96 protein-coding genes, 2 tRNA genes and 1 pseudogene (2 of these 99 running past the window's edge) are annotated in these 115343 nt (G+C 71.5%); 25 read left to right on the plus strand and 74 right to left on the minus strand.

Translation table 11 applies throughout. The features are described 5' to 3' along the window. The 3 genes in view from IGS69_RS10635 to IGS69_RS10645 are tightly spaced (at most 58 nt apart) and all read left to right on the plus strand, a layout consistent with a single transcriptional unit that may run on beyond the window. Positions 1-666, plus strand: the 3' portion of a protein-coding gene (locus IGS69_RS10635; RefSeq protein WP_190898544.1) for a metal ABC transporter ATP-binding protein. The gene continues 102 nt to the left of window position 1, outside the view; 666 of the gene's 768 nt are visible here — the last part of the coding sequence; the start codon falls outside the window, past its left edge; it ends in the stop codon at positions 664-666. Then, complete coding sequence (locus IGS69_RS10640) at positions 666-1568, plus strand: metal ABC transporter permease (protein ID WP_190898545.1); 903 nt, start codon at positions 666-668, stop codon at positions 1566-1568. The genes IGS69_RS10635 and IGS69_RS10640 overlap by 1 nt, the downstream gene beginning before the upstream one ends. 58 nt (positions 1569-1626) lie before the next feature. Then, positions 1627-2046: a Fur family transcriptional regulator gene (locus IGS69_RS10645; protein WP_190898547.1), complete on the plus strand. Its 420-nt coding sequence runs from the start codon at positions 1627-1629 to the stop codon at positions 2044-2046. A 94-nt stretch (positions 2047-2140) separates the two neighbouring features. Here IGS69_RS10645 and IGS69_RS10650 read toward each other — a convergent pair whose 3' ends face one another. The 6 genes from IGS69_RS10650 to IGS69_RS10675 form a co-directional block, all read right to left on the minus strand. Further along, positions 2141-3529 (minus strand): MFS transporter, encoded by a 1389-nt coding sequence (locus IGS69_RS10650; protein ID WP_190898548.1) that lies wholly within the window; start codon positions 3527-3529, stop codon positions 2141-2143. Positions 3530-3626: 97 nt separating this feature from the next. After that, positions 3627-4460, minus strand: coding sequence for an isoprenyl transferase (locus IGS69_RS10655; protein WP_190898549.1), 834 nt, complete (start codon positions 4458-4460; stop codon positions 3627-3629). Positions 4461-4517: 57 nt separating this feature from the next. Next, positions 4518-5264, minus strand: a complete 747-nt coding sequence (recO, locus tag IGS69_RS10660; protein ID WP_031107514.1) for a DNA repair protein RecO — start codon at positions 5262-5264, stop codon at positions 4518-4520. Between the two features lie 26 nt (positions 5265-5290). Then, positions 5291-5506, minus strand: a complete 216-nt coding sequence (locus tag IGS69_RS10665; RefSeq protein ID WP_190898550.1) for a hypothetical protein — start codon at positions 5504-5506, stop codon at positions 5291-5293. A 495-nt stretch (positions 5507-6001) separates the two neighbouring features. Continuing rightward, a complete protein-coding gene (locus tag IGS69_RS10670) occupies positions 6002-6439 on the minus strand; it encodes a protein-tyrosine phosphatase family protein (RefSeq protein ID WP_190898551.1) in 438 nt (145 codons plus the stop codon). A 7-nt stretch (positions 6440-6446) separates the two neighbouring features. Continuing rightward, positions 6447-7184 carry a FadR/GntR family transcriptional regulator gene (locus IGS69_RS10675; protein WP_190904451.1) on the minus strand — a complete coding sequence of 246 codons (738 nt, stop codon included), beginning with the start codon at positions 7182-7184 and terminating at the stop codon, positions 6447-6449. Between the two features lie 239 nt (positions 7185-7423). On the opposite strand from IGS69_RS10675, the gene IGS69_RS10680 reads away from it, so the two are divergent. The 5 genes from IGS69_RS10680 to IGS69_RS10700 are packed head-to-tail and all read left to right on the plus strand — an operon-like array spanning position 7424 to position 13983. Next, positions 7424-9052 carry an ABC transporter substrate-binding protein gene (locus tag IGS69_RS10680; RefSeq protein WP_190898553.1) on the plus strand — a complete coding sequence of 543 codons (1629 nt, stop codon included), beginning with the start codon at positions 7424-7426 and terminating at the stop codon, positions 9050-9052. A gap of 4 nt (positions 9053-9056) precedes the next feature. Continuing rightward, a complete protein-coding gene (locus IGS69_RS10685; protein WP_190898554.1) occupies positions 9057-10019 on the plus strand; it encodes an ABC transporter permease in 963 nt (320 codons plus the stop codon). Next, positions 10016-11986 carry a dipeptide/oligopeptide/nickel ABC transporter permease/ATP-binding protein gene (locus tag IGS69_RS10690; protein WP_190898555.1) on the plus strand — a complete coding sequence of 657 codons (1971 nt, stop codon included), beginning with the start codon at positions 10016-10018 and terminating at the stop codon, positions 11984-11986. Before IGS69_RS10685 ends, IGS69_RS10690 begins: the two co-directional genes overlap by 4 nt. 48 nt (positions 11987-12034) lie before the next feature. Next, the gene (locus tag IGS69_RS10695; protein WP_190898556.1) at positions 12035-13054 is read left to right on the plus strand and encodes an oligopeptide/dipeptide ABC transporter ATP-binding protein; all 1020 of its coding nucleotides are present in this window, start codon (positions 12035-12037) and stop codon (positions 13052-13054) included. Beyond that, entirely contained in the window at positions 13051-13983 is a 933-nt protein-coding gene (locus IGS69_RS10700) for a dihydrodipicolinate synthase family protein (protein WP_190898558.1), read from the plus strand. The genes IGS69_RS10695 and IGS69_RS10700 overlap by 4 nt, the downstream gene beginning before the upstream one ends. Before the next feature lie 145 nt (positions 13984-14128). Here IGS69_RS10700 and IGS69_RS10705 read toward each other — a convergent pair whose 3' ends face one another. Then, the gene (locus IGS69_RS10705; RefSeq protein WP_190898559.1) at positions 14129-14827 is read right to left on the minus strand and encodes a tellurite resistance TerB family protein; all 699 of its coding nucleotides are present in this window, start codon (positions 14825-14827) and stop codon (positions 14129-14131) included. A gap of 211 nt (positions 14828-15038) precedes the next feature. Then, positions 15039-16760: a 2-isopropylmalate synthase gene (leuA, locus tag IGS69_RS10710; protein ID WP_190898561.1), complete on the minus strand. Its 1722-nt coding sequence runs from the start codon at positions 16758-16760 to the stop codon at positions 15039-15041. A gap of 366 nt (positions 16761-17126) precedes the next feature. Between leuA and IGS69_RS10715 the strand changes: the two genes are divergently transcribed. From IGS69_RS10715 to IGS69_RS10730, 4 genes are all read left to right on the plus strand, one after another. Then, positions 17127-18188, plus strand: coding sequence for a M4 family metallopeptidase (locus tag IGS69_RS10715; protein WP_190898563.1), 1062 nt, complete (start codon positions 17127-17129; stop codon positions 18186-18188). Positions 18189-18208: 20 nt separating this feature from the next. Further along, on the plus strand, positions 18209-18475 hold the full coding sequence (locus IGS69_RS10720) for a protealysin inhibitor emfourin (protein ID WP_190898566.1): 267 nt from the start codon (positions 18209-18211) through the stop codon (positions 18473-18475). An 83-nt stretch (positions 18476-18558) separates the two neighbouring features. Continuing rightward, positions 18559-19881: a GH1 family beta-glucosidase gene (locus IGS69_RS10725; protein WP_190898568.1), complete on the plus strand. Its 1323-nt coding sequence runs from the start codon at positions 18559-18561 to the stop codon at positions 19879-19881. 207 nt (positions 19882-20088) lie between these two features. Beyond that, the gene (locus IGS69_RS10730) at positions 20089-20535 is read left to right on the plus strand and encodes an ATP-binding protein (RefSeq protein ID WP_190898570.1); all 447 of its coding nucleotides are present in this window, start codon (positions 20089-20091) and stop codon (positions 20533-20535) included. A 180-nt stretch (positions 20536-20715) separates the two neighbouring features. Here the strand turns inward: IGS69_RS10730 and era are convergent, their stop codons facing one another. From era to IGS69_RS10775, 9 genes are all read right to left on the minus strand, one after another. After that, positions 20716-21678 carry a GTPase Era gene (gene era / locus IGS69_RS10735; RefSeq protein WP_097216527.1) on the minus strand — a complete coding sequence of 321 codons (963 nt, stop codon included), beginning with the start codon at positions 21676-21678 and terminating at the stop codon, positions 20716-20718. 154 nt (positions 21679-21832) lie between these two features. Further along, positions 21833-22309, minus strand: a complete 477-nt coding sequence (locus tag IGS69_RS10740; protein ID WP_190898572.1) for a hypothetical protein — start codon at positions 22307-22309, stop codon at positions 21833-21835. 171 nt (positions 22310-22480) lie between these two features. Continuing rightward, positions 22481-22834, minus strand: a complete 354-nt coding sequence (locus tag IGS69_RS10745; protein ID WP_190898574.1) for a cytidine deaminase — start codon at positions 22832-22834, stop codon at positions 22481-22483. Positions 22835-22870: 36 nt separating this feature from the next. Further along, positions 22871-23230, minus strand: a complete 360-nt coding sequence (locus IGS69_RS10750; RefSeq protein WP_190898576.1) for an MmcQ/YjbR family DNA-binding protein — start codon at positions 23228-23230, stop codon at positions 22871-22873. Then, positions 23227-24534, minus strand: a complete 1308-nt coding sequence (locus IGS69_RS10755) for a hemolysin family protein (RefSeq protein ID WP_190898578.1) — start codon at positions 24532-24534, stop codon at positions 23227-23229. Before IGS69_RS10755 ends, IGS69_RS10750 begins: the two co-directional genes overlap by 4 nt. 8 nt (positions 24535-24542) lie before the next feature. Further along, complete coding sequence (ybeY, locus tag IGS69_RS10760; RefSeq protein WP_190898580.1) at positions 24543-25040, minus strand: rRNA maturation RNase YbeY; 498 nt, start codon at positions 25038-25040, stop codon at positions 24543-24545. Between the two features lie 14 nt (positions 25041-25054). After that, the gene (locus IGS69_RS10765) at positions 25055-26122 is read right to left on the minus strand and encodes a PhoH family protein (protein ID WP_190898582.1); all 1068 of its coding nucleotides are present in this window, start codon (positions 26120-26122) and stop codon (positions 25055-25057) included. A gap of 133 nt (positions 26123-26255) precedes the next feature. Further along, on the minus strand, positions 26256-27392 hold the full coding sequence (locus IGS69_RS10770) for a carbohydrate kinase family protein (protein ID WP_190898584.1): 1137 nt from the start codon (positions 27390-27392) through the stop codon (positions 26256-26258). Between the two features lie 139 nt (positions 27393-27531). After that, positions 27532-28821 (minus strand): glucarate dehydratase family protein, encoded by a 1290-nt coding sequence (locus tag IGS69_RS10775; RefSeq protein WP_190898586.1) that lies wholly within the window; start codon positions 28819-28821, stop codon positions 27532-27534. A 90-nt stretch (positions 28822-28911) separates the two neighbouring features. Here IGS69_RS10775 and IGS69_RS10780 point away from each other — a divergent pair. Next, a pseudogene (locus IGS69_RS10780) lies at positions 28912-29186 on the plus strand (IclR family transcriptional regulator domain-containing protein); the annotation flags it as partial. 202 nt (positions 29187-29388) lie between these two features. Next, a complete protein-coding gene (locus IGS69_RS10785) occupies positions 29389-30705 on the plus strand; it encodes an MFS transporter (RefSeq protein WP_190898588.1) in 1317 nt (438 codons plus the stop codon). 4 nt (positions 30706-30709) lie between these two features. Here IGS69_RS10785 and IGS69_RS10790 read toward each other — a convergent pair whose 3' ends face one another. From IGS69_RS10790 to hrcA, 9 genes are all read right to left on the minus strand, one after another. Further along, positions 30710-31702, minus strand: coding sequence for an adenosine deaminase (locus IGS69_RS10790; protein WP_190898589.1), 993 nt, complete (start codon positions 31700-31702; stop codon positions 30710-30712). Between the two features lie 20 nt (positions 31703-31722). Continuing rightward, entirely contained in the window at positions 31723-32628 is a 906-nt protein-coding gene (locus IGS69_RS10795) for a ribonuclease Z (protein WP_190898590.1), read from the minus strand. Positions 32629-32634: 6 nt separating this feature from the next. After that, positions 32635-32988, minus strand: a complete 354-nt coding sequence (locus IGS69_RS10800; RefSeq protein ID WP_190898591.1) for an HIT domain-containing protein — start codon at positions 32986-32988, stop codon at positions 32635-32637. 97 nt (positions 32989-33085) lie between these two features. After that, entirely contained in the window at positions 33086-36280 is a 3195-nt protein-coding gene (locus IGS69_RS10805) for a S41 family peptidase (RefSeq protein ID WP_190898592.1), read from the minus strand. A 45-nt stretch (positions 36281-36325) separates the two neighbouring features. Next, positions 36326-36871 carry a hypothetical protein gene (locus tag IGS69_RS10810; RefSeq protein ID WP_190898593.1) on the minus strand — a complete coding sequence of 182 codons (546 nt, stop codon included), beginning with the start codon at positions 36869-36871 and terminating at the stop codon, positions 36326-36328. 139 nt (positions 36872-37010) lie between these two features. Beyond that, on the minus strand, positions 37011-37751 hold the full coding sequence (locus IGS69_RS10815; protein WP_190898594.1) for a 16S rRNA (uracil(1498)-N(3))-methyltransferase: 741 nt from the start codon (positions 37749-37751) through the stop codon (positions 37011-37013). Further along, positions 37748-38866, minus strand: a complete 1119-nt coding sequence (locus IGS69_RS10820) for a nitronate monooxygenase (protein WP_190898595.1) — start codon at positions 38864-38866, stop codon at positions 37748-37750. Before IGS69_RS10820 ends, IGS69_RS10815 begins: the two co-directional genes overlap by 4 nt. 160 nt (positions 38867-39026) lie before the next feature. After that, on the minus strand, positions 39027-40163 hold the full coding sequence (dnaJ, locus tag IGS69_RS10825; RefSeq protein WP_185013342.1) for a molecular chaperone DnaJ: 1137 nt from the start codon (positions 40161-40163) through the stop codon (positions 39027-39029). Beyond that, complete coding sequence (gene hrcA, locus IGS69_RS10830; RefSeq protein ID WP_190904452.1) at positions 40163-41179, minus strand: heat-inducible transcriptional repressor HrcA; 1017 nt, start codon at positions 41177-41179, stop codon at positions 40163-40165. Before hrcA ends, dnaJ begins: the two co-directional genes overlap by 1 nt. 169 nt (positions 41180-41348) lie before the next feature. On the opposite strand from hrcA, the gene IGS69_RS10835 reads away from it, so the two are divergent. Both IGS69_RS10835 and IGS69_RS10840 read left to right on the plus strand, forming a co-directional pair. Next, positions 41349-42080, plus strand: a complete 732-nt coding sequence (locus IGS69_RS10835) for an MBL fold metallo-hydrolase (protein ID WP_190898597.1) — start codon at positions 41349-41351, stop codon at positions 42078-42080. A gap of 31 nt (positions 42081-42111) precedes the next feature. Beyond that, entirely contained in the window at positions 42112-42915 is an 804-nt protein-coding gene (locus IGS69_RS10840; RefSeq protein WP_190898599.1) for a DUF3097 domain-containing protein, read from the plus strand. 111 nt (positions 42916-43026) lie between these two features. Here IGS69_RS10840 and hemW read toward each other — a convergent pair whose 3' ends face one another. Next, positions 43027-44259 (minus strand): radical SAM family heme chaperone HemW, encoded by a 1233-nt coding sequence (hemW, locus tag IGS69_RS10845; protein ID WP_190898601.1) that lies wholly within the window; start codon positions 44257-44259, stop codon positions 43027-43029. A gap of 48 nt (positions 44260-44307) precedes the next feature. After that, positions 44308-46641 carry a SpoIIE family protein phosphatase gene (locus IGS69_RS10850; protein ID WP_190898603.1) on the minus strand — a complete coding sequence of 778 codons (2334 nt, stop codon included), beginning with the start codon at positions 46639-46641 and terminating at the stop codon, positions 44308-44310. A gap of 192 nt (positions 46642-46833) precedes the next feature. On the opposite strand from IGS69_RS10850, the gene IGS69_RS10855 reads away from it, so the two are divergent. Beyond that, positions 46834-50871 (plus strand): HAMP domain-containing protein, encoded by a 4038-nt coding sequence (locus tag IGS69_RS10855; protein WP_385862158.1) that lies wholly within the window; start codon positions 46834-46836, stop codon positions 50869-50871. After that, positions 50868-51338 carry a response regulator gene (locus tag IGS69_RS10860; RefSeq protein WP_190898607.1) on the plus strand — a complete coding sequence of 157 codons (471 nt, stop codon included), beginning with the start codon at positions 50868-50870 and terminating at the stop codon, positions 51336-51338. Before IGS69_RS10855 ends, IGS69_RS10860 begins: the two co-directional genes overlap by 4 nt. Positions 51339-51355: 17 nt before the next feature. Here IGS69_RS10860 and IGS69_RS10865 read toward each other — a convergent pair whose 3' ends face one another. Both IGS69_RS10865 and lepA read right to left on the minus strand, forming a co-directional pair. Further along, on the minus strand, positions 51356-53230 hold the full coding sequence (locus IGS69_RS10865) for an AMP-dependent synthetase/ligase (RefSeq protein WP_190898609.1): 1875 nt from the start codon (positions 53228-53230) through the stop codon (positions 51356-51358). Positions 53231-53493: 263 nt separating this feature from the next. Then, positions 53494-55362, minus strand: coding sequence for a translation elongation factor 4 (gene lepA, locus IGS69_RS10870; RefSeq protein ID WP_190898611.1), 1869 nt, complete (start codon positions 55360-55362; stop codon positions 53494-53496). 241 nt (positions 55363-55603) lie between these two features. Here lepA and rpsT point away from each other — a divergent pair, with 241 nt between their 5' ends. Next, positions 55604-55870 (plus strand): 30S ribosomal protein S20, encoded by a 267-nt coding sequence (gene rpsT / locus IGS69_RS10875; protein ID WP_190898613.1) that lies wholly within the window; start codon positions 55604-55606, stop codon positions 55868-55870. A gap of 173 nt (positions 55871-56043) precedes the next feature. Here rpsT and IGS69_RS10880 read toward each other — a convergent pair whose 3' ends face one another. Beyond that, positions 56044-56439, minus strand: coding sequence for a nuclear transport factor 2 family protein (locus IGS69_RS10880; RefSeq protein WP_190898615.1), 396 nt, complete (start codon positions 56437-56439; stop codon positions 56044-56046). Between the two features lie 100 nt (positions 56440-56539). Here IGS69_RS10880 and IGS69_RS10885 point away from each other — a divergent pair, with 100 nt between their 5' ends. Next, positions 56540-56965, plus strand: coding sequence for a VOC family protein (locus IGS69_RS10885; protein WP_190898617.1), 426 nt, complete (start codon positions 56540-56542; stop codon positions 56963-56965). 26 nt (positions 56966-56991) lie between these two features. On the opposite strand, the gene holA is transcribed toward IGS69_RS10885, so the two are convergent. The 8 genes from holA to leuS form a co-directional block, all read right to left on the minus strand. Beyond that, positions 56992-57981 (minus strand): DNA polymerase III subunit delta, encoded by a 990-nt coding sequence (gene holA / locus IGS69_RS10890; RefSeq protein ID WP_190898619.1) that lies wholly within the window; start codon positions 57979-57981, stop codon positions 56992-56994. Positions 57982-58272: 291 nt separating this feature from the next. Then, positions 58273-58518, minus strand: coding sequence for a hypothetical protein (locus IGS69_RS10895; RefSeq protein ID WP_097222973.1), 246 nt, complete (start codon positions 58516-58518; stop codon positions 58273-58275). Between the two features lie 124 nt (positions 58519-58642). Continuing rightward, complete coding sequence (locus tag IGS69_RS10900) at positions 58643-59473, minus strand: arylamine N-acetyltransferase family protein (RefSeq protein ID WP_190898621.1); 831 nt, start codon at positions 59471-59473, stop codon at positions 58643-58645. Between the two features lie 4 nt (positions 59474-59477). After that, on the minus strand, positions 59478-62180 hold the full coding sequence (locus IGS69_RS10905; protein ID WP_190898623.1) for a ComEC/Rec2 family competence protein: 2703 nt from the start codon (positions 62178-62180) through the stop codon (positions 59478-59480). Next, positions 62177-63427 (minus strand): ComEA family DNA-binding protein, encoded by a 1251-nt coding sequence (locus tag IGS69_RS10910; RefSeq protein WP_190898625.1) that lies wholly within the window; start codon positions 63425-63427, stop codon positions 62177-62179. The genes IGS69_RS10905 and IGS69_RS10910 overlap by 4 nt, the downstream gene beginning before the upstream one ends. A 118-nt stretch (positions 63428-63545) precedes the next feature. Further along, entirely contained in the window at positions 63546-64391 is an 846-nt protein-coding gene (locus IGS69_RS10915) for a DegV family protein (RefSeq protein WP_190898627.1), read from the minus strand. Between the two features lie 72 nt (positions 64392-64463). Continuing rightward, a complete protein-coding gene (locus tag IGS69_RS10920) occupies positions 64464-65273 on the minus strand; it encodes a hypothetical protein (protein ID WP_190898629.1) in 810 nt (269 codons plus the stop codon). Positions 65274-65502: 229 nt separating this feature from the next. After that, positions 65503-68382, minus strand: a complete 2880-nt coding sequence (gene leuS / locus IGS69_RS10925; protein ID WP_190898631.1) for a leucine--tRNA ligase — start codon at positions 68380-68382, stop codon at positions 65503-65505. 478 nt (positions 68383-68860) lie between these two features. Here leuS and IGS69_RS10930 point away from each other — a divergent pair, with 478 nt between their 5' ends. Both IGS69_RS10930 and IGS69_RS10935 read left to right on the plus strand, forming a co-directional pair. Then, a complete protein-coding gene (locus IGS69_RS10930) occupies positions 68861-70126 on the plus strand; it encodes a ferric reductase-like transmembrane domain-containing protein (protein ID WP_190898632.1) in 1266 nt (421 codons plus the stop codon). Next, complete coding sequence (locus IGS69_RS10935) at positions 70123-71733, plus strand: NADH-quinone oxidoreductase subunit NuoF family protein (protein ID WP_190898633.1); 1611 nt, start codon at positions 70123-70125, stop codon at positions 71731-71733. Before IGS69_RS10930 ends, IGS69_RS10935 begins: the two co-directional genes overlap by 4 nt. A gap of 121 nt (positions 71734-71854) precedes the next feature. Here the strand turns inward: IGS69_RS10935 and IGS69_RS10940 are convergent. From IGS69_RS10940 to IGS69_RS10985, 10 genes are all read right to left on the minus strand, one after another. After that, a tRNA-Ala gene (locus IGS69_RS10940) sits at positions 71855-71927 on the minus strand. Between the two features lie 97 nt (positions 71928-72024). Then, the gene (locus IGS69_RS10945) at positions 72025-72258 is read right to left on the minus strand and encodes a hypothetical protein (RefSeq protein ID WP_006136074.1); all 234 of its coding nucleotides are present in this window, start codon (positions 72256-72258) and stop codon (positions 72025-72027) included. A 3-nt stretch (positions 72259-72261) separates the two neighbouring features. Next, the gene (locus tag IGS69_RS10950; protein ID WP_190898634.1) at positions 72262-72435 is read right to left on the minus strand and encodes a hypothetical protein; all 174 of its coding nucleotides are present in this window, start codon (positions 72433-72435) and stop codon (positions 72262-72264) included. A 200-nt stretch (positions 72436-72635) separates the two neighbouring features. Beyond that, positions 72636-72708 (minus strand) — tRNA-Ala (locus IGS69_RS10955). 74 nt (positions 72709-72782) lie between these two features. Continuing rightward, complete coding sequence (locus tag IGS69_RS10960) at positions 72783-73457, minus strand: histidine phosphatase family protein (protein WP_385862215.1); 675 nt, start codon at positions 73455-73457, stop codon at positions 72783-72785. Continuing rightward, positions 73448-73894: a ribosome silencing factor gene (gene rsfS, locus IGS69_RS10965; RefSeq protein WP_190898636.1), complete on the minus strand. Its 447-nt coding sequence runs from the start codon at positions 73892-73894 to the stop codon at positions 73448-73450. Before rsfS ends, IGS69_RS10960 begins: the two co-directional genes overlap by 10 nt. Before the next feature lie 104 nt (positions 73895-73998). Further along, positions 73999-75708, minus strand: a complete 1710-nt coding sequence (locus IGS69_RS10970) for an LCP family protein (RefSeq protein WP_190898637.1) — start codon at positions 75706-75708, stop codon at positions 73999-74001. A 16-nt stretch (positions 75709-75724) separates the two neighbouring features. Then, positions 75725-76468: a nicotinate-nucleotide adenylyltransferase gene (gene nadD / locus IGS69_RS10975; protein ID WP_190898638.1), complete on the minus strand. Its 744-nt coding sequence runs from the start codon at positions 76466-76468 to the stop codon at positions 75725-75727. An 85-nt stretch (positions 76469-76553) separates the two neighbouring features. Then, positions 76554-76718: a hypothetical protein gene (locus tag IGS69_RS10980; protein ID WP_003990192.1), complete on the minus strand. Its 165-nt coding sequence runs from the start codon at positions 76716-76718 to the stop codon at positions 76554-76556. 164 nt (positions 76719-76882) lie between these two features. Next, positions 76883-77041 carry a hypothetical protein gene (locus tag IGS69_RS10985; RefSeq protein ID WP_190898639.1) on the minus strand — a complete coding sequence of 53 codons (159 nt, stop codon included), beginning with the start codon at positions 77039-77041 and terminating at the stop codon, positions 76883-76885. 123 nt (positions 77042-77164) lie between these two features. Here IGS69_RS10985 and IGS69_RS10990 point away from each other — a divergent pair, with 123 nt between their 5' ends. Next, positions 77165-78286 carry a M48 family metallopeptidase gene (locus tag IGS69_RS10990; protein WP_190898641.1) on the plus strand — a complete coding sequence of 374 codons (1122 nt, stop codon included), beginning with the start codon at positions 77165-77167 and terminating at the stop codon, positions 78284-78286. A gap of 77 nt (positions 78287-78363) precedes the next feature. On the opposite strand, the gene IGS69_RS10995 is transcribed toward IGS69_RS10990, so the two are convergent. The 5 genes from IGS69_RS10995 to proB form a co-directional block, all read right to left on the minus strand. Then, a complete protein-coding gene (locus IGS69_RS10995) occupies positions 78364-79440 on the minus strand; it encodes an SCO2583 family membrane protein (protein WP_190898643.1) in 1077 nt (358 codons plus the stop codon). A gap of 89 nt (positions 79441-79529) precedes the next feature. Further along, positions 79530-80105 (minus strand): SCO2584 family spore wall biosynthesis protein, encoded by a 576-nt coding sequence (locus tag IGS69_RS11000; RefSeq protein WP_446696988.1) that lies wholly within the window; start codon positions 80103-80105, stop codon positions 79530-79532. A gap of 196 nt (positions 80106-80301) precedes the next feature. Continuing rightward, positions 80302-81588, minus strand: a complete 1287-nt coding sequence (locus IGS69_RS11005; RefSeq protein ID WP_190898647.1) for a glutamate-5-semialdehyde dehydrogenase — start codon at positions 81586-81588, stop codon at positions 80302-80304. Positions 81589-81660: 72 nt separating this feature from the next. Further along, complete coding sequence (locus IGS69_RS11010) at positions 81661-82128, minus strand: hypothetical protein (protein WP_385862174.1); 468 nt, start codon at positions 82126-82128, stop codon at positions 81661-81663. Positions 82129-82253: 125 nt separating this feature from the next. Next, on the minus strand, positions 82254-83360 hold the full coding sequence (proB, locus tag IGS69_RS11015) for a glutamate 5-kinase (protein WP_190904454.1): 1107 nt from the start codon (positions 83358-83360) through the stop codon (positions 82254-82256). Positions 83361-83961: 601 nt separating this feature from the next. Between proB and IGS69_RS11020 the strand changes: the two genes are divergently transcribed. Then, positions 83962-85995: a hypothetical protein gene (locus tag IGS69_RS11020; protein ID WP_190898649.1), complete on the plus strand. Its 2034-nt coding sequence runs from the start codon at positions 83962-83964 to the stop codon at positions 85993-85995. 185 nt (positions 85996-86180) lie between these two features. Here the strand turns inward: IGS69_RS11020 and IGS69_RS11025 are convergent, their stop codons facing one another. The 13 genes from IGS69_RS11025 to IGS69_RS11085 all read right to left on the minus strand — a co-directional run bounded on the left by IGS69_RS11025 (position 86181) and on the right by IGS69_RS11085 (position 105101). Further along, on the minus strand, positions 86181-87386 hold the full coding sequence (locus IGS69_RS11025) for a glycosyltransferase family 2 protein (protein WP_269783163.1): 1206 nt from the start codon (positions 87384-87386) through the stop codon (positions 86181-86183). 201 nt (positions 87387-87587) lie between these two features. Beyond that, entirely contained in the window at positions 87588-89708 is a 2121-nt protein-coding gene (locus IGS69_RS11030; protein ID WP_232543479.1) for a CDP-glycerol glycerophosphotransferase family protein, read from the minus strand. Positions 89709-89884: 176 nt separating this feature from the next. Next, a complete protein-coding gene (locus IGS69_RS11035; protein ID WP_190898651.1) occupies positions 89885-91381 on the minus strand; it encodes a bifunctional cytidylyltransferase/SDR family oxidoreductase in 1497 nt (498 codons plus the stop codon). Positions 91382-91951: 570 nt separating this feature from the next. Then, on the minus strand, positions 91952-93502 hold the full coding sequence (locus tag IGS69_RS11040) for an alkaline phosphatase D family protein (protein ID WP_190898653.1): 1551 nt from the start codon (positions 93500-93502) through the stop codon (positions 91952-91954). Positions 93503-93681: 179 nt separating this feature from the next. Further along, entirely contained in the window at positions 93682-95169 is a 1488-nt protein-coding gene (locus IGS69_RS11045; protein ID WP_190898655.1) for an FG-GAP-like repeat-containing protein, read from the minus strand. A gap of 144 nt (positions 95170-95313) precedes the next feature. Further along, entirely contained in the window at positions 95314-96750 is a 1437-nt protein-coding gene (gene obgE / locus IGS69_RS11050; RefSeq protein ID WP_190898657.1) for a GTPase ObgE, read from the minus strand. Between the two features lie 123 nt (positions 96751-96873). Then, a complete protein-coding gene (gene rpmA, locus IGS69_RS11055; protein ID WP_031107501.1) occupies positions 96874-97128 on the minus strand; it encodes a 50S ribosomal protein L27 in 255 nt (84 codons plus the stop codon). 14 nt (positions 97129-97142) lie between these two features. After that, the gene (gene rplU / locus IGS69_RS11060; RefSeq protein ID WP_030836278.1) at positions 97143-97463 is read right to left on the minus strand and encodes a 50S ribosomal protein L21; all 321 of its coding nucleotides are present in this window, start codon (positions 97461-97463) and stop codon (positions 97143-97145) included. A gap of 231 nt (positions 97464-97694) precedes the next feature. Continuing rightward, complete coding sequence (locus IGS69_RS11065) at positions 97695-101909, minus strand: Rne/Rng family ribonuclease (RefSeq protein ID WP_190898658.1); 4215 nt, start codon at positions 101907-101909, stop codon at positions 97695-97697. A 260-nt stretch (positions 101910-102169) separates the two neighbouring features. Next, positions 102170-102952, minus strand: a complete 783-nt coding sequence (locus IGS69_RS11070; protein ID WP_031104801.1) for a TIGR03936 family radical SAM-associated protein — start codon at positions 102950-102952, stop codon at positions 102170-102172. A 48-nt stretch (positions 102953-103000) separates the two neighbouring features. Next, on the minus strand, positions 103001-104206 hold the full coding sequence (locus IGS69_RS11075; protein ID WP_190898660.1) for a hypothetical protein: 1206 nt from the start codon (positions 104204-104206) through the stop codon (positions 103001-103003). Positions 104207-104373: 167 nt separating this feature from the next. Next, positions 104374-104604, minus strand: a complete 231-nt coding sequence (locus IGS69_RS11080) for a helix-turn-helix domain-containing protein (RefSeq protein ID WP_190898662.1) — start codon at positions 104602-104604, stop codon at positions 104374-104376. Next, positions 104604-105101 (minus strand): DUF2975 domain-containing protein, encoded by a 498-nt coding sequence (locus IGS69_RS11085; RefSeq protein ID WP_190898664.1) that lies wholly within the window; start codon positions 105099-105101, stop codon positions 104604-104606. Before IGS69_RS11085 ends, IGS69_RS11080 begins: the two co-directional genes overlap by 1 nt. A 185-nt stretch (positions 105102-105286) precedes the next feature. On the opposite strand from IGS69_RS11085, the gene IGS69_RS11090 reads away from it, so the two are divergent. Further along, positions 105287-105976 (plus strand): GAF and ANTAR domain-containing protein, encoded by a 690-nt coding sequence (locus IGS69_RS11090; protein ID WP_190898666.1) that lies wholly within the window; start codon positions 105287-105289, stop codon positions 105974-105976. Between the two features lie 188 nt (positions 105977-106164). On the opposite strand, the gene IGS69_RS11095 is transcribed toward IGS69_RS11090, so the two are convergent. The 7 genes from IGS69_RS11095 to mreC all read right to left on the minus strand — a co-directional run. Further along, on the minus strand, positions 106165-108129 hold the full coding sequence (locus tag IGS69_RS11095; RefSeq protein WP_190898668.1) for a TIGR03960 family B12-binding radical SAM protein: 1965 nt from the start codon (positions 108127-108129) through the stop codon (positions 106165-106167). 87 nt (positions 108130-108216) lie between these two features. Then, on the minus strand, positions 108217-109722 hold the full coding sequence (locus tag IGS69_RS11100) for a CYTH and CHAD domain-containing protein (protein WP_190898670.1): 1506 nt from the start codon (positions 109720-109722) through the stop codon (positions 108217-108219). Positions 109723-109789: 67 nt separating this feature from the next. Then, complete coding sequence (locus IGS69_RS11105; RefSeq protein WP_190898671.1) at positions 109790-110398, minus strand: hypothetical protein; 609 nt, start codon at positions 110396-110398, stop codon at positions 109790-109792. Positions 110399-110420: 22 nt separating this feature from the next. Next, on the minus strand, positions 110421-111623 hold the full coding sequence (rodA, locus tag IGS69_RS11110; RefSeq protein WP_190898673.1) for a rod shape-determining protein RodA: 1203 nt from the start codon (positions 111621-111623) through the stop codon (positions 110421-110423). Further along, positions 111620-113863: a penicillin-binding protein 2 gene (mrdA, locus tag IGS69_RS11115; RefSeq protein ID WP_190898675.1), complete on the minus strand. Its 2244-nt coding sequence runs from the start codon at positions 113861-113863 to the stop codon at positions 111620-111622. The genes rodA and mrdA overlap by 4 nt, the downstream gene beginning before the upstream one ends. Before the next feature lie 148 nt (positions 113864-114011). After that, positions 114012-114686 (minus strand): rod shape-determining protein MreD, encoded by a 675-nt coding sequence (mreD, locus tag IGS69_RS11120; protein WP_190898677.1) that lies wholly within the window; start codon positions 114684-114686, stop codon positions 114012-114014. Positions 114687-114699: 13 nt separating this feature from the next. Further along, on the minus strand, positions 114700-115343 hold the 3' portion of the coding sequence (gene mreC / locus IGS69_RS11125; RefSeq protein WP_031104814.1) for a rod shape-determining protein MreC. 304 nt of this gene lie beyond the right edge of the window; only the last 644 of its 948 coding nucleotides appear in the window; the start codon falls outside the window, past its right edge; its stop codon occupies positions 114700-114702.

Consider the following 115343-nt stretch of genomic DNA (forward strand, 5'->3'; position numbering starts at 1 on the left):
GCGCTGCTCGGCGCGAACGGCTCGGGCAAGTCCACGGCCGTGCGCAGCGTCATCGGCCAGGTGCAGACCGGCGCGGGCGAGATCGAGTTGTTCGGCACGCCCCGCGGGCGGTTCCGCGACTGGCACCGCGTGGGCTACGTCCCGCAGCGCACCACGGCCGCCGGCGGCGTGCCCGCCACGGTGACCGAGGTGGTCTCCTCCGGCCGCCTGTCCCGGGCCCGCTTCGGCGTCCTGCGCAAGGCCGACCACAAGGCCGTACGGCAGGCGCTGGAGCTCGTCGGCATGGCGGACCGGGCCAAGGACTCGGTCGACGCCCTCTCCGGCGGCCAGCACCAGCGCGTCCTGATCGCCCGCGCGCTCGCCAGCGAACCCGAGCTGCTGATCATGGACGAGCCGATGGCCGGCGTCGACCTGGCCAGCCAGGAGGTCCTCGCGCACACCCTCACCGAGCAGGTCTCCCAGGGCACGACGGTGCTGCTCGTGCTGCACGAACTGGGTCCCCTGGAGCCCCTCATCGACCGGGCGGTCGTCCTGCGCGACGGCTGCGTCGTCCACGACGGGCCGCCCCCGAAGGCCGTCGGACAGCACGCCCTGCCCGGCCACGACCACGTGCACCCGCACGCCCCCGCGGGCGCCGAACCGATCCGTACGGGACTGCTGAGCTGATGGACTTCCTCGACTACGCCTTCATGCAGCGGGCGCTGCTCGCCGCCGTCCTGGTCGGCATCACCGCCCCCGCGGTGGGGATCTACCTGGTCCAGCGCCGCCAGGCCCTGATGGGCGACGGCATCGGCCATGTGGCGATGACCGGCGTCGGCCTCGGCTTCCTGCTGACCTGGTCCCCGGTGTGGATGGCGACCCTCGTCTCCGTCCTCGGCGCGGTCCTCATGGAGCTGATCCGCTGGTACGGCAAGACCCGCGGCGACATCGCCCTCGCCATGCTGTTCTATGGCGGCATGGCGGGCGGTGTGATGTTCATCAACCTCGCGCCGACGGGCTCCAACGCCAACCTGACGTCGTACCTGTTCGGCTCCCTGTCGACGGTGTCCCAGTCGGACGTCACCGCGATCTGCGTCCTGGCCGCGTTCGTCGTGCTGGTCACCCTCGGTCTGCGGCGGCAACTGTTCGCGGTCAGCCAGGACGAGGAGTTCGCCCGGGTGACGGGCCTGCCGGTGCGGGTCCTGAACCTGCTGACGGCCGTCACCGCGGCCGTCACGGTGACCGTGGCGATGCGGGTCGTCGGCCTGCTGCTGGTCAGTGCGCTGATGGTGGTGCCGGTCGCGGCCGCCCAGCAGATCGCCCGCAGCTTCGCCGCCACGTTCGCCATCGCCGTCGCCATCGGCGTCAGCGTGACGATCGGCGGCACGGTCACCTCGTACTACCAGGATGTGCCGCCCGGCGCGACGATCGTGCTGCTGACCATCGGCGCGTTCATCGTGCTGACGGCGCTCGCGGCCCCGCTGGCCCGGCGCCGCGCCCGCGCGGCGGCGGCCTCGGACACGACGGCCGACCCCGCCGAGTGCGCGATCCCGGGCAGCCGGACGGCGGCCGACGAAGTCGGCGTCTGACCGCCCCCACCCCGGGCTGGCACAATGGCCCGGGCAAGGCAGACGTGAGGAGGCAACGGTGACGACCGCTGGACCGTCCGTGAAGGGCCGCGCCACCAAGCAGCGGGCCGCTGTTGCGGCGGCCCTGCAGGAGGTCGACGAGTTCCGCAGCGCGCAGGAACTGCACGACATGCTCAAGCACAAGGGCGACTCGGTCGGGCTCACCACGGTCTACCGCACGCTGCAGTCCCTCGCCGACGCCGGTGAGGTCGACGTCCTGCGCACGGCCGACGGTGAGTCGGTGTACCGGCGCTGCTCCACCGACGACCATCACCACCACCTCGTGTGCCGCGGGTGCGGCAAGGCCGTGGAGGTCGAGGGGCCGGCGGTGGAGAAGTGGGCCGAGTCCATCGCCGCGGAGCACGGGTATGTGAACGTGGCTCATACGGTGGAGATTTTCGGGACCTGTGCGGAGTGCGCGGGGGCCTCCGGCGGTTGAGCGGTTGGGCGCCGTGGGGGTGCGGGTTCGTTGCCGGGTCCAGGTGCGTGGGGGTTGTTCGCGCAGTTCCCCGCGCCCCTGAGTCGGAAGCCTCCTAGGCGCCCCGGGCGCCGAGCCGGCGGCGAACGAGCAGGGACAGGGCGGTGGACGCCAGGATCACGGTGCCGCCGACGCGCAGGATGAGGTCGTAGGCGTCCTCCGGGCCGGTCTCGGGGGTGAGCGAGGTGATGGCCGCCGCGGTGGCCGCCAGGCCGATGGCGCCGAGCGTGACGAGGGCGGTGAGGACCACGCCCGAGGCCTCTCCGGCGCGTTCGGGCCGGACGACCTGCTGGGTGGCGACGCTGGCGAAGGTCCAGCCGAGGCCCAGCCCGAGCGCGCACCAGGTGAAGACGGGCAGGTAGACCCACCAGGACCAGGCGAAGCTCAGCCCGATCATGCCGGTGCCGGCGATGGTCCCGGCCAGGGCCATCACGCTGGTGGCGCGCATCCGGCCGGACAGCCAGGCGCCGATGGGCCCGGCGCAGGCGACCATCACGGCCGGGGCGAGGAAGACCGTGCCGGACAGGATCGCCGACAGGCCGCGCACCTGCTGCAACTGGAGCGTGGCGAGGAACACGGTGACGGCGTAGCCCATGTTGGCGACCGACCCCATCACGGTGACGAGGTCGAAGCGGATGTTGCGGAACAGCCGGAAGTCGACCAGCGGATGCCGGCAGGTCCGCTCCCTCAGCACGAACAGAGCGCCGGCCACCACGGCGGTCCCGAACAGGGCGAGCGTGCGGGCGTGGTCCCAGCCCCAGGCGCTCCCCCGCTCCACGGCCAGGGTCAGGGCGGCCAGGCTCGTCACGACGGCCAGACAGCCCGCCAGGTCGATCTGGCGCGGGGCGCTCTCGTCCCGCGAGTCGGGGACGTACCGCAGGGCGATCAGCAGGGAGAGGGCGCTGAGCGGGACCAGCAGCCAGAAGATCCACCGCCAGCCCGGACCGTCGGTGAAGCCGCCGCCGACGAACGGTCCGAGGGCGGTGCCGACGTTGGCGATCCCGAACATCGCCCCGAGTGCCCTGGCCCGGGTCTCCTCGGGAAAGGCGTTGGTGATCACGGAGACCGACACGGGGAAGATCAGCGCCGCGCCCGCGCCCTGCACGATCCGGGCCACGACGAGCACACCGAGGCTCGGCGCGAGGGCGCAGCCGACGGAGGCGGCGGCGAACAGCCCGGTCCCGGCCAGCAGGACCGGACGCCGGCCGAGCAGATCGCCCAGCCGCCCGCCGACGATGAACAGGCAGCCGATCGCGAGCATGTAGGCGGACAGCGTCCACTGCGCCGCGGAGACGGTCGTGTCCAGCTCGTCGGCGATCCCGGGGATGGCCAGGTTGAGCGCGAAGAAGTCCAGCTGGATGCAGAGCAGGGCCAGTGAGGCCGCGATGAAGACCCCGGCCTGTTTCGTGGTCCGCCGGGGCGCGCCGACGGCGGTCGAACCCATGCCACCAGGACATCGCCGCCGCGGCCCGCCTGCCACCCGAGGGGCTGCCGGGCCGCGGCGGTCTGCTGCGACGGGTGAGGCTGCCGCGCCCGGCGTACTACTGCTGCTCGCCCTCCATGGCCAGCAGCTCCTCGTTCGGGACGGCCCCGCCGAAGCGCCGGTCCCGCGAGGCGAACTCCAGGCAGGCCCGCCACAGGTCACGCCGGTCGAAGTCCGGCCACAGCACGTCCTGGAAGACCATCTCGGCGTAGGCGCTCTGCCAGATCAGGTAGTTGGAGGTGCGCTGCTCGCCGCTGGGTCGCAGGAACAGGTCCACGTCCGGCATGTCCGGGTAGTACATGTACTTCGCGAAGGTCTTCTCGCTGACCTTGGAGGGGTCGAGCTTCCCGCTCCTGACGTCCTCCGCCATGGCCTTGGCCGCGTCGGCGATCTCGGCCCGGCCGCCGTAGTTCATGCAGAAGTACAGGGTCAGCCGGTCGTTGTCCTTGGTCTGCTCCTGAGCGATCTGCAGCTCCTTGGCGACCGAGCGCCACAGCTTGGGCATCCGGCCGACCCAGCGCACCCGGATGCCCAGCTCGTCGAGCTGGTCGCGGGTCTTGCGGATGAAGTCCCGGTTGAAGTTCATCAGGAAGCGCACCTCGTCGGGCGAGCGCTTCCAGTTCTCGGTGGAGAAGGCGTAGAGGGAGATGGCGCCCACGCCCATCTCGATGGCCCCCTGGAGCACGTCCAGCACGCGCTCGGCGCCGACCTTGTGCCCCTCGGTGCGCGGCAGCCCGCGGTCCTTGGCCCAGCGGCCGTTGCCGTCCATGACGATCGCCACATGCTGCGGTACGAACTCCCCGGGGATCTTCGGGGGCCGCGCGCCGGACGGGTGCGGCTCCGGCGTCCTGTACTCCCGGCGCTGGCGCCCCAGGATCCCGCGTACGGCCATGTGTTTCTCGTCTCCTCGTGCTCGCTTGCTTCTGTGTGGCTCTGTTCCGCCGCCGCGCTACTTCTCGACGTAGCGCAGGGAGCGCAGCCCGCGCTCCATGTGCCAGTGCAGATACGCGGACACCAGCCCGCTGCCCTCCCGGACGTAGCGCGCCTCGCACGCGTCCGCGGTCTCCCAGTCTCCCGTAAGCAGGGCGCCGAGGAGTTCCAGGGCCTGGGGCGAGGGTACGACGCTGCCGGGGACGCGGCAGTCCACGCAGACGGATCCGCCCGAGGCGACCGAGAAGAACCGGTTGGGTCCGGGCATACCGCACTTCGCGCAGTCGGTGAAGCTCGGGGCGTATCCGTTGACGGCGAGGGAGCGGAGCAGGAACGCGTCGAGCACGAGGTGCGGTGCGTGCTCGCCCCGGGCGAGGGTCCGCAGCCCGCCGACCAGCAGCAGGTACTGCTGCACGGCCGGCTCCCCCTCATGATCGGTGAACCGCTCGGCTGTCTCCAGCATGACGGTCCCGGCCGTGTACCGGGCGTAGTCGGTGACGATCCCGCCGCCGTACGGCGCGATGGTCTCGCTCTGGGTGCACAGCGGCAGCCCCCGCCCGACCAGCTCGCTCCCCTTGGCGAAGAACTGCACGTCGACATGGGAGAACGGCTCGAGACGCGCACCGAACTTCGACTTCGTCCGGCGCACGCCCCGGGCCACCGCGCGTACCCGGCCGTGACCGCGCGTGAGCAGCGTGATGATCCGGTCCGCCTCACCCAGCTTCTGGGTGCGCAGCACGATGCCGTCGTCGCGGAACAGACTCATGGAGCCATTCTGGCAGGGCCGTCACGTCAAGGGACCTCACCCCTGCTGCGGGCGTTGGCGTACGCGGTGGCGACGCGCAGCCGCTCGGCCGGGGTGGCGGGCCGGACGGCCCCGGGGTCGGCGTCCCACTCCCTGCCGCCCCCGTAGGGCCGCAACTGCACGTAGGGCCCCTCATGCCCCATGACGATGCCGATACGTCCGCTGCGGGTGTCCACGACATAGGCGCCGACGGGAGGCTTCATCGCTGCACCGCCGTGAGCCGCCGGGCGATTCCGCCAAGTCCTGTCGAGGGCAGGATAATTCCGGCCTTGGCGAGTTCTGCCCGCAATTCTTTCACCGCGTCCTCCGCTTCTTCGGCACAGAGCGCCGAGTGTCGTGCCTCCACCGTGCTCCCCTTCCTTTCGCGGTTTCACTCTTCGCATCCTCACAGTGACGCTCCGCGACTACACTTCGAAGGGGTCTGTGTCCTACAACTGCACGGCGACACAAAGGGGTTCGGCACGGGGTGTCGTAAACCGGGGGTATTTTGCAGCGGTCGGGCGGCGGCCCATTGACGGAAATCGGCACGCCGCCGGGCATATTGGGGACCGCGGACGAAAGGGCGCCACGAGCCGTTGAATCACGGTGGAGACGCAGGACGCGGTCGACGTCTTCATGCCGCGGCGGCCGGGGCCGCTGTCGGCCGTCGGGCTACGGCCGTGCGGCCAAGGGATGAGGCACCGTGCCGGAGGAGAGGCTCACCCCTCCCCGAACCGGCGCACGTACCGCCGCTGCCAGGGCGTTTCCACCGCATGCCGGTCGTAGTGCCGCCGGACGTAGGCCACCGCCTCCGCCCCCGGCACCCCGTCCAGCACCGCCAGGCAGGCCAGCGCCGTGCCCGTGCGGCCGCGCCCTCCGCCGCAGGCGATCTCCACCCGCTCCCCGACGGCCCGTTCCCACGCCCCGGTCAGCAGGGCACGGGCGGCCTCCCGGTCCGACGGGAGGCGGAAGTCCGGCCAGCGGATCCAGCCCGACTCCCAGGCGACGTCGGGGGGTTGCCCGCCGAGGAGGTGGAGGGTGTAGGAGGGAAGGGGCGGGCCGGGGGCCAGGGGGTGGCGGAGGCCCCGTCCCCGGACCAGCCGGCCGGACGGCAGGCGCAGGACACCGGTGTCGCTCTCGCTCCACAGCTCGCTCACGCCCTCATCATGCGCCGCCTTCGCCCGCCCCGTGACGGATTCGGCCCACCCCCCGCCCCGCCCGCGCCTCGATCCCCCGGAAGTGCACCGCCATCGCCCGCTGCGCCCCCTCCACATCGCGGGCCCGCAGCGCCGTGACGATGTCGCGGTGGCGCCGGGCCGTGATCCCGGGGAGCGGGTCGCCGGGCAGGCCGCGCGCCCCGGACACCCGGCGGAAGACCGTCCAGAACGCGGCGAGGAGCTGGGGGACGAGGTCGTTGCCCAGGGACGCGTACAGCACCTCGTGGAACTCGCGGTCGAGTTCGGGGAAGGAGCGGCCCGTGCCCCGGGCGGACTCCATGCGGGCCACCACCTCCTCCAGCCGGTCCAGTTCCGCCTCGGTGGCGGTCGTGGCGACCCGGCGGATCAGGCCCTCCTCCAGCACCTCGCGCACCTGGAGGATCTCGGCGAGGGCGGCGGTGTCGTCGTCGTGGCGGGCCAGGGCGCGGAAGGTCAGGCCGTCGACGAGCGGGGTGAGGGAGGCCCGGCCGACATAGGTGCCGTAGCCGTGTCTGACCTCGACGATGTCGAGGGCCTGGAGGGCCTTGAGCGCCTCGCGGACGGAGTTGCGGCTGACACCGAGGTCCGCCATCAGCGCGGCCTCGGTGGGCAGCGGTGCACCGGCGGTGAGTCTGCGGTCGAGGATGAGCTGGACGACCTGGCGCTGTATCCGGCTGGTCCTGGGCTCCTCGGACATGCGCCGCATCGTACGCGCCCCGGACATCCCACGTCCCACCTCCGGCGGTACCCGGCGCCGGACCTGCCCGGATACCGCGTCAACTCGCCACGCGCAAGGCGCCATTGGTGCGACCTCTGACAGATACGCCATTCGTGTGCGATCCCTTGACCGCCCCCGAGCCCCCTCCTATGGTCGCGCTGACCGCAGGACGTAGGACGTCGTATCTCCGCTGCCCGTCCCTTCCCCCGGACCTCGCTGGAGGACCCGTGCGCGACGAGACCCCCGACGTGCCGGCGCTGCACCGCCGGTCGTTCCTGAAGTACACCGGCGCCCTGGGCGCGGCCGCCGCCGTCTCCGCGTCGCTGTCGGCCTGTTCGTCCGGGCCGGAGTCCACCAACGACACCGGTACGGGCAGTGGCCGGGACCGGACCCTCACCGCGGTGATCGGCTACGGCAACGACGGCAGCTGGGACCCCACCCAGACGGCGTCCGCGTTCTGCATGGCCGCCAACCACCACATCTACGAGGGCCTGCTGGACACGGATCCGATCTCCCGTGAGCCGTACGCGGCCCTGGCGACCGAGGTGCCGAAGGACCCGGACAGCACGTCGTGGAGGTTCGCTCTGCGGCCGGGCGCGACGTTCCACGACGGCAAGCCCGTCACCGCCGACGACGTGGTGTTCGTGTTCCAGCGGATCCTCGACCCGGACACCCAGACCCTCGCCAAGGGCTTCTTCGCGAGCTGGCTGAAGGAGGTCCGGAAGATCGACGCGCGGACCGTGGAGCTGGTGCTGAAGTTCCCCTTCCCCGACGGGCTTTCACGGCTGACGCTCGCCAAGATCATGCCGAAGCACGTGTTCTCCGAGCCGGGCGCCTGGGACGACGCCATCAAGGGCAAGGCCATCGGCTCGGGGCCGTACCGGCAGACCGCCCACCATCCGAAGTCGAACACGACCTTCGAGGCGTTCGACGGCTACAACGGCCCGCGCAAGCCCGCCTTCCGGAAGATGAACTGGCTGACGATCGTGGACGCGGCGCCCCGCGTCGCGAAGATCTCGGGGTCGAGCGCGGGGGCGCAGATCGCGGACAACATCCCGTACGCCAACATCGGCCGGCTGGAGAGCGGCGGTCTCACCGTCGGCGGCGGGGCCGGGATGAACAACCTGTTCCTGATGTTCAACACCGAGCACAAGCCCTTCGACGACGTGCGGGTGCGCCAGGCCCTGCACTACGCCATCGACACCGAGAAGATGGTGGAGGTCGCGCTCAAGGGCCACGGGAAGCCGTCGAGTTCCTTCCTCGACGAGAGCAACCCCTCCTACCGCCGGGCCAAGACCGTCTACGACCACGACCCGGACAAGGCGAAGGCGCTGCTGAAGGCGGCCGGGGTCAAGGGGCTGAGCATCGAGATCCTCGCGGTGAACGTCAGCTGGATCGTGGACTGCCTGCCGACCGTCAAGGCCTCCTGGGACGCGATCGGGGTCCGCACGACCCTGTCCCCGCAGGAGACCACGGCCGTCTTCACCAAGATGGACCAGAAGCAGGACTACCAGGTCGTCGCCGCCGCCTCGAACCCCAACCAGTTCGGGCTCGACGCCGATCTGATCATGCATTACAACTACGGGCCCGAGAACCTGTGGATGCAGTACACGCGGTGGGCCGGCAACTCCGTCGCCAAGGCGCTCTTCAGGGACATGGACCGGGCCACCCGGGAGCCGGACCCGGCGAAGAAGAAGGCGATGGTCCAGGACTACATCGACGTCGTCGCCGAGCAGGCCGTGCTCTACCCGGTCGTCCACAACGAGCTGATGACCGCCTGGAACCCGGCGCGGCTCAGCGGGATAAGGGCACAGCCCTACCCGGGCATCAATCTCCTCCAGGCCAAGTGGGCCTAGCCGCATGACGGCCGTCCTGCGGATCCTGCTCCGCCGTGTCGCCCTGCTCGTGCCGCTGACGCTCGGGATCGTGCTGTTCGTGTTCCTGGTGATGCGGTTCTCGGACGTCGATCCGGCGTCCGCGTTCTTCCAGGGCGCCAATCCGACGCCGCGGCAACTGCACGACTTCCGCGAGGAGCACGGCCTGCTCGATCCGCTGCCGGTGCGCTACGCGGACTTCGTCGCCGCCCTGCTCCACGGCGACCTGGGCACCAGCGCGCTGACCCGGGCACCGGTGATCGACCAGGTCACCACCGCGCTGCCGCTCACCCTCCAGCTGACGTTCCTGGGCCTCGGCATCGCGGTCGTGCTGTCCCTGGTGGGCGGGGTGACCGCGGCGATCCACCGGGACCGGCTGCCCGACCAGATCATCCGGGTCGTGTCGCTGACCGGGGTCGCCGCGCCCGGCTTCTGGCTGGCCCTGCTGATGATCCAGTACCTGGCGGTCGACCTGGGCTGGTTCCCGACCGGCGGCTACATCAACCCGGCCGACTCCTTCACCGGCTGGCTGAGGACCATGACCCTGCCGGCCCTGGCGCTGTCGCTGCCGGTGGCGGCGCAGCTGACCCGGATCGTGCGCACGGCCGTGGTGGAGGAACTGGACAAGGACTATGTGCGCACGGCGATCGGGAGCGGCCTGCCGCCGCGGGTGGTCGTCGGGCGGAACGTGCTGCGCAACGCGCTCATCAACCCGCTCACCGTGCTCGGGCTGCGCGTCGGCTATCTGCTGGGCGGCGCGGTCGTCATCGAGACGATCTTCTCGCTGCCCGGCATGGGCAAGTTGATGATCGACGCCGTGAAGAACGGCGATCCGGCCGTCGTGCAGGGCGTGGTGCTGACGACGGCGGCCGGGTTCGTCGTCGTGAACCTCGTCATCGACGTCCTGTATCTGCTGGTCAACCCGCGACTGAGGGACGCCACCCCATGATGACCCGCGAGAGTCTCACAGCGGAGCTGTCCCGGCCCGGCATCCGGCTGCGCGGCTGGCGCAGGCTGCCGCCGCTGTCGAAGGCCGCCGTGTGCTTCCTGGCGGTCGTCGTCCTGATGGCGTTGCTCGCGCCGCTCCTCGCCCCGCACGACCCGCTCGACCAGCAGCCGCCGGCCGACGGCACCGGGCATCCGTCGGCCGGGCACTGGATGGGCCAGGACAGCCTCGGCCGGGACATCCTCAGCCGGCTGATGTACGGGGCGCGCTGGTCGCTGGCGATCGGGCTCGGCGCGACCGGGCTGGCCCTGGTGGCCGGGGCGCTGCTGGGGGCGGTCGCGGCGACCTCGCGCAAGGCGGTCGACGAGACGCTGATGCGCTGTCTTGACGTGGTGATGGCGTTCCCGGGCATCGCGCTGGCCGCCGTGCTGGTGGCCGTGTTCGGCGGCGGCATCACCGTGCTGATCTGCGCGATCGCGTTCCTGTTCACGCCACCGGTGGCGCGGGTGGTCCGGGCGAACGTCCTCGACCAGTACGGCGAGGACTATGTGACGGCGGAACGGGTGATCGGCGCGCGGACCCCGCACATCGTGCTGCGGCACGTGGCGGTCAACTGCGCGGCGCCGGTGCTGGTGTTCTGCACGGTCCAGGTCGCCGAGGCGGTCGTGTTCGAGGCGTCGCTGTCGTTCATCGGAGCGGGCGTACGGCCGCCCGACCCGTCCTGGGGCAGTGTCATCGCGGACGGCAAGAACCTGGTGCTGACCGGCGGCTGGTGGGCGACGGTGTTCCCCGGGCTGCTGATGCTGGTGACGGTGCTCTCGCTGAACATCCTGTCCGAGGGCGTGTCCGACGCGTGGGCGGTTCCGGCGGCCCGGGAGGTGGACGCACGGGAGGACGACGACCCCCTGGAGGCCCCGGAGCCGGGCAGCGGCGAGGTGCTGCCGCTGCCGGGCCTCGCGGCCGCCGCGAGGCGGCTCCGCGCGCGGGCCCGTCCCCTCCCCCAAGGGCGCCAACCGGTCCTCGCGGTCGAGAACCTCACCGTCGGCTTCGAGGGCCGACACGGCGGGGTGGACATCGTCGACGGCGTCAGCTTCGAGGTGCTCCCCGGTGAAGTCCTGGGCCTGGTGGGCGAGTCGGGCTGCGGGAAGTCGCTCACCGCACTGGCGATCATGGGGCTCCAGCCGAAGGGAGCGCGGATCGGCGGCCAGGTCCGTTTCCACCAGCGGGACCTGCTCGCCGAGCCCATGCGCGTGCGCCGCAGGCTGCTCGGCCACGAGATGGCGATGATCTACCAGGACGCGCTGTCGTCCCTCAACCCCGCGATGACGATCCGCGCCCAGCTCACACAGGTCGTACGCCGGGGAGGCCGCCGTACCCCCGCCGAACTCCTCACCCTGGTCGGCCTCGACCCCGACCGCACCCTGCGCAGCTATCCGCACGAACTCTCCGGCGGCCAGCGCCAACGCGTCCTGATCGCCATGGCCCTGTCCCGCGACCCGACACTGATCGTCGCCGACGAGCCGACCACCGCCCTCGACGTGACCGTGCAGGCGCAGGTCATGGAGCTGCTGCTGCGGCTGCGTGCGGAGCTGGGCTTCGCGCTGATCCTCGTCTCGCACGACCTGGCGCTGGTCGCGGACGTCACCGACCGGGTGGTGGTGATGTACGGCGGGCAGATCGTGGAGACGGGCGTGACCGCCGACCTGGTGGAGGCCCCGGCGCACCACTACACACGCGGGCTGCTCGGCAGTGTGCTGTCGCTGGAGTCGGCGGCCGAGCGGATGACGCAGATCAAGGGCGTCGTGCCGTCCCCGGCGGACTTCCCGGCGGGCTGCCGCTTCGCCGACCGCTGCCCGCTCGCCAGCGAGACCTGCCGTACGACGCCCCCCGGCCCGCTGGGCACGCCGACGCACACGGCGGCCTGTCACCACCCCGCGATCGACCTGGCCACCTCGGAGGTCGTGACATGAACCCCTCGTCGGAGGCCGTGACATGAACCCTTTGTCGGAGGCCGTGACATGACCGCCCTGGTGGAGCTGTCCGGCACCCACGTCGTCCACAAGGCCCGCAGCGGCGGCCTCTTCACCCGGGACCGCGTGTACGCCCTGACCGGCGCCGACCTGGCCATCGCGCCCGGCGAGACCGTCGGGGTGGTGGGCGAGTCCGGCTGCGGGAAGTCGACGCTGGCGAAGGTGCTGGTCGGGGTGCAGCCGCCGACGCGGGGGACGGTGGCGTTCCGGGGCCGGGACCTGTGGGCGATGCCGGCCGCCGAACGCCGCCGGGCCGTCGGCGGCAGCATCGGCATGATCTTCCAGGACCCGTCGACGGCCCTGAACCGCCGCCTGACCGTCCGGCAGATCCTGCGGGACCCGCTGGACGTGCACGACCGGGGCACGCGGCGCGAACAGGAGGAGAGAGTCCGTGAGTTGATGTCCCTCGTCGGCCTCCCCGGGGCCCTCGCCGGGGCGCTGCCCGCCCAGCTGTCGGGCGGGCAGCGCCAGCGCGTGGCGATCGCCCGAGCGCTGGCGCTGGACCCGGACCTGGTCGTGGCCGACGAGCCGACGAGCGCCCTGGACGTGTCGGTCCGCGCCCAGATCCTCAATCTGCTGCTGGAGCTGAGGGAACGCCTGGGCCTGGCCCTGGTGTTCGTCTCGCACGACATCCAGACGGTCCGGCGGATGAGCGACCGTGTGATCACCATGTATCTGGGCCGGATCGTGGAGGAGTCCCCGGCCGCCCTGGTCACCGACCGGTCCCGGCACCCGTACACCCGCGCCCTGTTCTCCGCCACGCCGGGCCTGCTCGACCCGGTGGACCCGATCCCGCTGGCCGGTCCGCTGCCGTCGGCGACCCGCCCGCCGAGCGGCTGCCCGTTCCGCACCCGCTGCTGGAAGGCGGACGGGATGTGCGCGCGGGAGATGCCGGGTTTCACCGCCGCGTCGGCGCCCGCGCACCGCTTCCGCTGCCACCATCCTGTCCAGGAGGACGAGTCGACCCGCGACCTCGCCCTTCGCCGCGACCCGATGGAGGCCCCATGACCCTCGCCCCGCTGACCGGTGTCATCCCGCCCGTCTGCACGCCCCTGACATCGGACGGCGAGGTGGACGTCCCCTCGCTGATCAGGCTCGTCGACCATCTGATGGCCGGCGGGGTGCACGGACTGTTCGTGCTCGGCTCGACATCGGAGGCCGCCTATCTGCCGGACCGGCAGCGCAGGCTGGTCGTCGAGTCGGTCACGGCCCATGTGGGCGGGCAGCTCCCGGTGCTGGCCGGGGCGATCGACATGACGACGCCCCGGGTCCTGGACCATGTCGCCGCGGTGACGGCGGCGGGCGCGGACGCGGTCGTCGTCACCGCCCCGTTCTACGCCCGCACCCACCCCGCGGAGATCGACCGCCACTACCGCGCGGTCGCCGCCGCGAGCCCGGTCCCGGTGATCGCCTACGACATCCCGGTCGCCGTGCACACGAAGCTGCCGGCCGACGTGGTGCTGGAGCTGGCCGCCGACGGTGTGGTTGCCGGGCTCAAGGACTCCAGCGGCGACCTGGCCGCCTTCCGCCAGATCGTGACCGGCGTGCGGGAACGCCGGGGCATCACCGGCTTCAGCGTGCTGACCGGCTCCGAGCTGATCGTCGACGCGGCCCTGGCGATCGGCGCGGACGGCACGGTGCCGGGCCTCGGCAACGTCGACCCGCACGGCTACGTCCGCCTGGACGGCCTGTGCCGTGCCGGGGACTGGGAGGGTGCCCGGGCCGAACAGGAGCGGCTGTGCGCCCTGTTCGGCATGGTGACCGTCGGCGACCCGGCCCGGATGGGCCCCAACTCCTCGGCGATCGGCGCCTTCAAGACCGCGCTGCACCTGCGGGGCGTGATCGACTCCCCGGCGACGGCCGAGCCGCAGGTCCCCCTGTCGCCGGACGAGGTGGAGCAGGTCGGGAAGTACCTCGCGGCGGCCGGTCTGCTCTAGAGGCCGTGCCCGCCCGTCAGACGCCGGTCTCCAGACTCCCGCCGGACGGGGGCCGGTTCGTCGGGCGTGAGGTCGAGTCGGGGCGTACTGCGGGGGGCGGTGCGGGCCGCGCGTTACTCCCCGGGGAGTAGCGCGGAGGCGGGGCCTACGAGGGGGTGCGTGCCGCCGCCGCCATCAGGCGGGTCACGTCGTCGGAGCAGATCGTGAGCGCCGCGCCCACCGTCGCCAGCACATCCCGCTCGGCCGGGGTGTAGGGCCCGTCCGCCAGGGCGATGCGGGCGCCCTGGAGCAGGATCGATTCGCGGCCTACGGTGGCGAGGTGCGGGGCGAGCGGGTCCAGGGCCTCGTGCAGCTCTATGGCCAGCCCCGCGCCGCAGGGTTCGCCGGCGATCCGGCCGGTGTCGGCCTCCAGCGCCTCAACGAGGGCGGCCAGCTGTTCCTCGGTGCAGTCGTCGAAGCCGGCCGCGCGCACGGCGAGGACGGCGGACTCCAGGGCCGAACGGGACCCGGCGCCGCCCGCGGCGAGCACCGCGAGGGCGACCGTGTGCACCGCGTCGCGGAGCATCGCGGAGAAGCGGGTGGTGGTCGGATGGTCCAGGACGTCCGTGCCGAAGTGGCGGCGGCAGGCGGCGCACTCCACGACCGGGCCGGTCTCGCCGCGCGGCAGCACGGGCAGGCCGAGCAGGGTGAAGCGGCGTTGGCCCGTCAGCCGCTGGTAGTTGCGGTCGCCGCCGCAGCCGGGGCAGAAGAACTCCCCGTCACCGGCGGCCGTCCACGCGGTCCGGGTGCCCAGGATGCGAGAAAGCCTGGCGGCATGGCCGTTTCGTCCCCGTCCTGGCAGCACGTCGCACCTCCGTCACGCCGCACGGCAACGTCGCCGCGCTTGCGTGATGTTAGCCACATCAGAGACGAGGAGTCAGCACCCCGGAGGAGACCTTTCCGTGACCTCCACAGCAATTGGCCGGTATACGACGGGGCTCCGCCCGCCGGACATCGGCGGACGGAGCCCCTGTGGCACCGGTGAGCGGCCTGCGGCCGCGAACCCGTACGGCCGATCAGCGAGCCGCGCGGTTGACGGCCGAGACGATCGCCTTCAGCGAGGCCCGGGTCGTGTTCGCGTCGATCCCGATGCCCCACAGCACCTTGTCGTCGATGGCGCATTCGATGTAGGAGGCGGCCTGCGCGGAGGCGCCCTCGCTCATCGTGTGCTCCTGGTAGTCCAGCAGGCGTACGTCGATACCGACGGACTGCAGGGCGTCGAAGAAGGCCGAGATCGGACCGTTGCCCGTACCGGTCAGGACGGTGTCCTGCCCGTCGACCGTGGCCTCCACCGTCAGCGTGTCCACGCCGTCGGTGTCGGTCGTCGACTGGCCGTTGCGCACCTGGATGCGGCCCCACGGGTTCTCGGGGTTGGGCAGGTACTCGTCCCTGAAGACCGCCCAGATGTCCTTCGGCGTGACCTCGCCGCCCTCGGCGTCCGTCTTCGCCTGGATGAGCTTGGAGAACTCGATCTGCATCCGGCGCGGCAGTTCCAGCTTGTGGTCGTTCTTCAGGACGTAGGCGATACCGCCCTTGCCGGACTGCGAGTTGACCCGGATGACCGCCTCGTAGGAGCGGCCGACGTCCTTGGGGTCGATCGGCAGGTAGGGGACGGCCCACTCGATGTCGTCGACGGTGACGCCCTGGGCGGCCGCGTCGGCCTCCATGGCGTCGAAGCCCTTCTTGATGGCGTCCTGGTGGGAGCCGGAGAAGGACGTGTAGACCAGGTCTCCCACGTACGGGTGGCGCGGGTGGACCTCCATCTGGTTGCAGTACTCCCACGTGCGACGGATCTCGTCGATGTCGGAGAAGTCGATCTGCGGGTCGACGCCCTGGGAGAACAGGTTCATGCCCAGGGTGACCAGGTCGACGTTGCCGGTGCGCTCGCCCTGCCCGAACAGGCAGCCCTCGACGCGGTCGGCGCCGGCCATCAGGGCCAGTTCGGCGGCGGCGACGGCGGTGCCGCGGTCGTTGTGCGGGTGGATCGACAGGCAGACGTGCTCGCGGCGGGAGAGGTTGCGGCCCATCCACTCGAAGCGGTCGGCGTGCGTGGAGGGCGTGGAGCGCTCGACGGTGGCGGGCAGGTTGAGGATGATCTCGCGGCCCGGGCCGGGCTGCCAGACGTCCATGACCGCCTCGCAGACCTCCAGCGCGAAGTCCAGCTCGGTGTCGGTGAAGATCTCGGGGCTGTACTGGTAGCCGAACTCGGTCTCCGGGCCCAGCAGCTTCTCGGCGTACTCCATGACCAGCCGGGTGCCGTCGACGGCGATCTGCTTGATGTCGTCCTTGGAGCCGCGGAAGACGACCCGGCGGAAGACCGGTGCCGTGGCGTTGTACAGGTGGACCGTCGCGCGCTTGGCGCCCTTCAGGGACTCCACCGTGCGCTCGATCAGGTCCTCGCGCGCCTGGGTCAGTACGGAGATGGTGACGTCGTCGGGAATGGCCCCGGGCTCCTCGATGATGGAGCGCACGAAGTCGAAGTCGGTCTGGCCGGAGGCCGGGAAGCCGACCTCGATCTCCTTGTAGCCCATCTTGACCAGCAGGTCGAACATGGCGCGCTTGCGGGCCGGCGACATGGGGTCGATCAGGGCCTGGTTGCCGTCGCGCAGGTCGGTGGAGAGCCAGCGGGGGGCGGTGGAGATCCGGTTGGCCGGCCAGGCGCGGTCCGGGATGTCGACCTGCTCGTAGCGGCCGTACTTGTGGATCGGCATGGTGCTGGGCTGCTGGCGGTTCGCCATGATGCTTAGGGCTCCTCAGAGGGTGTCCGGAAGGACGGCCGACGACGCAGCACCAAGCTCCGCGGGGAGGGAGTCGGCCTCGACTACAGGCCCTCGCCGCGGCAGCTAAGGAGAAGCAGCCCGAAACGCATGATGCGCAGCATGCTAGCCGAGCCTCTCCCGGCGCGTGGGGTCGTATCAGTATGCGGGACTCGACGCACATAGTGGACAAAAAGTGCGCCATCCCACTCCCCCGGTTCGCCATACCCCGCTTCCCCCACGTCGCCTTACCACTCGCCACGGAGCGTGAGGGGCGTTGTCCCGGTATTTCACCAATCATGGTGGCGACTAGTGACAGCTTCGTCACGCAGTGCAAGGGTGCCGGGCATGACGACTCACGGGGGCTTCGAGCCCGTCTTCTGCACCATCGTTCCGCCTCATGTCCTCGACAAGCTCGCCCAGGCCGAGGACCCCTCGCTCGCCGGTCCCGCCCGCCGCACCCTGCAGCGCGACGCCTTCGAGCGCACCCAGCGCCGCCTGACCACGGTCATCGGCGCGAGTGCCGTCGCCGCGGTCGCCGACGGCAAGCCGCAGCGCACGATCCATGACGCCCGGCACGGCACCGACCTGCCCGGACACAAGGTCCGCGGCGAGGGCGACAAGCCCGGCAAGGACGCCACCGTCAACCGCGCCTACGCCGGTCTCGGCGCCACCTTCGAGCTGTTCCTCCAGGCCTACCAGCGCGACTCGATCGACGGGAACGGCCTCCCGCTGAACGCGACGGTGCACTACGACCGCGACTACAACAACGCGTTCTGGAACGGCGAGCAGATGGTCTTCGGCGACGGGGACGGCGAGATCTTCCTCGACTTCACCATCCCGATCGACGTCATCGGCCACGAACTCGCGCACGGCGTCACCCAGTACACGGCCAACCTCACCTACTTCGGCCAGCCCGGCGCGCTCAACGAGTCCCTGTCGGACGTCTTCGGCGCCCTGATCAAGCAGTACACCCTCGGCCAGACCGCCGCCGAGGCCGACTGGCTGATCGGCGCCGGCCTGCTCGCCCCGCGCGTGACGGGCACGGCACTGCGCTCCATGAAGGAGCCGGGCACGGCGTACGACGACGACGTCCTCGGCAAGGACCCGCAGCCGGCGACGATGGACGACTTCGTGCGCACCGGCCGCGACAACGGCGGTGTCCACATCAACTCGGGCATCCCGAACCACGCCTTCTACCTCGCCGCCACGGCCCTCGGCGGCCACGCCTGGGAGCGGGCCGGGCAGGTCTGGTACGACGTCCTGACCGGCGGCGAGCTGAGGCAGCAGGCGATGTTCGTCGACTTCGCCACCCTCACCGTGAAGGCCGCCCGGGAGCGCTTCGGCGACGGGGAGGAGCTGGACGCCGTGTCGAAGGCCTGGGAGCAGGTCGGGGTGCGGACCCTGTAGTTCCGTACTAGACAGGTGCCATGCGTATTCAGGTGCGGCGCACGGGCGGATTCGCGGGCATCGAGCGGCATGCCGAGGTGAACACCTCGGAGCGGCCCGATGCCTCGGAGTGGCACGCCCTCGCGGAGCAGGCCGTGGCCGCCGGCCGGAGCACACCGCCGGTCGGGGTCCCGGACGGGTTCACCTACCAGCTCACGGTGGACGGGAAGACCGTGTACTGCGCGGATCCCCGGCTGACGGAGGAGCAGCGGAAGCTGATCTCGCGGGTGCTGAAGGAAGGGGCGTGACGGATCCGCGTCACCGGCCGGGCAACAGCTCCTCCCCGCCCGGCCGTTGACTTCCATTACCCCCGGTACGGATGATCCGGCGCATGGCGACTGACGCAGGCAACCCGATCCCCCGCTTCCCGGCCGGCTTCCTCTGGGGCGTCTCCACCTCGGCACACCAGATCGAGGGCGCCACGGACGAGCGCGAGCCGTCCGTGTGGGACGCCTTCACGGCCGAGCCGGGACGGGTGAAGGACGGCTCGACGGCGGCGGTGGCCTGCGACCACGTCCACCGCCACCGCGAGGACGTGGCACTCCTGGCCGGCCTGGGTGTGAACGCCTACCGCTTCTCCGTCTCCTGGCCACGGGTGCGCTCCGAGAAGGGCCTGGACTTCTACGACCGGCTGGTCGACGACCTGTGCGCGGCGGGGGTCCGCCCCGTCCCGACGCTGTTCCACTGGGACCTGCCCGTGGACCTGGACTGGCTGGAGCGGGACACGGCCGAGCGCTTCGCCGAGCACGTGGCCCTGGTCGCGGACCGTCTCGGCGACCGCGTGACGAAGTGGATCACCCTGAACGAGCCCGCCGAGCACACCCTGCTGGGTCACGCCCTGGGCGTGCACGCGCCGGGCCGGCAACTGCTGTTCGACGCGCTGCCGGTGGCCCACCACCAGCTGCTCGCCCACGGCCTGGCCGTCCGGGCCCTGCGCGCCTCGGGCGCGTCGGACATCGGCATCGCCAACTCGCACGGCCCCACCTGGGCGGCCTCGACCGAGGCCTCGGACGTGGAGGCGGCGGACTTCTACGACCTGCTGCTGAACCGCCTGTTCGCCGACCCCCTGCTGCTGGACCGCTACCCGGACGGCATCGGCGAACTGATGCCGGGGGACGTCGAGGCGGACCTGAAGGTGATCGCCGAGCCGCTCGACTGGTACGGGATCAACTACTACGCCCCGACCCGGGTGGGAGCACCGCAGGGCGCGGAGATCGAGTTCGGCGGGATCACCATGCCCGCCGAACTGCCCTTCTCCGTCCGCCAGATCGAGGGCCACCCGGTCACGGACTTCGGCTGGCCCGTCGTCCCCGAAGGGCTCACCGAGCTCCTCACCACCTTCCGCGACCGCTACGGCGACCGGCTCCCGCCGGTCGTCATCACCGAGAACGGCTGTTCCTACCCGGGCGTCGACGACCAGGACCGCATCGCCTACCTGGACGGCCACGTCCGCGCCCTGCACCGGGCGGTGGAGACGGGCGTCGACGTGCGCGGCTACTTCGTGTGGTCCCTGCTCGACAACTTCGAGTGGGCGGAGGGCTACGCACGCCGCTTCGGCCTCGTCCACGTCGACTTCGACACCCAGGAGCGCACCCCCAAGGCGTCCTACCACTGGTACCGGGAGCTGCTGAGGGCGCAGGCGCCCACGGCTTGACGCCCACCCCGGTCCACAGGCTGTCCTCGGCGTCCGTCGCCGAGGAGTAGATGTCGGTAACAGGCAAATGGTTGCAGCGTGAACTGCTTACGAGCATAGTGACGTGTGTGACCAGGGTTCCGGAAGCGGCAACTTTTCCATCCGGCCGGTCCGTCGTCCGCTCGTCCCTTCCTTGACTGCGCCCACCCCCCACGGAAGGCGATCGCCGTGTCCCCCCACACGACATCCACTCCCCGGTTCCCGGACGCGGTGCGCCCGGACCGCACCGACTGGCTGGAGCTGCCCCCACAGCGGACCAGCGTCAGAGTCGCCCGCCATGCCATGCGCGCCCGGCTGGCCGCTTGGCAGATGCCCGAGGAGGTGTGCGCGAACGCCGTGCTGCTCGTGTCCGAGCTGGTCACCAACGCCGTGCTGCACACGCTCAGCGAACGGATCCTGTGCGGCGTCCAGCTGATCACGGACGCGCGCTTCCGGCTGGAGGTCCACGACGGCGACCTCACGGGCCGCGGCATCCCCGACCGCTGCCCCGGCCCCGACGACGAGGGAGGCCGCGGCCTGCTGCTCGTCCGCGAGATCGCGGACAACTGGGGCATCACGCGCTCGGCCCTCACGGGCGGAAACGCGGTGTGGGCGAGCCTGGGGCGGGCTTTATAGCGCGGCGAGGGGACTCGCGGAGGCCGAGGCCCGCACCACGGCCTCGCGGTACCTCAGAACCCCAGCTTGCAGGTCCAGGCTGTATCGACATGCGGCTACCGCCGCGCGGCCGGCGCACCCAGCAACGCCGCCAACCACCAGAGAAACGCGAACCGACCAGCCACAAACCCCGACGACGCCTCAGAACCCCAGCTTGCGCAACTGCCTCGGATCCCGCTGCCAGTCCTTCGCGACCTTCACATGCAGGTCCAGGAAGACCGGGGTGCCCAGCAGCGCCTCGATCTGCTTGCGGGACTTGATGCCGACCTCCTTCAGGCGCTTGCCCTTGGGGCCGATGATGATGCCCTTCTGGCTGGGGCGCTCGATGTAGACGAAGGCGTGGATGTCGAGGAGGGGCTTGTCGGCGGGGCGGTCCTCGCGGGGGAGCATCTCCTCGACGACGACGGCGATGGAGTGCGGCAGCTCGTCGCGCACGCCCTCCAGCGCGGCCTCACGGATCAGCTCCGCGATCATGACCTGCTCGGGCTCGTCGGTCAGGTCGCCCTCGGGGTAGAGCGCCGGGCCCTCGGGCAGCAGCGGCACGATCAGGTCGGCCAGCAGGCCCACCTGCTGGTCGCCGACCGCCGACACCGGCACGATCTCGGCCCACTCGAAGCCCAGCTCCTTGCCGAGCTGGTCGATGGCGATCAGCTGCTCGGCGAGCGTCTTGCTGTCCACGAGGTCGGTCTTGGTGACGATCGCGATCTTCGGCGTCTTCTTGATGGACGCCAGTTCCTTCGCGATGAAACGGTCGCCGGGGCCGAGCTTCTCGTTCGCCGGCAGACAGAAGCCGATCACGTCGACCTCGGCCCACGTCGTGCGCACGACGTCGTTGAGCCGCTCGCCCAGCAGCGTGCGCGGCTTGTGCAGCCCCGGGGTGTCGACCAGGATCAGCTGGGCGTCCGGGCGGTGCACGATGCCCCGCACGGTGTGCCGCGTCGTCTGCGGCTGATTCGCCGTGATCGCCACCTTCTGGCCGACCAGAGCATTCGTGAGGGTGGACTTGCCCGCGTTGGGACGGCCCACGAAGCAGGCGAAACCGGCCCTGTGGACAGCTCCGGCCGGCTCTTCGGATGACTGGGTACGAACGCTCATGCCGCCCATTCTCCCTGATCCCCGGAGCCGCCCCGTACCCGATGCGCCCGGTGAGCTTCCCGAAACCGTTCCTGGAGGCTGAGCGGGGGTGGGCCCTGCCGCCAGAGCACGGCCTGACCGCGGCCCCGACGCCCTCTGGCGCCGGGGCCGCGTCGCCGCTGTCTCAGTCGAACACGAACGGGCCCGGCGACTGCGGCCCGGTCGCCGTGCAGGTGATGGTGATGCCGAAGACGGTCATCCTCAGCGAGCCGCCGAAGGCCTCCAGGCTGTCGCCGGAGGCCACGGTGCCGCTGAGCGGGCCGACCTCGACGGGGGCGCCGGCGGCCATCGCCGGGTTCTCCGTGCCGGCGAAGTCGACGGTGCCGCCGTCGGCCTTCACCAGGGTGAGGGTGGACGAGATCGAGTCCTCTCCCAGCGCGATGGGCGCCGTGATCCCGGAGGACTTGACGGTGAGTGTGGCGGCGGTGCCGTCCTGCGTGGCCGTGAGGGTGGCCTCGCCACTGCCGAAACTGCCGCAGTCCCCGCCGATCGTCGCCGTCTGGGGGGTGACGGCCAGGGCCGCGGGGGCGAAGGCGAGCGCGGTGACCGCGAGGGCCCCGGCCGCCAGTGCCGCACCTGCTCCGATTCTCTTGCGTCTCATGGGATTCCGGCTCCGTTTCCGTGGGGGGCGGACCGCTCGGCGCATGGATGCGGGCACACCGCCGAGAGTCGAACCTGACGGTCCGTCGGAATGGACGGTTCCATTGATGCGTGCGGGGCAGATGGCGGCAAGGTGGGAAACTGGCCTAATTACCGCCGGTTACAGTGAAGGTCAGCCGGCGGTGACGGTGGTCCGGACCGTTCCGTCGGGCCCCGCCACCAGCACCGGCGTCCCCGCACCACCGAGGTCCCGTACGGCGGCCCGGTCCGCGTCGGACGCGCTCTCCGCCTCCGTCACGACCGCCGCCGCCTCCAGAGACGTCGCGCCCGAGGCCACCGCCATCGCCACCGCCGTCCGCAGGGCACTGAGCTTCAGGGAGTCGAGGGCCACGGTGCCCGCGACATAGGTGCGTCCGGTCTCGTCCCGTACGGCCGCGCCCTCGGGCACACCGTTGCGGGCCCGCGCGGAGCGGGCCAGGGTGACGATCTTGCGGTCCTCGGGGTCGAGCGCGCTGCTGTCGGTCATGATCCGAGCATACGTAGCGACCGCCCCGGCCCCGTCTCAGGGCCGGTCGAGACGGAGGCGGTCCGCCCGGGGCAGGCCGGCGACGACCAGGTCGTACGAGTCCTCGATGAGCTCGCGGACCAGCTGGTCCGGGAGCCCGCCGTCGACCGTGACGGTGTTCCAGTGGCGCTTGTTCATGTGCCAGCCGGGGACGATGAGGCCCTCGTACTCACCGCGGAGGCGGACCGCCTCGTCCGGGTCGCACTTGAGGTTGGCCTTGAGCGGGCGCGCGTCGAGGTGGGACAGGGCGAACAGCTTGCCCTGCACCTTGAAGACGGAGATCTCCGGACTGAACGGGAAGTCCTCGGCCGCCGCGTTGAAGGACAGGCAGAACGCGCGCAGCTCCTGCGGTGTCACTCCGCCTTCTCCTCCTCGGAAAGCGGGTCGGCCGGAGCCACCGGCTCCGCCAGCACCGTCACGATCTTGTTCCGGCGGCCGGCCGCGGCCTCCGCGGTCAGCCGCAGTTCCCGGCCGTCGGGGAGGTCCACGACGGCCGAGGCTCCCGCGATGGGGACGCGCCCCAGCGCCTTGGCCAGCAGACCGCCGACCGTCTCGACGTCCTCGTCGTCGAACTCCTCCAGGCCGTACAGCTCGCCCAGGTCACCGATGTCCAGGCGGGCCGTGACGCGGAAGCGGTCGTCGCCGAGCTCCTGGACCGGCGGCAGTTCGCGGTCGTACTCGTCGGTGATCTCGCCGACGATCTCCTCGAGGATGTCCTCGATCGTGACGATGCCGGCGGTGCCGCCGTACTCGTCGATGACGACGGCGACGTGGTTGCGTTCCTTCTGCATCTCGCGCAGCAGGTCGCCGGCGTTCTTGGTGTCGGGGACGAAGAACGCCGGGCGCATGGCCGTGGACACCTGCTCGGACTCGGCGTCGCGGCTGATGTGCGTCTTGCGGACCAGGTCCTTCAGATACACGATGCCGACGATGTCGTCCTCGCTCTCCCCGGTCACCGGGATGCGCGAGAAGCCGGAGCGCAGGGCGAGGGTGAGGGCCTGGCGGATGGTCTTGAAGCGCTCGATGACCACCAGGTCCGTGCGCGGGACCATGACCTCGCGGACGAGGGTGTCGCCCAGTTCGAAGACGGAGTGCACCATGCGGCGCTCCTCGTCCTCGATGAGGGACTCCTTCTCGGCGAGGTCGACCAGGGCGCGCAGCTCCGCCTCGGAGGCGAAGGGGCCGCGGCGGAAGCCCTTGCCGGGGGTGAGCGCGTTGCCGATGAGGATCAGCAGCGACGGGATCGGGCCCATGATCCGGGCCAGCGGCACCAGGACGTACGCGGAGAGCGTCGCCGTGTTCAGCGGGTGCTGGCGGCCGATGGTGCGCGGGGAGACCCCGACGGCGACGTACGACACGAGGACCATGACCGCGATGGCGACCAGCAGGGCCTCGGTGGTGCCGTCGAACTCCTGCAGGCAGCCGTAGGTGATCAGCGCGGCGGCGGCCATCTCGCAGGCGACGCGGACCAGCAGCGCCACGTTGAGGTAGCGGGTCGGGTCGGCGGCGACCTGGGAGAGCTTGGCGCTGCCGCGGCGGCCGGAGCGGACGGCTTCCTCGGCGCGGAAGCTGGAGACACGGGCGAGGCCCGCCTCCGCGCAGGCGGCGAGCCAGGCCACGACGACCAGGGCGATGGCGCCCAGGGCGAGTTGCGGACTCATCGGCGGCGTTACGAGACCGTCGGCGCCGGGGACGGGCCGGTCAGGCCCCGCTCCGCGCGCCAGCCGTCCACGATGGCCGCCTGGAGGCCGAACATCTCGGCCTTCTCGTCCGGCTCCTCGTGGTCGTAGCCGAGCAGGTGCAGCACCCCGTGGACGGTGAGCAGTTGGAGCTCCTCGTCCATGGAGTGCTGCGTCTCCGCGTCCTTGCCCTGCTTCTCGGCGACCTCGGGGCAGAGCACGATGTCGCCGAGCAGGCCCTGCGGCGGCTCGTCGTCGTCCTTGGAGGGCGGGCGCAGCTCGTCCATCGGGAAGGACATGACATCCGTCGGACCGGGGAGGTCCATCCACTGGATGTGGAGCTGCTCCATGGCGTCGGCGTCCACGACGATCACCGAGAGCTCGGAGAGCGGGTGGATGCGCATCCGCGCGAGCGCGTAGCGGGCGATGTCGAGGATCGCCTGCTCGTCGACCTCGGTGCCGGACTCGTTGTTGACGTCGATCGACATGGTGCTGTGTGTGTCTACTTCCCCTTGTGCCCGGACTTGCCGCGGCTCTTGTGCGTGCCGTTCTGGGTGCCGTGCGTGGTGTCGTACTTCTCGTACGCGTCGACGATACGGCCCACCAGCCGGTGCCGGACGACGTCCTTGGACGACAGCCGGGAGAAGTGGACGTCCTCGACGCCGTCCAGGATGTCCTGCACCTGGCGCAGACCGCTCTTCGTCCCGTCCGGCAGGTCGACCTGCGTCACGTCACCCGTGATCACGATCTTCGAGTCGAAGCCGAGGCGGGTGAGGAACATCTTCATCTGCTCGGGGCTCGTGTTCTGGGCCTCGTCCAGGATGATGAAGGCGTCATTAAGGGTTCTTCCCCGCATGTACGCCAGCGGCGCCACCTCAATAGTCCCCGCAGCCATCAGTCGGGGAATCGAGTCCGGGTCGAGCATGTCGTGCAGCGCGTCGTAGAGCGGGCGCAGGTACGGGTCGATCTTCTCGTAGAGCGTGCCCGGGAGGAAGCCGAGCCGCTCTCCGGCCTCGACCGCGGGGCGGGTCAGGATGATGCGGTTGACCTGCTTGGACTGCAGGGCCTGCACCGCCTTGGCCATCGCCAGGTAGGTCTTGCCGGTGCCCGCGGGGCCGATGCCGAAGACGATCGTGTGCTTGTCGATCGCGTCGACGTAGCGCTTCTGGTTGAGCGTCTTGGGGCGGATCGTGCGGCCGCGCGAGGACAGGATGTTCTGGGTGAGCACCTCGGCCGGGGTCTCCTGGCCGTCGCTCTCGCCGTTGTCGCTCGCCTTGAGCATGGCGATCGAGCGTTCCACTGCGTCCTCCGTCATCGGCTGCCCGGTGCGGAGCACCAGCATCATCTCGTCGAACACGCGCGAAATGAGGGCGACGTCCTTCGGGTCGCCGACCGCGCTGATCTCGTTGCCCCGGACGTGGATGTCGGCCGCCGGGAAGGCCTTCTCGATCACGCGCAGAAGGGAGTCGCCGGACCCCAGCACGGTCACCATGGGGTGCTGGGCGGGGACGGTGAGCTGCGCTCTCGCCTGCTCCTGCGCGGGGGTGTGAGCTGTCGATGATTGAGTCATGGGCCGGCGCTTAAGGCCTGCGGTTCCTCCTCGTCACGGCCGCGCAGCTGAGGGCGGCCTCGCGATTCCCAGGGTACGACGGGGGAGTGACAACGCCGTAGGGGTTTTGGGGCCGGGTTGCCACCCGGGCGCCTCATGCCGAGCGCCTGAAGCCGATCGTCGGCACGGCCCTGCGCAGCGGCCAGGGCCTGACCAGTTCCTCCGACACCAGTTCCGCGAGGAACCCGTATCTCTCCAGCGCCACCGGCGACTGCCCCTCGACCGACTGGACCCTGCGCCACCACGCCGCGATCTCCGACCAGCCCGGCGCCGACAGCGATCCGCCGAACTCCTGCACCGACAGCGCCGCGGTGAGCCCGGCGAAGGCCAGCCGGTCCGCGAGCGGCCAGTCCGCCAGCGTCCCGGCGACGAACCCGGCGACGAACACGTCACCCGCCCCGGTCGGATCGAGCGCCTCGACCGCGATGGCCGGCACCTCGGCCGTCTCCCCCGTGCGCCGGTCCACCGCGTAGGCCCCGTCCGCGCCGAGGGTGACCACCGCGAGCGGTACGTACTCGGTCAGGGCGTGCGCGGCGGCCCGGGGGCAGTCCGTGCCCGTGTACCGCATCGCCTCCTGCGCGTTGGGCAGGAACGCCTCGCAGTGCCGCAGATCGGGCAGCCCCGCCAGGTCCCACGCCCCGGTGTCGTCCCAGCCGACGTCGCCGAACACCCGGGTGCCGTCGCTCGCGGCCTGGGCGATCCAGGGCGCGCTCACGCCGGGGGCGAGGGAGGCGACGGCGGCACGCGCGCGTGGGGGGCAGGCGGGCGCGGGCTCCTCGGGGGGCGGCTCGTGGCCGTGCGAGACCATGGTGCGTTCGCCCTCGTAGGCCATGGAGACGGTCACCGGGGAGTGCCAGCCGGGCACCGTGCGCGACGGGGAGAGGTCGATGCCCTCGCCGTGCTCCAGGGCGTCCCAGCAGTAGTCGCCGTAGTGGTCGTCGCCGAAGGCGGCCGCGAGGGACGTGCGCAGACCGAGGCGGGCGAGGGCGGTGGCCATGTTGGCGACGCCGCCGGGGCTCGACCCCATGCCGCGCGCCCAGGACTCCGTCCCGCGCACCGGGGCGGAGTCGAGCCCGGTGAAGATGATGTCCAGGAAGACGGTGCCGGTGAGGTAGACGTCCCAGGGCGGGTCGTCCGGTGTGCGCAGCGGGGCGAGGGGATCGACCTGGCTCTGGCGGTGCGATCCCGTTCCGGCCGGGCCTTTCCCGGCCGGGGCGGTGGACGCGGTCACTGTGCGCTCCCTGACGTGGTGCGGATCAGGCCAGTCTGCACCACACCACCGACAACGTGACGCCGATCACGCCGGACCCACCCGTCCCGTCAGCTCGCGCCGGGCCCCGGCGCGCCCCCTGCCCCGGCTTCGGCGGGCCTCACCAGCGGGGCATCGCGGGCGTGACCCACTGCGGGTCGGCGATCCGCATCGCGGCCGCGTCGTCACGGTCGCGCAGGGCGCCGTCGTCGTCCAGCCACCGCCGGTGCAGTACGGCCAGGCGCTCGCGGTCGAGTTCCACGCCGAGGCCGGGCGCGTCGGACACGGCGACCTTGCCGCCCTCGAAGGTGAGCCGCTCGGTGAGGACGTCCTCGGACTGCCAGGGGTAGTGGGAGTCGCAGGCGTGGTGGAGGCCCGGGACGGTGGCGGCCACATGGGTCATCGCGGCGAGCGAGATGCCGAGGTGGGTGTTGGAGTGCATCGACACGCCGACGCCGAAGGTGCGGCAGACGGCGGCGAGCTGCTGGGTGTTGCGCAGTCCGCCCCAGTAGTGATGGTCGGCGAGCACCACGTGGACGGCGCCCCGGGTGAAGGCCTCCTGGATCTCGGCGAACGTCGTCACGCACATGTTGGTGGCGAGCGGCACCCCGGTGCGCTCGGCGACCTCGGCCATGGCGGGCGTGCCGAGCGCCGGGTCCTCCAGGTACTCCAGGACCTCGCCGAGCTCCTGGGCCACCTTCACCGACGTCTCCACCGACCAGGCGCCGTTGGGGTCCAGGCGCAGCGGGTGTCCCGGGAACGCCTCGGCCAGGGCCTTGATCGCCGCGATCTCCTCGTCGGGCGGGAAGACGCCGCCCTTGAGCTTGAAGGAGGTGAAGCCGTACCGCTCCGTGAAGCGGCGGGCCTGCTCCACGACTCCCGCCGGGTCGACGGCAGCGCCCCAGTCGTCCTTCTCGGCGGGTACGCCCTGGGGGTGGCCGGCCCACTTGTAGAACAGGTAGGCGCTGTATGCGACGGCGTCGCGCACCTTGCCGCCGAGCAGCGCGTGCACGGGCAGTCCGAGCGCCTTGCCGAGGGCGTCCAGGCAGGCGACCTCGAAGCCGGAGAGGACGGACAGCCGCAGCTTGTCGGCGGTCCGGACACCGCGCAGCCCGCCGACGTCCACGGCGTTGTCGACGCGGGAGGCGTCCACCGCGACCCGGTCAGCGACCGTGAACAGGCCGTTCAGGTCGCTGACCTGGCGTCCCTTCAGCCGCTCGGCGAAGGGCCGGGCCAGCTCCAGGTACGTGGTGTCTCCGTAGGTCTCCCCCACGCCGGTGATCCCGTCGGCGGTGACGACCTCGACGATCAGCCGGGGCGTGTACGGCTGGTGGACGCCCTGGGTGTTCAGCAGCGGCGGGTCCGCGACCAGGATCGGCGTGAGCGTCACGTCGGTGACGGTGAGGTTCACAGGGTTGCTCCCACGAGGTCGAGTCCGGCGGTGGCATCTCCATATGTAGACATCATCCATGGATGAGATTGAGGGCTGACTATGCGAACGTCAACCACGAGGCGGGAATCCCTGCCGGCCGACCTCGCGAAGACCCGCTCGCGCGGCTGGTCCGTGGACCGCGAGGAGGGCGTGACCGGCATCGTCGGCTTCGCGGGTTCGCGCTGCGCTACGACAGTCCGGCGCTGGACGCGATCAGCTGCTCGGTGCCCGTCGCCCGGCTCACGCCCGCGCGCGAGGAGCGGATCGTCGCGGTGATGCGGGAGATCCGGATCAAGGCCGAGGCGACCGTCCCGGCGGGGTCCGGATCGGTGCACTGGCGCTAGGCGAAAACGCCGGCGGCACCTGACCGAGGGCGCTCATTTACCCGGGCTTCACCACCCCAAACACAACGTGCTCCAGATCACACGCCCCGGGCTCCCGTGGGGAACTACGTGCTTGATACAAATTGCTCGCGCGTTCCTGTCTGTCGACGGTCGTCGCCCACCCCCCCTTCCCCCGCTCCTTTCGCATGCCCTGGGAACGCCCGTGTTCGCCCCCCGCACCACTCCCTGGCCCCTCGTCGCCCTTTTCACGGCCGGGTACCTCGCTCCGTATCTGCTGCCCACCACCGTCGGCAGGCTCGACTCGGACCTTCCGCTCTCCGCCACGCAGGCCGGAGCCGTCGGCAGTGCCCTGCTGCTGAGTTCGGCCGCCGCCGGATTCGTCCTGGCCTCCCGGGTCGAACGGATCGGAGCCCGCACCCTCGCCCGGCTCGGCCTCGCCCTGGCCCTGCTCGGCTACGGCGGTGCCGCCCTGAGCACCGCCGTCCCCGCTGTCGTCGCCGGCGCGGTCGTCGGCGGGTTCGGCTCCGGCACGGCCACGACCGTCGCCGCGACCCTGATCGCGGGTCAGAGGGATCCGCACCGGGCCTCCACGGCCGGACTGCTCACCGTCTCCGCCCTCGCGGGCGCCGTGTATCTGACCGTGCCGCACCTCGGCCCGGGGCACGGTCTGCCCCTGGCCGCGATCGCCCTCACGGCCCTGGCGGTCTGGCCGCTGACCGGCCGCCTGCCCGCCGCAGTGCCCGCCACGCCCACCGCCCGGCACGGCAAGGCCCGGCTGCCGCACGCCCGTTCGGGGCTGCTGCTGGCCGCCGCCATGGTGTGCTGGTCACTCGCCCAGAACTCCCTGTGGGGCGTGAGCGGACGCATCGGCCTGGAGCAGGCGCACCTCGGCGAGGCCACCGTCGGCGTCGTCTTCGCCGTCGCTCTGGGCGCCGGCCTGACCGGCGTCCTCGCGGCGGGTGCCCTCGGGGCCCGGCTCGGACGCGCGATACCCATCGGCGGCGGCACCGTCCTCATCGCCGTCTGCATCGCGCTCAGCGCCTCCGCGACCGACCTGGGGAGCTTCGCGGCCGGCGAGATCGCCTGGAACACGCTCTACCCGGTGGTGCTGTCGTACCTCATCGGGCTCGCCGCCTCGCTCGACCCGCGCGGCCGCTGGGCGGTGCTGGTCGGCTCGGCGTCCTCGCTGGGCACGGCCGCCGGTCCGCTGACCGGCAGCGTGCTGTCGGCACAGGCCGGGTTCCCGGTCATGGGCGCGGTGCTCGGCGCCGGACTGCTGGTGATCGCCCTGCCGATGACCGCCGTCGCCCTGCACACCGGCGGACGCCCGCTGCTGCCCGGCGCGATCCGCCGCCGCGGCGGTCACCCGGCCGCCCTGGTCGCCGCCGCCACGGGCACGCCCACCGGTGCGATCCCCGAGATCGGCGCCCCGGAGCAGCCGGTGGTGGAGATCCCGGTCGAGACCCCGGCCGTCCCCGCCCAGCGCGCCTACGACAAGGCGGGGTCGGAGGTCTTCTGAGCCCCTACCGGAAGCTGTACGCCTCCACCTCGGCGAGATACCGCGCCCGCAGCTCCTCGTCGTCCTCCAGGAAGGAGGCGAGGAAGGAGTTGCGGGCGAGCTCGCGCAACCGCTCCTCGGTGAGGCCGAGGGTGGTGCGCACCGCGTCGAAGTTGTCGCCGGCGTAGCCGCCGAAGTAGGCCGGGTCGTCGGAGTTGACCGTGCACATCAGGCCGGCGTCCAGCATGGCGGGCAGCGGGTGGTCGGCGAGGGTGTCGACCGTGCGCAGCCGGACGTTGGACAGCGGGCACAGCGTCAGCGGCACCCGGTCGCGCACCAGCCGCTCCACCAGCGCCGGGTCCTCCACGCAGCGCAGCCCGTGGTCGACCCGCTCCACGCCGAGGATGTCCAGCGCCTCGGTGATGTACTCCGGCGGGCCCTCCTCACCGGCGTGGGCGACCCGCCGCAGACCGAGCGCGGCGGCCTTCTCGTAGACCTCGCGGAACTTCACCGGCGGGTGCCCGACCTCGGCGGAGTCGAGGCCGACGCCGGTGATCCGGTCCAGGTAGGGCTTGGCGGCGTCCAGCGTGGCCAGGGCCGACTCGGCGGACTCGTCGCGCAGGAAGCACAGGATCAGCCGCGTCGAGACACCGTGGTTCGCCTCGCTGCTGCCCAGCGCCCGCCACAGCCCCTCGACGACCGTGCCGATGTCGAGGCCGCGGCCGGTGTGGGCCTGCGGGTCGAAGAAGATCTCCGCGTGCCGCACGCCCTGCGCGGCGGCCCGGGCGAGATAGGCGTTCGCCAGGTCCTCGAAGTCCCGCTCGGTGCGCAGGACGGCCATGAGCTCGTAGTACAGGTTCAGGAAGGACTGCAGGTCCTCGAACCGGTAGGCCTCGCGCAGCTCGTCCGTGTCGGCGTACGGCAGGGTGACGCCGTTGCGCGCGGCGAGTTCGAAGGCGAGCTCCGGTTCCAGGGTGCCTTCGATGTGAAGGTGCAGTTCGGCTTTGGGGAGGGACATCAATTTATCGTACGGCCGTTTCACCGACGCTTCGGAACCGGCACCCTCAGTAGATCGTGGGCCACGGTCAGCTCACCCTCGTACCCGGCGGCCCGGGCCTGGCGCTCGAACTCGTCCGGATCTGTATAGCGCTGGCTGAAGTGAGTCAGCACCAGGTGCCGCACGCCCGCGTCCCGGGCCACTCGGGCTGCCTGACCTGCCGTCAGATGGCCGTGTTCGACGGCGAGTTCCTCGTCCTCGTCGAGGAAGGTCGACTCGATGACGAGCATGTCGCAGCCCTCGGCGAGCGCGTACACCCCGTCGCAGAGCCGGGTGTCCATGACGAACGCGAACCGCTGCCCTCGCCGCGTCTCGCTGACGTCCTCCAGCGAGACCCCGCCCAGCGCTCCCTCGCGCTGGATCCGGCCGACGTCGGGGCCCTTGATGCCGTGCGCGGCGAGCCGCTCGGGCAGCATGCGGCGGCCGTCGGGCTCGACGATCCGGTACCCGTACGACTCCACCGGGTGCGACAGCTTCCGGGCTTCGAGGGTGTACCCGTCCGTGCGGGCGAGGGGACCGTCCGCGGCGACCGGGGCCTCGGTGATGCCGACGGTCTCGCGGTAGGCGGTGGCGTACCGGAGCCGGTCGAAGAAGCGCTGCCCGGAGCGGGGGTAGTGGGCGGTGATCTCGTGCGGGACCCGGTCGAGGTTGATGCGCTGGATCACACCGGCGAGGCCGAGGGAGTGGTCGCCGTGGAAGTGCGTGACACAGATCCGGTTCAGGTCGTGCGCGGCGACCCCGGCACGCAGCATCTGGCGCTGCGTGCCCTCGCCGGGGTCGAACAGGATGCCCTCGCCGTCCCAGCGCAGCAGGTAGCCGTTGTGGTTGCGGTGCCGGGTCGGGACCTGGCTGGCGGTGCCGAGGACCACGAGTTCACGTACGGACAAGGCGGATTACCCCGGGGGCCATTCGAGGCCGCGGCCCCCGAGCACATGGCCGTGCACGTGCCAAACCGTCTGGCCGGCGCCGCTGCCGGTGTTGAAGACGAGGCGGTAGCTGTCGAGCTTGTCCTCGTCGGCGACGGCCTGCGCCTCGCGGATCACGTCGGCGGTGAGGGCGGGGTCGGCGGCGGCGAGCGCGGCGGCGTTCTCGTGGTGCGCCTTGGGGATGATCAGGACGTGGGTGGGAGCCTGGGGGTTGATGTCGCGGAACGCGATGGTCGTCTCCGTCTGGCGGACGATGGTCGCCGGGATGGTGCCTGCGACGATCTTGCAGAACAGGCAGTCTTCCTGGGGCTCCCCTGCCATTTTCCCTCCGGGGGTTAGCCGAAATCGGTCTTGCCGGGAATCCTATCGTCGTCGGGTGCGGGTGCGTTGTGGGCTGGTCGCGCAGTTCCCCGCGCCCCTAAGAAGTCGGCAGAGCCGGAGGCGTCTTTGCGGGACTGGCGTCCAGGCTCTCCAAAGCCAGCCTGATCGCCTCGTCCAGTTGGGTGTCCCTGCCCGCCGCGTAGTCCTGGGGGCGTTGGACGACCTCGACGTCCGGGTCCACGCCGTGGTTCTCCACTCCCCACTCGTAGCCCTCCAGCCAGAAGGCGTACTTGGGCTGGGTGACCAGGGTGCCGTCGACCAGGCGGTAGCGGCTGTCGATGCCGATGACGCCGCCCCAGGTGCGGGTGCCGACGACCGGGCCGAGGCCGAGGGCCTTGATCGCCGCGTTGACGATGTCGCCGTCGGAGCCGGAGAACTCGTTGGCGACGGCCACGACGGGGCCGCGCGGGGCGTCCTCCGGGTAGCTGTAGGGGCGCATGCCGCGCGGGACGGCCCAGCCGACGATGCGGCGGGCCAGCTTCTCGACGACCAGCTGGGAGGTGTGGCCGCCGCGGTTCTCGCGGACGTCGACGACCAGGCCCTCGCGGGCGACCTCGACGCGCAGATCGCGGTGGATCTGGGCCCAGCCGGGGGCCTGCATGTCCGGGACGTGGAGGTAGCCGAGGCGGCCGCCGGACTTCTCGTGGACGTAGGCGCGGCGGTCGGCGACCCAGGCGTGGTAGCGCAGGGGTTCCTCGTCGGCGACCGGGACGACGACGGCGTGCCTCGGATCGCCGCCGCCGGACGGGGAGATGGTCAGCTCGACCGGCTTGTCGGCCGTGCCGATCAGCAGCGGGCCGGGGCCGAGAACCGGGTCGACCGGCTGTCCCGCGACCGCGACCACTGCGTCCCCGGGGCGTACCGCGACGCCCGGCGCGGCCAGCGGGCTGCGGGCGTCCGGGTCGGAGGTCTCGGAGGGCAGGATGCGGTCGACGCGCCAGCTTCCGTCCTCGTGGCGGGAGATGTCGGCGCCGAGCAGGCCCTGGCGGGGACCGCCGCCGTGGCCCCCGCGCGGGGTGACGTAGGCGTGCGAGGTGCCGAGTTCGCCCTGCACCTCCCACAGCAGGTCGACGAGGTCGTCATGGGTGGCGCACCGGTCCACGACCGGGCGGTAGCGGTCGAGGACGCCGTCCCAGTCGACGCCGCTCATGTCGGGCCGCCAGAAGTGGTCCCGCATGATGCGGCCGTTCTCGTCGAACATCTGGCGCCACTCGGCGGCCGGGTCGACGAACTGGCGTACGCGGCCCAGGTCGACGGTGATGTTGGAGTCGCTGTCGTCGTCACTCGACGCACGCCGGTCGCTGGGGACGACCTTCAGCCGGCCGTCGGTCCACAGCAGCACCCGCTTGCCGTCGCCGCTGACCGCGAAGTGGTCGGCGTCGACGGCGAGATGCTCGACGCGCTGCTGGGCGAGGTCGTAGCGCTCCAGCTCGGACTTGGGCTCGGGGTCGTCCGGAGTGGCCCGGGACGCGCCGAGTACACCGGTGACCGGGTGGTGCAGCCACAGGACGCCGTCCTTGGCGGCGCGCAGGTTGGTGTAGCGGGCGGCCTCGACCGGGAAGGGCACGATGCGGTCGGCGAGGCCTTCGAGGTCGATGCGGGTGGTGGGAGTGCCCTCGCTGTCGGGGGTCTCCTCCCGGTCGGGCGTTTCGAAGGACCTGCCATGCCGCTGCGGCCCGAACGGGGAGGGCGTGGTGGCCGCGAGGGTGATCAGATGCGGCCGGGAGCCCACCACGAAGGCCAGGTCGAAGACGTGCTCGTCGTAGACCGGGTCGAAGGAGCGGGTCGACAGGAACGCGAGGTGCTTGCCGTCCATCGTGAACGCGGGCGCGTAGTCCTGGAAGCGCAGCGGGGTGGCCTCGGTGACCGAGAGGTCGGTGGTGTTGGCGAGCTTCAGCTGGCACAGGGGCCGGGGGCCGGGGTGGGACCAGGCCAGCCAGGACGAGTCGGGTGAGAAGACGAGGCCCGACACGTCTCCGTCGTCGCTGCGGTCGACCTCCCGCACCTCGCCCGTCTCCCGCTCCACGAGCAGCAGGCGCCCGTCGTGGGAGGAGACGGCCGCTCGGCTGCCGTCGGGCGCCATGGCGAGGTCCAGCACCCGGCCGAGCTGCCCGGCGGCGAGCCGGCGGGGCGTCGCCCCGGGGGCGACTCCGGTGGCGGGCGCGAACTCCAGGGCGTCGTCGCCCTCGGCGTCCGTCACCCACACCACCCACTGCTCGCCGTCCGCGCGGAACGTGCGCGGCAGCCGGGCCCGCACCCCGGGTGTCGCGGCCAGTGCGCGCGCCGGTCCGGCGCGGTGGGTGACCCAGTGCACGGAGCCGCGTACGGCGACCGCGCTGCCGCGGGCCGTGTAGTCCGGGGACGCCGACCCGAACCACCGGGAGGCGTTCACCGGGAACGGCTGGAGGTCGGTGCGCTGTCCGCCCAGCCGCACGTCCAGCCGCCGCGGCTCGGCTCCCTCCAGGTCGTCCAGCACCCACAGTTCGCCGGCGCTGGAGTAGACGACCCGAGTGCCGTCGGTCGCGGCGTGCCGGGCGTAGAAGCCGTCGAGCGGGGTGTGCCGGCGCAGGTCGGAGCCGTCGGCGAGGGAGGAGTAGAGCGCTCCGGTGCCCTCGTGGTCGGAGAGGAAGCCGACCCGGTCCCCCACCCACACCGGGTACTCGAGGTTGCCGTCGAGGTCCTCGTGCAGCCGCGTGAACTGGCCGTCGTCCTCGCGGTCGATCCACAACTTGCCCGCCGTACCGCCGCGGTAGCGCTTCCACCAGGCCGCCTCACGCCCCATCGGTGCGGACAGCAGCACCGTGTGCGGGCCGTGGGCGACGTCGCCGACGGGTCCGTACGGCAGGGTGGTGGCCGGGCCGCCGTCCAGCGGGACGGCGCGCGCCCAAGTGCGGCGCAGGCTCGCCTGCCCCTGGGTGCTGATCGCCAGCACCTCGCCCTCCGGAGTCCAGCCGCGCACCTGTGTCTTGAGGCTCCCCCAGTACGTCAGCCGCTTGGCCGGGCCGCCGTCGACCGGGGCGACGAAGACCTCGGGGGCGCCGTCGCGGGTGGAGGTCCAGGCGACGGTGGCGCCGTCGGGCGAGATGCGGGGCTGGGTCACCGGCACGTTGTCGGCGCTGACCCGCCAGGCCCGGCCGCCGTCGAGTGGAGCGAGCCACACGTCGTCCTCGGCGGTGAAGGCGACCAGGTCGCCGTGCACATGGGGGAACCGGAGGTAAGCAGACGATGTCACCCGATCACCCTATGCAGGGAGCACGCCGCGCGGACAGAGTTCGGATCACTTGCCCTCGACGGGGCGGCAGTCCGGGTACCGGTCGCACCAGACGGTCTGGGTGACGGTCACGGTGACAGTCGGTCCGGGCCGGCCGTCGGCGGGCCCGCCGACGGGGGGCGGGGTGGTGGAGTCGCAGTCGCCGAGGCCGTCGACCTGGAACCACACCTTGCCGTCCACCTTGGCGGTGATGTTCCCGCGCACACAGGCGCCGTCCACCGCGTGGGTGACCTTGCCGTCGACGGTGATGTCCTTGCCGTCCTTGGTCTCGCCCTCGCAGTCGACGGTCGCGACGGTCCGCTCACGCGCCGAGGGTGACGACTTCCCGCCGTTGTCCCCGTAGGAGGCCGTGCAGGTGAGCCAACGCACGCCCGCCTTCTGCCGGTTGAGCTCTTTGGTCACGGTCTCGTCGGTGGTGTACGCCACGGACGCGGAGCTGATGGCGCCGGGCTCGCAGGCGACGGCGCCGCCCACCGCCAGCACGGCGAACGTCGCCGCGACCGCCACCCGCCGCCCGCGCGGCCCCAGTCGGTACCTCGTCGAAACCCCCATGGAGGGGAGCCTGCCACTGACGGGGGCCGCGCGGTAGGGCGCAAAGGCGTCAGCCGCGCAGCGCCAGCCACTCCTGAAGCTCCAGAAGTCGGTCACGAGCAGGCGAACCCGGGCGAGTTCCTCGGTGCTTCCAAGCGGGTCAGGACCAGCGTCCGGTGCGTGCCAGGAGCACGGCCGCGGCGGCCGTCCCGGCGGTCGATGTGCGCAGCACACTGCGCCCGAGGCGGTACGCCTGCGCCCCCGCCTCCTCGAACAGCGCCAGTTCCTCCGGCGCGATGCCTCCCTCGGGCCCCACGACCAGCACGATGTCACCGGTGGCCGGGAGTTCGGCCGTCGCCAGCGGCGCGTCCCCGCTCTCGTGCAGCACGGCGGCGAAGTCCGCCCCGGCCAGCAGGGCGGCGACCTGCTTGGTCGTCGCCGCCTGAGCGACCTCCGGGAAGCGCACCCGGCGGGACTGCTTGCCGGCCTCCCGGGCCGTGGCCCGCCACTTGCCCAGCGCCTTGACCCCGCGGTCGCCCTTCCACTGCGTGATGCAGCGCGCCGCCGCCCACGGCACGATCGCGTCGACACCGACCTCGGTCATCGTCTCGACGGCGAGCTCGCCGCGGTCGCCCTTGGGTAGGGCCTGGACGACGGTGACCCGGGGCTGCTCCGCGGGCTCCTCGGACCACGAGTCCAGCTGGAGGATCAGCCGGTCCTTGCCCTCCGTGCCGAGCACGACGCAGTCCGCCCAGCGGCCCGCCCCGTCCGTGAGGACGACGTCCTCACCGGCGCGCAGCCGCTTCACGGAGACGGCGTGCCGTCCTTCCGGCCCGTCGAGGACGTACCGGCCGCCATGGCCCGCGTCGAAGTGCTCGACCACGAACACCGGCGCGGTCACAGCGCGCCCCCGCCCGTCAACGAGGCGCGGGCGGCGGCCAGTTCCCCGGCCAGCACCTCGACCAGTTGCCCGGCGGGCAACTCCCGGGCCATCTTGTGCCCCTGGCCGGCCCACAGCGCCATGCCCTGCGCGTCACCGGCCTTGGCGGCGGCCTTGCGCAGCGGCGAGGTGAGGTGGTGGATCTCGGGGTAGGCGGCGGGCGCGTACGGGCCGTGCTCGCGCAGGAACCGGTTGACCAGGCCTCGCGCGGGCCGCCCGGAGAACGCCCGGGTCAGCTCGGTACGGACGAACAGCGGGTTGGTCAGCGCCTGCTTGTGCAGGGCGTTCGCGCCCGACTCGTGCGTGGCGAGGAAGGCGGTGCCCAGCTGGGCCGCGCTCGCCCCGGCCGCGAGGACCCCGGCGATCTGGCCGCCGCGCATGATGCCGCCGGCGGCGACGATCGGGATGCTCACGGCCTCACGGACCTGGGCGATCAGCGACAGCAGCCCGATGCCCGTCCCGTCCGTCTCGGGGATGTCCCGGTGGGTGCCCTGGTGGCCGCCGGCCTCGATGCCCTGGGCGATGACCCCGTCCGCACCCGCCCGTTCGACGGCCCGGGCCTCGTCGGGGGTGGTCGCGGCGGCCAGGACGAAGGTGCCGACGCGGTGCAGGGCGTCGACGACCTCGCGGCCCGGGACGCCGAAGTGGAACGACACCACCGGCACGGGGTTGTCGCGCAGCACCACGAGCTTGGCCTCGAAGCCGTCGTCGCGTCCGCTGTCCGGATCGCCGAGCTCGGCCTCGTACCAGGTGGCCTCGCCGGCCAGCTGATGGGCGTAGACGTCGACGGCGGCGGCATGAGGGAGCGCGGCGCCGGCCGCTCCGGTGGAGCCGGTGCTTGCACCGGGGTACTCCGGCTGCGGCATGAAGACGTTGACGCCGAAGGGCCTGCTGGTGAGGCTCCGGAGCTGCTTGATCTCCTGGTACATCCCGTCGGGGGTCTTGTACCCGGCGGCGAGGAACCCGAGCCCGCCCGCTTCGCACACGGCCGCGGCGAGCTGCGGTACGGAGACGCCGCCCGCCATGGGGGCCTGCACGATCGGGTGGGGGAAGAGATCGGTCAGTGCGGAGGACATGACGGCATGTTGTCACGTCCTCCGAACAACTCCGAAACCGGCCTGCCGACTGGCATAGACCAGAGGAACAGGCACCTCCCGTCACCCGGGAGGCGTCCCGTGTCACCCGTTGCAGGCGCCCCGTCAGCGACCGTTGAAGGCGCCCGTCACAGGCGCCTCCTCAGCGACCGTTGAACGCGTCCTTCAACCGCGAGAACAACCCCTGCTGCCCCGGCTGGAACTGCCCCGTGGGGCGTTCCTCGCCGCGGAGTTTGGAGAGCTCGCGGAGCAGGCGCTCCTGCTCGGGGTCGAGCTTGGTCGGGGTCTGGACCTCGACGTGGACGATGAGGTCGCCGCGTCCGCCGCCGCGCAGGTGCGTGACGCCCCGGCCGTGCAGCGGGATCGACTGGCCGGACTGGGTGCCCGGGCGGATGTCGACCTCCTCCATGCCGTCGAGCGTCTCCAGCGGCACCTTCGTGCCGAGGGCCGCCGCCGTCATGGGGATCGTCACCGTGCAGTGCAGGTCGTCACCGCGCCGCTGGAACGTGCTGTGCGGCAGCTCGTGGATCTCGACGTAGAGGTCACCGGCCGGACCGCCGCCGGGTCCGACCTCGCCCTCGCCGGCGAGCTGGATCCGTGTGCCGTTGTCCACACCGGCCGGGATCTTGACCGTGAGCGTGCGGCGGGACCGGACGCGGCCGTCGCCCGCGCACTCCGGGCACGGGGTCGGGACGACCGTGCCGAAACCCTGACACTGCGGGCAGGGGCGGGACGTCATGACCTGGCCCAGGAAGGACCGGGTGACCTGCGAGACCTCACCGCGGCCACGGCACATGTCACACGTCTGGGCGGAGGTGCCCGGGGCCGCGCCCTCGCCGTTGCAGGTGTTGCAGACGACGGCCGTGTCGACCTGGATGTCCTTCGTGGTGCCGAAGGCGGCCTCGTCGAGCTCGACCTCGATGCGGATCATCGCGTCCTGGCCGCGGCGGGTGCGCGAGCGCGGTCCGCGCTGCGACGCCGTACCGAAGAACGCGTCCATGATGTCCGAGAAGTTCCCGAAACCACCGGCTCCGAAGCCGCCCGCGCCGCCGCCACCGGCCTGCGAGAGCGGGTCGCCGCCGAGGTCGTAGACCTGCTTCTTCTGCGGGTCCGACAGCACCTCGTAAGCGGCGTTGATCTCCTTGAACCGCTCCTGGGTCTTCGGATCGGGGTTGACGTCCGGGTGCAGCTCGCGCGCGAGCCGCCGGAAGGCCTTCTTGATCTCTTCCTGCGAGGCGTCGCGGCGCACGCCGAGTACGGCGTAGTAGTCCGTGGCCACTACGACTCCGCCAGGATCTGTCCGACGTACCGTGCCACTGCGCGTACCGCTCCCATCGTTCCCGGGTAGTCCATGCGGGTCGGTCCGACCACGCCGAGCTTGGCGACTGCCTCGCCGCCCGAACCGTAGCCGACCGACACGACGGACGTGGAGTTGAGTCCTTCGTGGGCGTTCTCGTGACCGATCCGTACGGTCACGCCCGGATCCTGCGCCTCGCCGAGCAGCTTGAGGAGCACGACCTGCTCCTCGAGCGCCTCCAGCACCGGCCGGATCGTGAGAGGGAAGTCATGCCCGAAGCGGGTCAGATTGGCGGTGCCGCCGATCATCAGCCGCTCCTCGTTCTCCTCGACGAGCGTCTCCAGCAGTGTGGAGAGCACCGTAGAGACCGTACCCCGGTCCTCGTGCTCGAACGCCTCCGGGAGATCCTCCACCAGACTCGGCACATCCGCGAAACGGCGGTTCGCCACACGGCTGTTGAGCCGGGCGCGCAGATCCGCGAGCGAGGCGTCGCCGACGGGCGCCGGGCAGTCGACCACCCGCTGCTCGACCCGCCCGGTGTCCGTGATCAGCACGAGCATCACGCGCGCGGGCGCGAGGGAGAGCAGCTCCACGTGCCGCACCGTCGAACGGGTCAGCGACGGGTACTGCACGACGGCGACCTGACGCGTGATCTGCGCGAGCAGCCGCACCGTACGCGCCACGACGTCGTCGAGGTCGACGGCACCTTCGAGGAAGTTCTGGATCGCGCGCCGCTCGGGCGCGGTCATCGGCTTGACGCCGGCGAGCTTGTCGACGAACAGCCGGTAGCCCTTGTCGGTGGGGATGCGCCCGGCACTCGTGTGCGGCTGGGCGATGTACCCCTCGTCCTCCAGGGCCGCCATGTCGTTGCGGACGGTCGCCGGGGAGACACCGAGGCTGTGCCGCTCGGTGAGGGCCTTGGAACCCACCGGCTCCTGGGTGCCGACGTAGTCCTGGACGATGGCGCGCAGCACCTGAAGCCTGCGTTCACTGAGCATCGCGCACACCTCCAAAGTCTCCGCCTGCTTGCCTGCCGGTCCGGCCTGGCACTCTGCGCGTGCGAGTGCCAGCATTCCCCGGCCCAGTGTACGGCGGTGGGGTACACCCCCGGCAAGGCTGGTCGTGCGGCGCCGTGCCCCGAGCGGGGCGCACCGCTAGCGTCGCCGTATGACGGTGACTTGGGAAGACCTCGGATGGGAGCGCGTGGCCGCCGGGGTGGGGCGGTGCCGGCTGCCGGTGTGGGACTGCACGGCGGGGCTGGTCGCCGGGGAGGGCGCCGCCCTCTTGATCGACGCGGGGTCGAGCCTCGCCGAGGGAGCGAAGTTGCGTGCGCAGGCGCGGTCGCTCGCGGGCCATCGTGTGACACATCTCGCGCTGACCCATCCGCACTTCGACCACGTCTTCGGGGCGGCTGCCTTCCCGGACGCGGAGGTGTTCGGCGCGGTGGGTGTGGACGCCGTGCTGTCGCGGGTGCGGGACCGGGAGGAGCTGCGCGCGGACGCGGTACGCCACGGCCTGGCGGCGCCCACGGCCGAGGAGGCGGCGCAGCGGCTGGTCCCGCCCGGGCACCTGGTCTCCGGCGAGTGGACCCTCGACCTGGGCGGCGGGTGCCAGGTGCTGCTGGCGAACGTCGGCCCGGGGCACACCGCGCACGACTTGGCGGTGCTGGTGCCGGGCGATCCGGAAGTGGTGTTCTGCGGTGACCTGGTGGAGGAGTCCGGCGAGCCGCAGGCGGGCCCCGACGCGGTGCCGTCGCACTGGCCGGCCGCCCTGGACCGGCTGCTCGGCCTGGGCGGTGAGGACGCGGTGTACGTGCCCGGTCACGGAGCGGTGGTGGACGCGGCGTTCGTGCGGGCCCAACGGGACGCGCTGGCGGCGCGTTTCGGCGTGTCGCGGTGATCATCGTTCGCCTTCTCCTATCGTCATCCGAATGCGCCAGTACTCCGCCGATCTGACCCCGCCGTGGAAGAAGCCCAAGCCGGTGCCCGAGGTCGCGGCGGAGCCGGGCCTGGTGGTGGAGGAGCCGGGGACCGGCTTCTGCGGCGCGGTGATCCGCTGCGAGGCGGGCACGGTGACGCTGGAGGACCGCTTCGGCAAGCACCGTGTGTTCCCGATGGAGCCGCGCGGCTTCCTGCTGGAGGGCAGGGTGGTGACCCTGGTCCGCCCCGCGCCGGGCGGCCCGGCCCGTCCCGCTCGCACGGCCTCCGGTTCGGTGGCCGTCCCCGGCGCACGGGCGCGGGTCGCCCGCGCCGGCCGCATCTACGTGGAGGGCCGGCACGACGCCGAGCTGGTCGAGAAGGTGTGGGGCGACGACCTGCGCATCGAGGGCGTGGTCGTGGAGTACCTGGAGGGCGTCGACGACCTGCCGTCGATCGTCTCCGAGTTCGCCCCCGGGCCGGACGCACGGCTGGGCGTCCTGGTGGACCACCTCGTGCCGGGCTCGAAGGAGTGGCGCATCGCCCAGTCGGTGACGAGCGAACACGCCCTGGTCGTCGGCCACCCGTACATCGACATCTGGGAGGCGGTGAAACCGTCGTCCCTGGGCATCGAGGCCTGGCCCAGGATCCCCCGCGGCCAGGACTGGAAAACGGGCGTGTGCAGGACGCTCGGCTGGCCGGAGAACACGGGGGCGGCCTGGCAGCGAATCCTGTCCGCGGTCCACTCGTACAAGGACCTGGAGCCGGAACTGCTGGGCAGGGTGGAAGAACTGATCGACTTCGTGACGACCCCCTGACCCCAGCTGCGGGCATGCGTGCCGCTAGGGGCGGCACCCGTCCCAAGGAGAGCGGCACCCCGCTCCGCCGGGCTGCGAAACCCCCCGCCCCCAGCACGAACGCCGAGCACCTCAGTCAACGAGGTCCCGAACAACCCCGTCCGCCAGCAACCGCCCGCGCAAGGTCAGCACAGCCCGCCCCTCCTCGTACGGCCCCTCCTGGAGCAACCCGTCGGACAAGGCCCGCCGAGACGCAGCCAGCCCCTCCTCCCGCAGCAGCGACAACGGCACCCCCTCCCGCAACCGCAACTCCAGCAGAATCCGCTCGACCCGCCGATCCTCATCCCCCAGCACCTCACGCCCCGCCCCCGGCGACCGCCCCGCCGCCAGCGCAGCCGCATACGCCCCGGGATGCTTGACGTTCCACCACCGCACCCCGCCCACGTGGCTGTGCGCACCGGGCCCGGCCCCCCACCAGTCGGCCCCCCGCCAGTACAGCTCGTTGTGCAGGCACCGCCCGGCCCGCGAGGTCGCCCAGTTCGACACCTCGTACCACTCGAAGCCCGCGCCCGAGAGAACCTCGTCCGCGATCAGATACCGGTCGGCGTGCACGTCGTCGTCGGTCATCGGCACCTCGCCCCGACGGATCCGCCGCGCGAGCTGCGTCCCCTCCTCGACGATCAACGCGTACGCACTGACGTGATCCGGCCCGGCCCCCAGCACCGCGTCCAGCGACGCCCGCCAGTCGTCGTCGGACTCCCCCGGCGTGCCGTAGATCAGGTCGAGGTTCACATGGTCGAAGCCGGCCGCCCTGGCCTCCGCCACACATGCCTCGGGCCGCCCCGGCGTGTGCGTGCGGTCCAGCACCTTCAGCACGTGCTGCCGCGCACTCTGCATCCCGAAGGAGATCCGGTTGAAGCCCCCCTCGCGCAGGGCGGCCAGATACGCGGGGTCGACCGACTCCGGGTTCGCCTCGGTGGTGACCTCGGCGTCCTCCGCCAGCCCGAACTCGTCCCGCACGGCCTTCAGCATCCGTACGAGATCACCGGCGTCCAGCAGCGTGGGCGTGCCGCCGCCCACGAACACCGTGCGCACCGGCCGCGGATCGTCGCCCAGCACCTTGCGCGCCAGCCGCACCTCGTCGGCCAGCGTCTCGGCGTAGTTGTCGCGGGAGGCCAGCACCCCGCCGGTGCCGCGCAGCTCGGTCGCGGTGTACGTGTTGAAATCGCAGTAGCCGCAGCGGGTCGCGCAGTACGGGACGTGCAGGTAGAACCCGAGCGGGCGGTCGGCGGCCCCGGTGAGCGCGGACGCGGGCAGCGCGCCGTCGTCGGGGACGGGCTCGCCGTCGGGGAGTGCGGAAGGCATGCCTTCCATTGTCCAGCACCGGCGCGCCCGCTCCGCCCGGAGCGGCTGTCAGTCCGCCTGGAGGACCAGCAGCGCGAGATCGTCCGCGGGCGGACGCGCCCCGAACTCGTGCACCAGCCGCTTGATCCGCTCGGCTATCAGCTCCGCGTCCAGCCCGGCGCATCCGGCCAGCGCGGTCGCGAGCCCGTCCCCGTCGTCGAACTGGCGGGAGCCCGAGCGGCGCTCGGTCACGCCGTCGGTGACGCACAGCAGCGTGTCGCCCGAGCGCAGCTCGAAGGTCTCGCTGGTGTAGGTGGCGTCCTCCACGACCCCGAGGAGGGTCTGGGGCTGCGCGGCCGTGTGGACCTCGCCGCCCGCCCCGAGCAGCAGCGGCAGCGGGTGGCCGGCGGAGGCGACGGTGCAGCGGACGCCGCCGTCGAAGGGCACGAGCTCGCCGTAGAGCAGGGACAGGAAGCGCGTCTGGGGGCCGTCGCCGGGCGGGGTGGCCCGCGCGCCCGCGGCCACCAGCGCCCGGGCCGCCGCGTCGGCGGCCTCCGTGGCGTCGTCGAGGAGCAGTTGGTTGAGGCGGTCGAGGACGTCGGCGACCCGGTAGCCCTCGCGGGCCAGCAGGCGCAGCCAGGGCCGGGCCAGGCCGATCACGACGGCCGCCTCGGGGCCCTTGCCCTGGACGTCGCCCACGGCGAAGCACCAGCGGCCGTCGCCGGCCGGGAACAGGTCGTAGAAGTCGCCGCTCGGACCGCCCTTGTCGCACGGCTCGTAGACGAGGGCGCTGCGCATGCCGGGGATCTCGGCCACGGCGCCGGGCAGCAGGCCGCGCTGCAGGACGGCGCTGATGGTGGCCTGGCGGGCGTACTGGCGGGCGGCGCCGATGGCGAGGGCCACCCGGCGGCTGAGGTCCTCCGCGAGGCCGGTGATCTCGTCGGGGAAGCCGGCCTTGCCGGAGCGCCCGATGACGAGGGTGCCCAGCGGGCGTCCCCCGGCGACCAGCCGGTACGCCAGGGCCGAGCCGGGCTCGGCGTCGCCGAGCGCCTCGCCGGGCCAGGGGTAGTCGACGGGTCCGGACCTGCCGCGCTCCTGGTTCCGTTCGAACGGGGACGACGACCCCGTTGGGTCGAACGGCTGCGGCGGGTCCTTCTCCAGGACGTAGCGCAGCTCCTCGATGCGGTTCTCGCTGCCGTGCCAGACCCGGGCGAGGCGCGGTCCGCCCGCGCCTGCCCCGCCGCTCCAGCCGCCGCCGGTGGCCTCGTCCTCCAGCCACACCGCGCACCAGTCCGCCAGCCTGGGCACGATCAGCTGCCCGGCGAGGGCCGCGACCAGGTCCTCGTCGAGCTGCCCGGCGAGCAGGTCGGAGGCCTCGGCGAGGAAGGAGAGGGCGCCGCGGCCGAGCCAGGCGCCGTCGGGCCCGTTGCGTCCGTCGTGGTTCTCGTGCCGGTCCCGCCAGTCCCGGAGGTCGTTCCAGTCACGCAGGTCACGATCTTCCCGTGCGGCGGGCCAGTCCCGTGCCTCCCCAGCTTCCCGTGAGTCCCACGTCTCTGCTGCCTCACGCAGGTCCCATGTCTCTCCTCCGGCGCGGTGGTCCCACGGGTCGCCTTCGCCGCGCCAGGCCCGTAGCGCCTCCACCGCCTCGTCGCCCTGGCACGGTCCGGACGCCGGGATCTCCGCCGCCGTCTCGTCGCCCCGGCGCGGCTCGGGCGCCAGGATCTCCGCAACCCGCAGGCCGCGCGCCAGCGCGTGCTCCCCGGCGTACGCCTCGATCTGCTCGCCGGCCGCGCACCCCCCGGCGGGCAGCCGCGCCCAGACGGTCTTGCGGCCCGTGCGGTACGTGATCCCCCACGCCTCGGAGAGCGCGCCGACGAGCCGCAGGCCGCGCCCGTACTCGGGGGTGTCATGGGGCGTCTCCGGTTCGCCGCCGCGCGGGGCGCGGGAGGGGTGGTGGTCGGAGACCTCGACGACGAGCGCGGCCGTGGTGGCCGGGGTGTCGCCCTCCAGCCGGCACTCCATCTCGACGTCGGTGCCGGCGTGTACGACGGCGTTGGTGACGAGTTCGCTGACGACGAGCGTGGCGTCGTCGGCGAGGCGGTCGGTGAGGTGCTCCGAGCCGGGCAGGCCGAGTCCGGTCCACTCGGTCAGCGCCGTGCGCACCAGGGCGCGTGCGGCGCCCGGCGCGACGGAACTGCCGGACAGGGTCGCGTGCGCCCGCGCACGGTCCGGTGCGGGCGCCTCGGAGGTGAGCGCCCCGGCAGACGGTGTGATCACCTCCGCTGACGGTACGGGCTCCTCGGAAACGGGCCCCTCCTGGACGGGCACGGGCGTCTCCCAAGCGTGTGCAGGCGCCTCTGAGGCACGGGAAGCGGTCTCCCGTTGCGTCGGAATGGCCCCCATGGACAGCTCCCCGGGCAGTTCGTACGAATACGCCACAGTCGATGCCGACAGAGTGACAGACTGACCCCGCCCATAAGCGCCGAGTTACCGAAGTGGGCCGCCATGAGTGAGAACAGTGCTACTGCTGTGGTCGAAGACCGGCACGAAGACGGTCAGATTCGTGCATCCGATCTGCGTCCCCTGCTCGCGGCCATGACAGCGGCACGTGACGGTGATTTCACCAAGGTGCCGGAATCCGGCCACGGCATGGTGGCCGAACTCACCGCGGTCTTCAACCAGATCATGGACCGCAGCGTCCACTTCACGTCCGAGACGCGCCGTGTCAGACGGGAGCTGGTGCGGTACGGCCGGCTCGACGAGCGGCTCTCGGCCAGCCCGGGCCAGGGCCTGTGGGCGTCCCGGGTCAACGATGTGAACCAGCTGCTCGACGCCCTGGTCGCCCCGGCGGCGAACGCCACGCGCGTACTGGACGCGGTGGCCGGCGGCGATCTGACCCAGCGGGTCGATCTGCACGACGGGACCCGGCAGTTGCGCGGCGACCTGCGGCGCCTGGGCCGGGCCGTCAACAAGATGGTGGACCAGCTCTCCCTGTTCACGGGCGAGGTGACCCGGGTCGCGCGCGAGGTCGGCACCGAGGGCAGGCTCGGCGGCCGGGCCAAGGTGCAGGGCCTGTCGGGCAGTTGGCGGGACGTGACGGAGGCCGTCAACACGATGGCGTCCCGGCTGACGGCCCAGGTGCGGGACATCGCCGCGGTGACGACGGCGGTGGCCCGGGGCGACCTGACCCGCACGGTGACGGTGGAGGCGACCGGCGAGCTTCTGGAGCTGAAGCTGACCGTCAACACCATGGTCGACCAGCTGTCCGCCTTCGCCGACGAGGTGACCCGCGTCGCCCGCGAGGTCGGCACCGAGGGCCAGTTGGGCGGCCGGGCCCAGGTGCGCGGCGTGTCCGGGGTGTGGAAGGACCTCACCGACAACGTCAACTTCATGGCGTCGAACCTCACCTCCCAGGTCCGCAACATCGCCCAGGTGACGACGGCCGTGGCCAACGGCGACCTGTCCCAGAAGATCACCGTCGCCGCGCAGGGCGAGATCCTTGAGCTCAAGTCGACCATCAACACGATGGTCGACCAGCTCTCCGCCTTCGCCGACGAGGTGACCCGCGTCGCCCGCGAGGTCGGCACGGAAGGCAATCTCGGCGGACGCGCTCAGGTCAGGGGTGTCTCCGGCGTCTGGAAGGACCTCACCGACAACGTCAACTTCATGGCCGACAACCTCACCTCCCAGGTGCGCAACATCGCCCTGGTCTCCACCGCCGTCGCCCAGGGCGACCTCGGCAAGAAGATCACCGTGGAGGCCAAGGGCGAGATCCTGGAGCTGAAGTCCACGATCAACACGATGGTCGACCAGCTCTCCGCCTTCGCCGACGAGGTGACCCGCGTCGCCCGCGAGGTCGGCACCGAGGGCAACCTCGGCGGACAGGCGCAGGTCAGGGGTGTCTCCGGCGTCTGGAAGGACCTCACCGACAACGTCAACTTCATGGCGCTGAACCTGACCTCACAGGTCCGCAACATCGCCCAGGTCACCACCGCCGTCGCCAACGGCGACCTGTCGAAGAAGATCACGGTCGACGCGCGCGGCGAGATCCTGGAGCTGAAGGACACCGTCAACACGATGGTGGAGCAGCTGCGCGCCTTCGCCGACGAGGTGACCCGCGTGGCCCGCGAGGTCGGCACCGACGGACGGCTCGGCGGCCGGGCCCAGGTGCTGGGCGTCTCCGGCGTCTGGCGGGACCTGACGGACAACGTCAACTACATGGCCGACAACCTCACCTCCCAGGTGCGCAACATCGCCCAGGTCGCGACGGCCGTGGCGCAGGGCGACCTGTCCCGCAAGATCGACGTGGACGCGCGCGGGGAGATCCTGGAGCTGAAGACGACCATCAACACCATGGTCGACACGCTCTCGTCGTTCTCCTCCGAGGTCACGCGGGTCGCCCGCGAGGTCGGCTCCGAGGGGCAACTGGGCGGCCAGGCCCGGGTCGAGGGCGTCTACGGCACCTGGAAGCGGCTGACGACCAACGTCAACGAACTCGCCTCCAACCTCACCACCCAGGTCCGCGCCATCGCCGAGGTCGCCTCCGCCGTGGCCCAGGGCGACATGTCCCGCTCGATCACCGTGGAGACGCAGGGCGAGGTGGCCGAGCTGAAGGACAACATCAACCTGATGGTGGCCAACCTGCGCGAGACGACCCGCGCCAAGGACTGGCTGGAGTCCAACCTGGCCCGGCTCGCCGCCCTGATGCAGGGCCACCGGGACCTGATGGAGGTCGCCGACCTGATACTCCGCGAGCTGACCCCGTTGGTGAACGCCCAGTACGGCGCGTTCTACCTGGCCGACCCCGACGAGGACAGCGCGGCCCCGCGCACCACCGCGCCGATCAAGGGACTGGCCTTCATCGCCGGGTACGGCGCCGCCCAGGACGCGACCGTCGAGACCGGCGGCCTGCCGGTGCACGGCCTGGTCGCGCAGGCGGCCCGGGAGAAGAAGCGGATCCTGGTGGAGGGCGCCCCGCCCGACTACATCAAGATCAACAGCGGCCTCGGCGAGGCGGCCCCGACGACGATCGTCATCATCCCGATCCTCTTCGAGGACAAGCTCCTCGGTGTCATCGAACTCGCCTCGTTCTCCCGCTTCTCCGATGTGCACCTGGCGTTCTTCGACCAGTTCGTCAACACCATCGGCGTCGCCATCAACACGATCATCGCCAACTCCCGCACGGAGTCCCTGCTCGGCGAGTCCCAGCGCCTGGCCATGCAGCTCCAGGAGCGCTCCGACGAACTCCAGAAGCAGCAGGGCGAGCTCCAGCGCTCCAACGCCGAACTGGAGGAGAAGGCCGCCCTGCTGGCCACGTCCTCCCAGTACAAGTCCGAGTTCCTGGCCAACATGTCGCACGAGCTGCGCACACCGCTGAACTCCCTGCTGATCCTGGCCCGGCTGCTCTCCGACAACCCCGACGGCCATCTCTCGGACCAGGAGGTGCAGTTCGCGACGACAATCCACCGCTCGGGCTCGGATCTGCTGCAGCTGATCAACGACATCCTGGACCTGTCGAAGATCGAGGCCGGCCGCATGGACGTACGCCCCAAGCGGCTCCCCCTCATCAAGCTGCTCGACTACGTCCACGCCACGTTCCGACCGCTCACGCTGGACCGGGGGCTGGCCTTCGAGGTGGCGGTCGGTGAGGACGTACCGCGCGAGATGTACTCGGACGAGCAGCGCCTCCAGCAGATCCTGCGCAACCTGCTGTCCAACGCGATCAAGTTCACCGCGTCCGGCAAGGTCGAGCTGCGGGTGGACCGGGTGCAGGACGCCGAGCACCGATGGGGGTCCCCCCGCTCGAGCGAAGCCGGGAGTGGGGGAGTGCGGGACACCGACGACGTCATCGCGTTCGCCGTGTCCGACACCGGCATCGGGATCGCGCCGGAGAAGCTCCCCGTGATCTTCGAGGCGTTCCAGCAGGCCGACGGCACCACCAACCGCAAGTACGGCGGGACGGGGCTCGGCCTGTCCATCAGCCGGGAGATCGCGGGCCTGCTCGGCGGCCGGATCGTCGCCGAGAGCGAACCCGGCAAGGGCTCCACGTTCACCCTGTACGTGCCGGTCGTCAGCCCCGGGCACACAGCTCCCGCGCCCCTCCCCGGGGACCGCGCCGACCTCCCCCTGCCGCTCCGGCCGGCCACCGGGCCCTTCCCGGTCGCGCACGACACGGACGACGCCTGGCCGTCCCCCACGAAGCTGGAGGCGTGGACGTCCGGCAGGCCGGGCCGGATCCTGGCCGGCCGGCGGGTGCTGATCGTCGACGACGACATCCGCAACGTCTTCGCCCTCACCCATGTCCTGGGCCGGGTGGGCATGACCGTGCTCTACGCGGAGAACGGCCGCGAGGGCATCGAGACGCTGGAGCGCAGCGCGGACGTCGAACTGGTCCTGATGGACATCATGATGCCGGAGATGGACGGCTACGAGACCATCTCCGCGATCCGCCGCGCACCCCGCTGGACGGGTCTGCCGATCGTGGCGCTGACCGCCAAGGCGATGCCCGGCGACCGGGAGAAGTCCATCGCCCGCGGCGCCAACGACTACGTTCCCAAACCGGTGGACATCGACGGCCTGCTGACGGTCGTGTGCGAACTGCTGGACCCCGAGGGCACGGAAGAAGAGGCATGAGCAGCACGGCCACCCACCCCGAACGCGCCGGAATCCTCCTGGTCGACGACATGGAGGACAATCTGACCGCTCTGGAGGCCGTGCTGGCCTCCCTCAACGAGCCGCTCGTCCGGGCCCGTTCCGGCGAGGAGGCCCTGAAGGCCCTCCTGCGCCGGCCGATCGCCCTGGTCCTGCTGGACATCCGCATGCCCGGCATGGACGGCTTCGAGACGGCGTCCCACATCAAACGCCTCGACCAGACCCGGGAGGTCCCGATCATCTTTCTCACCGGGGCGGACGACGACTCGGGCTACGCCTTCCGCGGCTACGCGACCGGCGCCGCCGACTACGTGACCAAGCCGTTCGACCCGTGGGTCCTCCGGGCGAAGGTCAGCGTCTTCCTGGACCTCTACCGCAAAGGCAGAGAGGTGGAACGCCTGAGGACGGAGATCCAGGACTTGAAACGCCGGGTGGGTGACGCCCCTTAGGGGCGCCCCGCCACTTCCTACGCCTCGCGAGAGCCCTCGTACATCTCCTCGATCAGGTGCTTGTACTCCCGCTCCACCACCGGCCGCTTCAGCTTCAGGCTCGGCGTGATCTCACCGTGCTCGACGTCGAGGTCACGCGGCAGCAGCCGGAACTTCTTGATGGTCTGCCAGCGCTGAAGCCCCTCGTTGAGCTGCTTCACGTACCCGTCGACCATGTCGACGGTCACCTGCGCGGCGACGATCTCCGCGTACGGCTTCCCCTCGAGCCCGTTGTCCTTGGCCCACTCGGTGATCGCGGCCTCGTCGAGCGCGATCAGGGCCGTGCAGTAGTTCCGGTCGGCCCCGTGCACCAGGATGTTCGACACGTACGGGCAGACCGCCTTGAACTGCCCCTCGACCTCCGCCGGGGCGATGTACTTGCCGCCCGAGGTCTTGATGAGGTCCTTCTTGCGGTCGGTGATCCGCAGGTACCCGTCGGACGACAGCTCACCGATGTCCCCGGTGTGGAACCAGCCGTCCGCCTCCAGCACCTCGGCGGTCTTCTCGGGCAGCTTGTGGTAGCCCTCCATGATGCCCGGGCCGCGCAGCAGGATCTCCCCGTCGTCGGCGATCCGCACCTCCGTGCCGGGCAGCGGCTTGCCGACCGTGCCGGTGCGGTAGGCCTCGCCCGGGTTCACGAAGGACGCGGCCGAGGACTCGGTCAGGCCGTAGCCCTCCAGGATGTGGATCCCGGCGCCCGCGAAGAAGTAGCCGATCTCCGGCGACAGCGCGGCGGAACCCGAGACGCACGCCCGCAGGTTGCCACCGAAGGCCTCGCGGATCTTGCCGAAGACCAGCGCGTCGGCGACCTTGTGCCTGGCACCCAGCCCGAACGGCACGGACGCGGTCCCGGTCCGCCGGAAATTGTCCTGCGAGACCTTGGCGTACTCGCGGGCCACCCCGGCCGCCCACTGGAAGATCTTGTACTTGGCGCCGCCGCCGGCGCGGGCCTTCGCGGCCACGCCGTTGTAGACCTTCTCGAAGATGCGCGGTACGGCCGCCATGTACGTCGGCTGCACCACCGGCAGGTTCTCGATGATCTTGTCGACCCGGCCGTCCACGGCGGTGACGTGCCCGACCTCGATCTGTCCGGAGGTCAGCACCTTGCCGAAGACGTGCGCGAGCGGCAGCCAGAGGTACTGCACGTCCTCGGCGCCGACCAGCCCGGTCGCGGCGATCGCCTTCGCCATGTACGACCAGTTGTCGTGCGGCAGGCGCACGCCCTTGGGGCGGCCCGTGGTGCCGGAGGTGTAGATGAGGGTGGCCAGCTGGTCCTTGGTGATCGCGCCGACCCGCTCCTTGATCAGCTGGGGGTCCTTCTCCAGCCGGGCGGCGCCGCGCTTCTCCAGATCGTCCAGGGTGAGGATCCAGTCGGCGGTCTCGACACCGGCCGCGTCGATCACCACGACATGCGTCAGCTCGGGCAGCTCGGCACGCTTCTCCACTGCCTTGGCCAGCTGCTCGGCGTTCTCCGCGATCAGCACCCGGCTCTCGGAGTCCGACAGGATGTACGCGGACTCGTCGGCGTTGGTCTGCGGGTACACGGTGGTCGTGGCCGCGCCGGCGCACATGATGCCGAGGTCGGCCAGGATCCACTCGAGCCGGGTGCCGGCGGCGAGGGCGACGCGCTGCTCGGCCTGCACGCCCAGCTCGATGAGCCCCGCCGCGATGGCGTAGACCCGCTCGGCTGCCTGCCTCCAGCTCAGCGACTTCCACTCGTCCGGTCCCTGGCCTGCGGACGATGGGACCGGATACCGATAGGCCTCGGCGTCCGGCGTGGCCGCGACGCGCTCCAGGAAGAGGCCCGCCACGGAGGGCGGACGGTTCTCGATCAGGGTCTGTGTGTCGCTCACGACATCCTCCGGGGCCCGCGACGATGCGGCTGGCTCAGGTGCGGCTGGGTGGCACTCACGAGATGCAGGTCACGCCCGTTGTTTAACTCGTGAGTAACTATCGAGCAGGGATCAGAGTAAAGGGCGACCGGCCCCTGCGTAAGGGTCCGCGGCCTGTCACTTCGTACAGAGAGCTACCCCGGGAACGCACAGGGCCCGCCGCACTTTCGCACGACGAGCCCCTGTTCAACCCGGATTGCGGTGTAACCCACGGTAATCCGTGATTACTTCTTGCCCTTGCCCGACCCCGCGCTGTCATCACTGGAGAGGACCGCGATGAAGGCCTCCTGCGGAACCTCTACGGAACCCACCATCTTCATTCGCTTCTTGCCCTCCTTCTGCTTCTCCAGCAGCTTGCGCTTACGCGAGATGTCACCGCCGTAGCACTTGGCGAGGACGTCCTTGCGGATGGCGCGGATGGTCTCGCGGGCGATGACCCGGGAGCCGATGGCGGCCTGGATGGGCACCTCGAAGGCCTGCCGCGGAATGAGCTCGCGCAGCTTGGCGACGAGCCGCACACCGTAGGCGTACGCGGCGTCCTTGTGGGTGATCGCCGAGAAGGCGTCCACCTTGTCGCCGTGCAGCAGGATGTCGACCTTGACCAGGCTGGAGGTCTGCTCGCCGGTGGGCTCGTAGTCGAGCGAGGCGTAGCCGCGGGTCTTGGACTTCAGCTGGTCGAAGAAGTCGAAGACGATCTCCGCGAGCGGCAGGGTGTAGCGGATCTCGACCCGGTCCTCGGAGAGGTAGTCCATGCCGAGCAGGGTGCCGCGCCGGGTCTGGCACAGCTCCATGATCGAGCCGATGAACTCGCTGGGCGCCAGGATGGTGGCCCGCACGACCGGCTCGTAGACCTCCGAGATCTTGCCCTCGGGGAACTCGCTGGGGTTGGTGACCGTGTGTTCGGTGCCGTCCTCCATGAGGACGCGGTAGACCACGTTCGGCGCGGTGGCGATGAGGTCGAGGCCGAACTCGCGCTCCAGCCGCTCCCGGATCACGTCCAGGTGCAGCAGACCGAGGAAGCCGACGCGGAAGCCGAAGCCGAGGGCGGCGGAGGTCTCCGGCTCGTAGACCAGCGCGGCGTCGTTGAGCTGGAGCTTGTCCAGGGCCTCGCGCAGCTCCGGGTAGTCCGAGCCGTCCAGCGGGTAGAGGCCGGAGAACACCATCGGCTTGGGGTCCTTGTAGCCGCCGAGCGCCTCCTCGGCGCCCTTGTGCTGGCTGGTGACGGTGTCACCGACCTTGGACTGGCGGACGTCCTTCACACCGGTGATGAGGTAGCCCACCTCGCCCACGCCGAGGCCGTCGGCCGCCGTCATCTCCGGCGAGTTGGTGCCGATCTCCAGCAGCTCGTGCGTGGCGCCGGTGGACATCATCCGGATGCGCTCGCGCTTGTTGAGCTGACCGTCGATGACACGGACGTACGTCACGACACCGCGGTAGGAGTCGTAGACCGAGTCGAAGATCATCGCGCGGGCGGGCGCGTCCGCGACACCCACCGGCGGGGGGATCTCGGCGACGACCTTGTCGAGCAGCGCCTCGACGCCCAGGCCCGTCTTGGCGGACACCTTGAGCACGTCGTCGGGGTCGCACCCGACCAGGTTGGCGAGCTCCTCGGAGAACTTCTCGGGCTGCGCGGCCGGCAGGTCGATCTTGTTCAGCACGGGGATGATCTTGAGGTCGTTCTCCATCGCCAGGTAGAGGTTGGCGAGGGTCTGCGCCTCGATGCCCTGGGCGGCGTCGACCAGGAGGATGGTCCCCTCGCACGCGGCGAGCGACCGGGAGACCTCATAGGTGAAGTCGACGTGCCCGGGGGTGTCGATCATGTTCAGGATGTGCGTGTCGTTCTTGTCATGGGTGGGGGCCCACGGCAGACGCACCGCCTGTGACTTGATCGTGATGCCACGCTCGCGCTCGATGTCCATGCGGTCGAGGTACTGGGCGCGCATCTGCCGCTGCTCGACCACTCCGGTCAGCTGGAGCATCCGGTCGGCGAGCGTGGACTTGCCGTGGTCGATGTGCGCGATGATGCAGAAGTTGCGGATCAGAGCCGGGTCGGTACGGCTCGGCTCGGGCACGTGGCTGGGGATCGCGGGCACGCAGGGTCCTGATTCTTGAGGCGTCCGCAGTGTCTGCGGTCTCGGGTCGGATCGATACGTAGCCTCCATGGTCCCACGGGCGGGGACCACGGACGGGTTTGGGCCGCGGAAGGGGCCGCTGGTAGCCTGGGTGGCTGTGCCTCATGCCCTCTCGCAGAAGGCGCGACCTCAAGAAATCACCCGGTGCGGGATTCGTGCGGTGTCCGTACGGCCTCGTGCCAGAACCTGAGAAGGCTCATTCGTGGCGAACATCAAGTCCCAGATCAAGCGGATCAAGACCAACGAGAAGGCGCGGCTGCGCAACAAGGCCGTCAAGTCCTCCCTCAAGACCGCGATCCGCAGGGCCCGTGAGGCTGCTGCCGCGGGTGACGTCGAGAAGGCCACCGAGTACCAGCGCCTCGCCGCGCGTCACCTCGACAAGGCCGTCTCCAAGGGCGTCATCCACAAGAACCAGGCCGCCAACAAGAAGTCTGCGCTGGCTCAGAAGGTCGACGCGCTCAAGGGCTGACATCTGATGTGACGCCGGAGGGAATCGAGCGGGCCCTCTCTCATCCGCTCCCGTCCGGCACCCCGGATCCGCGCGCGGCCTGCGTTCGCCACGCGGGCGCGGATCCCGCAGCTTGAACCGAAGGCCCCGCTTTCCGCCCTTCCCCAGGGCGGCCGGCGGGGCCTTCGGCCTGTTCAGGACCAGAACGCGTTGTTCTTGTCGATGTCCTCGACGCATTCATCGAGGTCGGTGACCTTGTCGCCGACGATGCGGAAGATGATGCAGCCGGTGTCGTCGAGCCTCTTGCCGTTGCGCTCGGCCGTGAAGCGGGTCATGCCCACCGCGTGACCGCGGCCGTCGACAGCGATGCCGATCAGGTCCGCCTGCATCGTCCCGTTTGTCTCCGCACCGAGCCGTTCGTACATCTCGATGATCGAGTCCACCCCTTTGAAGTCGCCCGACAGCGGGTGATCGCCGGGCACGTGGTGGGTTGCGTCCCCCGCCATCAATCCGCGCAGGGTGTCCATGTCACCGCGCGAGAAGGCCTCGAACCCCCTGCGGACCAGCGCTGCGTGCGGGTGTTCAGCCATGACCCTCGCCACCTCTCCATCGCTCGGCGACGTACGGCTGATACACCCGATTCTCCTCTTCGGCAGGAGGAGGGCGACTCGATCACGGCACAGTGGACAGATGGACGCACACGACACGAGCGCACCGGCCCTGGTCCGCGCGGCGACCAGGCTCCCCGCCCAGGACCTGGAGCGGGCGCGGCGCTTCTACTCGGAGAAACTCGGTCTGGACCCCGTGGACGAACGCCCCGGCGGACTGCTCTACCGCTGCGGCGGCGCGGAGTTCGTGCTGTTCCGGTCCACGGGTGCCTCGCCCGGCACCTTCACGCAGATGGCGCTGGAGGTCCAGGACCTCGATGCGGCGGTCGCCGCGCTGAAGCGGCGCGGCGTGGTCTTCGAGGAGGTCGACGCCCCCGGCTTCCGCACCCGCGGCGGAATCGCCGAGATCGAGGGCAACTACCCGAGCAAGGGCGCACGCGGCGAACGCGGCGCCTGGTTCCACGACAGCGAGGGCAACCTGCTGGGGATGGGGGAGCCGGTGTTCTGAGGCAGTCCCTGCCGGCCAGGGCCCCGCTAGCCGCGTCCCCTGGAGCGGGCCGCCCTGGCGATGGTGACCACCGCCTTCTCCAGGGCGTACTCGGGGTCGTCGCCTCCGCCCTTCACCCCCGCGTCCGCCTCGGCCACGGCGCGCAGCGCGATCGACACGCCGTCCGGAGTCCAGCCGCGCATCTGCTGCCGCACCCGGTCGATCTTCCACGGCGGCATGCCGAGCTCCCGCGCGAGGTCGGCCGGGCGGCCCCCGCGGGCCGAGGACAGCTTGCCGATCGCCCGGACGCCCTGTGCGAGCGCGCTCGTGATCAGCACCGGCGCGACCCCGGTCGCCAGCGACCAGCGCAGCGCCTCCAGGGCCTCCGCCGCCCGCCCCTCGACCGCCCGGTCGGCGACGGTGAAGCTCGACGCCTCGGCCCGCCCGGTGTAGTACCGCCCGACGACCGCCTCGTCGATCGTCCCCTCGACATCCGCGACCAGCTGCGACACCGCCGAGGCCAGCTCCCGCAGATCGCTGCCGATCGCGTCGACGAGCGTCTGGCACGCCTCCGGCGTGGCGGATCTCCCCGTCGCCCTGAACTCGCCCCGCACGAACGCCAGCCGGTCCGCCGGCTTCGTCATCTTCGGGCAGGCCACCTCACGCGCCCCGGCCTTGCGCGCGGCGTCGAGCAGCCCCTTGCCCTTGGCCCCGCCGGCATGCAGCAGCACCAGGGTGATCTCCTCGGCAGGGGCCCCGAGGTACGCCTTCACGTCCTTGATCGTGTCGGCCGACAGATCCTGCGCGTTGCGCACCACCACGACCTTGCGCTCCGCGAAGAGCGACGGGCTGGTCAGCTCGGCGAGCGTGCCGGGCTGCAACTGGTCCGGGGTCAGGTCCCGTACGTCCGTGTCGGCGTCGGCAGCCTTCGCCGCGGCCACCACCTCCTGCACGGCACGGTCGAGGAGCAGGTCCTCCTGGCCCACGGCGAGCGTCACCGGGGCGAGGGGGTCGTCATTCGCAGTCTTCCTGGCCATCGCGCCAAGCATCCCACGCGCCACTGACAACGGATCCCGACGGACCGGGCCCTACCCCCCCGGGGGCCGCGGACGTGCGCGCACGCAGCACCGGGACGTACGCACACACGCCGGGCCGCTAGGACTCGCACACACGCCGGGAGCCGCAACGGCGCGCGCACGTGCCGGGGGCCGCGCTCTACGGCTCGCACACACGCCGGGAGCCGCTACGGCTCGGGCACAGGCCGGGGGCCGGTACGGCTCGCGCGCACACGCCGGGGGCGGATACGGCGCGCGCACGCTCCGGGGCCGTTACGGCTCCTCCCGCCAGCCCTCCCACTCGCCGGCCAGTCCGTCCAGCTCCGCGGGATCCAGGCGCTCGTCCTCGTCCCGCAGGACGACCAGCCACTGCGCGTCCTCGGCGTCGTCCTCACCGGCCAGCGCGTCCCGCACCAGCTGCGGCTCCTCGACGACCCCGAACCGCTCCCGCAGCGCCTCCACCACCTCTTCCGCGGCATCACGGTCGGGCAGCACCAGCACATGTCGCACATCACTCACGCCGGACATTGTCCGACACCGCGTCCCGGCCCGGCCGCCCAGCCCCTGCGCACGACCTGCACATCGAGGCCGACCACCCTGATGCTCGGCCCCACCATCGCGATGCCCCGCGCCAGGCAGACGACTACGCCGGATTTCGCAGCGTCGGCACCTTGTCGAGCTCGATCCCGAACCGCTCCCGGTACACCCCAAGGATCTCCTCATCCCTCTCCAGCTCCCGCTCCTCCCGCGTCCCGTCGGCCGCCGTCGCCGTGAGCCTGCGCCCGCTGAGCGTGATCCGCCCTCCCTCCTCCGTCACCCGCGAACAGACCAGCGACCGCGTGAAATGCGAGACCGGCGACGTGCTGTGCCACCACGCCCCGGCCACGAAGTCACCGAGCGCCCGCGGCCGCACTTCCAGGCGGTACTGCGCTCCGCCGTCCCGGAACACGTCCAGGTCCGCCGCCTCCACCGTGCCGTGCCCGCCGCGCACCCCGGCCGCGTCCGGCCCCGCCTCGACGATCCGGAACGTGCCCCCCGGGTCCTTCTGCTCGCCCCGGTCCCCGAACGCCAACGGCAGGTGGCTGTGCGCCCCGAACCCGACATCGGCCAGCCAGTCACCCCTGTCCACCGTCCGTACCCGCAGCGCGAGATGGTCGTACGGGATCCCGAGCCGTCCCCCGTCCCCGTACACCCGCCCCGCCAGCAGCGTCACGTCGTACCCCAGCGCGGCCAGCAACGCCCCGAAGGAGCCGTTGAGTTCGTAACAGAACCCGCCCCGCCGCGCCCCCACCACCTTGTCCAGCAGCCGCTTCTCCTCCAGCACGATCTCCTCGCCCAGATGGATCGAGAGGTTCTCGAACGGCACGGTCCGCAGGTGACGCAGGTGCAGTTCGCGCAGCGCGTCGACGGTGGGCCACGCCGGCTGCTCGGCTCCCAGTCGGCGCAGATAGGCATCAACCTGTGCTGAGTTCATGCCCTCAGTCTCGCGCCACCCTCAGCTCTCCGCCGCCTCCTGCGACCGCGAGCGCGCCGTCCCGGTCCGTCCGCAGCACCGCCGCGCCCCCGGCGCGCAGCGCCGCGACCGTGCCGGGCGCCGGGTGCCCGTAGGAGTTGCCCTCGCCGCAGGAGATGAGGGCCAGCCGCGGGGCCACCCGGCCTATGAGTCCCGGGTCCTGGTAGGCCGAGCCGTGGTGGGCGACCTTCAGCACGTCCACACCCTCCAGCGCCTCCGCCGCGGGTGACCTCGCCAGCGCCCGCTGCGCCGGGGGCTCCAGGTCTCCGAGGAGCAGCAGGCGCAGTCCGGCCGTGCGGACCAGCATGGCGACGCTGGCGTCGTTCGGCCCTTCCGGCACCGGCGGGTGGACCGGTGTGCCTCCTGGAGGCATCTGCGGCGGTCTCCCCTGCGGTGGCAGTAGGCCCGGCGGTGGCGGTGTCCCCGGCGGTGTCAGGGTCCACGGAGGCGAGTCCAGCGGCGGGCTCGGGGACGGGTTCGGCGGCGGGCTCGGGGGCGGGTCCGGCGGCGGCCACACCACCTGCCACGACAACTCCCCCGTCCGCCGCTGCTCTCCGGCCGCCGCCCGCGTCACGGGGATCCGCCGCGCCGCCGCCAGCCTCCGCACGAACGCGGCCTGGTCGGCGGGCTCTTCGAACCCCGTCGTCTCGATCGCGCCCACGGCCCGGCCACGCAGCACCCCGGGCAGGCCCGCCACGTGATCGGCGTGGAAGTGGGTGAGCACGACCAACGGGACCCTGCTGATGCCCAGTGAGCGCAGACAGTGGTCGACGAGCCGCGGGTCGGGCCCGGCGTCCACCACCACGCCGGTCCCCTCGCCCGCCGCGAGCACCATGGCGTCGCCCTGCCCCACGTCACACATCACCAGCCGCCAGCCCGGCGGCGGCCAGCCCGTGACCACCCGGGTCAGCGGCGGCGGCTGCACCACCACCAGCGCCAGCAGCAGTCCGCACACCGCGCACCACCAGGGATGCCCGAGCAGCCGCCGCCCGACGAGCACCACGACCAGGGTCACGGCCAGGAGCAGCGCCGCGCCCGCCCAACTGCCCGGCCAGTCCACTCCCCCGCCCGGCAGCGCCGCCCCGGCCCGGGCGATCCGCGCGATCCATCCGGCGGGCCAGTGCGCGCACCACGCGAGGGCCTCGGCCACCGGCATCGCCACCGGCGCCGTGGCCAACGCCGCGAACCCCAGCACGGTCGCCGGCGCGATCGCGAACTCCGCGAGCAGATTGCACGGCACGGCCACCAGACTCACCCGCGCCGACAGCACGGCGACGACGGGCGCGCACAGCGCCTGCGCGGCCGCCGCGGCACCCAGCGCCTCGGCCAGTCGCGGCGGTACCCCGCGCCGCCGGAGTCCGGCGCTCCAGCGCGGCGCGAGCGTGAGCAGGGCACCGGTCGCCACGACGGACAGCAGGAAACCGTAACTCCGCGCCAGCCACGGGTCGTACAGCACCAGCAGCAGGACCGCCGTCGCCAGCGCGGGGATCATCGACCTCCGGCGGCCGGTCGCCAGGGCGAGCAGCGCCACGGCTCCGCAGGCCGCGGCGCGCACCACGCTCGGATCCGGTCGGCACACGACGACGAAACCGAGCGAGAGCACGCCCCCGAGCACCGCCGTCCCGCGCAGGGAGATGCCGAGCCGAGGCGCGAGGCCCCGCCGCTCGACGTGCTGCGCCAGGCCCGGCGGGCCGAGCAGCAGCGCGAGGAGGATCGTGAAGTTGGCCCCGGACACGGCCAGCGTGTGTGTGAGGTCGGTCTCCTTGAACGCCTCCTCCAGCTCCGGAGTGATCCGCGAGGTGTCCCCGACCACGAGGCCGGGCAGCAGCGCCCGGGGGTCCGCCGGCAGCCCGTCGGTCGCCTCCCTCAGCCCGGTGCGCAGCCGCCCGGCGAGCCGCTGCGGCCCCGAGGGCTCCCCCACCACGTCCGGTGCGCCCTGGTCCCGCACCCGCAGCACGGCCGCGACCCGGTCGCCGCCCGTCATCGCGGGTGCCAGCCGCGCACTGACCCGCAGCCGCGTCGAGGGCAGCAGGCCGAGCCACGGTGACCGCCCCCGCCCACCGACGAACCGGCCGGGCGAAGCAGCGCCTACATCCACGATCACCAGCACCGGCGCCCGTGTCGTCACCGTGGTGCCGCCCGCCATCTGGAGGCGCCGCACATCGGCGTCGATCAGCACGGCCGTCGGAGCCACATGATCACCCCGGACCTTCGGCCGGGTGAGCCGCGGGTCGGATGTGAGCTCGACCTCGGCCGTCACCGTCGCGTACTCCCGCGCCAGGCCGGGCACGGGCCCCCGGCGCAGATCCGCCCCGTGCAGCCCGGCCGAGGCGGCGGCCGCCGCGACACACAGCAGCAGGGCGGCGGCGGAGGCACGCGGCCAGGACGCCACCCGGGCCCGCCGGGCCAACGGCAGCAGTCCGACGGCCACCAGGCAGCCGATCACGAGGCCGCACACCCACGCCGGAGACGCGTCCAGCGCCAGCGCCGCCGTGCCCCAGGCAGCCAGGGCGGGTGGTACGAGCCGCAGGTCCGTCGGGCCCTCCTGGCGTGGCCGGGCGGTGCCGAGACGGGTGCCGGAGGAGGCGTGCACGGGCGACCGGGTGGGACGGGGCGCGGATGAGGCCTCGTCGTCCTGCCGCGCCGGCGGGCCGGGGAGGCTCCTCATGGCCGTACGAGGTCGCGCAGGTCGGCGAAGCGGCGGTCGCCGATGCCGTTCACCTCACGCAGCTCGTCCACGGAACGGAAACCGCCGTGCTGCGTGCGGTAGTCGATGATGTGCTGCGCCAGCACCGGGCCGACGCCCGGCAGGGTGTCGAGCTGGTCCGCGGTGGCCGTGTTGAGGGAGACGGGGGCGGCCGGCGCAGCCGCCCCACCGGCCGGGCCGCCGGGAGCCGCACCACCACCCGCCCCGGCAGCCGGGGCGGGAGCCGGCCCTCCGACGATCACCTGCTCGCCGTCGACGAGGAACCGGGCGCGGTTGAGCCCGTCGGTGTCCGTGCCGGGCTTGACCCCGCCCGCCGCGTGCAGCGCGTCCGCGACCCGTGAGCCGGCCGGCAGCCGGTGGATCCCCGGGTCACGCACCTTGCCACCCACATCCACGACGATCTCGGGCGCGCCCGCCTTCGCGGACCCGGCGGAAGCCCCCGAGGCGGTGCTGGCAGCCGCCCCCGCGGCGCCCGGGCCGCCCTTCCCTCCGGCCTGCCCGCCCTCCTGCTCCGCCCCGAACGGCACCGCCGCCCGCACCACCTCCGGCGGCCGCACGGACTGGGTCCGGCCGGCCCAGAAGTGCTGCACGGCGAAGGCCGCGGCGACGACGAGCACCACCGTCAGTGCCACCACGCTCCGACGCTCCAGACCGCACCTGGCCTGCAACCACAGCGGCATGCGCTCCCGCAGCGCCGACCCCGCGCGCTCCCGCCAGGCTCCCCCACGCGCGCGGACGTCCTCGCCCCGGAGACCGCCTCTCGGTTCCGCCTCCAGGTCAGGGAGACCACCCATGGACTGCGCGAGCGCCGGACGGGCACCGAACCCCCGCGGTGTCTCGTCCAAGCCGACTGACCCCGGCGGCCCCTGCCCCGACTCCCGCCGCTCCCCGGGCGGTTCGACCGGTTCGGCCCGCCCAGGAGGCCCGCCCGGCCCTGCGTGCCCTGCGTCGCCTGCTTCACCTGCTTTGCCTGCGTCGCCTGCGTCGCCTGCGTCGCCTGCGTGCCCTGCGTCCCCTACGGGCCCCGTGTGCTCGCCGAACAACACCCCCGCGCGCCGCCGCAGTTCCTCCGCAGAGGCGTGACGCTGCCGGGCCCGCCCGCGCGCGACAGGCGGGCGGCGGTGATGACGGACGCGCCCGTCGGACGCCGGATGACGGCCCGGCCCACTGGTCGCGGTCGCTGTGCGTGAACGTGATCGAAGTGCCATGCGACGAGGATCGGCCACTCCGGTCCACTCGCGATGATCTTGGTCAATTCCCGGGGACAATCCCCCGGTTGTGGATAACTCCGCCACTCACACGGGCGGCCGGAGCCCCCAGCAACGTTCACCGGGGCGAAACCACGACCCCCAGCAGCCCGGGTCCCGTATGCGCCCCGATCACCGCCCCGACCTCGCTCACATGCAGATCGGCCAGCCCGGACAACCGGGTCCGCAGCCGGTCGGCGAGGGCCGACGCCCGGTCCGGGGCGGCGAGATGGTGGACGGCGACATCCACCTGGGCGCTGCCCGCGCGGTCGGCCGCGATCTCCTCGAGGCGGGCGATCGCCTTGGACGCGGTCCGTACCTTCTCCAGCGGCTCGATGCGGCCGTCGGCCAGTTGCAGCAGCGGCTTCACGGCCAGCGCCGAGCCCAGCAGGGCCTGGGTGGCGCCGATACGCCCGCCGCGCCGCAGGTAGTCGAGGGTGTCGACGTAGAAGTAGGCGGAGGTGCCGGCGGCCCTCTTCTCGGCGGCCGCGACCGCCTCGTCGACCGTGCCGCCCGACTCCGCGGCCTCCGCCGCGGCGAGCGCGCAGAACCCGAGCGCCATCGCGATCATGCCCGTGTCCACCACCCGCACCGGCACCGGCGCCTGCCGTGCGGCCACGACGGCGGCGTCGTAGGTCCCGGAGAGCTCGGCGGAGAGGTGGAGGGAGACGATGCCGGTGGCGCCGGACTCGGCGACCTTGCGGTAGGTCTCCTCGAAGACCGCGGGGCCGGGCCGCGAGGTCGTCACGGGGCGCCGCTTCTGCAAAGCCTGGGCCAGGGCCCGGGTCGAGATCTCGGTGCCCTCCTCCAGCGCCCGGTCGCCGAGGACCACGGTCAGAGGCACCGCGGTGATGCCGTGACGCTCCATCGTCCGGGTCGGCAGGTAGGCCGTTGAATCGGTGACGATCGCGACATGGCGGGACATGAGCTGGAGGTTACCTGCCGTAGTGCCCGTGCGGCAGCCCGGCCCCCGCGCCCTGCGGGGCCACTGGCCGGATCAAGTGGTGCTCTCAGGGCGGGGCTTCTTCTGCCAGGGGTACGCCGGGCGCGCCGCGGGCGGTGTGATGGCGGGCCGCGCCGGCTCCTGCTCGGGGCTCGGCTGCGCGGTGTCCGGCCAGGTCTGCCCGGCCGTGGTGGCATCGGCGGCGGGCGCCTCGGGCCAGGGCGGCGGCGCGGCGGACTGCGACGACGAGCCCGGCCGCGAGGAGGACGCGGGCTGCCCGGAGGATGCGGACGGCTGCGAGGAGGCGGGCTGCGGCTCCGGCGCCGTCCAGTGCCGCAGCGCCCCGGACTCCAGGTCGATCTGCGCGCTGAGCGAGTCCAGGTCGTCGTCCGCGAAGCGCCGGGCCCGGTCGCGGGCCGCCCAGCGCAGCGAGTCCGCCGAGTGCGTGATGCGTTCGGTGCGCTCGCGCAGCCCGGGCAGCCGCTCCCTGAGCGCGGCGCGGTCCGGCTCGGACTCCAGGCGCCTCAGCTCGCCGTCCAGCTCGTGCCCGTGCGCACTGAGCCGCTCGAAGAGGCCGAGGGACTCCTTCAAGGACTCGTCCTCGCCGACGCCCGCCTGCAGCGCGTCCTGCGTGGCCCGCATCGAGGTGCGCAGCTTCAGCCGGAGCTGGGCGAGTTCCCCCGCGGCGCCGGGCTGGGCGAAGGACTTGGCGCGCAGTGTGTGGTCCTCGACCGTGCGGCGGGCCTGGGTGATGCCGCGGTCCACGCCGCGCTTGGCGGCGCCGACCACCTTCACCGTGGCGTACACCCCGAGCCCGAGAAAGAGCACGAAGAGCAGGGCGAAGACTGCGATCACTGCTTCCACAAGGGCTCCTCCTCAGGACGTCGCGGCGCCTCACGTCGCTCTTCAACGGTAAACGCAAAGGGCAGGTCCGGAGTTCCAGAAAAACCCCGAACCTGCCCGTAGGGGACCACCCGGAGAGCGGTCCTGCCCGTAGGGGACCACCCGGAGAGCCGTCCTGCCCGTAGGGGACCACCCCGAGAGCGGTCCTGACCCAGCGGAGCACCCCCGAGAGCGGCCCTACGCCCGGCGGCTACGCCGGAACGATGTTCACCAGCTTCGGCGCGCGCACGATCACCTTCCGGATCCCGGCACCGCCCAGCGCGGCGACGACCTTCTCGTCGGCCAGCGCGACCTTCTCCAGCTCCTCGTCGGAGATCGACGGCGAGACCTCCAGCCGCGCCTTGACCTTGCCCTTGATCTGCACGACGCAGGTCACGGTCTCGTCGACGACGTACGCCGGGTCGGCCACCGGGAAGTCCTGGTGCACCACCGAGTCCGTGTGGCCCAGCCTGCGCCACAGCTCCTCGGCGATGTGCGGGGCCAGCGGCGCGACCATCAGGACCAGGGCCTCGGCGACCGGTCGGGTCACGGCCCCGCCCGTCTTGGTCAGGTGGTTGTTCAGCTCGGTGACCTTGGCGATGGCGGTGTTGAACCGCATGCCCTCCAGGTCACCGCGGACCCCGTCGATCGCCTTGTGCAGGGCGCGCAGCGTCTCCTCGTCGGTCTCGGCGTCGACGACGGTCGGCTCGCCGGTCGCCTCGTCGACGATGTTGCGCCACAGCCGCTGCAGCAGCCGGAACTGCCCCACCACCGCGCGCGTGTCCCACGGCCGGGAGACGTCCAGCGGGCCCATGGCCATCTCGTACAGGCGCAGCGTGTCGGCCCCGTACTCGGCGCAGATCTCGTCCGGAGTGACCGCGTTCTTCAGGGACTTGCCCATCTTGCCCAGCAGCCGGGAGACCTTCTCGCCCTGGTAGTAGTACGCGCCGTCGCGCTCCTCCACCTCGGCGGCCGGCACCGCGATGCCACGGCTGTCGCGGTAGACGTAGGCCTGGATCATGCCCTGGTTGAACAGCTTGTGGAACGGCTCCGCGGAGGAGATGTGCCCCAGGTCGTACAGGACCTTGGACCAGAAGCGCGCGTACAGCAGGTGCAGCACGGCATGCTCGGCCCCGCCGACGTACAGGTCGACACCGCCGTGCGGCATACCTTCGCGCGGGCCCATCCAGTACTGCTCGATCTCCGGGTCGACCAGCTTCTCGGAGTTGTGCGGGTCCAGGTAGCGCAGCTCGTACCAGCAGGAACCGGCCCAGTTGGGCATGGTGTTGGTCTCGCGGCGGTACTTGCGGGGACCGCGGCCGTCGCCCAGGTCCAGCGTGACGTTGACCCAGTCCTCGTTGCGCGACAGCGGCGTCTCGGGCTGGGTGTCGGCGTCGTCCGGGTCGAAAGTGCGCGGCGAGTAGTCGTCGACCTCGGGCAGCTCCAGGGGCAGCATCGACTCGGGCAGGGCGTGGGCGATGCCGTCCTCGTCGTAGACGATCGGGAAGGGCTCGCCCCAGTAGCGCTGGCGGCTGAACAGCCAGTCGCGCAGCCGGAAGTTGACGGTGCCCTCGCCGACGCCGGACCGCTCCAGCCACTCGGTGATGCGGGCCTTGGCCTCGGCGACGTCCAGGCCGTCGAGGCTCACCTGGTCGTTCGAGGAGTTGATGATCTTCGCGTCGTGCGACGAGAAGGCGTTCTCCCAGGTGGAGGTGTCCGTGCCGCGGCCGTCGGTCGGCTCGACGATGCAGTGGATCGGCAGCTCGAAGGCGCGCGCGAACTCGAAGTCGCGCTGGTCGCCGGCCGGGACGGCCATGATCGCGCCGGTGCCGTAGCCCATCAGGACGTAGTCGGCGATGAAGACCGGGACCTGCTCGCCGTTCACCGGGTTGGTGGCGTACGCGCCGATGAAGACGCCGGTCTTGTCCTTGGCCTCGGCCTGGCGCTCCACGTCGGACTTCGAGGCGGCCTGGGCGCGGTAGGCGGCGACGGCCTCACCGGGGGTCGCGTGGCCGCCGGTCCACACCTCGTGGGTGCCCTCCGGCCAGGCGGCCGGGGTGAACTTCTCGACCAGCGGGTGCTCGGGCGCCAGCACCATGTAGGTGGCGCCGAACAGGGTGTCGGGGCGGGTGGTGAAGACCGTGATGCGCTCGCCGTCGATGGGGAAGTCGACGCGGGCGCCCTCGGAACGGCCGATCCAGTTGCGCTGCTGCAGCTTGATGGCCTCGGGCCAGTCCAGCTCGGCCAGGTCGTCCAGCAGGCGGTCGGCGTAGGCGGTGATGCGCATGTTCCACTGGCGCAGCTTGGCCTTGAAGACGGGGAAGTTGCCGCGCTCGGAGCGGCCCTCGGCGGTGACCTCCTCGTTGGCCAGCACGGTGCCCAGCCCGGGGCACCAGTTGACGGGCGCGTCGGAGGCGTAGGCCAGCCGGAATTCGCCCAGGACGTCGGCCTTCTCCGCGGCGCTCAGCTCGCTCCACGCGCGCGTGTGGCCCGGTACGGGACGCTCACCGGACTCGAACTCGGCGACCAGCTCGGCGATCGGGCGGGCCCGGCCGGCGTCCTGGTCGTACCAGGAGTTGAAGATCTGCAGGAAGATCCACTGGGTCCACTTGTAGTAGTCCGGGTCGATCGTGGCGAACGACCGGCGCTTGTCGTGGCCCAGGCCCAGCCGGCGCAGCTGGGACTTCATGTTCTCCATGTTGGCTTCGGTGGACACGCGCGGGTGCGTGCCGGTCTGCACCGCGTACTGCTCGGCGGGCAGGCCGAAGGCGTCGAAGCCCAGGGTGTGCAGGACGTTGTGGCCGGTCATCCGCTGGAAGCGGGCGAAGACGTCCGTGGCGATGTAGCCCAGGGGGTGGCCGACGTGCAGGCCCGCACCGGAGGGGTACGGGAACATGTCCATGATGAACTTCTTGGGGCGGGCGACGATCTCCGGGTCACCGGCCAGGTCGCCCTTGGGGTTGGGCGCGGCGTAGGTGCCGTCGGCGTCCCAGAAGTCCTGCCAGCGTGCCTCGATCTCGGCAGCCATGGCGGCCGTGTAGCGGTGCGGCGCCGCCACCTCGGAGGTGACGGCGGGGTTCGTCTCGCTCATGATCCTCAAAGCTCCATCGATCGTCTCTGCCTGCGGCTGTCTGGTTCGAGAAACGAAAAATCCCCTCACACAGGAGGGGACGCCGCGCCGATGCCGGCCACTCGACTCGTCCGGTGGCCGGGACTGATCAGCGCGGCCCGCTAAGCAGAAGGCGTACGGCACGCATGGCGCTAGGGTACCGCAGGCCCTCAGGGCGTCGCGACGGGCTTCCCGGGCGTGCCCGGCGGCCCGCCGGGCACCGAAAGCCTGAACCAAGGTCAATAGTTACTTCGCGTAACAGCCGCTAAGGGACATCACAACGAGCACATTGTCCTTTGATAACAACGCAATAACTCAAACCTCGTACTGATCGGTATGGCTCCGCTTAGAGTTCGGCGCGGGACCGCTGCTTTCCCGAACCGCTCGGAGTTGCCCCCATGAACCCTCATCGCAGTACCACCTCCCTACACCCGCTCGCCGGGACGTGGGGAGGCTTGTCGTGAACCCCTACGACTCCACGGCAGACGACTCGTTCGCCGAGTTCCTCAACTTCGGTGCGGGCGTGTTGTCCCTCGTGTGTCTGACCTGCTCCGTGATCTGGGGCCTGGTCGCCCAGGACCGGATCCTCCTCGACACGCGCCGCCGCATCCTGGCGCAGGCCGTGCACCGGACCACGGCCGTCGCCTCGATCGTCTTCCTGCTGGTGCACATCGGCGTGAAGCTGGCGCTGGACCACACCTCGTGGATCGCCGCGGTGATCCCCTTCGGGCTGGCGTTCACCGACGAGGAACTGGTCGGGGGCAGGTCGTTCCTGATCGGGCTGGGCACCCTGGCGGGGATGCTCATGATCTTCGTGGGCATCACCGGCGTGCTGCGCAACCGCTTCGCGTCCCCCGCGCCCGTCGCGGCGCGCTGGCGGGCCATGCACATGCTGGCCTACCCGGCCTGGTGCGCCGCCCTGGTCCACGGGCTCTACGCGGGTCGCTCCGCCAAGCCGATCTTCGTGATCCTGTACTGCCTGTCCCTGGCCGGCGTGGCCGGAGCGCTCGCCCTGCGCGCGGCTCCGCGCCAGGTCAAGCGCCGGTTCGCCAACAAGCTCGCCTCGATCATCGGGCCCGGCGACGGCCCGGGCCGCAGGGACCTGGAGGAGAGCCGGGCCCGGGCGGCGGGCGGGTTCGCGCTCGGCGACCAGGGGGGCCGGGGAGCGTCCGCGCGCGACGCGGCGTCCCCCTCGGGGCCGCTGTACGAGAAGGCGGAGCGCGCCGCGGCCAAGGAACCGGCGAACGGCTTCGCCGCCGCCTACCGCGCCGTCTCGGGCCCTCCCCAGGGCGGGCAGGCCTTCGCGCCCGGGCCGACGACCAGCATGCAACTGCCGCTGGACATGCAGCCCACCGAGACCATCCCGACCGTGGACGGCTCCTCCAGCACCTCGGGCAGCTGGCCGATCCCGTCCCCGCCACCGGTCGGCGAGGCCCCGCCGTCGGCCTACGACCCGCTCCAGGACACGGGCTTCAACATCCCGCCCTACGACCCCCTCCAGGACACCGGACAAAGCATCCCGGGCTATGGCAATCCAGGCGCCGCCGGCTACGGATCGAGTGACGTGTACGACACGCGTGAGACGAACGCCGTCTACGACACGTACTACCCGAACGACACGTACAACAGCGGTCCCGCCAATGAACCAAACCCCGGTGCGTCCTATGACTTCGACACACCGGGATCGGGCGAACCTTGGAACACGCCTTCCGGAGGCTTTAAGTGAACGAGGCCCTGCCCGACGTACCCGAAGTCCGCGTGGTCGGCCTTCCCCAGCTCACGTCGGGCTTCGACCTTGTCGATCGGCTCGATCTGCCCATGCACCTCAAGGTGCACGGGCCGCTCGAGCCGATGGGCGGCGAGCAGCTCGCGCAACTCGCCGAAGGCATCAACCTGAAGGGCCGCGGCGGCGCGGGCTTCCCCTTCCACAAGAAGCTGCGCTCGGTCGCCGATGCGGCGATCAAGCGCGGCGTCCGGCCGGTCGTCGTCGTGAACGGCAGCGAGGACGAGCCGGCCTGCCGCAAGGACACGGTGCTGATCAACCGTGCCCCGCATCTGATCCTGGACGGCGCGCTGCTGTGCGCCGAGGCCCTGGGTGCCCGCACGCTCGTGGTGGGGGTCACCCGTGAGTCGACCCAGCGCTCCATGGAGGCCGCGCTCGCCGAACGCGGGCTCAGCAACGGCCGCCGGTCGGCGCTGCGCGCGCGTGTGCAGCGCAATCCGGTCCGCATGGTCACCGGCGCCGCGGCGTCGCTGATCCGCTCGATCGACGGCGGCCCCGCCGTCCCACCCGGCCGCAAGGTCAGCGCCTCGCAGAACGGCGTCGGCGGCGCCCCCACGCTGCTGTCCAACGCCGAGACCTTCGCCCAGCTCGCGATCGCCGCCCGCATCGGCCCGGAGCGCTACGGCAACACCGGCCTGTACGACGAGCCGGGCACCGTCATGCTCACGGTCTCCGGCGCGGTCGCCCGCCCCATGGTGATCGAGGTCCCGACGGGTGTGCCGCTGCGGTACGTCCTGCAGCTCGCCGGCGCGCCGCCGGTGCCGCAGGGCGTGCTCACCGGCGGTTACCACGGCAAGTGGATCGACGCGGCGACGGTGAACGAGGCGGTCGTCTCCCGCAACTCCCTGGACGCCGTGGGCGGCGCACTGGGCGCCGGCGCGATTCTGCCGATCACTCAGGAAACCTGCCCGCTGGGCGAGTCGCTGCGGGTGGCGCAGTGGCTGGCCGAGGAGAGCGCGGGCCAGTGCGGCCCCTGCTACCTCGGTCTGCCGGCCGCCGCACGCGGTCTGGAGGACATCCTCAACGGCGGCGGGCCGGCCGCCCTGGAGGCGCTCAAGCAGGTCGCCAAGAACGTGAAGCGGCGCGGCGCGTGCTCGCACCCGGACGGCTCCGCGATGTTCATCGAGTCGACCATCAAGGCCTTCACCGACGACCTGGCCGCCCATGTCCTCGGCAACGGCTGCGGACGGCCCGTGGAGGGCGTTCTGCCGCTCTTCGAGGGGGGCAGGGCCCCCACGGGTATCCCGGGCGGCGGCGAGTCCGAGGAGAACGGCCCCAGCCGTCAGAAGATCTACGTGGACTGGACGCTGTGCCGGGGCCACGGGCTCTGCGCGGACATCCTCCCCGAGGTGTTCCAGCTGGGCGCCGACGGCTTCCCGACCGTGGCACAGGCCCAGGTCCCGCGGTACGCCGAGGCCAAGGCTCTACGCGCGGTGCGCCGCTGCCCGGCACTGGCGCTGCGCGTCGAGGAGGCGAGCGAGCGGGGAGCGCCGTCCCGCAACCTCCCGGTCCTCTCCCAGGGCCGCGGCCGCCGCGCTCTCGGCCGCTGAGCACGGACACGGCGGGCCCCGCTGGGCCCGCCGTGAGCACACCCGGGCCCCGCGCACGCAAGACCACGCACATCAAGAAGGCGGGCCATCCGAATCGGATGGCCCGCCTTCTCATCTGCTGTGGAGCTAAGGAGAATTGAACTCCTGACCTCCTGCATGCCATGCAGGCGCTCTACCAACTGAGCTATAGCCCCTTGCCAGTGCTCCTCCGGGTTTCCCCGGCGGCGACGCCAACATTACTGGCCCACCAGGCCCAACACCAAATCGGTTTCACTTCGCCCGAAATGCCCGTTATGCCGTGACGAACGAGTAGAACCGCTTGAGCGTGCAGTGCTCCTCCAGGAGCCGGCCGTAGATCGGCTCGCCCTCCAACTCGCGGTACGTCTCGATCGGGTCGCCTTTTATGATCAGCGCCCGCGCGCATTCCTCGCACCAGTACTGGTAGTCGGGATTGATCGGCTCCATGTCGCGGACGATCGGAGTCCCGCTGCCGCACCAGTCGCACTTCCGCCTGTGTGCACCCATCGATCAGCTCCAGCTGTGGCCGCAGGCCGTGCACACGTAGGAAATCCCGCCGTTGTCGCCGAGCATCTGGGCCACGTGCGCGGAACCGCAGGAAGGGCAGCTGAGACGGGTGGACATCTCCCGTGTGAACGCTGCCGCGAGGAGGTGGTCGACCTCCTCGCGGATGCTCGCAGGCATCGCTACTCCTCCCGTCGGGCCGCGCCCCCTTCCGGCCGTTTGATTCTGCCACGGCCGGACCAATACGGTCAGCGACGCCTCAGTACCAGTCCGGACACGGCACCCGGCGGGGCCGTAGAGGTATACGCCTCAGCGAGCCCGAGTGACTCAAGCCGGAGCACGAAAAATCCCGCCCCCTGTGCGGGAACGGGATCTTGACGTGGAGCTAAGGAGAATTGAACTCCTGACCTCCTGCATGCCATGCAGGCGCTCTACCAACTGAGCTATAGCCCCTTGTGCTCTCCCCGCTCGGCGGGGCGAACAAGAAGAACTTTAGCCTGCGACCTGCCGGAAAGTGAAATCCGGGGTCAGTCGTCGTCGCCGAGCACCGGTTCCGGCAGGGTGCCGGCGTTGTGCTCCAGCAGACGCCAGCCGCGGGCGCCTTCGCCGAGCACGGACCAGCAGCAGTTGGAGAGTCCGCCGAGGCTCTCCCAGTGGTGGGGCTCGAGACCCAGCAGACGGCCGATCGTGGTGCGGATCGTGCCGCCGTGGCTGACCACCACGAGTGTGCCGTCCTTGGGCAGCTTCTCGGCGTGCCGGAGCACCACGGGGGCGGCGCGGTCGGCGACCTCGGTCTCCAGTTCGCCGCCGCCGCGGCGGACGGGCTCGCCGCGCTTCCACGCGGCGTACTCCTCGCCGTACCGGGCGATGATCTCCTCGTGCGTCAGGCCCTGCCAGACGCCCGCGTAGGTCTCACGCAGCGCCTCGTCGTGGGTGACCTCGAGACCGGTCAGCGCGGCCAGCTCGGCGGCCGTGGCCGCGGCGCGCCGGAGATCGGAGGCGACGATCGCGTCCGGCTTGAGGGAGGCGAGCAGCCGGGCGGCGCGGCGGGCCTGGGCGAGACCGGTCTCGGTCAGCTCGACGTCCGTGGTGCCCTGGAAACGGCGCTCCACGTTCCACGAGGTCTGGCCGTGCCGCCACAGGATGACGCGACGGCCACGGCCCGTCCCGGCGGACGCCTCACCGAAGGAGGTCACCGCCAGTCACCGTCCAGCTCCGCCGCCTCCTCGGCCGCCTGCAGCTTGGCGTGCTCCTCGGCCTTCCCGCGGGTGGCCCTGGCCTCCTCGGGCAGCTCGACCTCGGGGCAGTCCTTCCACAGGCGCTCCAGGGCGTAGAAAACGCGCTCCTCGCTGTGCTGGACGTGGACGACGATGTCGACGTAGTCGAGCAGGACCCAGCGGGCCTCGCGGTCGCCCTCGCGACGCACCGGCTTGGCGCCGAGTTCCTTCGAGAGGCGCTCCTCGATCTCGTCGACGATCGCCTTGACCTGGCGGTCGTTGGGCGCCGAGGCCAGCAGGAAGGCGTCCGTGATGGACAGCACGTCACTGACGTCGTAGGCGACGATGTCGTGGGCCAGCTTGTCGGCGGCCGCCTGGGCGGCGGTGTTGATCAGCTCGTGAGAGCGGTCGGTCACGGTCACTGCATGGCTTTCGGTCGGCGGACACTTGACACCAAGGGTCTCACGGACCGCGGCAAGCCCCCCACGCGATGACGGGGATCACGTGGGGAGCGCGCCGACGGCGGCTAGCCGGCGGACGGCGTGTAGTCCTGGCCGAGGACCACGGAGACGTCCGAGCTCCCCGAGGTCTTGCCCTTGGTGACGGAGCCAGCCGACAGGCCGAGGGTCTTGGCGACCTCGGCGGCGTTCGCCTTGTCGGCGGCATCGGCGTAGACGACCTGGGACGTGGCCCGGGCGGTGCCGGTGCCGCCCTCCAGGAAGGTGAAGCCGCCGTTGAGGAGCACGACGCGGGCCTTCTCGGTGTTGTCCTTGACGCCGGTGGCGTTCTGCACCGAGACGCTGACGGCGGCGTCCTTGTCGGGGCTCTTGGCGCTGCCGCCGAGGACGTTCTTGACGACCCGCGCGCTCGCCTGGGCGCTGAGGGTGCCGTCGTTCTGGACGGGCAGCAGGTCGGTGGTGACGTCGCCGCCCTTGGCGAGGTCGGAGAGCCCGGCGAGGAAGGTGCCGAGGTCCTTGTCGGTGAGGGACGGGTCGAGGATCTGGGCGAGGGTCTGGATGGTGGTCGTCGCGGCCTGCGGGTCGGAGGACATCTTGCGCAGGACGCCCTGCATGACCTGCCCGAAGCGCTCCAGCTGGGCGTTCTGGGCCTCGCCGGGAGCGCGGTGGGTGGCGTAGGCGACCGCCGTCTTGCCGCTCAGGGTCTGGTCCCGGCCCTTGTTGACCAGCGGGGCCTCGCCCTTCTTCTTGGCGGCGGGGTCGGGCACGTCGGTGTTCGTGTCGACGTCGATGGTGCCGACGAGGTCGACGAGGTTCTGCAGGTAGGGGGTGTCCAGGCGCCAGGTGCCCTCGATGTCGGTGCCGAGGACCGTGTCGAGCGCGTCGCGGGTGCCGTCGGAGCCGTCGTCCTCGACCGACTTGGCGAGCGTCGTCGTGGTGCCGTCGTCGCTGGTCAGGGCGAGGGAGTTGGGTACCAGGACGGTGGTGCCCCGCTCGGTGGTGGTGTTGTCGACGAGGAGGGCCGTGGAGGTGCCTCCGCCCTTGGTGTCGTGCAGGTGGACGACGATCACGTCGCGCTTCTGGGCGCCCGCGGCCGTCGCCGAGCCCGTCTTGGAGTCCTCGGAGGACAGGCCGGGCAGCTTGCCCGTGTACCAGAGCCAGCCGACGCCGCCGGCCGCGACGAGCGCCAGGACGACCGTCAGGACCACGATCCTGCCGCGGGCCCGGCGCCGGGCCTCCTCGCGGCGTTCGGTGCGGTTCTCGGTGAACTTCAGCCAGTCGATGACGTCTTCGGAGTTGGCGTCCGGTTCCTCGACGAAGGCGAACTGCTCGGTGTGGTACTCCCGTTGCGGCTCGGCGGGGGCTTCCCGGTCGTGGTCGGGAGCGGCCTGCTGCGGGATGTGGGCGGTCTGTTCGGCGACCCGCGGCTGCCGGCCGGTGGTACCGGCGGTGCTCTGGCCGTACGGGTCGTGCGGGGCGCCCTGCACGGCTTCGCCCTGGTGCGTGGCGGTGCCGTACGGGTCGTAGGAGCCGTAGTCGGGGGCGGACTGCCCTCCGGTGCCGTAGTCGTAGGCGGGCGGGGACTGCTGCCCCTGCTGGGCGTAAGAGCCGTAGCCGTAGCCCTGCTGGTGCTGCTGGGTGTACGGGTCGTAGGTCTGCTGCTGGGTCTGCCGCGTCGGGACCTGCCGGTAGACAGGCCGGCCGTACTCGTCGTAGCCGACCAGCTCGTACTGGTCGGCGCCGTATCCCGCGGCCTCCGCGTCGTATCGGTCGTTCACCGGTGCCCCTCTCGGCTCACTCGCCGCGGTACAGCTCGCGCTTGTCGATATAGCGCACGACGCCGTCCGGCACCAGGTACCAGATGGGATCGCCCTTGGCGACTCTCGCACGGCAGTCCGTGGAGGAGATGGCCAGAGCCGGAACCTCCACGAGAGACACACCGCCCTCCGGGAGTCCGGAGTCGTCCAGGTGGTGGCCCGGCCGGGTGGCCCCGATGAAGTGCGCCAGGGAGAACAGCTCCTCGTTGTCCCGCCAGGTCAGGATCTGGGCGAGCGCGTCGGCGCCGGTGATGAAGAACAGGTCCGTGTCGGGGTTGAGCGCGCGCAGGTCGCGCAGCGTGTCGACGGTGTAGGTGGGGCCGCCGCGGTCGATGTCGATGCGGCTCACGGAGAACTGCGGGTTCTCGGCGGTCGCGATGACCGTCATCAGATAGCGGTCCTCGGCCGGGGAGACGCTGCGGTGGGTCTTCTGCCAGGGCTGGCCGGTCGGCACGAAGACCACCTCGTCGAGGTGGAAGGCCGCGGCGACCTCGCTGGCCGCCACCAGGTGCCCGTGGTGGATCGGGTCGAAGGTGCCGCCCATGACACCGAGGCGGCGCTTGCCCGGTCGCGACGGGCTCGTTCCGGGGCCGCCGGTCCGGGCGGCCACCGCGGAGGCACGGCGGGGCTCCGAGTGTCGCTCGGTTCCGCTCGCCGTGTCCCGTGCCGGGTCGTGCGGCGTCTCGTTCGCCGGACCGGTAGGCATGTCCTGCTCTCCCATGCGTGCAGACCCTACCGGCCCTCTCTGAGGGCTCCGGCCGCCCCCGTGGTCCCCCGGGCGTCCTCGGCGGGATGCCCCGCAGGTCTCAGCGGTCGCGGTTGAAACGGGTGGTGATCCACAGCAGGAGCAGCAAGATGAAGAGAGCGCCGCCGCCGGTGAGGTACGGGCTGAGGCTCTCGTGGTTTCCGCCGTGCTCTTCGCCCTCGGCGGCGAGGGTGACCAACTGGGCAGCGGTGCTGTGGAAGCTCATCTTCGGCAGGACCTATCGCGTGAGGGCGGGTTAAAGACGTCGGCTCATCGTAAGCGGGCGCCCGTTCCGCGATCACCCCGACTCCGCTTGTTCGTGCCGCGGGCGGTCACGCGTGCCGCCGCCCGGGCCGGTCCCGGGGCCCGGCGGGGAACCTTCGGGTGGCCTCAGTCGTCCTTCCGTCTGTAGCCACGCAGCAGGAACCACGCGGTCAGCGCACAGCCCAGGACCATCACGATCAGCACGATCCGCAGCATCCCCGGCCCTTGTCCCTCGGCGGCGTTCGCGGCCCCGGCGAGCCAGGCGGATGCGGGGTGGTGCTCCATGGCGGTGGTCTCCTTCGCTGTACTGCCCGACCACCGTAACTCCGCCTAGGCTGGGCTCTGCCTCGGGGAAGCAAAAGGCCGCACAAAGAGCCGCAAAAGTCACACCAGACGCTGGGGGAAGACATGTCCGACGGCCACGAGCACAACGGGCACGAGCACGTGCCGAGCAGGCAGCGCAGGCGCTTCCCCGGGATCTCCTCGCGCACCTACGAGCACCCGGCCGACCGCTCCGCCCTGGTGGCGCTGCGCAAGCTGAGCGGGTTCGACACGGTGTTCAAGGCGCTCAGCGGCCTGCTGCCCGAGCGCAGTCTGCGGCTGCTGTTCCTGTCCGACTCGGTGCGGGTCTCGGACCAGCAGTTCGCCCATCTGAACGTGATGCTGCGGGACGCCTGCTACATCCTGGACCTGGAGAAGGTCCCGCCGATGTACGTGAACCAGGACCCGCAGCCCAACGCGATGTGCATCGGTCTGGACGAGCCGATCATCGTCGTCACGACCGGCCTCGTGGAGCTCCTCGACGGGGAGGAGATGCGGGCGGTCGTCGGGCACGAGGTGGGGCACGCGCTGTCCGGTCACTCGGTCTACCGGACGATCCTGCTGTTCCTGACCAGTCTCGCCGTCCGGGTCGCCTGGATCCCCCTGGGCAACCTCGCGATCATGGCGATCGTGACCGGTCTGCGGGAGTGGTTCCGCAAGTCGGAGCTCTCCGCGGACCGGGCCGGGCTGCTGGCCGGGCAGGATCTGCAGGCCTCCATGCGGGGTCTGATGAAGATCGCGGGCGGCAACCACCTGCACGAGATGAACGTGGACGCGTTCCTCGCCCAGGCCGAGGAGTACGAGGCGGGCGGTGACCTGCGCGACTCGGTGCTGAAGATCCTCAACGTGCTGCCCCGCTCCCACCCCTTCACCACCGTGCGGGCGGCCGAGCTGAAGAAGTGGGCCGAGTCGCGGGACTACCAGCGGATCATGGACGGCCACTACCCGCGGCGCGACGAGGACAAGGACACCTCGTTCCGGGACTCCTGGCGCGAGTCCGCGAACCACTACAGCACCCATGTGAAGAGCTCCAAGGACCCGCTGATGAAGCTGGTCACCGACCTCGCGGGCGGCGCCGGCGACCTCGGCGACCGGGTCCGCCGCGGCTTCGGCGGCTTCACGAGCGCGTCCCCGAAGCCGCCCCAGGGGCCGCAGACGGGCCCGTCGGACTCCTCCGGGGAGGACCGGCCGCCGCGCGACGGCAGCTAGCCCCCTCCGGCCCTGCGGCCTGTTTCCGGCCCAGCGGCCTCTGCCTGCCCAGCGGCCTCTCCCGGCCCTCCGGCCCCTCAGACCTTCGGCTGCGCGCTCGTCGCCAGCGTGCCGCACAGGGCCGTCGCGCTGCCCGTGGCGTAGGGGTCGGTGCCCGCGGGGCCGCCCTCCTTGGCCGTCTGGCCGGCCAGGAGGGGCCTCAGATGGTTCGTGGAGTCCTCGGCGCAGGAGAGCGGGCCGGCCTGGACGTAGGAGACGACGAGCTGCGCCTGGTGCAGCCGCAGGTCGTCGCGGTCGAAGCGGAAGTGCAACTCGCGCCGGAGGGTGAACAGGGACACCTCGTCCTCGCCGCCGGAGCCGGACCCGGTCGCCCGCAGCGCGTACACGAACGTGTGGTCGGCGGTGACCTCGAGCGTGGACGCGTCGGCCTCGGCGGCCTGCAGCGTGCCCTGGACCCGGACCTTGCGGTCGGCGAGCTCGGCGCGCGAGGGGTCGAAGCGGACCAGCCAGCCGGTGGGCGCGTGGCGGCCGTCGGCGGTGGGGCGGGTGAAGCTCTGGTCGAACTGGTCCAGTTGCTCGGGGTCGAGAAGCACACGGACGGCCCTGACCTCTCCGCCCGTGAGCACCTCCGGGTCGAGGGCCGACCGCACGATGTAGTCCTTGGCGGTGCTCAGGGCGCTCACGACCTGGCTGTCCGAGAAGTGCGCGGTGCGCCGCGAGGCGGGCAGGGGCACGCCCTCCGCGCCGGTCCGGAACTGTGCGGCGGGGCTGTGCTCGTAGAGGTTCGCCAGGTCGGCCGTGCCGGGCACCTTGCCCTCGGGGGCGAGCGGGATGACGGTCATCCGCAGGGGCTCGATGGGCTCCCGGGCGGCGGGGGTCTGGTAGGGGTGCCGTACGCCCATGTAGATCGCCGTGCCGAAGGCGACGGCGATCAGCAGGACCAGGACCAGGGCCTGCCGGGACAGGCCCCGGCGCAGGGGCGGCCGGCGTCGTACGGCGGGCGCGTGGTCGGCGATGCGCTCCTGCGCGGAGAACTCCTGGAGGCGGGCAGCCCGGACGAACGACTCGTCGAAGACGACGGATCGGTACTCGTCCTCTCCACCTCCGGGGGCGCCCTCGGGACTCCCCTCAGGTGGGTCTCCAGGCCCGCCCATATCTTCAGGGTAGGTCGCCGGAAGCCCGGGTAAACGCCGGGCTGCTCCACAAGTTCTGACAGGTTCTCACCAGGATGGGCGGGTTCCGGTCAGGGGCTGCGGGGGATCACCGAGACGGCCGGCTGGGAGTAGTCGGCGGAAGCGGAAGGGGCGGCCGCACTGCCCTGTTCCAGGCCGGTGGAGGCGGGCGGTGGCGCGGGCTCGTCCCGGTTGGAGGACGCGCCCCGGTAGACCGCCGTGAAGGCCAGGGCGACCATGCCGATGCCCATCACGAGGGCGAGCAGCCAGGCGACGGGGCGGTGCCAGCGGACCTGTTTGGAGTACGGCCCGGTGCTGCCGTAGGGCCCCTCGACGACATCATGGTCGTCGAACTCGTCGAGGTCGGGATCATGGCCGAGATCTCCGCGCCCGCCCGGACCGTACCGGTCGTCGAAGTGCTCGCCTCTGGTGTGGCCGCGGCGCGACTCGGCCTCGGAGGCCTCGGCTCTCGCCTGTGCGGCGGCCAGGAGGCGCTCCACCGCTGTCGGCTCGTGCACCACGGCCGCGCGTACGAAGGCCTCGTCGAAGACCACGGAGGCGAACTCTTCGTCCGACACCCCGCGGTCGTGGTCGTCGTCGGGCTCGCGGCCGTCCGGAAACGGCGTGCCCCCCACGTCCTCCGGCACGCATCCAGAGTAGACCTGGGGGGTCAATTTGGGCAGACGGTACGGAAATTCATCCGCCGGTTGAGACGGCTCGCGCGGGGCCCCGGAGGGCGCACGCCCGCCCGGGCACTCCGGTCGCGCGCGTCTGCGCCATCCGGGTGACACCCGCACGGTCATACGGCCGCTCGCATACCCCCGCAGTCCGGGGAGGCGCGGGTCAGCGCCGTACGTGCCCGTCCCCGGTGACGATGTACTTCGTGCTGGTCAGCTCGGGCAGGCCCATGGGGCCGCGGGCGTGCAGCTTCTGCGTGGAGATGCCGATCTCGGCGCCGAAGCCGAACTGGCCGCCGTCGGTGAAGCGGGTGGAGGCGTTCACGGCGACGGTGGTGGAGTCGACCAGCTGGGTGAAGCGGCGGGCGGCCTGCTGGGAGGTCGTCACGATGGCCTCGGTGTGGCCGGAGGTCCACAGCCGGATGTGCTCGACGGCCTTGTCCAGGGAGTCCACCACCGCGGCGGCGATGTCGTACGACAGGTACTCGGTCTCCCAGTCCTCGGCCGTCGCCTCGACGACGGTGGCCTTGGAGTCCTCGGCGTAGGCCTGCACGCGCTCGTCGGCGTGCACGGTGACGCCGGCCTCCGCGAGGGCGTCCAGGGCGCGCGGCAGGAACGCGGCGGCGATGTCCTGGTGGACCAGCAGGGTCTCGGCGGCGTTGCAGACGCCGACCCGCTGGGCCTTGGAGTTGACCAGGATCTCGACGGCCATGTCGAGGTCGGCCTGTGCGTCGACGTAGACGTGGCAGTTGCCGGTGCCGGTCTCGATGACCGGGACGACGGACTCCTGGACGACCGTGTTGATCAGGGAGGCGCCGCCGCGCGGGATGAGCACGTCGACCAGGCCGCGGGCGCGCATCAGCTCGCGCACGCTGTCGCGGCTCTCACCGGGGACCAGCTGGATGGCGTCGGCGGGCAGCCCCGCCCCGCCTACGGCGTCGCGCAGGACGCGCACCAGGGCGGTGTTCGACTGGTACGCCGAGGAGGAGCCGCGCAGCAGGACCGCGTTGCCGGACTTCAGGCAGAGGGCCGCGGCGTCGACGGTGACGTTCGGCCGGCCCTCATAGATGATCCCGACGACGCCGAGCGGCACGCGCACCTGGCGCAGGTCGATGCCGTTGGGCAGCGTGGAGCCGCGGACGACCTCGCCGACCGGGTCGGGCAGGGCGGCGACGTCGCGCACGTCGGAGGCGATGGCGCGGATCCGCTCGGGGGTGAGCGTGAGCCGGTCGATCATGCCGTCGCTGATGCCGGCCTCGCGGGCCTTGGCGACGTCCTTGGCGTTGGCCTCGACGATCTCGCTCGCACGGACCTCCAGCGCGTCCGCGATGGCGAGCAGCGCGTCGTCCTTCTCGGCCCGGGGCAGCGGCGCGAGGGTCGCGGCGGCGGCCTTGGCGCGGTAGGCGGCCTCGGTGACCGGGGACATGGAGTCGTACGGCGAGAGCGTGGTCATGAGGGAAGGGTAGTGCGCCGGGCGGATCCGTTCATCGCGCGTTTCACACCCCGAGACATGTGCCGGACCGGATCAGAACGGGTGAACTCCGACCGGCGAGGCCGGGGGCGGCCCGTACCCCTCAGCGATCCGCTGGTGGTACGTGGCGCGGTCGATGACCTCCAGGCCGACGATCTCCCAGGGCGGCAGCCCGGCGGTCTGCCGGTGCTCGCCCCACAGGCGCAGGGCGACGGCGGCCGCGTCGTGCAGGTCGCGGGCCTCCTCCCAGTAGCGGATCTCCGCGTGGTCGACCGCGTACCGGCTGGTCAGGAAGAAGGGATGGTCGTGGGCGAGCTGCTCCAGGGCGCGCCGGACCTCCGGCAGCGGGGCCTCCTTGCCGGAGACGCTGAGGGTGACGTGCCACAGGCGCGGGGTGTCGCCGGGCTCCTCGCCCCGGAAGCGGTCCCCTGCCGCCACGCTCGTCAGGGCGCGCTCCTCACCGGCCGCACGGGAGCCGGCACCACCGCGGGACACCTGAGTCCCAGGGCGCACTCGTCTCACGACGGCCTCCTTTACACATGGCGCTGCTGCGGAATATGTCTCTGAGACAAAGTTGAGCAGGCCGCAAGGGATCGCGTGGCGGTTTTGCGGAACGTCCACCACCGGGGGCCGGATGTTTCGACCCATTACGGGTGCAGGAGCACCAGGTCGTCCCTGTGTACGACCTCACGTTCGTACGCGGGTCCGAGTTCGCGGGCCAGTTCCCGGGTGGAGCGGCCGATGAGCCGGGGGATCTCCTTGGCGTCGAAGTTGACCAGCCCGCGGGCCACCGCGCGGCCCCTGCCGTCCCGCAGCTCGACCGGGTCACCGGCGCTGAACTCGCCCTCGACGGCGTCGATCCCGGCCGGCAGCAGCGACTTGCGGCGGTCCACGACGGCCTGCACGGCGCCGTCGTCCAGGGTCAGCGCACCCTGCGGGGTGGAGGCGTGCTGGAGCCAGAGCAGCCGGTCGGCGGAGCGCTTGCCGGTGGGGTGGAAGAAGGTGCCGGTGTCCTGGCCGGTGAGGGCGTCGGCCGCGTGGACGGCGCTGGTGAGGACGACGGGGACGCCGGCGGCCGCGGCGATCCGGGCGGCCTCGACCTTGGTGACCATGCCGCCGGTGCCGACACCGGCCTTGCCCGTGCTGCCGATCTCGACGTCCACGAGGTCGGAGGGGTCGCGCACCTCGCCGATGCGGGAGGTGCCGGGTTTCGCGGGGTCGCCGTCGTAGACGCCGTCCACGTCGGACAGCAGGACCAGCAGGTCGGCGTGGACGAGGTGGGCGACGAGGGCGGCGAGGCGGTCGTTGTCGCCGAAGCGGATCTCGTCCGTGGCGACGGTGTCGTTCTCGTTGACGATCGGGAAGGCACCCATGGCGAGCAGCTTGTCGAGGGTGCGCGAGGCGTTGCGGTGGTGCGAGCGGCGGCTCATGTCGTCGGAGGTCAGCAGGACCTGCCCGACGCGGACGCCGTAGCGGGCGAACGAGGCGGTGTAGCGGGCGACCAGCAGGCCCTGCCCGACGCTGGCGGCGGCCTGCTGCCGGGCGAGGTCCTTGGGGCGGCGGCGCAGGCCCAGCGGGGCGAGGCCGGCGGCGATGGCGCCCGAGGAGACCAGGACGATCTCGCGCTCCCCGCCGCTGCGGACCTTGGCGAGGACGTCGACCAGCGCGTCCACCCGGTCCGCGTCCAGGCCGCCCGAGGCGGTGGTCAGCGAGGAGGACCCGACCTTGACGACGATCCTGCGGGCCTCGCCCACGGCCTGCCTTGCCCCTGCCACGTCGCCGTCCGTCCCCTCGCGTCGATTCGGTCGCTCACCAGGAAATCTACGGGACGGCCGGACGGGGTGCGGCGCCGGTCCACGCTGCGGACGGTGCCGTCGGCGTCACGGGGGGGGCGCGGCCTCGCCGCCTCCGTCGCCGCGTAAGCGCTGCCTCGCCGCCTCCGTCGACATGGGAACGCCGCGTCCGTCGCTGCGGGGGCGCCGCGTCCGTCGCTGTGGGAGCGCTTGCCTTCGTCGTCATGGGAGCGCCGCCTCGCCGCCTCCGTCGCCACGGGAGCGCCACCTCCGTCGCTGCGGGAGCGCTGCCGCCGTCGTCCAGGGAGCGCTGCCGCCGCGTTCAGGGGGCGCTGCCGTCCGTCTTCGGCCCCCGCGTGCGACCTTTCGCCCTTCTCGGACCTCGCCCCCGCCTTCTTCGACCCCACCCGCGACAGGAACCGGATCTTCCGCTACGGTCCGACGACGCACCTGACGGCAACCGCCCCCACGCCCCTACGACACGCGCGTGTCGTAGGGAGGTCGCCGCGCGTTAACCCGGACGGCCGACCTGCGCCGACCCGACGCTCCTGGAGTGACCGCAGTGCCCGTACCTCTCCCCCGCCCGCAGGCCCTCTTCAAGGGGCTGGTCACCGTCGTCCTGGCCGCCGCGTTCGCCGCACAGGCGGTCGCGGCGCTGCTGCCCCACGTACCGCTGCTGATCGCCGCGACGGCCGTCTCCCTGGCCACCGAGGGCGTGCTGTACCGGTGGCAGCGCGGGGTGCTGTCGCTGTTCGCCAAGTCGCACGCCGACATCACCGTGCGGCACGTTCTGCGGGACCTGCTGCTGGTCGTGGCCCTGCTGCGGCTCGGCGGACAGGACCGCGAGACGGTGTACGCCCCGCTGGTGGCCGGACTGCTGGTCTTCTACGTGCTGCACTGTGCGATCCAGGCGGTCTCCGTGCTGGTCCGCCGCACCCGCACGCTGCCCGTGGTGACCCGGAACATCGACGCCTCGGCGCTGCGGCTGTCCCCTGCCCCGTCCGTGCTGCTGCGCCGCCCCGGCCACCGGCTGCTGGTGTTCGGCCTCCCGGCGACGGCCGGGCTGCTGGCCAGCGCGCCCGGCGACCGGCCGGTCTACGCGGCGGCGGGCATCGCGCTCTCCCTCGCCCTCGGGCTGACCGGCCTCGGCGCGCTGCTCCTGCGTCTGCTGCCGGGCCGCCGTCCGGCGGACGAGCAGGAGGTGCTCGACTGGTTCGACGCCTGGCTGGCCGCGTACCGGCCGACCGCCGGCCTGTACTTCTCCGGCGGTGCCGCCTCGGCCTACCAGGCGAACATGTGGCTGGAGCCGCTCGCCGGGCTGGACGGCAGGCCGGTCATCATCCTGCGCGAGCGGTTCATGGTGCAGAAGATCGCGGCGACGGACATCCCGATCGTGTGCCTGCCGAAGGTGTCGACGCTGATGCGCCTGGAGCACTCCACGCTCCAGGTCCTCATCCACCCCTCGAACTCCGGCAAGACCTCCCAGGTGCTGCGCATCCCCACGATCAAGCACACCTTCGTCAACCACGGCGAGAGCGACAAGCTGTCGTCCTGCAACCCGTACGCGAAGGCGTACGACGAGGTGTGGGTGGCCGGGCCCGCCGCGCGCGAGCGCTACGCCCTGGCCGAGGTCGGGGTCGAGGACAAGGACGTGGTGGAGACGGGCCGCCCGCAGCTGGACGGCGTGCTGCCCTACGCGGGCCCGCCGGCCGGGCCGCGCACGACCGTGCTGTACGCGCCGACCTGGGAGGGCTGGGACGGCAACCCCGGCAACACCTCGGTGATCGCGGCCGGCGAGAACCTGGTGCGGGCGCTGCTCGCGGACCCGGGCGTGCGGCTGCTGTACAAGCCGCATCCGCTGACGGGCTCCGTGGACCCGCGCGCGGGGGCGGCCGATCTGCGGATCCGGGAGCTGATCCGGGCGGCCAACCGGGAGCGGGCGGGCGGGCGTCCCTCGGACAGCGCGGAACTCACCCTCCGCACCGCCGAGCTGGACCGGCTCACCACGTCGGTGTTCCGGGCCGGGGCCGACACCGTGGAGCGGATGCTGGTGCAGTCGGCGCCGGAGCCCGGCCGCGCGGAGGCGGTGGCGCGGGCGACGGCCGCGTGGGAGGAGGCGTACTGGGCGTCGCTGCCGGAGGGCGAGCACCAGATCATCACGGATGCCCGGCCCACCCTGTACTCCTGCTTCAACGTGGCCGACCTGCTGATCAGCGATGTGTCGAGCGTGATCAGCGACTTCCTCGCGAGTGCGAAGCCGTATGCCGTGGCCAACACCAGCGGGCTGTCCGAGGACGCCTTCCGTGTGGCGTTCCCGACGGTGGTGGCGGCGACGGTGCTGACGCCGGACGCCGCCGGGGTGCCGGATCTGCTGGACGCCGTCCGGCACCCGGAGCGCGACGAACTGGCCGAGGCGCGAGCCGAGTTGAAGCTGCGGCTGCTCGGCCCGGCGGAGCCGTCGTCGCAGGAGCGCTTCAACGAAGCCGTCCGGGCGCTGTGCGGGGCGGCCCGGGACCACCGGGCGCGGGTGGCGGAGCGGCTGGCCGCGGTGCCCGGCCAGCGCACCCCGAGCGAGGTCCCGACCGCACCGCGTTGAGCGCCACCGCGACCGAGGCCCCGGCCGCACCGCGTCGAGCGGCACCAGCGCTGAGCGGCACCGCGGTCGAGGCCCCGACCGCACCGCGTTGAGCGCCACCGCGATCGAGGCCCCGAGCGCACCCCGTTGAGCGCCACCCCGACCGACGCCCCCACCGCACCCCATCCAGCGGCGGCACGCGCGGTTCACGCCGCGTGCCGCACCTCGCGGGACGTCAGCACCCGCCGTGCCTTGCGCACGGCCCGGCGCATGAGCGTGTCGACACCGCCCTCGCGGTAGCCCGGGAAGGCCCGGGCCTCCCGGGGCTCCGCGAGGTAGACCGCGTCGGGGACGCCCGCGGCGCGGTCCCGGAAGTGCGGGTAGACCAGGTACACACGGCGGCCCTTCCGCTCCAGGAGGGCCGCCGCCTGCTTCTTGGCCTTGACGAACCTCACGACGTCCGGCAGCAGTTCGGGACGCTGCTCGGCGACCAGGTGCAGCCGCAGCCGCTCGTGGACCTTGAGGCGCTGGGCGACGCCCTCGGTCCAGTAGGTGTCCATCAGCGGCTTGGCGAGCTCGAACTTGTGCCGGCGGATCTCCTCGCTGTCCGTCAGGTACGTGGGCCCGAACTGCGGCAGCAGCGTCACGAGGAACGGCCGCATCATCAGCTGGTCGCGCCGGCCGCCCGCGGGGACGAGCTCGGCGATGAGCTCCATCAGGGCCCGCGCGGAGTCGAAGCGCAGCGTGTAACTGCCGCTCTTGGTCACGTGCTTGCCGTCGTCGCGGCCGACCAGGTAGTAGCAGGTGTGGTCGGCGACCACGGAGACGCCGTCCGCCCTCAGATACGCCTCCATGGTGAACAGCGCGTCCTCGCCGGTGAACAGCGACTCGTCGAAGCGCATGCCGTGCCGGTCGAGCAGCGCGCGGCGGAACAGCTTCTGCGCGCTGAGCGTGAACTTGATGTTGGAGGAGAAGACGTCCGTCCGCTCCACCGTCCTGCCCCACATGGACTTCGGTGCCGAGCGGTTGACGCCCTCGACCTTGCCGAGCACCACGTCCGTGCCGGCCCGGTCGGCCATGGCGACCATCCGCTCCAGGGCCTCGGGGCCCAGCCGGTCGTCCGCGTCGAGGAAGAACACGTAGCGCCCGGTGGCCTTGACCAGGCCCACGTTGCGCGGGCCGCTGGGGCCGCCGGAGTTCTCCTGCCGGATCACCAGCACCTGCATGGGAGCCCGCTCGGCGAACTCCTCCAGATACTCCCCCGTCCCGTCCGTCGAACCGTCGTCCACCGCGATGACCTCGACGCGCGTCGGATCGATGGTCTGTGCCTCGACGGACGAGAGGCACTCGATCAGATACGGCATCGCTTCGTACGCCCCGATGATCACACTCACATCAGGCTGCGCGGTCACGTTTCCCCCTAGTCAATGGGATATTCCCCCGTATCGCCTCATTCGCTACTTGATAGACGGGTGATCGAGACAAGCGGTTGCCTCACACACACGTGTGAGTGGCTCAGGTCACAAAGTGAACGAACAGGAAACGGGGCACGAAAGGGTTCGGCCCCGAGGAGTTCTCCTCGGGGCCGAACCCTTTCGTCACGCGGGGGCAATTCAGCCCGTGCCGACTCCGTTCGTGTCACCGGCGGCGGGCATCCGCTGCCCGGGCACGGCGTCGGCCAGCTGGGCTTCCGCCTCGGCCTCCGCGAGGGCGGCCGCGTCCCGTGACTGCTGGCCGACGTTGCGGGTCTCGGCCTTGAGCGCGAGGTTCGCGACCGCGGTGTTGAACTGCTCGAGGGACGTCGGCTCGTCCGGGCCCAGCAGGTACCGCTTGAGTTCCTTGCGGTCCTCGGCCAGCGCGTCGGCGTCCGGGGCGCGGACCGCGCCGAGCAGCTCGCCCAGCTCGGCCGCGCTGTTGGACAGGATCACCGCGGCACGCACCGCCGTGTTGTTCCGCTTGAACTCCTCGACGCCCACCTCGGCCGAGTCCGTGACCGCGTACGGCTTGCCGCTCGCGATGAAGTCGGAGACCACGCTGGAGATGTCCGAGATCATCGCGTCGGAGACGTTGAAGCAGTCGTACAGCCGCGGCTCGGCGCCGGTGATGACGCGGTGCTCCCAGGACGGGAAGGAACGCCAGTAGGCGTCGTTCCACTCGGCGCGCAGCCGGGCGGTCTCCTCGTGCCGGGCGGTGTCGACCAGCCCGTCACGGGAGGCCACGGCCTCGTCGCCGCGGTCGCCGCCGGAGCCGGACAGCTGCGCGAGCCGCGCCTCGATCCGCTCCAGCTCGGCCTTGGCCTGCGCCTGGGCGGCGGTGTCGGCGATGAAGCGCGTGTTGATGGCGCGCTCGGCGGCGGCCTTCTGCACCAGGGCGGTGATCCGCTGGTGTGCGGCGCCGGCCTCCTTGCTGACGTTGCCGGTGAACGGGTGCGGCTTGTACAGGACGCGGACCGGCGGGTCGGCCTGCACCAGCTGCTTCACGATGTTCTCGCCGGCCAGCACGACCGAGGTGTTGCCCGGGTTGCCGTCCCAGCCCTCCCAGGTGGGGGCGTACAGAACCGTGGGAATGCGGCCCTCGGGCACGCCCTGCCAGGTCTGGATCGGGGCGAGCTGCGGGCGGCCGACCTCGACGATGTCGTCATCGCGGACACCGACGTCGGCGATGGCGTAGCGGTCGCGGCCCGCGCGGCCGGCCGTCCACACCTCGTCGTAGACCTTGCTGTACGGGTTGACGCTGGCGAGCTTGTCGCTGTCGCCGTGGCCGATGAAGACGTGCTTGATGGTGGGCACGCGCAGCAGGTGGATGTTCTTGCCGACGTTGGCCGCGTAGAGCGCGACGCGCACTGTGGAGAGGTCCAGGTTCATCAGGTGCACCCCTCCGGGCACGCAGATGACGGGGACCGTGGTGGGCGCCAGATTGTTCAGGATGGCCCGCTCGCGCAGGATGATCAGCGGCTTGGACTCCAGCTTCTCCATGGTGTCGAGCCACATGTTGACCTGGTAGGCGGAGTCCTTGGAACCCGAGAAGTACAGGACCGTCTCCGGCTTGTAATCGGCCAGCCAGTCGTCGACGGCGGCCAGGACCTTCTCGGCGTTCGGCGGGATCTTCCGGCCGCGCACGTACGGCACGAGCGCGAGGACGTACAGGGTGGCCAGGGCCACGGTGATGCCGATGCCGATGAAGCCGATCAGGGCCGACTTGGCCTGCGCGGCGACCAGGATGCCGACGACCGCCACGAGGTCGAGGTGGAGCATCTTCTCGGCGGAGCGGTGCAGCAGCCCCCGCGGCGGGGCGTCCGGGATGCGGATGCGCGAGGCCAGGTCGACATTGCGGGTGGCGACCGGCATGCGGCGGCGGTTGCGGATCAGCTGGACCAGCGCGCCGTGCGGGGCCTGGAGGCCGTAGAAGGCGATGAAGCAGGCGATCGCCCCGTAGTAGATCAGATTGTCCGCGAGGGACAGCCGGGCCAGCAGCAGGACGAGCAGCAGCTGCCTGATCAGGAAGCGGATCGACAGGCCGGCCCGCACCTTGCCGAGGCGGTTGATCAGATAGCTGCCCTTGCGGTGCAGATAGTGGTCCGCCAGGTACGTCACGGCGGCCGCTGCCGCGAAGGCGGGAACGCTCGGGACGAGCGCGGCCAGCATGAGGGCGGGGAAGCCCGCCACCATGAGGATCGCCGCGGCCAGCTCGGCCGCGCTGCCCACCCGGGCGACGCGAATAGCGGTGGATATCACGGAGAAACCTGCTCTTGGGAGGGGTGTGCCGGTCTTGGTTCTAGAATGCGGCTGGTCTGTGAATATTCGCGAGACTGTATGGATTCAGGCCCCTGCGAACACTCCGGTCAACGACAAAAGCCGTTAACAGGAGAGCGCAGAGGCCTGAATTACCGGAGTCTATTTGGCGCCAATTATTACACGCCGTCCTGCCGGTCCAGCACCGTGGCCAGCGCCTGCTCGAAGCCGGAGGCCCGGGCCGCGCCGGCCGTCGGGTCCTGCTGGCGGACGTCGATCACGTGGCCGGTGAGCTCGGAGAGCAGCACGTCGAGGGAGGTGCGGGCGACGGCCTCGGAGGACAGCAGGGAACCTGCGGGCTCCTGGCCGAAGGCCTTGGTGCGCATGGGGGTGGCGGTGCGCTCGGGGTTGATGCAGTTGACGCGGACGCCGTCGCCGGCCCACTCGTCGGACAGGGCCTGGGTGAGGTTCACCATGGCGGCCTTGGTGGAGGAGTAGAGGCTGTACTCGGCGCGGCCCCGGGTGTAGCTGCTGGAGGTGTAGAGCAGCAGCTGGCCCTTGGTCTCGGACAGGTACTTGTACGAGGACCGGGCGATCTGCACCGGGGCCAGGTAGTTGACCTTCAGCGCCTCCTCGATGGTGGCGTTGTCGGTCTCGGCGAGCTTGCCTATGCGCAGCACGCCGGCGGTGTTGACCACGTAGTCGATGCGGCCGGTCTCGGCGTACGCCTTGGACAGGGCGTCGTCGACCTCCTCCGGGTTCTCCACGTGGGTGCCGGTGGTGGAGCGGCCGAGGGCGTAGACCTTGGCGCCGTAGGACTCGGCGAGCTCGGCGATGTCCTTGCCGATGCCGTAGCTGCCGCCGAAGACGACCATGGTCTTGCCGGTCAGCAGCTCGCGGTAGGCCTCCTCGGAGACCTGCTCGGGCGCGGCCGTGGAGGCCAGCTGGAAGAGCTTGTCGGCGATGAAGACGTCGACGGGCTGGGTGACCTTCATGTTGTACTCGTCACCCGCGACGACGTGGATCGGCACGTCCGGCAGGTACTTGAGCACGACGGAGCAGTCGTCGGTGGCCTGGAAGTTGGGGTCACCGGCGGCGACCTCGTAGGCCCGCTTGATCGTGGACAGCTTGAAGGCCTGCGGCGTCTGGCCGCGGCGCAGCCGGGAGCGGTCCGGGATCTCGGTGATGAACTCGCCGTCCTCGCCGTGCGTGCGCGTGACGATGATGGTGTCGGCGGACGGGATGGCCACGTCGACGGCCTGGTAGCGCTCCAGCGCGACGACGCAGTCGTCGATGACGCGCTGCGAGAGCAGGGGGCGCACGGCGTCGTGGAAGAGGACGTTGGCGTCCTCGCCCTCGGCGAGGCCCTCGCCCAGCGCGGCGATGGCGCGCTCGGTGGTCTCGTTCCGCGTGGAGCCGCCCTCGATGACCTTCGAGACCTTCTGGAAGCCGGCCTTCGCGACGATCTTTTCGATGTCGGGCACGTACCCGGGCGCCATCAGCACGATGATGTCGTCGATCGAGTCCGTGTTCTCGAAGGTGGTCAGCGTGTGCTCGATGACTGCCTTGCCGGCGATCTTCAGCAGCTGCTTGGGGATCGACAGACCCACGCGCTGACCGGTGCCACCGGCCAGGATCACTGCGGTGGTACGGGGCTTGGCTATGTGCTGGGACACAGGTGACCTACCTTGGGGCGACAGGGAACTCGGAAATGGTCCCACTTGTGGTTACCGCGATGCAAGGTGAGCGACCTTCACCGCATATGTGCGCGCCACCTCTCATTCACCTGGCGACGCCGCTGATTGCGAGACGGTTGCGTGAACCCCGCGAAATGCGCTGTGAGTAACTGCACAGAAGCTCTGCGACAGCGGAGCCCCGCGGGGCGGCGGTGACCGAGGGCCCTCACGGGCTCCCTGGGACGATGTCCTGTGCACGGTACGCGCTTTGACGGCGCCCCGTGCACCACGGCCGCCGCCCGCCGGGGCGGTCACGGGGGCCGCTGTGGGCGGATCGCCCCTTCCCGGGGCGCGCGGCGGGACGCGTTCTTCATGCGGGCCGACCGCGAATACGGCGCTTGTGGCGGCCCATTGCGGCGGAATTCCCGGTTGCGATTGCGCAGCATTTCGGTCTCGGCGAGAGCAATACACCGCGAGACCGGGTCGGACTTCTCACACCTCTCGCACGTCCCGTACGGCGAAGAGCCCGGGACTCCGAGGAGTCCCGGGCTCACGCGCCCCGCGGGCCGGTCAGACGACCTCGACGCCCGGGCGGCCCGCCTCGACCCGCAGCCTCGCCAGCGTGCTCGGCGTCGAGGCCGGCTGCCGCACGGTGTCGACCACCCTCACCTGGGCGTCGATGCCGTCACGGCGGACGTCGAAGAGGTGGTAGCCGCGGTGGGCGTCGAGCAGCTTCCAGTGCGGGTTGTCCGGGCGCCGCGGGTCCCACTCCCGGTGGAAGGCGGCCTGGTCCTGGTCGCCGTTGCTGGAGATGGAGGTGCCGACGAACTCGGCGCCGACGACCCCGGAGTCCGGGTCGGCGTAGTCCTCCTTGAGGTCGCTGATCATCGTCAGGTGCCGGTCGCCCGAGAGCACCACCGGGTTGCGGACCTGCCGGAACTCCTCCATGAACGCGTTGCGTTCGGCCTGGTAGCCGTCCCAGGCGTCGTAGAACCAGAGCTTGCCCTCGCCGACCTTGAGGTCCGTCTCGGCCATCATGATCTGGGAGGCGATGAGGTTCCAGCGGGCGGGCGACTCCTGCAGCCCGTTCAGCAGCCACCGCTTCTGCCGGGCGCCCAGCATGGTCAGCGACGGGTCCTGGGCGCCGGCCTGGCTGGTGGCCTGGTCGCTGCGGTACTGGCGGGTGTCCAGGACGTTGAGCCGGGCCAGGCGGCCGAACTCCAGGCGGCGGTACATCCGGATGTGCGGGCCGTCCGGGACGGCGGTGGCACGGACCGGCATGTGTTCGTAGAAGGCCTGGTAGGCCGCGGTCAGCCGGGCCACGAACGCGTCGTGCGGCTGTTTGTCCGGGTCCTGCGGGATCTCGCCGGCGAAGTCGTTGTCCACCTCGTGGTCGTCGAAGGACACCACGAAGGGCGCGTGTCCGTGCATCGCCGCGAGGTCCGGGTCGGTCCGGTACTGCGCGTACCGGTTGCGGTACTGGACGAGGCTGAACGGCTCACCGGTGCCCTCGTGCCGCCGTACGCCCGTCGCCGAGGGCATGGACTCGTAGATGTAGTCGCCGACGAACACCACGACGTCCGGGTCCTGATCCAGCATGTCTGCGTATGGCGTGAAATAGCCGTGCTGCCAGTTCTGGCAGGAGGCGAGGGCCATGCGCAGGGAGCCACCGGAGCTGTGGGGGTGGGGCGCGGTACGGGTGCGGCCGACGGGCGAGAGCTGCCCGCTGGTGCGGAAGCGGTACCAGTAGCTACGGTCCGCGCGCAGCCCGCGTACGTCCACGTGAACGCTGTGCCCGTACTCGGGCCGGGCCTGCGCGATGCCCCCGCGGACGAGCTTTCTGAATCGGGGGTCCTCGGCGAGCTGCCACTCCACCGGCACCATCCGGTCGGGCATGCCGCCGCCGTTCAGCGGGTCCGGGGCCAGTCTGGTCCACAGCACGATGCCGTCCGGCAGCGGGTCGCCCGAGGCGACGCCGAGGCTGAACACACCGTCGGGCAACGGTGTCTCGGCCGCTCGGGCGGCGGCCGGGAGCCACAGCTGGGCGGAGGCCGCGGCGCCGAGCACCGCGGCGCCCGCACCGAGAAAGCGGCGTCGGTCGGGGGATACTGCTCCGGTCATCGGCTGACTCCCTTACCTCGCTGGCCACATGGACACGGGGAAGCTTCACGCTCGCGGGCGGTCCGCCCGCTGAACGCCGGGGTTCACGTACATGACAACTAAGCAGACAAAGAGAGACTCGCCGCCAGCATCGGAACAAGCCGTTGCCGGGGCGAGTCTGACAGGTGATCAGTGACGGGTCAGCGCGCGAAACCCCTGCCGAGGGAGGAGCCGCTCTTGTCCGTGCCGAGGGTGCCCGCGCCGAAGCTGACCGAGCCGGTGGCGGTGGGAGTGTTCACCGGGTTGGGGAACGCCCAGACTCCGCCGTCCCGGTTCTCACCGGTCGCGCCGGCGAACAGCTCGGCCCGGCCGTCGCCGTTGACGTCGAGCAGGCTGGTGTCGGCGCCGAAGAAGTCGTTCGGCTCCGCGGTGCCCGGGACGTTCCTGGTGTTCTGGCTGACGCTGTAGGCCCCGTCCCCGGTGAGCCCCTTCCTGCCGCCGCGCAGGACGGTGACCTGGCCGGCCGCGTAGACCTCCCCGAGGTCCTCGCTCGCGCTGCCGGTGGACACGTCCGCGTAGCCGTCGGCGTTGACGTCACCGACGGAGATGCCCCCGCCGAAACCGTCGGACCACTCCGAGCTCCCGGGCACACCCGGGGTGTCCTGCGTGAGGATCGTCGTACGGGAGGTGTCGGGGCCCTCGGCCGAGCCGTGCACCACGCCGATCTGGCCGCCCTTCAACAGCGGATCGTCGAGGTCGACTTCGCCGAAGCCGTCGTTCGGGCGGCCGATGACGAGGTCGGCGTACCCGTCCTTGTCCACGTCGCCGACGCCGAGGCTCTCGCCGCCGCGCATGCGCGTGCCGTCGGGGTTGTTCACCGGGGCGGGGGCGCTCAGCCCGTCGGGGGTGCCCCGCAGAAAGACCGCGCGCCGGTGCCGGTAGTCGGGGTCGTGCATGTCGTCGTCGCTGACGTCGTGGATGAGCGCGACCAGGTCCGTGATGCCGTCGTGGTCGACGTCCCCGGCCGCCACGTCGTCCGTGACGTACGCGGGCTCGATGGCCAGGGTCCGGCTCTTCGCGGCACCCGTGGTGCGGTCGAACGGCCCGGACAGCAGGCGGTTTCCGGTGGCGAGGTCCGGATGGCCGTCGCCGTCGAAGTCGCCGAGCGCCGGGGTCTCGGGGTCGACCGGGTCCTCCTCGGTGCCGGTGGCCACGGCCGTGCCGCCGGACAGGCCCTGCTTCCCGCCCCACAGCACGGCGAGCGTGCCGGCCGCCCTGACCTCTCCGACGCTCTCGCCCGGGGCGCCCACGACCAGATCGGCGTAGCCGTCGCCGTCCAGGTCACCGGCGGCGAGACCGTCGCCGTAGTCGTCGTTGGTCTCCGCGGCACCCGGTATGCCCGGGGTGTTCTGGCTGAGGACCTGCTTGTGGGTGAGGTCGAGGCCCTTGGACGAGCCGTACACGACAGCCACGTACCCGGCCTGGGCCTGACCGCCGACCTTTCCGCGCGGGGCGGCGACGGCCAGGTCCTGGTAGCCGTCGCCGTTGAAGTCGTCCTGGAGCTTGTCCGCCACGGACGGCGCGGCCGGCGCGGCCGGGACCGCGTGCGCGGCGGCCACCGGGGTGGTCACGGCCGCGACGACGGCGATCGCCGCGGCGACCGCTCGGCCGGCCCTGCGCTTGCTCATGGACTGAGGCACGTCAACTCCGTTGATCCGCTGGGAAGTTACGGCGCCGCGGGGAACAAGATCCCCACCGGCGCCACCCTGTACGACTCACCGGAGAACGACTTGGTTGCACCCAAGTCCGTTGCGTATGTGCTGTTTGTTGACTCAGAACGGCTCGAAGTCGTCGAACTCCTGCTGTGCCTCGTCCCGCTCGGCCTGCCGGTCCTTGCGGCGCTGCGCAGCCGGCCGCTCCCCCTCGAGGCGGTGGTCCTCGCCGCGCCGGCCGAGCATCTCGGCGCCGGCCGTCATGGACGGCTCCCAGTCGAAGACGACCGCGTTGTCCTCGGGGCCGATGGCGACGCCGTCGCCGCCCCGGGCGCCCGCCTTCAACAGCTCCTGCTCGACACCGAGCCGGTTGAGCCGGTCGGCGAGGTATCCGACGGCCTCGTCGTTGTTGAAGTCGGTCTGCCGCACCCAGCGCTCGGGCTTCTCGCCCCGCACCCGGAACAGGCCGTCGGCCTCCTGCGTCACGGTGAAGCCGGTGTCGTCCACGGCCTTGGGCCGGATCACGATCCGGGTCGCCTCTTCCTTCGGCTTCGCGGCCCGCGACTGCGCCACGAGCTCGGCGAGCGCGAAGGACAGCTCCTTCAGACCCATGTGCGCCACGGCCGAGACCTCGAACACGCGGTAGCCGCGCGCCTCCAGGTCGGGTCGCACCATCTCGGCCAGATCCTTGCCGTCCGGTACGTCGATCTTGTTCAGGACGACGATGCGCGGCCGCTTGTCCAGCCCGCCGTACTGCCGCAGCTCCTCCTCGATGATGTCGAGGTCGGAGACCGGGTCACGCTCGGACTCCAGCGTCGCGGTGTCGAGGACGTGCACGAGCACACTGCACCGCTCCACGTGCCGCAGGAACTCGAGCCCCAGGCCCTTGCCCTGGCTGGCCCCGGGGATCAGCCCGGGCACGTCGGCGATGGTGTACACCGTCGAACCGGCCGTAACGACACCGAGGTTGGGCACGAGCGTGGTGAAGGGGTAGTCGGCGATCTTCGGCTTGGCGGCGCTCAGCACCGAGATCAGCGACGACTTCCCCGCGCTCGGGTACCCGACGAGGGCCACGTCGGCGACCGTCTTCAGCTCCAGGACGACGTCCCGCAGGTCTCCCGGCTCGCCGAGCAGCGCGAACCCGGGCGCCTTGCGCCGGGCGGAGGCCAGCGCCGCGTTGCCGAGCCCGCCCCGGCCGCCCTGCGCGGCGACGTACGAGGTGCCGTGCCCGACCAGGTCGGCGAGGACGTTGCCCGCCTTGTCCAGCACGACCGTGCCGTCCGGCACCGGCAGGACCAGGTCCTGACCGTCCTTGCCCGAGCGGTTGCCGCCCTCGCCGGGCTTGCCGTTGGTGGCCTTGCGGTGCGGGGAGTGGTGGTAGTCGAGCAGCGTGGTGATCGACTGGTCGACGGTGAGGATCACGTCCCCGCCGCGCCCGCCGTTGCCGCCGTCCGGCCCGCCGAGGGGCTTGAATTTCTCACGGTGGACGGAGGCACAGCCGTGGCCTCCGTTACCCGCGGCGACGTGCAGCTCGACGCGGTCCACGAAGGTGGTCATGGTGTGTGCCTCCAGGTGCGTACGTATGTGTACGGGTTGTACGGGATTGCTCTCTGCGTAACACGCGAAAGGCGGACCCGCTTCCCGTGAGGGAAGTGAGGTCCGCCTCGCGAAAGCTTCCGATCAGGCGACCGGAACGATGTTCACGACCTTGCGGCCACGGTGGGTGCCGAACTGCACCGAACCGGCCTCGAGGGCGAACAGCGTGTCGTCGCCGCCACGGCCGACGCCGGAGCCCGGGTGGAAGTGGGTGCCACGCTGACGGACCAGGATCTCACCCGCGTTGACGACCTGACCGCCGAAGCGCTTCACGCCGAGCCGCTGGGCATTGGAGTCGCGACCGTTCCGGGTGGACGATGCGCCCTTCTTGTGTGCCATTTCTCCTCAGTCCCTTACTTCGCAGCCGTGGGGATCTCAGTGACCTTGATCGCCGTGTACTGCTGGCGGTGGCCCTGGCGACGGCGGTAACCGGTCTTGTTCTTGTAGCGCAGAATGTCGATCTTCTGGCCCTTGTGGTGGTCCACGACCTCGGCCTGGACCTTGATGCCGGCCAGCACCCACGGGTCGCTGGTCACGGCGTCGCCGTCGACAACGAGCAGGGTCGAGAGCTCGACCGAGTCGCCAACCTTGGCAGTGGAAATCTTGTCAACCTCAACGATGTCGCCGACAGCAACCTTGTGCTGGCGACCACCGCTGCGCACGATGGCGTACACGCGGAACTCACTCTCTCGCTCGGGAAACGGCACCCCCGCAGGCCAGCCGCCCGACTCAGCGAGCAGCCTCTCCTGGCGCCCGGCGCCCGGAGGATGAGGTTTACGGGGATGTAGGCGGGTCAGTCGACACGCCGACGGTCAAGGTTACGGGGCCGCGACCGAAGGGGTCAAACCGAGCCGGGCCCGCCACCTGTGCGACCGGTCACCTCGATCGCACAGGCGCAGTGGATCTCAGCCCTCGTCGGTGGAGGCCGAGACGGAGGACCCGGACGAGGCCGACTGCTCCGCCGCCACGGTCTTCTTCGACGCGGTCTTCTTGGCGGCCGTCTTGGTGGTCTTCGCCGCCTTCTTGGCCGTCGTCTTCTTGGCGGCGGTCTTCTTCGCCGCCGTCTTCTTGGTGGTGGCGGCCTTCTTCGCCGTGGCCTTCTTGGCCGTCTTGCGGGCCGTCTTCTTGGCGGGCGCCGGCTCAGCGGCGGCCTCCTCGGTGACGGCACCGTCCGACGCGGGCACCTGCGCGGCCTCCGCGGACGCCTCCGGAGCCCTCTCGGACGCGGACTCCTCCGGAGCCTCCTCGGACGCGGCCGACGGGACGACCACGACGGCCGTCTCCTCGGACGCCGTGGACACCGTGGGCTTGCGCACGGCGCGGCGGCGCGGACGGGCCGGGGCGGCGCTCTCCGCGGGCGCCTCGGCGACCGGCTCGGCGACCGGCTCGGCGGCCTCGGCCTGCTCCGCCGGCTCGGCGGGCGCGGTCTCGGCGACCGTCACCACGGTCGCCTCGGCCCCCGCCGGGGAACCGGCCGGAGCGGACACCTTGCGGGTGGCCCGGCGCCGGGTGCGGCCCTTGGGCGCGGCCTCCTCGACCGGAGCCGACTGCGCGGCCTGCGCGGCCTCGACCACCGGGTCCTCCACGGCCACGGGCTCGGCCTGCGCCTCGGCGGCCGGCTCCGGCTGCACCGGACGGGCGACCTCCTGCTCGGCGGTCACGTCCTGAGCCGTCGGCGCCTCGGCCTCGGCCTGCTCGGCCCGGCCCCTGCCGCGCCGGGCCTTGTCCCGGCCCTGCTCGGCGACCTCACCGCGCGGAGCGCCCGCCGGAGCCGACGCCCGCCGGCTCGCCCGGCGACGCGACCGCCCGCGGCCGGCCGCTGCCTCCGCCTCGGCGGCGCTGCTGTACAGCTCCTCGTCGGGCTCGAAGGACGGCGCGGGCAGCGCGAGGGGCTCGGCGGCCTCGGCCACGACCTCGGCCTCGGTCTCGGCCTCCTGCTCGGCGGTCTCGACGGCCGCCTCGTGCACATGCGGCAGCTCGGCGGCGCCGGCCCGCGCGCGCTTCTTGCGCTTGCCGCCGCCCCCGAGGGCCGTCGGCTGCTCCATGTGCACGATGACACCGCGTCCGTTGCAGTGGACGCAGGTCTCGGAGAAGGACTCCAGCAGCCCCTGCCCGACCCGCTTGCGGGTCATCTGCACGAGCCCCAGCGAGGTCACTTCCGCGACCTGGTGCTTCGTACGGTCCCGGCCCAGGCACTCCAGCAGGCGCCGCAGCACCAGGTCCCGGTTGGACTCCAGCACCATGTCGATGAAGTCGATGACGATGATGCCGCCGAGGTCGCGCAGCCGCAGCTGGCGGACGATCTCCTCGGCCGCCTCCAGGTTGTTCCTGGTGACGGTCTCCTCGAGGTTGCCGCCCTGGCCGGTGAACTTGCCGGTGTTGACGTCGACGACGACCATCGCCTCGGTCCGGTCGATCACCAGCGAACCGCCGCTGGGCAGCCACACCTTGCGGTCGAGGGCCTTGGCGAGCTGCTCGTCGATCCGGTACGTGGCGAAGACGTCGACCTCGGAGGTCCACTTCTGCAGCCGCTCGGCGAGGTCCGGCGCGACGTGCGAGACGTACCCGTGGATGGTCGACCAGGCCTCGTCGCCGCTGACGACGACCTTGGAGAAGTCCTCGTTGAAGATGTCGCGCACGACCCGGACGGTCATGTCCGGCTCTCCGTACAGCAGCGTCGGAGCGTTGCCGCTCTTGGCCTTCTTCTGGATGTCCTCCCACTGCTGCTGCAGCCGCTCGACATCCCTGCGCAGCTCGTCCTCGCTCGCGCCCTCGGCGGCGGTGCGCACGATGACGCCCGCGTCCTCGGGGACGATCTTCTTGAGGATGGTCTTCAGCCGGGCCCGCTCGGTGTCGGGCAGCTTGCGGCTGATGCCGGTCATGGAGCCCTCGGGCACGTACACGAGGTAGCGGCCCGGGAGGGAGACCTGGCTGGTCAGACGGGCGCCCTTGTGACCGATCGGGTCCTTCGTCACCTGGACGAGCACGGACTGGCCGGACTTCAGGGCGGACTCGATACGGCGCGGCCCGTGGGCCATGCCGAGCGCCTCGAAGTTGACCTCACCGGCGTACAGGACGGCGTTGCGGCCCTTGCCGATGTCGATGAAGGCGGCCTCCATCGACGGCAGCACGTTCTGCACCTTGCCGAGGTAGACGTTGCCGACGTACGAGGTCGCCTGCTCCTTGTTGACGTAGTGCTCGACGAGCACGTCGTCCTCGAGGACGCCGATCTGCGTGCGGTCGCCGTGCTGGCGGACGACCATGACACGCTCGACGGCCTCGCGGCGGGCCAGGAACTCGGCCTCGGTGATGATCGGCACGCGCCTGCGGCCCTGCTCGCGGCCTTCGCGACGGCGCTGCTTCTTGGCCTCCAGACGGGTCGAGCCCTTGATGGACTGCACCTCGTCGGACGGCTCGGCCTTGGGGCGGGGCTCGCGGACCTTGACGACCGTGCGCTCGGGGTCGTCGTCGGAGGACTCGGACTCGGTGCCGGAGTCACCGGCACGACGACGGCGGCGACGGCGCCGGCGGCTGCTGCTGGAGCCGCCCCCGCCGGACTCGTCGCGGTCGGTGGCGTCGTCGGAGTCCTCGTCGTCCTCGTCGGCGGAGTCCTCGGTGTCCTGCCCGTCGGCGGTCTGCTCGGACTCGGCGTCCGAGGCGTCGCCGCCCTCGCCGTCGGAGTCGGCGGACTCGCCACGCCGGCGGCGGCGACCGCCCCGGCGACGGCGGCGGCGCGAGCCGCTGCCCTCGGACTCGTCCTGGTCGTCGCCGTCGGCCTGGTCCTCGGCGGACTCGTCGGCCTCCTCCGCCTCGTCGGCGGACGTGTCGGCGGCGGCGGTCTCGGGGGCCTGGGTCTCGGGCTCGTCACCGGCGCCCCGGCGACGGCGCCGACGGCGCGAGCCGCCGGTCTGCTCCTCGCGCTGGGCCTCGGCCGGCGCGGACTCCTCGGCCTCCTGCGGCTCGACTGCCCCGGCAGCCTCGGCGGCGGCCGCGGCAGCGGCCCGCTCCGGGGTCTGGAACTGGGGCTCGGTGAAGACGGGCGCCTGGAACAACGCGACGGCGGGCCGCCTCGGACGCGACGCCGGCTCGCTCTCGCTCTCGGCCGCATCCCCGGTCGCCCGGGCGGCGGCCTTCGAGGCCCTCGCGCCCTTGGCGGGCTGGGCGGGCTCGGCGAAGCCACTGGCGGCCCGGCGCACCACGCGGCGACGGCGCCGCGGTCCGGCCTCTTCGGCCGTCTCGGCGGTTTCGTCGGCCGCGGTCTCGGCGGGGACGTCGGCGGCGCGGTCGGGCTCGGCGGCAGCGGTCTCGGAGGCGGTCGCCTCGGACGCGCGGGCGGGCTCGGCGGCGGGGTTCTCGGTCACAGGTGCCTTCGCCTCCTCGGCGTTGCCTTCCACCGCGTCCGCGGCGGAAGGCGCCCCGGCGGGCGCGGACGCCCGCCGCGAGGCACGCCGGCGAGTCCGACGCGGAGCAGCCTCTTCAGCGGCCTCGGCACCTTCGGCGGCGCCGTCGGCCACGGTCTCGGCCGCCTCCGCCGGAGCGGCGGCAGTCTCGGCCGTCTCCGCCGGAGCGGTGACGGTCTCGGCGGTCTCCGCCGGTGCGGTGACGGGCGAGGTCACGGTGCGGGTGGCGCGACGCCGGGTGCGCTTGGGAGCGGCGTCCTCGCTCCCCTCGGCGGACGCGGCGGGAGTGACGGCCTCGGCCGGCTCAGCTGCGGGGGTGACGGCCTCGGCCGCCTCGGAGACGGGGGCGGTCGCCGTGACCACGGTCTCGGCGGCCTCGGCCGCCTCCGGAGCGCCGGCAGGCGCGGAGGCACGGCGCACGGCGCGACGCCGCTTGGGCGGGGCGGGCGCGGCAGCCTCATCGCTCACGACGGGCTCGGCAGCCTTGTCGGCCTCGGCAGTGGCTTCCTGGACCTCGTCGGTCTCCACGACATCGGCCGCGAGATCCTCGGCCTCGGCGGCCGGTATGGCCGGCGCGACGGTCTCCACCGGCGCGTCGGAGGTGGCACCGGTGGGCGGTCCCGCCGGGCGGGACGCGGCACGCCGCCGCCGACGGGGCGGCAGGGTGTCGCTTGGAGTGTTCTGTTCGGAACCCTCTGTGGGTTCGGTCGGTTCGAGCATGCGGGCTTATCTCCCGTCAGGCTCCCGGGCGCCGCGCCTGGTCCGGCGATGCCGGTGACGTCCGCGGCGCGCGCTGTGCGCGTTCGCCGCCGTCCGGGGCGCGGGCGCCGCACGGGAGCTCTCTGTGTCCTGTCTCGCCGGTTCCGTACGCCGAATGCGCACGGCCTGGCGAAAGTCTTCTGGTCGGTGCGCTGCCCGACCCAGGTGGCTCCCGAGTCCGAGGGCGGCGCTACGACGTCCGTCCCTACGCGGGACCTTCCTTACGCCGACGCCGTCGCGGCGGCAGTCGGTTCGGCCGTTGAGTGGGCCTCGACTGCCTCGCGGTCGGGCGCGAGCGGGTCGGTCACCGTGCCGGTCTCTTCATCGAACAGCCCCTGCGCCAGCCTGGTCACCGCAGCGGGGACCGGCGGCGCCAGGTCGGCCACGGCGCGGAGACCGGACAGGACGTCGTCGGGTCGTACGGCAGGCGTCACGTGCCGAACAACCAGCCGCAGTATCGCACAGGGCTGGTCGGTCGGCCTATCAGCCTGCGAACTGTGCGTTTCCTCCGGACCGCGGACCTCCAGGCTCGCGACCGCGGAACGGGCGTCGAACGTACGGACGCCGTTCTTGGCGAGGCGCTGGACCTCGACGGTCTCGGCCGCGTTGAAGGCGTCCGCCGCCCGGCGGGCCTCCTCGACCGGCACTCCGTCCAGCCGCAGCTCCCAGACGGAGGCCGTCAGCCGGTCGGCGAGTCCCGAGGTGCGGGCCTCGACCGCCTCGGTGATGTCGAGCCCGGTGGGCAGCGACTCGTCGAGGAGGGCCCTGAGCTGCTCCGGGTCGCGCGGTGCGGTGAGCGCGATCTCCAGGTACTCCGCCTCACTGCCCGTGCCGGTGGGTGCGGCATTGGCGTACGACACCTTCGGGTGCGGTGTGAAGCCTGCCGAGTAGGCCATCGGCACCTCGGCACGGCGCAACGCACGCTCGAAGGCGCGCTGGAAGTCACGGTGGCTGGTGAACCGGAGGCGGCCGCGCTTGGTGTAGCGCAGTCGGATGCGCTGCACCGCGGGTGCGGGCGGCGGGCCTTCGGGCTGTCGCTTGCCCAGTGTCGTTCAGTCCTTCGTGAGAGCGGTCGTACTGCTACCAAGAGTACGTGCCTCGGGCCCCGATGGTTCCCTCCGGCCGACCGGCTGTGGCTGCCGCGGCTCGCCGAAGAGCATCCTCCGGAAGTCGGCGCGGGCCTGACGTACGGACTCCCGGGCGGCGGCGAGCGCCTGCCGGGTGGCCCGTCCCACGCTGCGGGCGGCCTCGGCGGCGGGCCGCAGGAGGGTGTCCCGCACGACGTGCCCGACGGGTGTCAGCACGCTGCGGTACACCCACCGCACCGGTTCGACGAAGGTCCACCGCAGGAGGGTGCCGAGGAAGCGCCCGACGGCGAGCGAGATGTGCCCGGCGATGCGCCAGGCGTGGCCCAGCGCGTCCCACACCTCCCGGCCGATGACGGCGAGGACGCGTCCGGCCGGCGTGAGGATCCAGCGCCAGAGGGCGAGCGCGGGCAGGACGAGAAGGATGCGGGCGATCCAGTAGAGGACCATGCCGATGCCGGTGACGATCATGCGCACCAGCCACACGAGCCCCTTGCCGCACCAGCCGACGGCGCGGCCGACGGGCGCGAGGACCCAGGTGTACAGCCAGACAGCCGGTACGACGACCATGTACCGGGCAAGCCAGGCGACAACCGTCCAGACCCCGAAGCCGAGCGCGGCGAGCCCGGCGCCGAGCCCCTTCAGGACCCAGGCCACCGCGTGCCCGACAGGCGTGAGCAGCCGGGCGTACACCCAGCCGAGCGCGGCTCCGACGCCCCTCGCGAGCCAGGCCGCGGCCGCCCCGACGCCCCGGCCGGCCCAGGCGAGCGCGTGCCCCACCGGGGTCAGGACGCAGCGGTACAGCCAGACCAGGGGCACCACGAGAAGGACGTTCCCGAGCCATCCGAGGGCCTTGGCCACCGGGACGACGACGTACCGCCACAGCCCCACGAACGGCCAGACGAACACCGCCCGTCCGAGCCACAGCAGCGCCCGGCCGAGTGGCCGCAGCAGGGCGTCGTTCAGGAACCGGCCGGTGACGACGAGGGCGTCCCACAGCATCCGCACGGGCACGACGAGGACGAGCACGATGATCCGCACGGGAATCCGGATCGCGACGGCGAGACAGCCCTCGACCGCCTCCGGCTCGCGCCGGACCTGCGGCTCGGCCGGCCGTTCGCGCGGATCGACCCGCGCCTCAAAGCCCTCGCGGGGATGCTTCTCCAGATCCATACCGTCGTAGACGCCCTCAGGGGCCCGTCCGGATCCAGCCCCGCACAACCCCGCCCCGGTCTCCCGCGATTCCTCCACTCGGCCGCAAGATCATACGGCTCACGCGCGAGTGATCCGCGCCCGCAGCAGCCGGGGTGACTCCTCGAAACGGATACCGGGGGTCTCCCTCAGAGCATGGTGGGGTCCGCCGCCCCGTCCGTCTCCCAACGCAGGAGATCCCCCGGCTGGCACTCCAGCACCTCGCACAGCGCGGCGAGAGTGGAGAAGCGGACCGCCTTGGCGCGGCCGTTCTTGAGGACGGCCAGGTTGGCGGGGGTGATGCCGACGCGTTCCGCCAGTTCGCCCACGGACATCTTGCGTTTGGCCAGCATCACGTCGATGTCGACGGCGATCGGCATCAGATGACCTCTTCCAGCTCGGCCTGCATGCGGGCCGCCTCGATGTCGCGCGCGACGGCCTGCGCGAGCAGCATCCGCAGCACCAGCACGACCAGCGCGACGCCCAGCACGGCCATCACGACCCCGCACAGCAGAAGGACCACCCCGGGAGCGACGGCCTCGCCCGGCGCGAGCACGACCGCGAGCGCGAAGACCAGCAGGGCGGCCGCCACGAACGCGCCGATCACGATGTGCACGTAGCGGAAGGCGGCGCTGGAGAACACCGTCCCGCGACGCACCATCGTCACCAGCCGCCACACACAGACCACGACGACCTGGGCCGTCACGATACCCAGGACCGTGATCACAAGGATCGGGGTGCGCAGATACGCGTACTCGGGCCTGAGCCCGTTCATGTCGACGGCCAGCAGCGGCACCATCACCGCCTGCACGAACAGCGACCCCGCGAGCAACACCACGAGCACCCCGCGCAACGCCCCCACGGCCAGCTTCCCCATCACCGCTCCCTCGATCGAGCCACGATGGAAATCTATCGAAACTCGATAGATGCCGCAAGGAGTCAGCCCACTCCTGCCCCGCCTTCCACGCCCCGAACACGGTGAGCAGCTGCCCACAGGCGCGCGACACGTGACACCGTGGCAGGAGACATGCATGCCCGGCACTCGGACCGAGGAGGACGGGAATGGACTGGCGCGTGTTCGCACGGGAGATGGCCTCCATGGCGCGCGACCTGCTGGCCCAGGACTCCGTAGGCTCCACGCTCGAGCACATCACCGGAGCGGCCACGCAGCACGTGGCGGGGTGCGACGCGGCCGGCATCCTGCTCCTGCACGGCAAGCGCGTGGAGACGCTCGCCCCCACTCACGACCTGGTCGTCGAGAGCGACCAGCTCCAGGAGCACCTCGCGGAGGGCCCCTGCTTCGACGCGGCCCGCCCCAGCATCGGGGAACGCGTGTTCCGCATCGCCGACTTCACCGCCGAGCAGCCACGCTGGCCCTCCTACGCCGTGCAGGCCCGCAAGCTGGGCGTGGGCAGCATGATGGGCTTCCTGCTCTACACCGACGACGAAGATCTCGGCGCGCTCAACCTCTACTCGCACAGCTCGGGGTCCTTCACGGACGACAGCGAGACCGCCGGCTGGCTGCTGGCCTCGCACGCGGCCGTGGCCTTCTCCAGCGCCCGCAGCCACGCCCAGATGGAACAGGCCATGTCCACACGCCACGTCATCGGAGAGGCCATGGGCATCCTCATGGGCAGCCACCACCTCACCGAGCAGCAGGCCTTCGACGTGCTGCGCCGCTACTCGCAGGAGAAGAACATCAAACTCCGCGAGGTCGCCAGGCGGGTCTGCAAGGAGGGCCGCCTGACGTGACGGCTCCCCCAGCACACATTCTGAACTGGGGGAACCTGACCGAGCCGGCCCCCCAGGGGAGCGCCACCAACCCGGCGTGCTGAGCGGGTCCCCCGGAGAGGGCACCTCTCACCTACCCCCTCCGGGTAGGAGGGGGGCAGTGGCCGCCGGAATGCCTCGGTCAGACGACGACGAGCGCGTCACACACCTCAGTGCGCATGCCCGCTCGGCGCCGGTGCCGCGTTCTTCACCGTCAGAGGCAGCAGCTTCTTCCCGGTCGGGCCGATTTGTATGGCCGTATCCATCTGCGGGCACACCCCGCAGTCGAAGCACGGCGTCCAGCGGCAGTCCTCGACCTCGGTCTCGTCGAGGGAGTCCTGCCAGTCCTCCCAGAGCCAGTCCTTGTCCAGGCCGGAGTCGAGGTGGTCCCACGGGAGAACTTCCTCGTAGGTGCGCTCGCGGGTGGTGTACCAGTCGACGTCGACGCCGAACGGGGCGAGGGCCTTGTCCGCGCAGGCCATCCAGCGGTCGTACGAGAAGTGCTCGCGCCAGCCGTCGAAGCGGCCGCCGTCGTCGTAGACCGCGCGGATGACCGCGCCGATGCGGCGGTCGCCGCGGGAGAGGAGGCCCTCGACGATGCCGGGCTTGCCGTCGTGGTAGCGGAAGCCGATGGAGCGGCCGTACTTCTTGTCGCCGCGGATCTTGTCCCGCAGCTTCTGCAGACGGGCGTCCGTCTCCTCGGCGGAGAGCTGCGGGGCCCACTGGAAGGGCGTGTGCGGCTTGGGGACGAACCCGCCGATCGAGACCGTGCAGCGGATGTCGTTGGAGCGGGAGACCTCGCGGCCCTTGGCGATGACCTTGGTCGCCATGTCGGCGATCTGCAGGACGTCGTCGTCGGTCTCGGTCGGCAGGCCGCACATGAAGTACAGCTTCACCTGGCGCCAGCCGTTGCCGTACGCCGTCGAGACCGTGCGGATCAGGTCCTCTTCCGAGACCATCTTGTTGATGACCTTGCGGATGCGCTCCGAGCCGCCCTCGGGGGCGAAGGTCAGGCCGGAGCGGCGGCCGTTCCTGGTGAGCTCGTTGGCCAGGTCGATGTTGAAGGCGTCCACGCGGGTCGAGGGGAGCGAGAGGCCGATCTTGTCGTCCTCGTAGCGGTCGGCGAGGCCCTTGGCGATGTCGCCGATCTCCGTGTGGTCGGCGGAGGACAGGGACAGCAGGCCGACCTCCTCGAAGCCGGTCGCCTTCAGGCCCTGCTCGACCATGTCGCCGATGCCCGTGATGGAGCGCTCGCGCACCGGGCGCGTGATCATGCCGGCCTGGCAGAAGCGGCAGCCGCGGGTGCAGCCGCGGAAGATCTCCACCGACATGCGCTCGTGGACCGTCTCGGCCAGCGGGACCAGCGGCTGCTTGGGGTACGGCCACTCGTCGAGGTCCATGACGGTGTGCTTGGAGACCCGCCACGGCACCCCGCTGCGCTTCGGCACGACACGGGCGATACGGCCGTCCGGCAGGTACTCGACGTCGTAGAAGCCCGGGACGTACACCCCGCCCGTCCTGGCCAGGCGGAAGAGGAGCTCCTCGCGGCCGCCGGGGCGGCCCTCGGCCTTCCAGGCGCGGACGATCGCGGTGATCTCCAGGACGGCCTGCTCGCCGTCGCCGATCACGGCGCAGTCGATGAAGTCGGCGATCGGCTCGGGGTTGAACGCCGCGTGGCCGCCGGCCAGGACGATCGGGTCGTCGAGACCGCGGTCCTTGGACTCCAGCGGGATGCCGGCCAGGTCGAGCGCGGCGAGCATGTTCGTGTAGCCCAGCTCCGTGGAGAAGGACAGGCCGAACACGTCGAAGGCCTTGACCGGCCGGTGGCTGTCCACCGTGAACTGCGGGACGTGGTGCTCCCGCATGAGCTCCTCGAGGTCCGGCCACACGCTGTAGGTGCGTTCGGCGAGGACGCCCTGCTGCTCGTTGAGCACCTCGTAGAGGATCATGACGCCCTGGTTGGGCAGACCGACCTCGTAGGCGTCCGGGTACATGAGCGCCCAGCGGACGTCACAGGAGTCCCAGTCCTTGACCGTGGAGTTGAGCTCTCCGCCGACGTACTGGATCGGCTTCTGCACATGCGGGAGCAGAGCTTCGAGCTGCGGGAAGACCGACGCAGCGACTTCGGCAGGCATGTCGCGCACCTTCGTGAGCTGGACTGAACTGACAGGGGTGACCATCCAGACTAACGCGGTCGCGGGGTACCTCCGTACGCCGGAAGATCAGAGATCCGCCGCACCGTCCTTGATCCCGGCCCAGAACCCGGGCAGTTCCGCCTCTACGCGCACCGCCCGCTGCTCCTCGCGCTCGTGGAGGAGGCCGTAGGTGAAGGCGCTCTCTCCCGCCGCGTGGGCGACGGCGGACAGCTCGCGCAGGGCCTTGCGGGCCATGACGCTGTCCTGGTGCTCGCCGAGCAGGTTCTGCAGCGCCTTCATGGACTTGACCATGGTCTTGGCGGGCTTGCCGAGGACGGGTTCGGCCGCCTCTGCCGCGTAGCGGGTGCGCTTGGCCTTCTTGCGCGCCTCGTGCAGGGCGACGTCCAGGTCGGTGCCGGGCTCCAGGTCCGCCGCCTGTCCGATCAGCCCGGACACTTTGCGGAAGTCCTTGCGTACGGCCTTGGCGATCGGCTTGCGCGGCGCCTTGCCGGCCGCCTTGAGCAGTGGTGGGTCGGCGATCAGCGCGTCGAGGGTGTCGAGCAGAGCCAGGTAGCGGCGGGAGTCCAGGACCCCGAGGAGGCGGCCGCGGGCGCCGCCGTGCTCGGCGCTGGACCAGGAGTGCAGGCGCTCGGTGACCGGGCCGCGGACCAGGCCGTCGGGCACCTCGTCGACGGCCGCGGTCAGCCGCCCGGTCAGCACCTCGCGGTCCCGGTCCAGGCCCAGCTCTCCGGCGAGCCACTTCAGCTCGGCGGCGACGGGGTCGGTGACGGCCCGGTCGAGGATCGTGCCGAACGTCTTGAAGGTGCTGCGCATCCGGCGGGTGGCCACGCGCATGCTGTGCACGGAGTCCTCGATGTCCCGGCGGACGGCGGGGTCGAGCTCGACGATGGCGTCCCGCTGGGTGCGCAGATAGGCCAGCACATGGTCGCCGGCCGTCACCGGTCGCCGCACGTGCGGGGATTTGCGCCGTTTGCCCGGTGCCGTCTCCTCCAGGGCGCGGGCCAGCTTCGACGGCGACGCCGACGGCCGTACGCCCGCCTTGCGCAGCCGCTTCTCCACCTTGTCGAGCAGGGCCGGGTCTCCCCCGTCGGCGAGTTCCACCTCGACCTCGGTCCACTGTGCCTCGCCGCCGCGCCCCGTGAGTCGCTCGGCGTGCACGGTGTCGACGCTCACCTCGGCGAGCAGCCGGCCGTCGGCGTCGAGCAGGTGGCGTACGTCGCGGGCGGAGCGCAGCCGGACCACCGGGAGCAGCTCGCTGTCGCGGACGCGGGAGCGGACCAGCGCGGCCAGGTCGTCGGGGAGGGTGTCGGAGAGCGGGGCGTGGATCTCGTCACGGACGCCGGGCGCGATCGGGAACTTCAGGTGCCAGCCGGCGTCGGAACCGCCGGTACGGCGGCGCAGGGTGACCGAGGAGGCGGCGAGGCGCTCGTCTCCGGTGTCGTAGTAGGTGGCGTCGAGGTGGGCCACGCCCTTGTCGACCACAGCGGCGATCCCACCGGCTCCGGTCAGGTCGGGGAGGCCGCTCTCGTCGGATTCGTACTTGCGCTCGATCTCGCGTTTCGTCTCCGCCATGGATCAAATCTAGTGGCTGATCAGCCGGGACAGCAGTGGTGCGTACCCCCCGAGGGCGACGGCGCCTTCAGGTCGTCAGCAGGGCGCGCATCTCCTCGCCGTCCGGGAACGGCGCGTCCTTCACCGTCCGGGAGACGAGGTACACGTGGGCGTCCTCGAACTGGTGGTACGACAGCGGCTCCGGGCCCTGGCCGACGATCAGCACGTTGTGTTCCAGGCGCCAGCTGACGTACCGGGTCTTGTACCTGGGCTGCCGGACGTCGTGGTGCGGCAGGCCCAGCCGGTCGGTGAACTGCCGCACCACGGCGGCGAAGTGGGCGTCGAACTCCGGCCGCCAGGCGCCCTCCTCGCTGGTCCAGCCGGGCAGCGGGCCCCAGCAGTCCTCGTCGAGCAGACCGCCGTCGACGGAGTAGAGGTAGGCGAACGGAAGGTGGAGCGAGCCGTCGCCGTCGCAGGTGACGAAGTGGCCCTGCGGGGTGATGTGGGTGGCGTCGGGGACATCGGGGGTGTCCTCGTACGCCGGCCCCCGCACCGCCTGCGTCCAGTCGGGCCAGGCGGCCTCCCGCATCCGCGCCTCGACGGCGTCGTCCTCGGTCAGGTCCAGCTCGGCCAGGGCGAGGAGCTGGCTCAGCAGCTCCTCGGTCACCGGGCAGAGGGCGACGTGCTCCCCGGACATTCCGCTCCCCCCGTTCGGGCCGCTAGGCCGACATCGGCCGCTGCACCCGGATCGACTGCAACAACCCCACCGCTATCCACACGGCGAACATCGACGATCCTCCGTAGGAGACGAACGGCAGCGGCAGGCCCGTGACGGGCATGATGCCGAGGGTCATGCCGATGTTCTCGAACGTCTGGAAGGCGAACCAGGCGACGATGCCCGCGGCCACGATCGTGCCGTACAGGTCGGTGGTCTCCCGGGCGATGCGGCAGGCCCGCCACAGGACGATGCCGAGGAGCACGATGATCAGGCCGCCGCCGAGGAAGCCCAGCTCCTCCCCCGCCACGGTGAAGACGAAGTCCGTCTGCTGCTCGGGCACGAACTGGCCGGTGGTCTGCGAGCCGTGGAAGAGGCCGGAGCCGGTCAGGCCGCCCGAACCGATGGCGATGCGGGCCTGGTTGGTGTTGTAGCCGACGCCGGCCGGGTCGAGCTCGGGGTTGGCGAAGGCGGCGAAGCGGTTGATCTGGTATTCGTCGAGGATCCCGATCTGCCAGACGGTGACCGCGCCCAGGGTGCCCGCGCCGAGCAGGCCGAAGACCCACCGGTTGGACGCCCCGGAGGCCAGCAGCACGCCGAGCACGATGATGACCATCACCATGACCGACCCGAGGTCGGGCATGAGCATCACGATCAGCATCGGCACGGTGGCCAGGCCGAGCGCCTGCACGACCGTGCGGTGGTCGGGGTACTGCTTGTCGCCCGCGTCGACCCGGGCCGACAGCAGCATCGCCATGCCCAGGATGATCGTGACCTTGACGAACTCCGAGGGCTGGAGCGAGAAGCCGCCGGGCAGCTTGATCCAGGAGTGGGCGCCGTTGATCGTGGAGCCCAGCGGGGTGAGCACCAGCAGGATCAGCAGCAGCGAGAAGCCGTACAGGACCGGGACGGCCGTGCGCAGGGCGCGGTGGCCGAGCCAGATCGTGCCGGCCATCAGGGCGAGGCCGATGCCGGTGTTCAGCAGGTGCCGGACGAGGAAGTAGTACGGGTCGCCCTGGTTGAGCTCCGTGCGGTTGCGGGTCGCCGAGTAGACCAGGAGCGTGCCGAGCAGCGACAGGGCCACCGCCGACAGCAGGATGGGCCAGTCGAGCCGCCGCGCCACCGAGTCACGGGCCAGCAGCCGCGTCCAGCCGGAGCGCTCGGGACCGTAGCCGGAGACCTGGAAGCTGTTCACTCCGCCGGTCATGCCGGGCACCTCCGGCTTCCCCGGCGGCGCCGCCTTCGGGTGTCACGGTTCTCGGGGGACGGCGGGGCCGATGTGACCGGCTGGAGCGGGTCCGCCGGGGCGTTCGGGTCCTTCTTGTCGGCCTTCTGGTCCTTGGCCGGGTCCTTCGGGACCTTCGGGGAGGCGATGGTGCCGTCCGTCTTGACCTTCGGCAGGGTCTTCTGCGGGGTGGGCAGCAGCGCCTTCTTCTGGTCGATGGCTCCGTCCTCGGAGACGCCGTACAGCGCGTTGTAGATGTTGCGGACTGCGGGGCCGGAGGCGCCGGAACCCGTACCACCCTGGGAGATCGTCATGACGATCGAGTAGTCCTTGGTGTAGGTGGCGAACCAGGAGGTCGTCTGCTTGCCGTAGACCTCCGCCGTACCCGTCTTGGCGTGCATCGGGATCTTGTCCTGCGGCCAGCCGCCGAACCTCCAGGCGGCCGTACCGCGGGTGGCGACTCCCGCGAGGGCTTCGTCTATCTCGTCGCGCGTCTTCTGCGTCATCGGCAGCTTGCCGTGCGACTCGGGCTTGATCGGCGTGACCGTCTTGCCGTCGGCGCTGATGACGGCCTTGCCCACGGAGGGGCTGTAGAGGGTGCCGCCGTTGGAGATGGCCGAGTAGATGGTGGCCATCTGGATGGGCGTGACGAGGGTGTCGCCCTGGCCGATGGAGTAGTTGACGGAGTCACCGGCGCGCATGCGGTTGCCTTCGAGGCAGTTCTCGTAGGCGATCTTCTCGGCGTAGCTGCCGTTGCGCTTGCCGGTGCGGCACCAGGCGTCCTTGTTGGCCTTCCAGTAGTTCAGCTTCCACTGGCGGTCGGGGACGCGGCCGGTGACCTCGTTGGGAAGGTCGATGCCGGTCTCCTTGCCGAGGCCGAACTGGTGGGCGGTCTTGTAGAACCAGTCCTTGGGGTTCTTCTTCGGCTTGGTGCCGCCGTCGCGCTTCCACTCCTCGTGGGAGAGGGCGTAGAAGACGGTGTCGCAGGACACCTCCAGGGCGCGGCCGAGGCTGATGGCGCCGTGGCTCTGGGATTCGAAGTTCTTGAAGACCTGGCCGCCGATCGAGTACGAGCTGGAGCAGTTGTAGGGGCCGTTGAAGGAGTACCCGGCGTTGACCGCGGCGGCCGTCGGGATGACCTTGAAGATGGAGCCGGGGGCCGACTGGCCCTGGATGGCGCGGTTGAGCAGCGGGTAGTTGGAGCTCTTGCCGGTGAGGCGGGTGTAGTCCTTGGCGGAGATGCCGCCCACCCAGGCGTTCGGGTCGTAGCTGGGGTTCGAGGCCATGGCGACGACGCGGCCGGTCTTGGCCTCCATCACCACGACGGCGCCGGAGTCGGCCTTGTAGTTGGTGCCGGTGTTGCGGTCGTGCTGCTTGCGGGCTTCCTTCATCGCCTCGTTCAGCTGGTACTCGGCGACGCGCTGGACCCGGGAGTCGATGCTGGTGACGAGGTTGTCGCCGGGGTGGGCCGGGTCGGCCTCGGCCTGGCCGATGACCCGGCCGAGGTTGTCGACCTCGTAGCGGGTGACGCCGGCCTTGCCGCGCAGCGCCTTGTCGTACTGGCGCTCCAGGCCCGAGCGGCCGACCTGGTCGGAGCGCAGATAGGGCGAGTTGGTGTTCTGCGCCTTCTTGATCTCCTCGTCGGTGACCGGGGAGAGGTAGCCGAGGACCTGAGCGGTGTTGGCCTTGCCCGGGCTCGGGTAGCGGCGCACGGCCTGCGGCTCGGCGGTGATGCCGGGGAAGTCCTCGGCGCGCTCGCGGATCTGCAGGGCCTGCTTGGCGGTGGCCTCGTCGGTGATGGGGATGGGCTGGTAGGGCGAGCCGTTCCAGCAGGGCTGCGGCGTCCTGGCGTCGCACAGCCGGACCTTCATCTGGACGTCCTTGGGCGTCATGCCCAGGACTCCGGCGAGCTTGGTGAGGACTTCCTTGCCGTCGTCCTTCATCTTCAGCAGGTCGGTGCGGGAGGCGGAGACCACCAGCCGCGTCTCGTTGTCCGCGATCGCCACGCCGCGCGCGTCCAGGATCGAGCCGCGGACGGCCGGCTGGACGACCTGCTGGACGTGGTTGCCCGAGGCCTCCTTGGCGTAGGCGGCGCCCTCACGGATCTGGAGGTACCACAGGCGTCCGCCGAGGGTGAGCAGGAGGGAGAGGACGAGGACCTGGATGACGACGAGCCGGATCTGGACCCGTGAGTTCCTGCCGGTCTCGGGAATGTTGGTCACTGCGGCTGCCTCCCCCTCTCGGTGCGCGTACGGGTGTGCGGGTGCGACCGTGCGCCCTGGCACGGATGTGCGGATACGAGTGATGAACGACGGGCCAACCAGCCGGCGTTCCTACCGGACCGATCCGTTCGGGTGAACTTCCCTGCGGTCACAGCCGCTTGACCCCCTTGATGCGCCCGGCGCGTGCCATGCGGGCCCGGGCCGCCTTCACCCGCAGCCCGTTGCGCTGGCTGCCGATCTTCAGTCCGGTGCCGCCGGAGAGCCAGCCGGAGGAGATGTCCGTGGCCTTCGCGGCGGCCGAGGTCGACTCGGCGAGCGGATCGTTCTCGGCGCGCCGGGCCAGGGCCATGATCCCCGGCACGACGAACGGGGCGAGCAGCAGGTCGTAGAGGGCCGCCGTGAACAGCAGGCTGCCGAGGCCGACGTGGCGGGCGGCGGTGTCGCCGACGAGGGCGCCGACCCCGGCGTACAGCAGGGTGGAGCCGACCGCGGCGGCGACCACCACGACCATGGGGCCGGTCGCGGACTTCAGCTGCCCGGACTCGGGTTTCACCAGGCCCGCGAGGTAGCCGATGACGCACAGCACGAGGGCGTAGCGCCCGGCGGCGTGGTCGGCGGGCGGCGCCAGGTCGGCGAGCAGGCCCGCGCCGAACCCGACGAGGGCACCGCCCACGTGCCCGTACACCAGCGCGAGGCCGAGCACGGTGAGCAGCAGCAGGTCGGGTACGGCGCCCGGCAGATGGAGACGGGCGAGGACGCTCACCTGGATCACCAGGGCGACGACGACCAGGGCGGAGGAGAGCAGGATCCGGTTGACGCGCATGGGGTGACAGCTCCTACTGCTCTTGCTGGTTCTGGCCGTCCACGGGTGCCTCGGCCGACGGCGTCACGGTCACCGTCACCGTCGGCCGGGGGGTCGGCTTGGGCTTGGGCGGGAGGACCGTGTCACGCGGGTCCTTCTTCGGGGCCTCGACGACGACTCCGACGATGTCGAGCTTGGTGAAGCCGACGTACGGCGTGACGTAGAGCGTGCGGGTCAGGCCGCCGCCGGAGGGGTCGACGCGGGAGACCACGCCGACGGGCACACCGGGCACGAACGGCCGGTCGGCCTGCGAGCCGAAGGTGACCAGGCGGTCGCCCTTCTTCACCTCGGCCTTGCCGTTGAGGAGCTCGACGCGCAGCGGGCGGTCGCCCTGCCCGGAGGCGAAGCCGAGCTCGTCGCCGGACTCCATCCGGGTGCCGACCGTGAAGTCGGGGTCGCTGGCGAGCAGGACCGTGGCGGTGTTGGGGCCGACGGTGGTGACCCGGCCGACGAGCCCCTCCCCGTTCAGGACGGTCATGTCGCGTTTGATGCCGTCGTTGGCGCCGACGTCGACGGTGATGGTCCAGGAGAAGCCCTGCGCGGCTCCGATGGCGATGACCTCGGCGCCCTTGATGCCGTACTGGCCCTGGCCGGCGATCTTCAGCATCTTGTCGAGCT

It is taken from the genome of Streptomyces tuirus (genome assembly GCF_014701095.1).
Taxonomy (GTDB): Bacteria; Actinomycetota; Actinomycetes; order Streptomycetales; family Streptomycetaceae; genus Streptomyces; species Streptomyces tuirus.

Coding starts and splice junctions, on each gene's coding strand:
- IGS69_RS10640 (WP_190898545.1), top strand. CDS start 666: ATGGACTTCCTCGACTACGCCTTCATGCAGCGGGCGCTGCTCGCCGCC.
- IGS69_RS10650 (WP_190898548.1), bottom strand. CDS start 3,529: ATGGGTTCGACCGCCGTCGGCGCGCCCCGGCGGACCACGAAACAGGCC.
- IGS69_RS10655 (WP_190898549.1), bottom strand. CDS start 4,460: ATGGCCGTACGCGGGATCCTGGGGCGCCAGCGCCGGGAGTACAGGACG.
- recO (WP_031107514.1), bottom strand. CDS start 5,264: ATGAGTCTGTTCCGCGACGACGGCATCGTGCTGCGCACCCAGAAGCTG.
- IGS69_RS10665 (WP_190898550.1), bottom strand. CDS start 5,506: ATGAAGCCTCCCGTCGGCGCCTATGTCGTGGACACCCGCAGCGGACGT.
- IGS69_RS10675 (WP_190904451.1), bottom strand. CDS start 7,184: ATGCGGCGCATGTCCGAGGAGCCCAGGACCAGCCGGATACAGCGCCAG.
- IGS69_RS10685 (WP_190898554.1), top strand. CDS start 9,057: ATGACGGCCGTCCTGCGGATCCTGCTCCGCCGTGTCGCCCTGCTCGTG.
- IGS69_RS10690 (WP_190898555.1), top strand. CDS start 10,016: ATGATGACCCGCGAGAGTCTCACAGCGGAGCTGTCCCGGCCCGGCATC.
- IGS69_RS10695 (WP_190898556.1), top strand. CDS start 12,035: ATGACCGCCCTGGTGGAGCTGTCCGGCACCCACGTCGTCCACAAGGCC.
- IGS69_RS10700 (WP_190898558.1), top strand. CDS start 13,051: ATGACCCTCGCCCCGCTGACCGGTGTCATCCCGCCCGTCTGCACGCCC.
- leuA (WP_190898561.1), bottom strand. CDS start 16,760: ATGGCGAACCGCCAGCAGCCCAGCACCATGCCGATCCACAAGTACGGC.
- IGS69_RS10715 (WP_190898563.1), top strand. CDS start 17,127: ATGACGACTCACGGGGGCTTCGAGCCCGTCTTCTGCACCATCGTTCCG.
- IGS69_RS10720 (WP_190898566.1), top strand. CDS start 18,209: ATGCGTATTCAGGTGCGGCGCACGGGCGGATTCGCGGGCATCGAGCGG.
- IGS69_RS10725 (WP_190898568.1), top strand. CDS start 18,559: ATGGCGACTGACGCAGGCAACCCGATCCCCCGCTTCCCGGCCGGCTTC.
- era (WP_097216527.1), bottom strand. CDS start 21,678: ATGGGCGGCATGAGCGTTCGTACCCAGTCATCCGAAGAGCCGGCCGGA.
- IGS69_RS10740 (WP_190898572.1), bottom strand. CDS start 22,309: ATGAGACGCAAGAGAATCGGAGCAGGTGCGGCACTGGCGGCCGGGGCC.
- IGS69_RS10745 (WP_190898574.1), bottom strand. CDS start 22,834: ATGACCGACAGCAGCGCGCTCGACCCCGAGGACCGCAAGATCGTCACC.
- IGS69_RS10755 (WP_190898578.1), bottom strand. CDS start 24,534: ATGAGTCCGCAACTCGCCCTGGGCGCCATCGCCCTGGTCGTCGTGGCC.
- ybeY (WP_190898580.1), bottom strand. CDS start 25,040: ATGTCGATCGACGTCAACAACGAGTCCGGCACCGAGGTCGACGAGCAG.
- IGS69_RS10765 (WP_190898582.1), bottom strand. CDS start 26,122: ATGACTCAATCATCGACAGCTCACACCCCCGCGCAGGAGCAGGCGAGA.
- IGS69_RS10790 (WP_190898589.1), bottom strand. CDS start 31,702: ATGTCCCTCCCCAAAGCCGAACTGCACCTTCACATCGAAGGCACCCTG.
- IGS69_RS10800 (WP_190898591.1), bottom strand. CDS start 32,988: ATGGCAGGGGAGCCCCAGGAAGACTGCCTGTTCTGCAAGATCGTCGCA.
- IGS69_RS10810 (WP_190898593.1), bottom strand. CDS start 36,871: ATGGGGGTTTCGACGAGGTACCGACTGGGGCCGCGCGGGCGGCGGGTG.
- IGS69_RS10820 (WP_190898595.1), bottom strand. CDS start 38,866: ATGTCCTCCGCACTGACCGATCTCTTCCCCCACCCGATCGTGCAGGCC.
- hrcA (WP_190904452.1), bottom strand. CDS start 41,179: ATGCTCAGTGAACGCAGGCTTCAGGTGCTGCGCGCCATCGTCCAGGAC.
- IGS69_RS10835 (WP_190898597.1), top strand. CDS start 41,349: ATGACGGTGACTTGGGAAGACCTCGGATGGGAGCGCGTGGCCGCCGGG.
- IGS69_RS10840 (WP_190898599.1), top strand. CDS start 42,112: ATGCGCCAGTACTCCGCCGATCTGACCCCGCCGTGGAAGAAGCCCAAG.
- hemW (WP_190898601.1), bottom strand. CDS start 44,259: ATGCCTTCCGCACTCCCCGACGGCGAGCCCGTCCCCGACGACGGCGCG.
- IGS69_RS10850 (WP_190898603.1), bottom strand. CDS start 46,641: ATGGGGGCCATTCCGACGCAACGGGAGACCGCTTCCCGTGCCTCAGAG.
- IGS69_RS10855 (WP_385862158.1), top strand. CDS start 46,834: ATGACAGCGGCACGTGACGGTGATTTCACCAAGGTGCCGGAATCCGGC.
- IGS69_RS10860 (WP_190898607.1), top strand. CDS start 50,868: ATGAGCAGCACGGCCACCCACCCCGAACGCGCCGGAATCCTCCTGGTC.
- IGS69_RS10880 (WP_190898615.1), bottom strand. CDS start 56,439: ATGGCTGAACACCCGCACGCAGCGCTGGTCCGCAGGGGGTTCGAGGCC.
- IGS69_RS10885 (WP_190898617.1), top strand. CDS start 56,540: ATGGACGCACACGACACGAGCGCACCGGCCCTGGTCCGCGCGGCGACC.
- holA (WP_190898619.1), bottom strand. CDS start 57,981: ATGGCCAGGAAGACTGCGAATGACGACCCCCTCGCCCCGGTGACGCTC.
- IGS69_RS10900 (WP_190898621.1), bottom strand. CDS start 59,473: ATGAACTCAGCACAGGTTGATGCCTATCTGCGCCGACTGGGAGCCGAG.
- IGS69_RS10905 (WP_190898623.1), bottom strand. CDS start 62,180: ATGAGGAGCCTCCCCGGCCCGCCGGCGCGGCAGGACGACGAGGCCTCA.
- IGS69_RS10910 (WP_190898625.1), bottom strand. CDS start 63,427: ATGGCACTTCGATCACGTTCACGCACAGCGACCGCGACCAGTGGGCCG.
- IGS69_RS10915 (WP_190898627.1), bottom strand. CDS start 64,391: ATGTCCCGCCATGTCGCGATCGTCACCGATTCAACGGCCTACCTGCCG.
- leuS (WP_190898631.1), bottom strand. CDS start 68,382: ATGAGCGAGACGAACCCCGCCGTCACCTCCGAGGTGGCGGCGCCGCAC.
- IGS69_RS10945 (WP_006136074.1), bottom strand. CDS start 72,258: ATGGGTGCACACAGGCGGAAGTGCGACTGGTGCGGCAGCGGGACTCCG.
- IGS69_RS10950 (WP_190898634.1), bottom strand. CDS start 72,435: ATGCCTGCGAGCATCCGCGAGGAGGTCGACCACCTCCTCGCGGCAGCG.
- nadD (WP_190898638.1), bottom strand. CDS start 76,468: ATGGGAGAGCAGGACATGCCTACCGGTCCGGCGAACGAGACGCCGCAC.
- IGS69_RS10980 (WP_003990192.1), bottom strand. CDS start 76,718: ATGAGCTTCCACAGCACCGCTGCCCAGTTGGTCACCCTCGCCGCCGAG.
- IGS69_RS10985 (WP_190898639.1), bottom strand. CDS start 77,041: ATGGAGCACCACCCCGCATCCGCCTGGCTCGCCGGGGCCGCGAACGCC.
- IGS69_RS10990 (WP_190898641.1), top strand. CDS start 77,165: ATGTCCGACGGCCACGAGCACAACGGGCACGAGCACGTGCCGAGCAGG.
- IGS69_RS10995 (WP_190898643.1), bottom strand. CDS start 79,440: ATGGGCGGGCCTGGAGACCCACCTGAGGGGAGTCCCGAGGGCGCCCCC.
- IGS69_RS11005 (WP_190898647.1), bottom strand. CDS start 81,588: ATGACCACGCTCTCGCCGTACGACTCCATGTCCCCGGTCACCGAGGCC.
- IGS69_RS11040 (WP_190898653.1), bottom strand. CDS start 93,502: ATGACCGGAGCAGTATCCCCCGACCGACGCCGCTTTCTCGGTGCGGGC.
- IGS69_RS11045 (WP_190898655.1), bottom strand. CDS start 95,169: ATGAGCAAGCGCAGGGCCGGCCGAGCGGTCGCCGCGGCGATCGCCGTC.
- obgE (WP_190898657.1), bottom strand. CDS start 96,750: ATGACCACCTTCGTGGACCGCGTCGAGCTGCACGTCGCCGCGGGTAAC.
- rpmA (WP_031107501.1), bottom strand. CDS start 97,128: ATGGCACACAAGAAGGGCGCATCGTCCACCCGGAACGGTCGCGACTCC.
- IGS69_RS11065 (WP_190898658.1), bottom strand. CDS start 101,909: ATGCTCGAACCGACCGAACCCACAGAGGGTTCCGAACAGAACACTCCA.
- IGS69_RS11075 (WP_190898660.1), bottom strand. CDS start 104,206: ATGGATCTGGAGAAGCATCCCCGCGAGGGCTTTGAGGCGCGGGTCGAT.
- IGS69_RS11080 (WP_190898662.1), bottom strand. CDS start 104,604: ATGCCGATCGCCGTCGACATCGACGTGATGCTGGCCAAACGCAAGATG.
- IGS69_RS11085 (WP_190898664.1), bottom strand. CDS start 105,101: ATGGGGAAGCTGGCCGTGGGGGCGTTGCGCGGGGTGCTCGTGGTGTTG.
- IGS69_RS11090 (WP_190898666.1), top strand. CDS start 105,287: ATGGACTGGCGCGTGTTCGCACGGGAGATGGCCTCCATGGCGCGCGAC.
- IGS69_RS11095 (WP_190898668.1), bottom strand. CDS start 108,129: ATGCCTGCCGAAGTCGCTGCGTCGGTCTTCCCGCAGCTCGAAGCTCTG.
- IGS69_RS11100 (WP_190898670.1), bottom strand. CDS start 109,722: ATGGCGGAGACGAAACGCGAGATCGAGCGCAAGTACGAATCCGACGAG.
- IGS69_RS11105 (WP_190898671.1), bottom strand. CDS start 110,398: ATGTCCGGGGAGCACGTCGCCCTCTGCCCGGTGACCGAGGAGCTGCTG.
- rodA (WP_190898673.1), bottom strand. CDS start 111,623: ATGACCGGCGGAGTGAACAGCTTCCAGGTCTCCGGCTACGGTCCCGAG.
- mreD (WP_190898677.1), bottom strand. CDS start 114,686: ATGCGCGTCAACCGGATCCTGCTCTCCTCCGCCCTGGTCGTCGTCGCC.